Origin of the sequence: Shimia sagamensis, assembly GCF_900182745.1 — a bacterium.
GTDB classification, from domain to species: Bacteria; Pseudomonadota; Alphaproteobacteria; order Rhodobacterales; family Rhodobacteraceae; genus Shimia; species Shimia sagamensis.
In genome coordinates, this window is record NZ_FXTY01000005.1 from 283792 (window position 1) to 395154 (window position 111363).

A 111363-nucleotide genomic window follows, 5' to 3' on the forward strand; every position below is an offset into this window, starting at 1 on the left:
ATTTGAAGTTGGGCTGCCAAAATTCGCGTCCATCAAATCCGGCATGGCCGGGCGAAGCCGCGTGCCCTCGCAAGCCAAAGCCTTGGTGCTTTTTGGCTACGCCTTTGGTAGTTTGCCCGACGATGAAATGACCCTCACCATCACCGGCCCACAGGGGACCGTTTTTGATCAATCGGTCACTCTGGAGAAAACCCAAGCGCAGTACTTTCGCGCAGGTGGCAAACGCACCCCAATGGGTGGCTGGCCCAAAGGCACATATCATGGTGCCGTCACCATCACGCGCGATGGCGCCCAACTGGACCACCAGACCATTTCCCTGACAGTGGAATAACCGCGTCTATTTTTCGGTGAACTTCAGCTCAATCCGACGATTACGGGCCCGCGCCTCTGCCGTATCAGCTGGGTCTATAGGCTGGAATTGACCAAATCCGTTGGCGGACAGCCGCTGTGGCGGCAGTCCCAGCACGTCGATCATATACCGAACCACAGACAGCGCCCGCGCTTGGCTCAACTCCCAGTTATCGGCAAAAGCGCCACCATAGATCGGCACATCATCCGTGTGGCCGTCCACACGCAATATCCAGTTGATATTGCTGGGAATATCATCGATCACGCTCTGTAGAATACCGGCAACCTTCGCAACTTCTGCCTGCCCCTCAAACGACAGATCTGCGCCACCGGGTGGAAACAGCACTTCAGATGAGAACACAAAGCGGTCGCCAACAATACGCACGCCTTCCTGCGCGCCAAGCAGGCTCCGCAGCTGTCCAAAAAACTCAGAACGATACTGTTCCAAGTCTTTGGTCTGGTTTTGCAACGCGATCTTCTCCTGCTCCAGCCTGATGCGCTCTGCTTCTTCCAGAAGCCGCCGCTTGCGCTCCTCCGCAGCCGCCCGTGCCAGCGCCGCATTGAGATCCGATCCCAGCGCCTCAAGCTGCACATTTGCCGCCACATCACGCTCTGCATATTCGTCCAGAATGGTCTGCAACTGCCCCAATTGCGTGCGCAACGCGCCAATCTGCTGATTGAGCGCAGCAATCTGGCGCAGACTTTCCGCCGATTTGGCTTCCTCCAACGAAAGCGCCTTGTTTGCCTCAGACAACAATGCGTCGCGCCGCTCTGCCTCCGTAAGCGCATCGGCTTGCCCCGCCTCTGCCGCCTTCTGTGCGGCGAGGGCTTTGGCCAGCTCGTCTTCCACGTTTAGCGTGTCGCGCAGCTTTTGCTCCGCCGCCAGCTTTGCCGCCAAAGCGGACGCCAACCGCTCCCGCAAGGACGATCCGCCTTCTTGAGCATTGACCTGAGCCGCAACAGCCGCCGCCAATTGCTCCTCTAAGTCAGCCAGTTGCGCGGTCAACCCCTCTGCGGTCGCAGCAGCTTCAGCGCCTTGCGTTTCCGCCGACAGCTTCGCAGCCAGGGCCTCAGCCAACTGCGCCTCAAGCTCCTGTAAATCGGACCGACGTTCGCCAACCTGCGCTTCGGCAGTGGCTCGCGCCGCCACCTCCGCCACCAGCTGGCTCTGCAACGCACTTACGGTGCGCCGGTTTTCTTCCAGCCCCAACAGCGCCGCCGCCAACTCCGCTTTCACCGAGGCCAGCTCGCCTTCACGCGCATCGCGCTCTGCTTCTGCGGTCGCCAGCAAAAGCACGGTTTCTTCCAAATTCGCATCCACGCTCTGCCCGGCCACCAACGCTGCCGCCAGTTTAAGATCCAGATCGTCCCGTGCGGCTTCCGCTGCTGCCAACATCGTCAACGTGTCTTCGGCCTCTTTGCGCTGCGCCTCAAGCGCCAGCGTCATCGCCGTCAGTTCCGCATCCGCATTCTCAAGCCGTTTGCGCAACTCTTCCGCCGCCGCGGCTTCCAGCACGCGCCGCTGCTCTTCTGCGGTCAGCGCCTTATCCAACTGATCTGCTTCCGCTGCCAACTCATCAATCTGCTGTTCACCGGCCGCAACCTCTGTGCGTAAGCTGTCTATCAATGCCTGCATGGCGTCAGCTTCCGCTGCCGCCAACCGCGCCGCTTCCACACCAGCATCAATTTCACTCCGCGCCTGCGCCAATGCCAGGTTCAACGCCGCACGCTCATCGATCAACGTCTCGCGTTCGTCCTCCAACGTGGCAATATCGGCCCGCGCATCATCGCGCTGCGCCAACAAGGTCGCCACCTGCGCTTCAAAACTGGTGATCTGTGTTCGGGCCGCGTCCAATGCCGCCGCCTGCGCATCCCGCGTGGCCGTCAAGGCTGAAATCAACGCATCCTGTTCTCGCAACTGGGTTTCTCGATCGCCCAACGTGGCTGATAAACCGCCAATCTCAGTTTCAAGATCTTGCGCCCGTGTCCGTTCCAACCCCAGGGCGTCCGCCAAGGCGGCCACCTCCGATTGAAGCGCGTTCAATTCTGAATCTTTCTCTGTGATGGTTTCAGACAGCACAAACTGCACAATCATAAATATTGTCAGTACAAACATCAGAACCAGCAAAAGGCCGGTCATTGCATCCACAAAACCGGGCCAGATACTGGCTTGAAAGCGTTGTCCAGTGCGGCGGGACAGGGCCATGGCTTAGCCCTCCTTGCCGCCCTTGGGCGCTGGTGGGCGTTTCAATTGCACCTTAGTGACAGGCCCCCTGGACTCGCCGTCCACAGCATTACCAAGCCGGCGCAGCACCCGCGCAATCCCATTCAGCTCAGTGCGCAACTCCGTCATGCTCTCCTGACGGCCGGCAGAAATTTCTTCGAGGATGCGCAGCATCTGCACATCAATCGAGCGCAACCGCATCCGGCTTTCCGCATCCATGCCGCCGTCCAAACCACCACCGTCCGACAATTGGGAGACCAGTTTTTCCTGCCCCTCCGCAATGCGCAACAAGGCCTGCGTTGCAGCATCCTGTGTTTCAAGCCGGTCAGTCATACGGTGCATCGCTTCTAGCAACGCGGCCATATCGCCACCACTTTCGCCGCGCACATGTGCCGTTTGCACCATGGTTTCGCGCAGCTGATCCAGCTGGCCGGACATATGCTCAAACGCAGCGCCCAACACTGAAATGTCACCACCGTCTCCGTCGCCTGAGGAAAACCCAACGCGTGTGAACGAGCTCAACCACTCTTCCAACTCGCGGTAAAACCGGTTCTGCCCGTGGCTTGCAAACAGCTCCAACAGCCCCACCACCAGCGAGCCCGCCAAACCCAGAAGCGACGACGCAAACGCCACCCCCATACCGCCCAACTGGCTTTCCAAACCGTCCATCAGACGGCTCACCACGTCTATGCTGGATTCGCCTCCGCCCAAATCGAGGCTTTTAATGGTGTCCACCACCGCCGGAACCGTGGTCGCCAAACCATAAAACGTGCCCAACAGCCCGAGGAAAATCAGCAGATTGACAATATAGCGCGTGATTTCGCGCCCTTCATCGATCCGCGTCGCAACCGACTCCAGAATGGAACTTGTCGAGGTCGAGGAAATTTGTCCATGCATCCCGCGCTCACGCAACAGGCTTGCCAATGGCGCCAGCAATGTGGGTGGGTTGGCGACGTCGTGGCCTTCCAGACGTCCTGCAAAACCTTCAATCCAACGCACCGACCGGAACAGAGAAAGCACTTGGGCAAAAGTCGCGGCCACGCCAACCAAAAACACCAAAAAGATGAAGCCGTTAAGCTCAGGGTTGGCGGTGAACACCGGCAACACTTGTGGCAAGGCAACATACCCCACGGCGGCCACAAGCCCCAAGACGACCAGCATCTGAAGAATCTGGAAGGTCGGTTTAGAGAAATGCGGCTCGACTGTACGGTCCGGCTGATCCATTGAGATGGGTCCTGACGCTTTGTTTTTCTGCGCTCACCCTACTGCCATGTCCCTGCCCTGCCAAGGAATTTCGCCGCTTTTGGAACGACTGCTTTCAGGCAGCGGTCAATCTGCGCACTTCTTGGGACAACCACTTCAGATCGCCATCCTCAATGCCCAGTTCAAAAAGATGGCTGGCCGTGTTGTGCAGGTACTCTGTGTTGGGTCCACGCCCGCCCACAGCCGTTGAAATGATCCGCGCCTGCTCGTCCAGCGATAGGTGACAATACTGCACGTGATCAGGATCAATCACATAGGTCACGGCTTCCACGGCACGTCCATCGCGCAAGGTCAAAGGCAGTGTTTCTTCAAGATAGGCCGAACTCACCAACTCCCGTTCGCGCAAATAATCCAAAGTCCGCGCCTCATGTCCGTCTGCCACCTTCAACGCCACCCCCTGACAATGGGCGCCCACTTCTGCATCCAAGGCCAAAACAAGCCCCGGGTCCTCCACCGTGCCTCGGTGATGAATGGACCGCATGCAAAAGCTGCGGTGCCACCCGTCCAAACGGGCAACCGCCTGCTCCGCGACGTCAAATCCCGGGTTCCACAAAAGCGATCCGTATCCAAATACCCACATAGTCTGCCTCTGGTCCTGCTGGCTTTGCGCCGTTAAACACCAAACCGACACTGTGAGAAAGGCCCCACCATGATGAGATTGCTGACCCTGCTTGTGCTTTTGGCCGCTTTGGCGTGGTCCGGCTTCTGGCTTCTAGGCTACGGGGCGCTCACGACCGCTGTGCCAATCTGGTTCGAAGATCGTCGTGCAGACGGCTGGGTTGCCGAATATGACACGCTATCGGTGTCCGGTTTCCCAAGCCGTTTGGACAGCACACTCGAAAACCTCACTTTGGCTGATCCACAAACAGGCGTTGCCTGGGAGGCGCCGTTTTTCAACATGCATGCGCTGACTTACCGCCCCAATCACGTGATTGCGGTCTGGCCCAACACGCAAACTCTCGCCATTCCCGGTGAAAAACTCGCCGTTACCACCGGCGACATGCGCGCCTCCTTGGTGCTTGATCCCGGCACGGACCTCACACTCAATCGCGCCAACCTTGCGATTGAGAGCCTCGGTGTAACCTCCTCCACCAACTGGCAACTGGCCGCCAGCGCAGTGTACCTTGCCATGCATCGCGATGCGGAAGACGCCTCCACGTATCGCGTTGCGTTTAAAGCCGATACCCTCACACCGCCAGTCGGCTTTGCCCTGCCCGACGGAATTGACCTGCCGCGCAACTTCGCAAGTTTCCGCGCCGATCTCACCACCCGTTTTGATCGCCCTTGGGACCGCACCGCCATCGAACAGTCTCGCCCGCAGCCCGTTTCTCTTGATCTCACATTGGCGGAAATCATTTGGGGTGATTTACAACTTCACGCCGCTGGTAAAGTCTCCATCGATGCCTCTGGCTATCCAACCGGCGAAGTCACTATACGTGCCGTCAACTGGCGCGACATCTTGGAGGTGGCGCGGCACTCCGGCCAATTGCCCGTGTCCGTGATTGACACGGTGGAACAAGCGCTTGGCTTTGTGGCGCAGCTGTCCGGCAAGACAAATGAGCTCGACATTCCGCTGACATTTGCAAATGGCGCAACAAAATTAGGGCCGCTGCCCATCGGCCCGGCCCCTCGCATTTTCCTCCGCTAAACAGGCGGATCAGCGACAGTAAGCCCCACCGCGGTGTTTCGCGATGTCAAAGTGGAAGTGGTCTCTGTGGTAGCGATCTGCATTGGGTCCCAGAACCGTGCCAAACGGCCCACAGGCCTGTTTGTGCATCTTCTTGAGAATCCGGCCTTTCTTGCCGTTATTCCAGTCTTTCAATACCGAAATACTCTCACCGTTCTTCAACTTGATCGCGGAGATATCAATCGCTTTGCCCCTGCCGTGCTCACTGATCTTGGCACCGGGGCGGTTGTTGCGTGTCCGGCAAGAATACCCGGCGGCCACTTTGATCTCTTTGGCGCCCCCACCAAAGCTGCGCACCGATTTCTTCAGACCTTTACCAACCCACTTTTCAAGCGCCTTGGCCGTATCACAGGTCATCACCGCAGGCGTGGACAGTTTCACACCATCCACTTCGTAAAGCTTGATGGCACCCTTCTTGATGCCACAGCCGCGCAGTTTAGCAGGCACCGGCGGCACCTCTTTGCCAATCAGGCGCTTGTTGCGGCACACTTTGCCAATACCCGCTGCTTTGCGAGCGCGTTTCTCTGCGCGTGTCACGCGAACCGGCTCCGGCTCGGCCATCTCAATGGTTGCTGCGGCGGCTGCGGCAGGCGCAACTGCAGCCACGCGAGTAACTGTTGCTGTGGTGCCACCGGGCCGCAACACTGGCCGCAAAGAGTGATCGGGCGCAAAACTTGGCAACGCCACCGGATAGACGACACGCAGAACCGGCCGCAAGCTGCGCTCCGGTGCATTGGCCAACGCAGCGCTCAATGCGCCCGCCCCCAAGGTCACCGCAACCGCCAAGTATGCCGCCGTCCGCTTCATGCCTTAGGCGCCTCGCGGCCAAAGTTTGGCGCAGCCGTATCCTGCCCCGCCTCAATGATCCCACGGCGAATTTCCCGCGTGCGGGTGAAATACTCATGCAGATGTTCACCATCCCCGGTGCGGATCGCGCGTTGCAGCGCAAACAGCTCTTCGGTGAAGCGCCCCAAAATCTCCAGCGTCGCGTCTTTGTTGGTCAAAAACACGTCGCGCCACATGGTGGGGTCAGACGCGGCAATTCGGGTGAAATCCCGAAAACCCGCAGCCGAATATTTGATGACTTCGCTGTCTGTGACGCGACGCAGATCATCCGCCACGCCCACCATTGTGTAGGCAATCAGGTGTGGCGTGTGGCTGGTTACGGCCAGCACCAGATCATGGTGATCCGCATCCATCTCATCGACATTTGCGCCCATGCCTTCCCAAAGCGCGCGCAGCTTTGCCACCGCGTCCGGATCGCTGTCTTCTACTGGCACCAACAGGCACCAACGGTTGTCAAACAGCTCCGCAAAGCCACTTTCGGGCCCGGAATGCTCTGTCCCCGCCAACGGGTGTGCCGGGACAAAATGCACACCTTCCGGCAGGTGCGGCCCCACTGTGTCAATCACGTCGCGCTTAACTGAGCCCACATCGGTCACCGTCGCGCCAACTTTCAGATGCGGGGCAATCTCTTTGGCCACGGCCCCCATGGCGCCAACCGGCACACAGAGCACAACCAAATCGGCATCTGCCACAGCCTCAGCTACACTGTCACAGACACGATCACACAGCCCAATCCGGCGCGCGGTCTCACGTGACGCGCCCGACTTGGCAAATCCGGTGACTTCACCGGCCAGTCCACCGCGTTTCATCGCCCAGAACATCGACGAGGCAATCAACCCCAGACCAATCAGAGCCACACGGGTGTAGACCGGTGCGCTCATCGCGCACCGCCCTTAAACTGACCAATGGCATGCGCCACACGGCGACAGCTTGGCTCATCTCCCACAGTAATGCGCAGGCAGTTTGGCAGGTCATACCCCGCGACACGCCGCACAATCAAACCTTGTGATTTTAAGTATTCGTCACAGGCTTCCGCCTCTGCCTGATCTGCAAACCGCGCCAAAATGAAATTGGTACAAGAGGTATCAGACGGCACCCCGTGCTCCATCAACGCTTCTGCCAGCCACGCCCGCAATCGCGTGTTGTCATTGCGGCACTTGGTCACCCACTCCTGATCACGCACCGCGGCAGCCGCCAGCTTCATTTGAATGTCGTTCAGGTTAAACGGCTGGCGCACACGGTTCAGTACATCAATGATCGGCTGCGGTGCGTAGCCCCAGCCCACACGCAACCCGCCAAGACCGTAAATCTTGGAGAAGGTCCGTGTCATCACCACATTGTCACGCGCTTCCACCAGGCCCGCGCCCCCGTCAAACCCCTGAACATATTCTGTGTACGCCCCATCATGCACCAGAATGCAGCCGTCCGGCAAACCGTCGGCCAGTCGCGCCAAATCATTGCCGCCAATCATGGTGCCCGTTGGATTTGCTGGATTGGCCAAGAACACAATTTTGGTTTTGTCCGTGCAGGCCGCCAACATGGCGTCCACATCCACAACCCGCTCACGCTCTTTAGCGACAACCGGGGTGGCCCCCACCATCTTGGCCAGGATCGGGTACATGGAGAACCCGTGTTCCGGATAAACGATCTCGTCGCCGACGCCCGCATAAGCCTGCGTGATGAACTGCAACACCTCGTCACTGCCCACACCACAGATGATACGGTTGGCCTCCAACCCATGCACCTCGGCAATCGCCGCACGCAGATCTGAATGGTCAGTGTTGGGATAACGATGCAAGTTTAAACCGGTCTTGGCATGCATGTCAGTGACCGCCTCACTGCACCCCATCGGATTTTCATTTGACGACAGTTTCACAACGTCTTTGACGCCGTCAACAGTCGCACTGCCGCCCACATACAACTCAATATCCATGACACCGGGCTGCGGCTCAATTCGTGACATCACGTTACTCCCTCGTTGCCTGCTGTTTAGCGGGGCACTGGGAGCTTGGAAAGACGGGAAGCCTGTGACGCGGGGAAATGGCTCAACAATACCTACCGGGCTGTTGCAAACGGGCGTCATATAGACAATTTGTCCCTCGGCGCGTGCCTGCGACCGACAAGGTGGACTGCAACCCGCCGAACGTCACGCCGTCAAAAACGCATCATAACAACAAGAGGCCGCAACTGCGGCCTTACCTCGCGGGCAGGCGGCGCAAAACCTGCGTGCCAATGCACACAGGATCGCTAACGCAACTGTTTATATGGACCGATTGCCACCGGCACGCGTCCGTTAAGCGTAGTAATCGACGACTGATTTGGAACTGTCGATCCCTGCCGCATCCAACTTGCTGCGCAGAACCTGCGCAAAATCGTCACTGCCGGAGGCCCGATGACTGGCCACCGCCGAACGGATCGCACTCATCACCGCGCCATCCATCGCGTTCTGTCTCTGCGGCTCATGACGTTGCAACTGACTGCGCGATGCCTCTTTTACCGGCTCCACTTTCTCAGAACTTGGAGCCTTCACCGGCTCCGGCACGGCCTGCCCGGCGTATTTCGCCAAAGCTGCGTGCAACATCGCGTTCTGCGTTGCGCTCAATCCAGACCACCCGGTGGTCTCTCCTAATATGCCTACCGCTTCTACCATAGCGATGTCTCCTTCTTGCACTTACCCGCTTGAACGGTGCCGCCCCCAATTGCAGCCGTGCGCAAGGTTCAAAAACATTGCCATCTTTTTAACGTCAAAACAACCAAACCGCTAAAATTGCTCATAAAATTCTGTATTTCTTAACCCAATTCTACTGGACATTCTGGACCAAATCGCCTTGCCAAAACCGGTCAAAACCCTACTTTTTTACCAGCCCGCAAATTATCCATATTGCTTTTGTTTGATCAAATATGCTCAAACCGAGTCACGAACCCTGGCAATAAAGGCATTGCGCGCTGCTGCCTGGGTGAGCGGAGCCACTCTGCTCAAAAAGAGACCTAAGCCGGTCTCGCGCGTGCACTTGGCTCCCTTCATGTAACTTTTTAAGGCGGCGCGCCGCCACAAGCACGAGGGTTTTGCCATGCTGCATAACGACAAACTTGAACAATGGGATCGCGAAAACTTTTTCCACCCATCCACTCATCTAGCTGAATTTGCCCGTGGCAATGTTCCCCATCGCGTGATCACCGGCGGCACCGGCTGTCACATCGAAGACCGCGACGGCAACCGCCTGCTGGACGCCTTTGCTGGCCTCTATTGCGTGAACGTCGGCTACGGCCGCAGCGACATTGCCGATGCGATTTCCGATCAAGCCAAAGAGCTGGCCTATTACCACTCCTACGTGGGTCACGGCACCGAAGCCTCCATCACGCTTGCCAAAATGGTGCTCGACCGCGCGCCAGACCATATGTCCAAGGTGTATTTTGGCCTCTCCGGCTCAGACGCCAACGAAACCAACATCAAGCTGATCTGGTACTACAACAACATCCTTGGTCGCCCCAAGAAGAAAAAGATCATCTCCCGCTGGCGCGGCTACCACGGTTCCGGCCTGATGACCGGCTCCCTCACCGGTCTGGAGCTGTTCCACAACAAATTCGACCTGCCACTGGCACAAGTGTTGCACACCGAAGCGCCTTATTACTTCCGCCGCGAAGACCAGAGCCAGTCTGAAGAGCAGTTTGTCGCCCACTGTGTCGCCGCGCTGGAAGAAACCATTGCCCGCGAAGGTGCCGACACCATCGCTGCCTTCATTGGTGAGCCGGTTCTTGGCACCGGTGGCATTGTACCGCCCCCTGCTGGCTACTGGCCCGCAATTCAGGCCGTTCTGGACAAGCACGACATCCTCCTGGTCGCGGATGAAGTTGTCACCGGCTTTGGCCGTTTGGGTTCGATGTTTGGCGCTGACCACTTCGGCCTGAAGCCGGACCTGATCACCATCGCCAAAGGCCTGACCTCCGCTTACGCGCCGCTCTCCGGCTCCATTGTGTCTGACAAAATGTGGTCTGTGCTGGAAAAAGGCACCGACGAGAACGGCCCCATCGGCCACGGCTGGACCTACTCCGCCCACCCAATTGGCGCCGCTGCAGGGGTTGCCAACCTCAAGCTGATCGACGAGCTCAACCTGGTGGAAAACGCTGGCACCGTGGGCGCTTACCTCAACAAAACCATGACTGAGGCGCTCGGCGCACACGCCAACGTGGGCGACATCCGTGGCGAAGGTATGATGTGTGCCGTGGAATTTGTCGCTGACAAAGACAGCCGCACCTTCTTTGATGCTGCGGACAAAATTGGCCCACAGATTGCCGTCAAACTGCTGGAGCAGGACAATGTGATTGCCCGCGCCATGCCACAGGGCGACATTCTGGGCTTTGCCCCGCCGTTCTGCCTGACCCGCGAAGAAGCCGATCAAGTGGTGGCCGCCACCGTTCGCGCTGTCGCAACCGTTCTGCCATAAGCCCAAGGAGCACGAGATGACACTGTCCAAAGCCCCGTTCAGCAGTGCTGAATATCAACGCCGTCTTTCCAAAACCCGCGCCGCCATGGCAAAAGCGGGACTGGAGGCTCTCTTTGTCACCGACCCCTCTAACCAGGCTTGGTTGACCGGATATGACGGCTGGTCGTTTTACGTGCACCAAGGTGTGATTGTGACCATGGAAGGCGAGCCCATTTGGTGGGGGCGCTACATGGACATGATGGGCGGTCGCCGCACCTGCTGGATGGATCACGCCAATATCCTCGGCTACAGCGATCATTTTGTGCAATCCACGGTCGTGCATCCCATGCAAGACCTGGCAGAACAGCTCAAAGCGCGCGGCTTCACGGCCGCGCGGATTGGCGTGGAAATGGAGAACTACTATTACTCCGCCAAAGCCCACGCTGTGCTCACCGAAGAACTGCCAGAGGCCACACTGGTGGACGCCACCGCACTGGTGAACTGGCAACGTCTGGTGAAATCCGATGTCGAGGTGGAGTTCATCCGTAAGGCAGCCCGCATCACCGAAAAGGTCATGTTGACCGCCATCGACCGCGCCGCTCCCGGCGTGCGCAAAAACGATGTGGTGGCTGATATCATGAAAGCTGGCATCGAAGGCATTGGCGACGACTGGGGCGACTACCCTGCCATCGTGCCGCTCACGCCGTCTGGCCTGGACGCCACCGCCGCCCACCTCACCTGGGACGGCACGCCCATGCGCGAAGGCGAAGCCACGTTCTTTGAGCTGTCAGGCTGCTACCGTCGCTACCACGCCCCGATCAGCCGCACCGTCTTCCTCGGCACACCCTCCGATGACATGCTGCGCGCCGAAGAAGCCCAGCTCGAAGGCATTGCCGCCGGTCTCGAAGCTGCCCGAGCCGGCAACCGCACCTGCGACATCGCCAATGCCTTTATGGATGTGCTCGCCAAACACGGCATCGAACGCTCCGGCCGCATGGGCTACCCAATTGGTCTCAGCTACCCGCCAGACTGGGGCGAACGCTCTGCTTCGATCCGTTCTGAGGATGAAACCGTGCTGCAACCCGGCATGGTCTTCCACTTCATGCCCGCGCTCTGGATGGACAGTTGGGGGCTTGAGACCACAGAAACCATCCTGATCCGCGAAGATGGCGCCGCAGAACCACTCTGTGATCTGGAGCGCAAGCTCATCGTCAAAGGCTGACCCATGCTGGAGACCACCAAACAGATCTTATCCGACCTGATCGCCTTTCCGACGGTCTCGGTCGACAGCAACCTCGACATGATCGCCTACCTCGCCGCACGTCTCAAAGACTGCGGCGCCAAGGTGGAGATTTTCCACGACGAGACCGGCAAAAAAGCCAACCTCTTTGCCACCCTCGGCCCGGAGGTCGACGGCGGCATTGTGCTCTCTGGTCACAGCGACGTGGTGCCGGTCACCGATCAGGACTGGACCACCGATCCTTTTGTCATGCACGAACGCGACGGGCGTCTTTACGGGCGTGGCACCTGCGACATGAAAGGCTTTATCGCCGCCGCTGTGGCCATGGCGCCCCACTTTGCCCAGCGAGTCACCGACACGCCGGTGCATTTTGCCTTCACCTATGACGAGGAGACCGGCTGCATTGGCGCGGGTCATCTGGTGGAAGCCCTGAAAGAGCGCAACATCACACCGCGGCTGGCCATCATTGGCGAGCCTACCTCCATGCGCATCATCGAAGGCCACAAAGGCTGCTTTGAGTACAGCACCCGCTTTCAGGGCCTAGAAGGCCACGGCTCCGCGCCGGATCTGGGCGTAAACGCGGTGGAATACGCCGCGCGCTACGTCTCCCGCCTGCTGGAGCTCAAGGCCAAGCTCACCACCATGGTGCCCGCTAGCAGCCGCTTTGAGCCGCCTTGGACCACCGTAAACGTCGGCGCGATCCATGGCGGCAGCGTGCACAACGTCATCGCCCCCAAGGCACAGGTGGATTGGGAGATGCGTCCTGTACAGGCCAGCGACGCCAGTTTTGTGAAAGAGGCCCTGAAAGCCTACTGCGAAGACGAGCTTCTGCCCGCCATGCGCAAGATCTACCCCGACGCACAGATCGACACCGAGGTGGTGGGGGAGGTCGCGGGGCTGATCCCGGAGGACGACAACGAAGCCCGCAAGCTGCTGATGGAGCTCACCGGAGCCAACGGTGCGGACCTTGTTCCGTTCGGGACGGAGGCAGGTCTGTTTCAGTCAATGGGCATGGATGTGGTGGTCTGCGGGCCCGGCTCAATTGAGCAGGCCCACAAAGCGGATGAATTCATCGCGCTGGATCAGCTGGCGGATTGCCTGAAGCTGTTGGAAAAGCTTGGCGACACGCTGTCCAAAAACTGAGTGCGCCCAGCGCCTCAGCCGTTACCCACCCCCCAAAAACAAAAAGGGCCGCGAAACTCTCGCGGCCCTTTTCGTATCTCTTGCTCATGGCGGCGAAGATTAGTTCTTCGCGTAGAATTCCACGACCAGGTTTGGTTCCATCACAACTGGGTATGGCACGTCGGACAGGCCAGGTGCGCGAACAAAAGTTGCGGTCATTTTGTTGTGATCGGCGTCGATGTAGTCCGGCACGTCGCGCTCGTTCAGCTGAGTGGCTTCCAGCAAAACTGCGAGCTGCTTGGACTTCTCACGCACTTCGATCACGTCGCCTTCTTTGACGCGGTAAGACGCGATGTTCACACGCTGACCGTTCACGGTGACGTGGCCGTGGTTCACAAACTGACGTGCGGCAAATACGGTGGCCACAAATTTGGCACGGTATACAACCGCGTCCAAACGGCGCTCCAGCAGGCCGATCAGGTTTTCACCGGTGTCGCCTTTGATACGCTCAGCTTCGCCGTAGATGCGACGGAACTGTTTTTCGGTCAGGTCGCCGTAGTAGCCCTTGAGCTTCTGCTTGGCGCGCAGCTGTGTACCGAAATCAGAAATTTTGCCCTTGCGGCGCTGACCGTGCTGGCCGGGGCCATAATCGCGACGGTTCACTGGGGATTTAGGACGGCCCCAGATGTTTTCGCCCATGCGACGGTCAATTTTATACTTGGCAGACGTACGTTTAGTCACGGCTGATCTCCTTCGTTTAGGTTTCGAAGGGCGTTGTCCTCTTGCCGGATGTTGCCGACATGACAGGCATCCTCTTGCGAGGGCCACCAACACCAATGAAGCCGCGCTTATACGGGGGATTCTGGGGGAGTCAAGCGGGCAGTGGCGAATGACTGCTGTGAGCTCAAAGTGACCGATGCCGCGCGTTGCACCATCGGCAGCTTTCTTGTCTTGACGAAACGGTTTTGCAGGATCAGCGTCTTTTCAGAACGGACGACTTTTTTAACGCTAGGGATGCCAGACAGCGATGAAGACAGAACACACTGACGTCCTTGTTATTGGAGGCGGCACAGCAGGTTTCGGGGCTGCTATTGCTGCGGGGCGCGAAGGGCTTCAGGTCACGTTGCTGGAAGCGACCAACAAGATCGGCGGCGTTATGGCGTTCTGCCCTGGCATGCCTTGGGGCGGTGCATATCCGATGGACCAAATAGTCGGCGGCATCATTGAAGAACTCACAGAGCGTCTCGCATCGATGGACCCGCCAGCCGCCGAGAAGCGTGCCTGTACGCTAGACAATTTCGGGCCTGAAATCATCTACGACCATGATGTGGCAACGCTCACAATGTTTGAGATGCTCGAAGAAGCTGGCGTGCGTGTCAGGCTGGGAAGCATCGCGCTCGAACCCGAAATGGACGGCACCACAATTGCATCTGTCACATGCTGTGACCGAAACGGGTCTTTCATTATTCAGCCAAAGATCGTTATCGACTGCTCGGGCGACGGCGACATCTCTGCCAAAGCCGGGGTTCCCTACGTTCTTGGCGATGCGTCCGGCAACATGATGGCAGTGACGATTTCCTTCTTCATGATAGGGGCGGACTGGGACCGCGCTTTCGCCGACCCGGACCCGTATTTCCAAAAATACGCGGCGATTGGTGTCGCAGATGGCAGGTTGCATAGAGACCTTGGAAAGCTTTACCTCATGCGAGGCTTTCATGAGGGCACGGTCTTTTGCAATTCTGTCCACGTTCGCGGTGTGGACGGCACGGACCCTTTGGCTGTGAGTGCTGCCACCCAAGAGGGGCGCCGTAGGTGCCGCCAATTGGCTGCGTTCCTGCGCAATGAGGTTCCAGGTTTTGAGCGGGCACATATGGCCATGCTTTCACCAACGGTTGGTGTGCGCGAGACGCGCAAATTGCAAGGCATGTATCGCTTGACGGGCAAAGACCTGGCAAGTGCGACCAAGTTCGAGGATGGAATTGTGGCCTGTGACAACCCTATCGATGACGTGATGCGCGCTGAGGGCGACATGACCCATCGCGCTGCAATACAATCCGATCAGTACTATACAATTCCGTTCCGGTCGCTGGTCCCAGAAGAGATCACGAACCTTATGTTTGCGGGTCGCATTTTGTCAGCAGACGCCGTTGCATTCGCATCTGTACGCGGCATGCCGCAATGCATGGCGATGGGTCAAGCCGCCGGTACAGCAGCGGCGATGGCTTTACGATCAAACGTCGCCATTCAGGCAGTCCCGACGCCCAATCTCGTTCGACGCTTGTCTTCACACGGCATCAACCGTTTGAGAGTGCTTGAAGACGACGTGTCGTGACGGTACGGCAGGCGGTATTGGCAACTAATCAAATGCGGACGTTCGATTGTTGGATGTGAAGGGTAGCTTTGTCCCGCACAGCAGCCAACGCGACGACACTACTTTTGGGACGACCCACCACATTTCCTGCAGGAAGTTGACAAATCCGTCGCCGAGATCAGGACACGCGCAGACGCGCGCAGAATACCTTTGGGTCTGTAGTGCCCGCCTCTCCCGACCCCACCAGCCCAATCACCTGACTGATCCGCGCCCCGGCGTTCACCGCCTGATAGGTCGGAAAGGGCGCCCTTTCCGACAGATCAATTTCCCGTGTAACCCAGTCTTGGGCCTCCAACTTCTGCAATGAGGTTGAAAGCGCCCGATCCGTGATTGCGCCCAATCCCGCCTTGAAGCCGGAAAACCGCTGCGGCCGCGTCGCCAGCGCCAACACCGGCACGGTCCAGCTCTTGCGCAGCAGCTTGGTGTCGCTCTCTTCCGCCGCCCGCAGAATCTCGTCAGCCTTAGCCGCCGCAACCACGCCCTGTTCAGTCAAAACAAATTCCGGTCGCAGCGGATGCCCGTGTCCGGGGTTTCGCATCACCACCCCCAGCTCCATCAAATGTGCCAGACTGGCACCAAAAGCCGTGCGCCCTGCCCCAGTGGCGGCAATCAACGTCGCCTGCCGTCCCGGCACGCCGCGATGCATCTGCGCCAGAATGTCGAGCGCCCAGGCCCGAGAGGTAATCTTGACAAGCAACTTAATGTCCATAAAGTATAGTAACTACATTTTGTGAAATCAGCAACCACTAAGGACCGCATCATGGCTCTTGCCGCATTGACCAACGTAATTACGCTCTCGATTTCCGTGAGTGACCGCCACGCCAGCGCCGCATGGTTCAAAGAGAAACTGGGCTTTGAGCTGCGTTACCATATTGATGAAGCCGGTTGGAGCGAGCTGGCCACCAAAACCGACGGTGTGATTCTCGGCATGGGGGAGCAGTCCGAGCCCAAGCCCGGCAACTGTGTGCCTGTGTTTGGTGTTGAAGACATCGACGCCGCCCGCAGCGCACTTGAGGCGGCAGATGTAAAATTTGACGGCCCCACGCAAGTGATTCCGGAAATGGTCAAGCTGGCCACGTTTTATGATCCGGACAACAACGCTTTCATGTTGGCACAAGACCTCTCCAGCTAAGAATAAACCCCGCCAATTTGGCGGGGTTCCTTTTTATCGTCAATTACGCAGCATCATGCATCAATATGGCCGCCTCACTGGCGGTCAAATTGCGCCGCGCATGCGGCCCATAACTGTGCGGACTATGTGCCAGCTCAGGCTGCCGCGCAAACAAACGCGCCCGATCATCGTCTTTCAACGCATCCAGCGCCGCATTGGCCGGATGGAAGCTTTCTGTTTCCACCCCATTGGCCCAAATCACCTCATGACACGGCAACAACAGATGCACATAGGTCACCTCTTTTAGCGCCGTGTCCACGCTGATGTTGCCACCGTTCACCAGATCCCGCGCCGCCACCAGCACCTCATCCTCATTAAACAGTGCCCGCGCCGTGGCGCCCCGCACCAACATCCGATGCTCTGGGCTGACCAACAGCTCCTGATCCGGGCGTTCAATGCCCAGCGCACCGGGTCGGATACGGATCGGTCGCAACTTGGGCATAGCAAACAGCCGCGCCCCAGTCATCCGCCGTGCCCCAATCCACTCAATCTGCTGGGCGCCATTATCCCGCGTCTGAATTTGTTCGCCTTCACGCAACTCTTCAATCAACCGTAGCCCCTGCGGTGTCGCAATCCGCGTGCCGGGGGTAAAGCAAATCACACCAGTACCCTCTTCAACAGCTTTGGGACGCTGCATCGTGCTCATCGACGCATGCACCACCCATAAGTCTTTATTCTTTGGAGGCAGCTCATCCAAAAACATCAACAGAGGTGCGCTGCCATCCACCTCAATCACCGTCGCGGTGTAACTCTCCGCGCCGTCCGTCACCACAAAGCCGCCTTCCATCAATGGAAGGTCAACCTCAATTGTCTCCAAACTCTGGATACCCGTTTTATGGTTCACTGCTGCCCCAACCAGCTTGCGCACCATATGCGCCGCTCGCTTGCGGATGTTTGCCCCTTCTTCTCCACGATCCAGACGCAATAGCCCATTGGGCCCGTCCACACGGACGGCATCCCCTGTCCAAGACCACACCACGCCTGTTTCCAGCGCCTGCAACGGTGCAGTCTTCTGACCATCTATTTCTGTCTGTGACCAGGAGATGACAAACGTGCCACGAAAGCCCGTTTTCATTGCCTGATTACCTGCCTAGTAGTTTTTTTATTATCGACAGGTTAACAAAGCCGACTCCAACTGCCTAGCCAGAAGTTTCAAAAATACTGAGGTGACTCAGTGTGTTGCAAAAAACACCTCACCTCGCCTTAGAAACGAATATCGAGACGGACCGCGCCAACAAATTGTCCTTCATACTGCATCTCGAATTCTTCACTCAAATATGTCAGCCCATAAAACAGGTGAGTGTTCTTACCTTCCCAATGTAACCCCGCCCGCAATCGGTTGCGCGTGTCGGTCAAACGGTAGCCGCGATCTTCTGGCAAATAGACGCTGCTGAACACTTTGGCGACATCCGCTCCAGCCACAAAACTCCAGCCATTTCCTCTAGTCTGACCAGAGCGATATCGATGGCCTGTCACCCAGTCGCGCGACACCAGATCGCCCTGCCCAAACCGACCAATTGTGAAATCCACCCCGGCCCGCACAAGGTTCTCGTCCCCCACGCGTGTTTCCAGAAAAGGCCGCACACTTGTGAGTCCACCCAAATCAAAATCCCGCCCAGCCTCACCAACAAAGCGCACCATCCATTTGTTTGGGATCTGATTATCCAGCACCTCATCAGAGGGGCCAGGAATACCAATCACGTCATGAATTGCGCTTTGCAGGCTGTTCAACCCAGTTTGAGGGCCGATCATCAAAAGGTCGCCCCCGAAGCTGAACTCCGTTGCATGTCGCTGAAACTGCGTGTGCAGGCCCGCGGTCAGCATGCCAGCCCAAGGGCGGTCCAACGGCACATGGGAGGTCAAACACGCCGGAGAGATGATTTCCCCTCCCACGCGAAGCTCCAACAGCTCGCCCGCGGCCTGCGGCAGCTTTCCGTTCCAGCCATAGCCCCAGAACCGGCTGGTGCCGTAAGACCCAGAGCGCCAGCGATCATATCCGTCGCCTAAAAAGTCATTCACAAACAGGCTGCCATATCCAAGGTAACTGCGCCCTCCGATCATCGACGACTGAGCCGACCCTTCAGCCATCTCAACATCATCTTTGGCTGCCACGGCCTGCGCAGACAACATTCCAACCAAAATCAAAGCAGCTATATGACGCAACATAGTCAGTCCCCAAAAACGCCCCCCGGCATTGGACTGATAGCGCAGCCACAGGCCCCACGTCAGCGAAAGACTGACATAATGGTAAATGCCCTAAAAATTGTCGTTAGTTTCTTAAGGCCCTGGCAAGGGCTGAGCAAACCTCGAAGGCCTAGAACAGGCCCGCTTCTTTGGCAATCAAAGCCGCTTGCGTGCGGTTGCCAGCGTCAATTTTGCGATACAGGTTTTTCACATGCAATTTGACTGTGGGTTCCGACAGGTCCAGATCCCGGGCAATTTCTTTATTGGATTTGCCCACGGACAACCCTTCCAGAACCTGCATTTCCCGTCGAGTCAGTTTCTGCGCAATCGGATGTGGCTCCGCCGCTTCCGCCGCCTGCATAAGATCAGCCGGGATAAACTGCTCTCCCGCTGCCATAAACTTGATCGCATTGACCAAAGAAGACGCCGGCAGTGTCTTGGGCACAAACCCAGCCGCCCCAGCCGCCATGGCCTTCTTGACTATCTCTCTACTGGCTTCGCCTGAAATCAACGCCACGCGCGGCGACGACGCATGTGCCAACACCCGTTTCACCCCTTCGACTCCCTGCATGCCTGGCATGTTGTAATCCAGAAGAACCAGGTCAAACGGCCCCTGTTGATCCAAGGCCTGTAACGCTTGTTGAAGATTAGACACCCCAACTGACTCCATAGTGCCGGTGGCGCGCACAAAGGCGGAGACCGTATCCAGTAGTAAATCGTGGTCGTCAGCTATCAGTATTTTCAAAACGGTCCTCCAGAGGGCCGATATCAACGTTACAACCGCAAAGCACCATGGTCAAACTCACGAAACCAATGCGTGATACAGTCATCAAGCATCCAAAATGCAGCCTGTCATCCCACCACTTAAGCAAGATAGAGAGAATTTTAATAAAATTCCCACCTTACCTAACGGCAAACCTACCCTTTTGTATAGGGCGCTTATCCCCTTGACCAGATGCGCGTTAGACGTGTTGGGTTTATCAAAGATGTTAAGCATTATGAGGCGGCAGAACATGCGCAAAACCAGAAGATCCGTTTTCGCTCTGGCCGCTTGCCTTTTGCTACCACTCACGGGCCCTGCTTGGGCAACTGACGCAATGGACACTCCGTCCGGCGATGTCATTCTGACCGTGTCGGGCACGATCGACGCCACAAACGTCGACGGCACGGCTCAGTACGATTTGGAGATGCTGCGCGCATTACCTGCAGTCTCCATTTCAACCACGACCATATGGACCGATGGGGTTCTTATGTTCACGGGTGTACCGCTAGCGTCGCTGCTGGAAACTCTGGGGAGTTCCGGCAGCACGCTGCGGGCTTCCGCCATCAACGACTACACCATTGAAATTCCGATCGACACCTTAGAGGCAAACGCGCCAATTCTAGCCTATGAGCTGAATGGCGCGCCCATGCACCGTCGCGAAAAAGGGCCATTGTGGGTGATTTACCCCTTTGATTCTGATCCAAAATACCGCACCTCTCAGGTGCATTCCCGAGCCGTTTGGCAACTCGACAGGATCGAAATCGTCGACTAGGCTTTGCGCATGGCCTTCATGCGCATTCACCACACCAATTTGCGATCTAGTGTTCAAGCTGGGTCTTTGCCGCTTTGGTGTGCCATCGGGTCATCCTTGTGAGCCGCCTGCCCACATCTGCCTTTGCTGTTGGCACCTCCCCGTCGCTTCGCCGAAGCCGTCGCCTACGGGTCCTCGGTGTCATTCTGGCGACGCTCATTGCCGTCCTGTTGGTGTTTGCATTTGTGACCGCGTCCCAAGTCTTCACCAACTTGCGCAATATCAAATTATTGGCCTCCAATGATATGGAATGGTCTCTGGCGCAGATTGAATTGGAAACACGCGACTTTGCTGGGGCACTGGAAGCCGCAAGACTTGCCCCGGACCCTGATCTGGACCGACTGCGCCTGCGGTTTGACATTTTTTACAGCCGGATCAGCACCATGGCCTCGGCACCAGCCTATCTGCGCCTCACCGTGGTCCCGGAGTTTGATGCGGCATTGGCACGGGTGAACAGTTTTGCAAACGCGGCTGTCCCGATTATTGACAGCCCGGACAGCGCCTTACTGGACTCTCTGCCGCTCCTGTCAGTTCAATCCGCCCACCTGCGCGCAGACGCCCGCGCGATGTCGCTGTCTGGCATCGCGCTTTACGCCGCCGAGAACGATAAAGCCCGCCAACGCATCACCACCACACTATACCGTCTGGCCACAATTGCCCTGCTGCTGATTGCCGCCGTCGTGGGCCTGTTGGTCAATCTGCTGTTTGCCAATCGTTCTGCCCGCCAGACAGGGGCCGCGCTCTCTCAAGCCTACCGCCGCATAAGCACCATTCTAACCACCTCAATGGATGGCGTTCTGGTGGTCGACGGCACAGGCGCCGTGCTTGAATTCAACAAAGCCTCCGAGGCGATCTTTGGATACCGCTACGAAGATATTCGCGGCAAGAATATCCAGGAATTGATTGCCCCACCTGACCTGCGCGATTCCCATTACCGCGCCATGGAACGCATTCTTACTGGCCAAGACCGCCACGCCGCTGGCAAAGGCCGGGTCCGCATGGACGCAAAACGGTCCGACGGCAGCATCTTCCCAATCGAGATTGCCATCGAAATGGCTGAGGACAACGACGAGCGAATCCTGATTGGTTTCCTCCACGACATCTCGGACCGGGTTGCCGCAGAAAAAGAATTGCTTGAAACCCGTGACCGCGCCCTAGCTGGCGAACGTGCCAAAGCAGAATTTCTCGCCGTCATGAGCCACGAAATCCGCACGCCACTTAATGGCATCTTGGGCAATCTCAGCCTGCTCAACGACACCGCCCTCAGCCCGATCCAGACCCGCTACCTGCGCAACATGGAAATCTCAGGGCGTGTGCTTATGCGACACGTCGACACTGTGCTCGACATCACCCGTTTTGAAGCTGGCAAACTCGACGTCAACATCGCCCGCACGGACCTCTCTTCTCTGCTGCAGGAACTGGTCGACAGCCAACTCTCCGCCGCAAACCGCCACGGCACCACACTCAATTGGCGCTGGGAAGGCCCAGCGCGGGCCTGGGTGCGCACCGACCGAGCCGCTTTGGAACAAGTGCTGCTGAACCTCGTTGGCAATGCCATCAAATTTACTGATGACGGCACCATCACCATCGAAGCCGAAGCTCTGTCAGAAACCATCAACGGCCTACCTGTTATGGAACTACGAGTCAGTGACACAGGTATTGGCATTTCCGAAGACCGCCTGCCCAAAGTGTTTGACGATTTTGTCACCAATGATCCAACCCTGGGCCGTGTGCCCGGCGGCACAGGCCTGGGCCTGGGCATCGCCCGCCGCATCGTCACCGCCCTTGGCGGCGAAATTGGCGTGGAAAGCACACCAGCCCAAGGCAGCACCTTCTGGGTACGGCTACCAATGGAAGAAGGCCGCCAACCACCGGCCACAAAACCATCGGGTCCCGCGCCGGAAATCACCCACCTGCACATGTTGGTGGTGGAAGACAACGACATCAATCGCGAACTTGCACAGGAGCTTTTGCAACGTGAGGGCCACTGGGTCACACTTGCGACAGACGGCGAGGAGGGTGTGCGGCTTGCAGGGGAAAAGCCTTACGATATGATCCTGATGGACATCGCCATGCCGGTGATGGACGGCTTGCAAGCCACCAAGGAAATTCGCGGCAGTTCCGGTCCCAACCGAGACACGCCCATTGTCGCCGTCTCCGCCAATATCCTCCCCGAGGATCGGGACCGATTTCTCGCGGCAGGCATGACCGCGTTTTTGGCAAAGCCCATCAGCCGCCCCTCGCTGCAAAAGATGTTGCAGGACACCTTTGCCGGTCCTGCCGCATCAAATACGTCCCCCGCCACCCGCGCCGGATTGCCACGGGACACGTACAAGCGTTTGCAATCCCGTTTTCTTGAGGAAGGGGACGCATTGGTGGCAGCCCTCACCGCGCCTTACCGCGATTTTCAAAACGTGGCCAAACGCTGCCACGATCTTTCCGGCGCTGCTGCGATCTTTGGCGCCCACGCGCTGCATGATGTATTGGCCCAAGCTGACACGGCTGCCAAACAAGGCAACCATCGGCTGTTTGAGGAACAAGTGGCACAGATACCGCCACTTTGGCGCGCCACCCACACCGACCTCACCGCGGCAGATGCTGCCGAATAGAACCTAGGGCATCTCCGCACCCAGGGTTGGCGGAAACTCCTGTACCGCTTTCAAAAACCAGCCCAGCGCCCGGCCTCGTTGCCCACCGCTGCGATAGGCAACGGCCATCGGCAGGGACGTCTGCTGCGGGAAATCCAAAATCTCAAACCGGCTGCGGAAGTGGCGGCTCTGGGCATAGCTGTCCACCACCACGCCCACGGCTTCGCTGCGCTCAATCACCCCAGCTGCCATGGTGAAACTTGGCATAATATGCAGCCGGCGCATCGGGTCGACTTCACCGGCCTGCACCAGATGCTGGATCGGCTCCGCATAGGGTCCGCTTGGCTCGGGCACAATCAGCGGCAATCCCGCCAAGTCCTCACCGGTCACTGGCTTTCCTGCCAACGGATGCCCACGCCGCACAAAGAACAACGCGTTGAGCGGTGGCAGAGGATCACACCGCACACCAGCCTCCGCCATCAAGGGTCGTGATGGACCAATCAGCGCATCCAAATCGCCTTGTCGAAACAGCTGTAAGGCTGTCTCAAATGGAGCCCCCCGCAAGTGAATACGCACCTCCGGATGCGCCCCCACAAGCGCCCAGATCGCCCGGCTCATCAACCCCTCCATGGAACTGGGTGACACGCCAATCCGCAGCACCTGCTCCCGCGTCTGCCGCCCGTGATCCACATCCGCAACCAACTGATCCACATCCGCCAAAATCCGCGCCGCGCGATCAATAAACGCCCGTCCCTCCGCTGTGGCCGTCACCCCACGCGCATGCCGCTCAAACAGCGCCGCACCAACATCCTGTTCCACATCAGCCACGGCTTTGGTCACCGCTGATTGCGTGACATTCAATGCCCGCGCCGCCGCAGAGATCGCGCCTTGTCGGTCTACGGCCACCACGTAGCGCAGCTTGGTCAGATTCATCCATTCCTCCAATGAATAGCTTGAGAGAATATTGAATTTGCCAGATACCCTCGTCAATCCGATACTTCGCGTAAGCGAGGAGACATTCACATGAGCACAGAGACCATCGTTGCCGGCGTCGGCATGATCAAATTTGCCAAACCAGGCGCATCAGACAGCTATGATCAAATGGGCGCTGCGGCTGTCCGCGCCGCTTTGAAAGACGCGGGTCTCAGCTACAAAGACGTGCAACAGGCCTACGCGGGCTACGTCTATGGCGACAGCACCTGTGGCCAGAAAGCCCTCTACCACGTCGGCATGTCTGGCCTCCCGATCATCAATGTGAACAACAACTGCTCCACCGGATCCACCGCGCTCTACATGGCGCGCCAAGCCATCGAAAGTGGCATGGTCGACTGCGTTCTGGCTGTTGGCTTTGAACAAATGCAACGCGGTGCCCTGACCAGCCATTGGACCGACCGCCCCACCCCGTTTGATGACTTTGACTCTGCCTGTGACACCCTTGTCGGCCACGCCGAAGTGCCTCTTGCACTGCGCTATTTTGGTGGCGCGGGCAAATCGCACATGGAGAAACATGGCACCGAACTGGCCGACTTTGCCAAAATCCGCGCCAAAGCTTCCCGCCATGCCACCAACAACCCTCTTGCCCTGTTTGCGAAAGAAGTCTCACCCGAAGAAGTCTTGGCCGCACCAGTGATGTGGGAGGGCGTGATGACCCGCCTTATGGCCTGCCCGCCCACCTGCGGCGGTGCCGCCGCCATTCTCTGCTCCCCGGCTTTTGCCGCCAAACACGGCATCGACACCTCTGTGACAATCAAGGCCCAAGCCATGACCACCGACTACGCCTCCACCTTTGAGGCCCAAGACATGATGCAGGTTGTTGGTTACGACATGACCGCTGCGGCCGCCAAACAGGTGCAGGACGCCTCCGGTATCTCCATCGACGATGTGGACGTAGTCGAATTACACGATTGCTTCGCCCACAACGAGCTGATCACTTATGAAGGCCTCGGCCTGACCCCAGAAGGCACGGCGCAGAAATTCATCGCGGATGGCGACAACACTTACGGCGGCAAATTTGTGACCAACCCATCCGGCGGCCTGCTGTCCAAGGGCCACCCGCTTGGCGCGACCGGCCTCGCCCAGTGTTACGAGCTCACACACCAACTGCGCTGCACAGCGGACGCCCGCCAAGTTGAGGGGGCCAAAACAGCCCTCCAACACAACCTCGGCCTTGGCGGCGCCTGCGTCGTGACCCTCTATCAGGCGGCATAACCAGATGGGCATCTTCAACCGATCCACCAAAGGCCATGTAACCCCGCCCATAGAGGTCACATTGGAACGCGGCGCGCTGGCGTTTTTCTCCGAGACCATTGGCGAAACCGACCCGGTCTATCTCGACCCGGAGACCGCGCAGGCCGCAGGTCATCCAGACATCCTCGCCCCCGCCACCTACGCCGTAGTGGTGGGCACATTTGCAGACCAAATCGCGCGCCGCAAAGGTTTGCCCGACATTCTGGAGCTGATCAACGGCGACCTGCGCGTATTGCTGCATGGCACCGAGGCCTACACATATCACGGCCCGATGTTTGCCGGAGATGTGGTGTCCGTGGAAAACGAGGTGACAGATTTTACAGACGCCAAAGGTGGCAAACTGGAAATCGCCCACATCACCACCCGCATCACCCACCCCACGCGCGGCCTTCTAATTGAGGCCACCCGCGGCATCATCCACCGCCTGGGCTAAGGGAGAGAGATCATGACAATCATACCAACCACTGCCCAAGTCGGCGACACCCTGCCCGAACTGACCTTTGGACCTATTTCGCGCACCACTCTGGCGCTCTACGCCGGGGCCTCCGGCGATCACAACCCAATTCACATCGATCTGGATTTTGCCCAAAACGCCGGCATGGACGACGTCTTCGCCCATGGCATGTTGTCCATGGCGCAACTCGGCCGCCTCGCCACCGACTGGGCCGGCCAAGACCGCATGCGCGCGCTCTCAACCCGCTTCACAGCGATCACCCCGGTTGGCGCCACCATCACCTGCTCCGGCACCGTTGTGGACCGCCACGAAGAGCACGGCCGCGTCCTGCTCACCGTGAAACTCGCCGCCCATATCGACGACGGCACCCAAACCCTGCGCGGCGAAGCCAAAATCTGCGGCACGCCCTAAACCCCTCAATAGGAAGACCCCATGCCCAACCACATGTGGATGAACGACGACCACATCGCCTTTGCCGACACCGTAAAACGTTTCTTTGACGAAGAGGTCACCCCCAACAAAGACACCTGGACCGAGGCCGGTGTCATCCCCAAATCGCTTTGGAAAAAGGCCGGAGAGCTTGGCATCCTCGGCGCCACCTTCCCCGAAGAACACGGTGGCCTCGGCCTGTCGCGCCACTTTGATGCGGTGACCTTCCTTGAGCAAACCAAGGCGGGCGACAGCGGTTGGGGCGTGTCTGTGCACAACATCGCCGCACATTACATCACCGCCTTTGGCACCGACGAGCAAAAGGCCCGCTGGCTACCGGGCCTCGCGTCTGGCGACAAAGTCGCGGCCATCGCCATGACCGAACCCGGCACTGGGTCCGACCTGCAGGCTGTGAAAACCACCGCCATCCGCGACGGCAACGAATACCTTATCAACGGCTCCAAAACCTTCATCACCAACGGCGGTTCCGCCGACCTGATTGTACTGGTCGCCAAAACCGACCCTTCTGCCAAAGGCCGCGGCGTCTCGCTGATCGTGGTCGAAACCGAAAACCTCGAAGGCTTTGCCGTGGGCCGCTGCCTCAAGAAAATGGGCATGAAGCGCAACGACACCGCAGAGATGTCTTTCACTGACGTGCGCGTGCCCCTCACCAACCTGATCGGCACCGAGGAAGGCCAAGGTTTCATCCAGCTCATGAAGCAACTCCCTTGGGAACGCCTGATCCTCGGTTATATGGCGCTTGGTGCCTCCCAATGCGCACTCGAGCACACGCTGGCCTATGTGAAAGAGCGCAAAGCCTTTGGCAAACGGGTGATGGATTTCCAAAACACCCGCTTCAAACTGGCCGAAGCCGCCACCAAAATCGAACTCCTGGCCTCTTTCTGTGACACCTGCCTGACCGAACTCGAAGCCGGGCAACTCACCGCCGAAAAAGCCGCCATGGTGAAATGGTGGGGCACGCAAACCCAATGTGAGATTGTCGATGAGTGCCTGCAATTACACGGCGGCTACGGCTACATGTCCGAATATCCCATTTCGGAACTCTACACCGACGCCCGCGTGCAAAAGATCTACGGCGGCACCAACGAGATCATGAAAGAAGTGATCGCCCGCTCGCTGGACATCGACTGAGGACACCCCCATGAAACTCACCGGAAAAACCGCCTACATCACCGGCGCAGGCAATGGCATTGGCCGCGCCGTCGCCCTGAAACTCGCCGCTGAAGGCGCCAACATCGTCCTGAACGACCTCGAAGAGGCTCCAGCACAAGCTGTGGTCGCTGAAATCACCACTGCGGGCGGCAATGCCATCGCCGTGGTTGGCTCCGTGACTGAGGCCGGCTTTGCTGAACGCTTCATTGGCGCAGGCGTGACAAAATGGAATGCCATCGACATCATCGTCAACAACGCGGGCTATACGTGGGACAGCCTGATCGGCCACATGACCGATGACCAGTTCGACGCCATGATGGACGTGCACGTCAAAGCCCCGTTCCAAATTCTGCGCGCCGCGTCTGGCTTCATCAAAGGCCACGCCAAACAGGAGGCTGAGGAAGGCCGCGAGGTCTTCCGCAAGGTGGTGAACATCTCGTCGATTGCGGGCACCGGGGGCAACGTCGGCCAAGCCAACTACTCCTCCGCCAAATCCGCCGTGCTGGGATTGACCAAATCGCTGGCCAAAGAATGGGGCCGCTACAAGGTCAACGTGAACTGCGTCGCCTTTGGCTATATCGAAACCCGCCTGACCGAAGCCACAGATGACAAGAAATCCATCACTGTGGACGGCAACACTGTCGGCATTGGCATCCCAACCAAAGTGGCTGGAGGTTTTGCCGCCATGGTGCCTTTAGGCCGCCCCGGCACACCTGAAGAAGCGGCTGACGGCGTCTATCTGATGTGTTGCCCCGAAAGCAATTATGTCTCTGCCCAGGTGCTCACCGTCGGCGGCGGCCTAAACGGCCTTTAAACTTACAGCTCGGACCGCAGGTCCGGGCCGCGCCCGCCCCTCGCGAAGGACTTCTCTATGCTACAAGGCATCCGCATCATCGAAATCGAAGGCCTCGGCCCCGGACCTTTTGCCGCCATGCATCTGGCTGACCTTGGTGCAGACGTGATCACCATCCATCGCAAAGGCGGCGGTGGCGGCATCACCGCAGACCAATCCGTGCTCGATCGCGGCAAACGGTCCATCGCGCTTGACCTGAAAGACCCCGATGATCTCGCAACAGCCAAAAAGCTCATCGCAACCGCCGACGCCCTCATCGAAGGCTTCCGCCCGGGCGTTATGGAACGTCTCGGCCTTGGCCCCACAAAGTGCCACGCAACCAACTCGCGCCTTGTCTATGGCCGCATGACCGGCTGGGGCCAAACCGGCCCCCGTGCGGATACAGCAGGCCACGATCTCAACTACATCGCCCAATCCGGCGCGCTCTGGTACGCATCAGAGCCCGGTTCCCCGCCGATCACCCCCGCCACTTTGGTTGGCGATATCGGCGGCGGCGCGCTCTATTTGGTGATCGGCATTCTCTCCGGCATCCTCAACGCCCAACGTACCGGTCAAGGCACCGTGGTTGATGCAGCCATTGTCGACGGCTCCGCCCATATGATGACGCTGTTGATGGCTCTGCGCCAAGCGGGAGGCCTCTCGATGGAGCGCGGCCACAGCCTGCTGGATGGTCCACATTGGTCGCGCAGCTATGTTTGCGCAGATGGCGGATATGTTTCCGTTCAGGCGCTCGAACCTCAGTTCTACGCGGCACTCCTCGACAAACTTGGCCTCGCGGACGATTCCGAGTTTGCCAAACAACACGACCGTGCATTGTGGCCAAAACTCACCGCCCGCCTAACCGACATCTTCCTACGTGAACCGCGCTTGCACTGGGACGACCTGTTTGCGGGCTCCGACGCCTGCGTTGCCGTGGTACTTTCCCCTGAAGAAAGCGCACGCGCACCGCATATGTCGGCCCGCCACGTCTGGCATCACACCGACGGCAATCTGCAAGCGGCCCCCGCCCCACGCTTTGACGGGCGAGTCGAAGCGATCAAACCTGCCCCCAAACGCGGCGAACACACCGACGACATCCTGACGGAACTCAAATAACCCGCAACGCGCGGTCGCTTAACGCAACGGAGGCGCGCCAATGGCGCACCTCCGCAAAACAGTCGTTATACAGACGTGATACCGACGTCAGAATCGATGGTTAATTGCCACGCACCGTATCAATCATCAGCTGCACATTTTCCGGATCGGCATCCGGTGTGATTCCATGGCCCAAATTGAAGATATGTGGTCCTTTGCCAAGTGCTTCGACAATCTTGCGGGTCTCATCGACCAAGTCCTGACCACCAGTAACCATATGGGAAGACTTAAGATTCCCCTGCACACAGCCCGAGGTCTGCACATTCGCCGCCGCCCAGTCCGGTGTCACACCATCATCCAACGCCACACAGTCGGCCCCAGTTTCTTCTGCAAATCCAACATAGCGCTCACCCGCACCGCGCGGAAAGGCGATGATGGGTGTATCCGGGTGGCGCTCTTTCAAGGCGGCGATGATTTTCTTTGCCGGTTCAACAGCATAGCGATCGAAATCCGCGCCTTTCAGCGAGCCTGCCCAGCTGTCAAACAGCTTCACAACTTCAGCCCCGGCCTCGATCTGTTTGGACAGATATTCCACGGTGCCTTCGGTCAGAATATCAATGATCTGGTCAAAGACTTCAGGGTTCTCATCTTTCAGCTTGTGCGCTGGTCCCTGATCCGGTGTCCCGCGTCCGGCCACCATATAGGTCGCGACAGTCCACGGCATGCCGGCAAAACCAATAAGTGTTGTTTCTTCAGGCAGTTCCCGGCTCAAAATCCGTACGGTTTCATACACCGGGTTGAGCGTTTCGTGGATCTCCGAGACAGGCTTCAGCTTGTCAAAATCCGCCTGATTTTCGATGGTCGACAGTCGTGGCCCTTCGCCGGTGACAAACCACAAATCCGCGCCAAGTGCCTGTGGCAAAAGCAAAATATCGGCAAATAGGATCGCGGCGTCAAAGCCATACCGCCGAATGGGTTGCAGGGTCACTTCCGCCGCCAACGCGCTGTTGTAGCACAAGGACAGGAAGTCACCTGCCTCGCCGCGTGTTGCGCGATATTCCGGCAGATAGCGGCCAGCCTGGCGCATCATCCAGATGGGAGGGGTGTCGAGTGTCTCGCCGGCCAAAGCCCGCAGAATTTTCTTGGTCTGTGTCATGCGTCCCTCTTAGTCCTGCCCAATTCGCCGCTCGTTGATTTGAGTCAAGGAAGCCATGCGACTTTCCGTGCCTTTTCAACCCAACTCACCCGCCCTGCCAAATTTGGCGAGGCTTCTCTACGCTAGGTCTCGCGCGCACCATCGGTTGTCAACCCTTAGGACGCTTGCCAGACCCGCCACTCAGGATTAGACCGTCGCCATGACAGTGACTTTGCCAACCCCCGCCTCCCCGCTGAAAATCGGCACCCGTGGCTCCCCGCTGGCGCTTGCGCAAGCGTTTGAAACCCGCCGTCGCTTGATGGCCGCGTTTGACTTGCCGGAAGAAGCTTTCGAAATCGTGGTGATCACCACATCCGGCGATAATGCACAGCTGATTGCCAAAGACAAACCTCTCAAAGAGGTTGGCGGTAAAGGCCTGTTCACAAAGGAAATTGAAGAGGCCATGCTGGTCGGCGGCATCGACATTGCGGTGCATTCAATGAAAGACATGCCTGTGCTGCAGCCCGAAGGTCTGTTGCTCGACACCTACCTCCCACGCGAAGACACGCGGGACGCCTTTGTCTCACCGCAGCATGCTACCTTGGCCGACCTGCCAGAGGGTGCCACCGTGGGTACTTCCAGCCTGCGCCGCCGTGCGCAGCTGTTGAATTATCGCAAAGATCTCAACGTGGTAGAGTTCCGCGGCAACGTGCAAACCCGCCTGAAAAAGCTTGAAGACAAGGTTGCAGATTGCACCTTCCTCGCCCTGGCTGGCCTCAACCGCCTCAACATGTCGCATGTGGCCTCTTCGGCCATCGCGCCCGAAGACATGCTCCCCGCCGTAGCTCAAGGCGCCATCGGCATCGAACGCCGCGCAGATGACATGACCACCGCTGCATTGCTCGAAGCCATTCACGACGGCCCCACCGGCCAACGCTTGAATGCCGAGCGCGCCTTTCTCGCTGCCCTGGACGGCTCTTGCGAAACCCCAATCGCTGGCCTCGCTGAACTCAACGGCAGCACCCTCCGCCTGCGTGGCGAAGTGCTGCGTCCGGACGGTTCTGAAAGCCTGCGTGACGATCAAACGGCCCCAATTGAAGACGGCGCAGCCCTGGGTGAAAGCATGGCAAAATATCTGCTGGAGCGTGGCGGTCCGGGATTCTTCGACTGGCGTAGCTAACAACGACTTACGGTTAATTTCCGCTTAACTGTGCCAATCTCTGCATGTTTTGGCCATGTTTTAAAGCGACTCTGATCCTATCAACAAGGATCAGAGGACCAAGCCATGCACGCATTGGGACAACTGGGCACTATCGACGATTACCATTGGGACACTTTACAGCCTCGGCTTTCAAACGCCGGTTATTGCGTTCGCGAAACCGATGGTGAGTTTCGTCACTCTTCAATAAAAGAGACGCTGTTACGCTTCATTGGCGTGGTGTTTGTACTCAGCTCATTGGTACAATGGAGCTTCCCGGACGCCAATTTTGTTGGCAACCCGATGATGTCCAAATCTTTGCTATCCATCGCCTTTGCGCTGATCGGCATGGCCGCATATCGGTTCGCCATGAAAGGCCACCGCGCCGAAATCCATTTTGATGCCAAATCTCGCACCATTGTGCTCGCCGCGTTGAACCGGCGCGATCAACAAAAAGGCGCCCGCAAACTGCCGCTCCGGGATATCACCAGTATCTATGTGCGACGCACTGATATGGCGTCCGGTAAAGCCGCCCTGCGCATCCGCCTGAAATCCGGCGGTTCAGAAATAACCGCCCTGCGCGGTGACCTGACCGAAGTTGAAGCTGTCCACGCTCTACTGTGCAGCAAAGTCCGCAAAGCGCAGAACAGCTAACCCCCGGGAAGTCACACCCATTTTGCCATTGGAGGCAGGCTCATCAACACCGCATTGGCGTCGTGGCCGGTTTCCAGACCAAACTTGGTGCCTCGATCATACACAAGGTTGTATTCCGCGTAGAGGCCGCGATGCACCAGCTGTGCGTCCTTCTCAGACTCACCAAAGGTATCAACCCGACGTTTCTCAACCAACGGCACAAAGGCTGGCAGAAAGGCTTTGCCAATATCCTGAATAAAGTCAAAATCCTCCGCCCAATCGCCGGTGTTGTGATCATCTAAAAAGATGCCCCCAACACCACGTGCGCGATTACGGTGAGGGATATAGAAATACTCGTCCGCCCAGGCTTTTAAGCGCGGGTAGCGATCTTCCCCATGAGCGTCACAATGCGCTTTTTGCACACCGTGAAAATGGGCGGTGTCCGCATCATATTCGAGACATGGGTTGAGGTCAGAGCCTCCACCAAACCACCACCCATGTGGCGTCCAAAACATGCGGGTGTTCATGTGAACAGCCGGGCAATGTGGGTTCTGCATATGCGCCACAAGACTGATGCCGCTCGCCCAAAACCGCGGGTCGTCTTTCATACCTGGTAGGCCTTTGCGCGCCGCCATCGCATTTTGTGCCCGTTCGCCCAGCTCGCCATAAACCGTAGAGACATTCACGCCGACTTTTTCAAAAACACGTCCGCCACGCATCACCGACATCAAACCGCCCCCGGCGTCTGACCCGTCGACGCTACTGCGCTTGGTTTCCGTGATTTCAAACCGGCCAGCCGCTTGGTCAGAAAAAGGACCTTCCGAATGGCTGTTTTCCAAACCTTCAAAGGCGGCCACAATCTGATCCCGCAATTCCCGGAACCACGCACTAGCCTGCTGCTTTTCGGTGTCCATCTGATCCGACATTTCCGCCCCTCTGCTTTGCTCCGCACTGCCTACCATTGGCAAGGAACAGACGCCAGCAGCAGACCCTCGCGTAAATTAATGCGCGGGCGTGCTCACTGTGTCCAAAAGCGAGCGACCGCCATCAACGGTCACAATCTGCCCTGTCATAAAGCCTGCCGCCTCAGACGCTAAAAACTGAACGGCATCGGCTACCTCACCCGGGGCTGCAATCCGCCCTAACGGCGTATGCTGCTCAATTTCATTGCGGCAATCGCGGTTGTCTTTCAGCGCATTTTGCAGACTTGCCGACATAACAGAGCCAATGGCCACCGCATTCACCCGTATACGCTCCGGCGCCAACGCCACAGCCATGGCGCGTGTCATTTGGTCCAACGCGGCCGTAGCAATCGAATACCCCAGCAAATCTGGTTGAGACCGCTGCGCCGCAATCGAACTGAGATTCACAATTGCCCCTGCGGAGCCTTCATCGCGTCCCTCGGACTGCTTAATCATGCGTTTGGCCACGATTTGGCTCAACCGCAGTGAGGTCATTAGGTTTTGTTGGATCATCAAGTCCACAGAGGTGTCATCTGGATCTAATGGATCGCTGGTGGCCACTTGCCGACAGCCATTGATCAAAATGTCAATATCATCGAAGGCATCAATCGTGGCGGAGATCAGGTTGTTGATCGTGAGCTTTTCACGCAGGTCGCCAGCGAAATACCGCACATTGCCCTCTTCAGGGCGCTCTCCAAATTCAGCGCACAGGCTCTTTTCATCCACATCCGCAAACATGACATTGGCGCCATGATCGGCAAAATGCCGCCCCACAGCCAGGCCGATGCCGTTGGCAGAGCCGGTGATAATGGCGGTTTTACCCGCGATATTAAAAGACATCTACGATCCCCATCACACTGTCCGTGAGCCTACACCAGCTCTGTGTCACCCTCTGGTCCGCGTCGGGCGCTGTGCATGCAATACCTTAAAACGCGTGTCCCCGGCAACGGCCTCGACCGCTTGGAACGCATCCTGAAGCGTGGCCTCATAAGGGAGGTGCCGGTTGGCAACCATCCAAAGATGCCCAGAAGGAGCCAACATCTTTGCTGCCGCTCGAATAAAACTCTCGCCTAAAGCAGGCTCCGCCTTCCGGCCGGTGTGAAACGGCGGATTCATCACAACCGTGTCCACACGGTGGCCCGGCTTGAAGTTGGTGGCATCCGCCCAATGAAATTGTGCACGCGGATCGGTCAGGTTTTCCTTGGCACATTCCAGCGCCGCATGATCGGCCTCGACCAAATGCAGTACATCAAAAGCCTGACGCGCTGCCATCTCACAAGAAAGGTAGCCCCACCCTGCCCCAAGATCTGCAACAACCCGTCCGAGCTTTGGTGGCAACGCCTCAACCAGCATTTTGGACGCCGGATCGATACCATCGGCACTAAACACTCCTGGACGCGTTACAAATCGGCCTTCAACTTTGCTTGGCGCTCCAGCCCGCCAGTCATCAAATGCACCGCCCTCAAACCAAAACAGGCGCCCATGAGATTTGGCAAAACTGCCCAAAACATCGGCTCGTTTTCGGCACTCTTTGTAAAGTCCATCAATGCCGTCGGTTTTCTGCCCATCCACAATGACAAGGTCTGCACACTTAGCAGCCCGCGCAATCAAGTCCCTTGCCAATGCCTTGGCACGCGGCAGCACCACAACGGCGGCCGCGTAGCGACCCTCTTCAGCAACGTCAGCGTCATAGCCGGCGCTAGAGAAGGCATCAAAATCAGGCTTCAGATGCTGCACTACATGCACCCGCGCGCGCGGCAATGCGCTCATGTCAAAGCCAACTCGCGGGCCGAACACAGCAATCCGTCCTTCAGACGGCAACAACAGGCCGTAGTCGTCTACGGCCAATGACAATCGGGAATGGGACATTTTATGCGGTGAACCGGGCAACCCCGGTCACTCCTTCTCCATCGTACACTGCAAGGGATGTTGATGGCGTTGCGCCAAATCCATCACCTGAGTGACCTTGGTTTCTGCAATTTCGTGACTGAACACACCAACAACCGCCACGCCTTTTTTGTGAACCGTCAGCATGATCTCAAACGCTTGCGCATGGGTCATCGAGAAGAACCGCTCCAACACAAGCACCACAAACTCCATCGGTGTGTAGTCGTCATTGAGCAGCATCACCTTGTAAAGCGGCGGCTTTTTGGTGCGGGTGCGAGTCTCTAGCGCGATCCCCAGATCGCCGCCGTCATCATCACCCATGCTCATGTTCATCGTCTGCAATGGCATATTCACAAGAATCCGGTTCATGGTTTGGTGTTTATATAGCCTGAAGTTGGTCATAGAAAAGAGGTCAGGAACAATCGGACCTTTTTCATGACCAAGACCCTCACAACTGTCGCCTTTGATGCAGATGATACGCTGTGGCACACCGAACGGTTTTTCCGCCTGACCCAAGCCAAATTTGCGGAGCTTCTATCGGACTTCACGGAGCCCGCCCACCTCGAAAAGCGCCTATTGGCCGCGGAACGGCGGAACGTTGGCCACTACGGCTTTGGCACCAAGGGGTTTGTGCTATCGATGATCGAAACGGCCATCGAAGTCACCGAAGAACGGGTCCCGGCGTCAGTGATTTCTGAGTTGATGGCCTGCGGCCGAGAGATGTTGCAACACCCAATTGAACTGCTCCCACATGCCAAAGAAGTTGTTGAAACTCTTTCCAAAACCCACCGACTTCTCCTCATCACAAAGGGAGATCTGCTCGACCAAGAACGCAAGGTTGCTCAATCTGGTTTGGGAGAATTGTTTGAGTGGGTCGAGATCGTGAGCCACAAAACATCCGACACTTATATGCGGGCCTTCAACAGTTACGCGGATGGCCCGGACCGCGCCCTTATGGTGGGCGACTCAATGAAGTCCGACATTGTGCCGTCCTTGTCCGTTGGCAGCTGGGCCGCACATGTTCCCAATGGCCCTGCCTGGGCTCTAGAGCAGGCAGAAGCCCCAAATAATAACCCTCGATTTGTGGCGCTTTCGTCACTGTCTGAAGTTTTGCCACTGGTTGAAGACGTTGGTTAAGCCCGCCCAAAGGCAGGTCTAGCGGCGCAGCCCCTGCCAGCCACAACATCTACGCCCCCACCTGAACATACCCTCACAAAACGCCGGAAACACAAGCTTTATTCGTTTCCATCCCTGTGTTACGCTCGCTGTAATAATAATTGGTCAGACCGGAAAATCGGCGGCCTGAGGCAGAAAAAAGAGCAGTTCACATGAAGGTGCGGCGCATTCAGCCGGCCCGTTTCGGGCTATTTTTGGCAACACTGGCATTCTGTGCCCTGTTGACCCCAGTGGTGTCCTTTGCGGCGCCTTATGCAGCAATGGTAATTGATGCGCGGGACGGAAAAGTCCTGCACAGCCGTAACGCCGATACGCGGCTACACCCTGCGTCATTGACCAAGATGATGACCCTCTACATTGCCATGGAAGCGGTGGAGAATGGCGAGATCAGCCTGGACACAAAGGTGAAGATTTCCAAAAATGCGGCGGCCGAACCGCCTTCCAAGCTTGGCTTGCAGGCAGGGCAACGGATTGCGCTGCGCTATCTCATCCGTGCGGCAGCGGTGAAATCCGCAAACGATGCCGCCACCGCCATTGGTGAGGCCATCGAAGGGTCCGAGGCTGCCTTTGCCCGTCGCATGAACCGCACAGCAAAAGCGCTTGGTATGTCCAACACCACGTTCAAAAACATGCATGGTTTGACCCAAAGCGGCCACATGTCCACAGCACGAGACATGACCACTCTGGGGCGCCACGTGCTTTATGATTATCCGGACTACTACAACCTCTTCTCCCGCCGTTCCACCAGCGCGGGCATCAAGACCGTCAACAACACCAACCGCCGCTTGCTGGCCGCCTACAAGGGTGCCGACGGTATCAAAACCGGCTACACCCGCGCGGCAGGTTTCAATCTCGTGGCATCTGCCGAACGTGGCAACAAACGTGTGATTGCCACTGTGTTTGGTGGCCGTTCCACGGCAACTCGAAACGCCAAAGTGGCGGAACTTCTCGATCTTGGATTCAACCGCTCCGCCAACAGAGTTGCAATGCGCAAGCCCGGACTGCCTGCCTATCAGGGGAAAACAGCGCCGGTTGGCAAAACCATCCGTGTGGCCACCGCAGTCAAAAAGTCCCTGCGCCCGGTGTTACGTCCAACCACTGCTGGCGAAGCGCAGCCTTCGGTTGTCGCCGCAGCAGCCATGTCTGAAGACTCTGTTGTGGCTGCGGCCACGGTCATCGAGCACGACATTCAATCCGCACTATTGCAGGCGCAAGACAACACCGGTGTGACGCTTGTGAGCCTGAAAGAAGAACCCACACCACCTCCACAGCCTAAGGTCGTGACCCGGATTTCCACGGCCGGTGGTCGCCATTGGGGCATCAATGTAGGGCGCTACAACAGCCGCTTCGCGGCAGAAAAGATGCTCCTCAAGACGGCTCTTGCCGAAATGGCCACCTTGGACGGCAGCCTGCGCAAAGTTGTGAAGAATTCCCGCGGCTTTGAAGCCAATTTTCTGGGTATGAGCAAAGAAACCGCAGATCTCGCCTGCCGCCGGCTTCAGGCTCGTCAGGTCACCTGCTACACACTTGGGCCCGGATAAGCTGGTACCAAATTCACACAATGAAAAGACCGTCGCAGCACCCTGCGACGATCTTTTCATTTGAAACAGGATGAGCGGTGCTCACATCTTGGGTTTGTCGTCATACTGCCCAGACAGAATACGCTGCGCATCCCCTTCCGGATCATCATATTGGTCTGACCGAACTGTGTAGATGAACGCCACCAAGCCAATCCCCCCTAAGAATAAGGAGATGGGAATCAGATAAGACAGAATTTGCATGTCATCCTCTCAAGCGCAGAGCGTTTAGAGACACTGTAATCGAAGACGTGGACATCGCCAACGCAGCAATCAACGGCGTTGCCAAACCGGCCACAGCCAAAGGCACGGCAATTATGTTGTAAACCGTCGCAATTCGAAAGTTTTCCCGGATACGTTTGATTGCGCTCTTGGCGGTATCAACAGCCTCGGGAATCGGTGAAAGGTCACCGCCCAGCAAAACAATGTCAGACGCCACACGGGCCGCGTCTAAAGCGGACGCTGGAGACATGGAGACATGCGCAGACGCCAAAGCAGCTGTGTCATTCAAACCATCCCCCACCATCAGCACGTGACGGCCTTCCTCAGCCAAAATCTGAACCCGCTTGGCTTTGTCCTCCGGTAGCGCTTCAGCCACCCATTTGGCAATTCCTAGCCGGTCGGCAAGGTTTTCAACAGCGCCAGTGGTGTCCCCGGACATCAAAATCACTTCTTTGCCCGCGACCTGCAGCGCCTTCACACTGCTCTCCGCACCATCTCGAAGGGCGTCCGCAAACAAGAACCCACGTGGCGCGTGATCTCCAATGCTCAGAAATGCAGAGGTCTGATTGCCGGCAGTCGCGCCAACCCAAGTTGGTCGCCCTAGCCGCACCAATTGGTCAGCGATTTTGCCTTGCGTGCCATAACCCGGCACCTCTTCAATATCGCTTACGCGTGCCGGACGAATGTCTGCTGCCTGCGCGGCCTTGGTAATGGCCACACTCAGTGGATGCGCTGACGCCATAGCCAGAGCCAGTGCAACGGACAGGTCGTGTTCTTCAAAATCCTTCAGATTGGTCAGTTCCGGGGCGCCAGCAGTCAGCGTACCGGTCTTGTCAAACACAACCGTATCGACCTCCGCCAATCGCTCCAGCGCTGTGCTGTGCTTGATCAACATGCCTTTGCGGAACAACCGTCCCGACGCCGCTGTGGTCACCGCCGGCACGGCCAGACCTAACGCACATGGACAGGTGATAATCAGCACCGCCGCAGCAATATTGAGAGCGGTTCGCATGTCAAAGGTAAACAGATACCAGCCAAGAAAGCTCAGCGCAGACAGGATATGCACTCCCGGCGCATAGAGCTTTGCAGCCTTATCGGCCAGCGATGTATAGTTTGACCGTCCAGATTCCGCCACAGCCACCAAATCAGCCATCCGATGCAGGCTGGTTTGCTCGCCAACCGCACTTGCGCGAACCACAAGCGGCCCGGTCAAGTTCACTTCGCCCGCACTCACCACTTGGCCCGGCTCAGCAAAAACCGGTAACGTTTCCCCTGTCAGAAGAGAACGATCCAGCTCCGAGCATCCCTCAACAATCTCACCATCCACCGGCATCCGGCCTCCTGGCTTCACCCGGATGAGGTCACCAACGGCCAGTTCTTTCACCGCAACAGCTTCGTCCTGCCCGTCCACAACACGCACTGCACGTGGGACTTCCAGCGCCGCAAGTTCTTCTGCCGCCGACCGTGCCACAGCCCGCGTGCGGTGATCCAGATAGCGCCCCGCCAACAAAAAGAACACCAAGGTCAACGCTGCGTCAAAATAGGCGTGCTCGCCAGACAGAGTTGTCTCCCAAAGCGAGGTTGCCACCGCTAGAACAATCGCCAGCACAATCGGCACGTCCATGTTGAGCCGTTTATGCTTCAACGCGCTCCAGGCATGCACGAAGAATGGTTTGCCCGAAAACGCGATGGTTGGCAGCGCAATGGCGGCAGAAATCCAATGGAACATGTCCCGCGTGGCGGCCTCTGCCCCGGACCATACCGACACCGACAGTAGCATCACATTCATTGAGGCAAAACCCGCGACAGCCAAACGCATCAACAGGTCACGGCCGGCCTTGTCGTTTTGCGTGGCACTCAATGTACCAGCGTCGAGCTCATGCGCCTCATAACCCACCTTATCCAGAACCGCGGCCAAATCCTCGGCCGTGACCTCAGCCCCCGCCTCTACTGATGCGCGCTTCAACGTCAGATTCACCCGCGCAGAATGCACACCGGGATGCGCCGCCAAAGCCGCCTCAACGGTTGAGATACACGCAGCGCAATGAACTGTGGGCACCGATAAGGCGATGCGCGCGTCTTCTTGAATAGCCTGCTCCGCAAGAGCCTCCGCGGCTGGAGCGGCATCACAGGCCGGACAGGCCGAGATATTTGGACGCATCGCCGCAGTCATCGCCTAGCTATTCTCCACACGCAGGACCACACGCTGCTCAAATGGCGTGCCGTCCAACGCAGTTGCGGTCATCCGAATGTTCCAATTGCCCGGTGCCAGTTGTTCGCGCGCCACATAAGCTTTGCCATCAAATTGGAAGTCGGGTGTGCGGTCATCCTGCACATGGGTCGCCCGTCCCAGAACCGCGTCGAGGTTGGACACCTGCACCGGTGCGCCAGCTTCATCCGTAATCGACAGGATCAACAGCCCACCTTTGGCATGCGCGCTGACCTCCCAACCCAATGCTTCCTGCGCGTTGCGGCGCTCATCAAAGCTCTGGCTGGCGACGTAAGAGTTTTTCACTTCCAGACCAGGAAAGGTCGCAACAGCGTTCCATGCCAGCAAGAGGTTCACGGCAATGATAACGCCGAAAGCCCCCACGAACACCATCAGGAAGTGTTTGCCGGTGAATTTTTTCTCAGCCATCACTGGCCCTTTCCATTAAATACAGTGTCTTTGTGCACACGATCACCATTACCTGTGTCTTCAAACCAGAACCGGAAGTCGGTCAGACTGCCATTGGCGGGCTCCGATCCAGCAGGGGCAATCACGTAAACACGTTGATTTTTCATTTGGTCCGCCGGTACATTTACGGCCTCATAAGGAGTGCCTTCAAGCTGCACCCGCAGATCTGGCTCGCCTTTCAGCGATATCCGGAACATACGGTCTTCACCATGTTTGTTGCGCAGCCGTACCTCGTAGGTGTTGCGGATTGAGCCGTCAGACAGCGTCACAAAGGTTGGGTTCCGCACTGGCGCAACCGTTGCTTCAATGTCGGACCGCATAAACAGAGCCACAACAAGCCCAACACCAACCAATGACCACAGAGAGGTGTACATGATCGTGCGCGGACGAAAGACGTGTTTCCAAACACTCTTTGGCGGGTTGCCTTCACGTTCGCGATCTTCATCCGAAAATGCCAGATAATCAATCAAGCCACGTGGTTTTCCAACTTTCTCCATCATCTCATCACAGGCATCAATACACAGTGCACAGGTGATACACTCCATCTGTTGCCCATCGCGAATGTCGATACCAACAGGACAAACGTTCACACAAGCCATACAGTCGATACAGTCACCAAGATCGCTGTCTTCGGTTCGCTTGCCTTTTCCGCGTGGCTCACCGCGCCACTCGCGATAGCCAACGGTCAACGTGTCCTCATCCATCATCGCAGCCTGAATGCGCGGCCAGGGGCAGGCGTAAATGCAAATCTGCTCCCGTGCGAAGCCACCAAAGAAGAAGGTGGTGAAGGTCAACACCGCAATTGTGGTGTAGGCAACGGGATGTGCGTTACCCGTCACAATATCCACGGCCAAAGTTGGTGCATCGGCAAAGTAAAACACCCAAGCTCCGCCGGTTGCCATCGCTATCAGAAGCCACGTCACCCACTTGGTAAGCCGTAGGCGCACCTTGCGGACATCCAGTTTCTTCTGGCGATGCAGACGCAGGCGGGCATTGCGGTCGCCTTCGATCCAGCGCTCCACCAAAATGAACAAGTCTGTCCAAACTGTTTGCGGGCAGGCATAGCCGCACCACACGCGGCCCAAGGCGGAGGTGAACAGAAACAGCCCAAGTCCGGCCATGATCAACAGACCTGCCACAAAGTAAAACTCGTGTGGCCAAATCTCGATCATGAAAAAGAAGAAGCGACGGTTCGCTATGTCGATCAGCACAGCCTGGTCCGGCAGGCTTGAGCCTCGATCCCAGCGCAACAGCGGCGTCAGGTAATAGATACCCAACGTGATCGCCATAATTATCCATTTAAGATTGCGAAACGGCCCGTAAACGCGTTTCGGAAAAATTGGCTCGCGTGCCTCGTACAGGGACGGTGCAGGACTTTTGCTCACGGAATCACTCGCATGTTGGATGAGGAGATTTCTCGATCTTTTCCCAACGATTGGACGCCAGAACATTGACCTGTGTCAAATCTCACATTTGTGACTCACCTTTTATACCCTGTGGTTGAGAACCTCCCTGCGTCAGAGTAGCTCTGTGCGCATTTGCGCAGGGGTGCGTCCGGTCCAGTTTTGGAAGGCCCGATAAAACGAATTGGGATCTCGATAGGCCAGCAAATATGAGATTTCCTCAACGCTCATATCCCCTTGCCGCAAATAATGCAGTGACAGATCAGACCGTGTTTCATCTAAAACTGACTGGAATGTCTGCCCTTCGTTGCGTAGGTGGCGCTGGAGGCTTCGCCGACTTGTCACAAGCCGGTCACTGACGGCATCCACTGTCGCTTGACCGGCGGGCAACAGCTCCAAAAGCGCATTGCGAACCCGCACCGCCATCGACAGATTGCGGCGGCGTTCAGCCAACTGTCGCGTTAACTCCCGCTCAAAACCAGCCCAAAGCTGCGGGTTCTCCGAGATCAAGGGGCGATAGGCGTCTTCGCGTGTCAACGTCAGTCGCGGTCTCGGCGCAATCACTGCCTTGCGCCCATAGTGACGATCAAAAACGGCCTGATCTTCCATAAATTCTGGAACCCCAACTTCCACCGGCAGAAAATCCACCCCGGTAAAGGCGCGGCACATCTCCAGAAAATACACCATTTCAAACGCTGCCATACATTTTGGCACATCCAAATTTGGTTCGGCGACATCAATCTCAAGAACGAGGTTCGCCTCTGTTTCGGAAACCAACAGTTTGATGGGTGCCACCAAAGGTTTGAACACCGCCTTGCGTCTCAATCCAGTGGCGATGTTTGGGCTGCAAGAAAATGCAAATGCCGCCGGGATAAATGGGCCCCGCGCCATGGCTTTGGCCATTTCAACCACCACTTTTGGGTTGTCAATTTCATCCGAAATTGCCTCCCAAAGCGTAAAAAATTGCTGTGCCGTCACACCGCGCGTGTCGACCTCGAACAAATCCGTTGGCATTCCTGCGCGGCGCAATACACGTTCCGGCGACACACCAACGGACCGCATAAGGCCAGCCGTTGATTTGTGAATCGGATACCGGACCTGTTTGTGCATTTTTGTCTCCCTTTTTCGAGACAAACATAAGAGAGCTGGCGCGGTTCGCCAACCATCTGGCACAATCTGCAAGAATTTAGGGAAGTAGTGGGGGCCGATCTCTCCAGGAAACGCGCGAACAGGACGGAAAGATCGACACCCAATGGACAGCTCCGGTTGCGGCGTGCTGCCCTTGAAACCGTTCTACCAAAGCAAATCACACAAAAACTTGATCTTAGTCAAATGCGCCCAACAAACGCGCAAAAAACACAAAAAGGCCGCCCCGATTTCTCGGAGCGGCCCATTTTATTCAGGCAGTGAATTGAGTTATTCGCCGCCGCCCAACTGGTGCACATACGCAGACACGGCGCGCACTTGTGCTTCGGTCAGACGGTTGCCCCATGAGGGCATCACACCATAACGGCTGTAGGTCACAGTCTCTTTAATGGAGTCATAGTCCCCACCATAAAGCCAGATCGCATCCGCCAAGTTTGGCGCACCTTGCGCACGGTCGCCCGTGCCGTCTTCCATGTGACAAGAAGAGCATTCATCCGCAAAGACTTCCGCACCTGCCGCCACAACTGAGGCGTCCTTCGCCTCACCTGAAAGCGACATCACATAGTTCACAACCGCGTCGATCTGGTCGTCTTCAAGGTAGTCATCCCCAAAGGCCGGCATCTCGGAATACCGCGCATCGTCGTCTTCCTCGTTGCGGATGCCATGTTTCACAGTGGCGTAGATGTTCTCGATGTCACCACCCCACAACCAGTCGTTGTCCAACAGGTTTGGATAGCCAATTGCACCAGCCGCGCCCGAGCCGTGACACTGTGCACACCAGGTTTTGAACACCGCACCACCAGCGGAAACCGCATAGGGCCCCAACTCAGGATCAGTGGTGATCTGTGTCAGCTCTGCAGCTTCCAGTTTGGCATTGATTGGTGCCAACTTGTCTTCGGCAGACTGAATTTCAGCTGCCACATTAGCCCGAGAAGACCAGCCCAATAGTCCTTTGGTGGCACCATTGATGCCCGGCCATGCTGGATAAGCAATGACATAGCCGATGCCCCAAATGATCGTCACATAGAACACCCACAGCCACCAACGCGGCATAGGATTGTCGAACTCTTCGATCCCGTCCCACACGTGGCCGGTGGTATTTGGATCGCTGTCAAACTTTTTTGATGGCTTGCTCATGTCCGTGCCTCCTCAGTCGTGGCCGGTTTATCTTCGTGACGGAACGGAATGCTGGCCGTGTCCTTGTATTCTTTGTTGGCGCCGGGGCGGAACACCCACAACACAATCGCAAGAAAAAACAAGAACAGGAACAATAGCATCCAGCTGTCCGCGAACTCTCGCAGGAAAGAATAGGTTTCCATAAGATCCCCTCCTTACCGCGACGCCGCCGGCGTGAAGGTCGAGAAATCAACCAACGTGCCCAGCATCTGAAGATAAGCAATCATCGCATCCATTTCGGACACATCTGCATGACCGTCAAAGTTACGTACGTTCACGCTGTCTTCGCCATACCGCTCCAGAAGACCATCATAATCGCTGTCAGGATCGGCCTGTGCCAAGAAGTCAGACTGGGCATTCTCCAGCATGTCTTCGGTGTAAGGCACACCCACAATCGCGTTCGCTTTCAAGAGGTCGCCAATGTACTTACCGTCGAGCATCTTTTTCTCGAGGAAGCCATACTTTGGCATCACGGATTCAGGCACCACGCTCTGCGGGTCCCGCATGTGGTCTAAGTGCCAGTCATCCGAGTAACGCCCCCCCACACGGGCCAGGTCAGGACCGGTCCGTTTGGAGCCCCACTGGAATGGGTGATCGTACTTGGATTCCGCCGCCAGAGAGTAATGACCGTAGCGTTCCACCTCATCACGCATTGGACGGATCATCTGGCTGTGACAGACATAGCAGCCTTCACGCAGATAGATGTCGCGCCCCGCGAGTTCGAGAGGCGTGTAGGGGCGCATGCCCTCTACATCCTCAATGGTGTTTTCGAGCCAGAACAGCGGCGCGATTTGAACAATGCCACCGATGGTTACGACCAAGAAGCTGCACACAAGCAGGAGGGTCGCGTTGGTCTCGAGGATTTTATGTTTATCGAGAATAGCCATAGCTGCCGGCCCTCCTTATTCAGCCGGGACTGCAACGGACAGGCTGGCCTCTTTGGCCGGTGCCTTACGTACAGTCATCCACAGGTTGTAGCACATGATAACGGCACCCGAGAGGAACATAACCCCACCCAGACCGCGCACGATGTTCATCGGTTTCTTCGCTGCCACAGTGTCGGCAAAGGAGTTCACCAGGAAGCCATTGGCATCCACTTCACGCCACATCAGGCCTTCCATGATACCGGTCACCCACATGGACGCCGCGTAGAGCACAATGCCGATGGTGGCGAGCCAGAAGTGCCAGCTGACAAGTTGCAGCGAGTACAGACGCTCACGTTTCCACAAAACCGGCACGAGATAGTACAGCGCACCAAATGTGATCATACCGTTCCAACCTAACGCACCGGAGTGTACGTGACCAATGGTCCAGTCAGTGTAGTGAGACAGCGAGTTCACAGCGCGGATAGACATCATTGGACCTTCGAAAGTCGACATGCCGTAGAAACCAACCGAAATCACCATCATCCGGATCACCGGGTCGGTGCGCAGTTTGTCCCATGCGCCAGAGAGCGTCATCAGACCATTGATCATACCACCCCAGGACGGCATCCAAAGCACGATGGAGAACACCATGCCGAGGGTCGAGGCCCAATCAGGCAACGCGGTGTAGTGCAGATGGTGCGGACCAGCCCAGATATACAGGAAAATGATCGCCCAGAAGTGAATGATTGACAGCTTGTAGGAGAACACTGGACGTTCGGCTTGCTTCGGAATGAAGTAGTACATCATGCCCAGGAAGCCCGCGGTCAGGAAGAAGCCAACAGCGTTGTGGCCGTACCACCATTGCACCATCGCATCTTGCACACCGGACCATACGATTACCGATTTGGAGCCGAAGATGGACACCGGAACTGTCAAGTTGTTGACCAAGTGCAACATCGCAACGGTGACGATAAACGCGAGGAAGAACCAGTTGGCTACGTAAATGTGTGGCTCTTTACGCTTGATAACGGTTCCGAGGAACACCGCCAGGTAAGCCACCCAAACAACGGTCAGCCAAATATCAACATACCATTCTGGCTCAGCGTATTCCTTGGACTGCGTTCCGCCCAAAAGGTAGCCTGTCGCTGCCAATACGATAAAAAGCTGATAGCCCCAGAAGACAAACCAACCAAGATTGCCGCCCCACAGCCGCGCTGCGCTGGTGCGCTGCACAACGTAGAACGATGTTGCGATCAGCGCGTTGCCGCCAAAAGCAAAAATCACCGCCGAGGTGTGCAGTGGGCGCAATCGACCAAAGTTGGCATAGCCCTGTGCCCACTCAAAGTTGAGGACCGGGAAGGCCAGCTGAAACGCGATAAACACGCCCGCTAGAAACCCAACAACCCCCCAGAAAGCGGTTGCGATCACGCCGTAGCGGATCACGTCATCCATGTATTCATCCTGCGCATGCACTTTCACAGTGCCCATGCCGCGCAGAACCCAAATAAACAGCCCAAAAGACACACCCGATATAAGGAGGGCGTGTACCATGTAAGCTAAATCACGCGCATAGTTGGCCGCAATCAACGCAAAAAACGTGATGAGGCCTAGCGCGATCAGCTTGAAGTAATTTATCATTTCGCGTCCCTTCGTCTTGCCCTGCCCGATTCTTCTTCGGGCTTAAGGCGGATTTGACCAATCGTCTTTTGCAGGTGCAGCGAAAAATCCGCTTTGATCTGGGTCAAGGAAACTGACGGGGATCTCTGTCTGTATCTACTTCAAGAGAAACGGCTTTATCTGCACCTATAAAAGAAAAGTCGTATTGAATTTACACCTTTCCATAACACGGGTGAGTGACAATGAACTACAAATCTTTGCTGTGCGTTCTGACGGACTCCGACTTCACAGCCGCCCCTTTGGCGCAGGCGATTGCCCTCGCGGAAGCACAAGATGCGCATCTAGACGTGCTCGCACTTGGCGTGGACCGATCGCAAACTGGCTACTTCTATGCAGGTGCCGACGCTCTTTTGATGCAGGAAATGCTCAAACGCGCCCATGAGGAAGCCGACACCATCAAGGCAGTAGCCGAAGCGGCCCTGTCTAATACAGACATCCGTTGGGCCTGCGACACCGGCGTCACCCAGATCGCCGACCTGGGGCGACATGTGGCCGCACGGTCCCGTTTTGCCGACCTTGTGATCCTACCAAAGCCTTATGGCAAGAATCAGGGCACCGAGCTGGAGCCCACTTTGGAAGCCGCTTTGTTTGAAGGTCAGGCCCCCGTACTGATGGTACCTGAAACCGCAAAACCTCTCGCCGCGCCAAAAACCATTTCCATCGGTTGGAACGAAAGTGCCGAAGCACTGGTTGCCACTCGCGCCGCTCTACCCTTCTTGAAAGCCGCTGACTTGGTTCACGTGGTGGTGATTGATCCGCCGACCCACGGCCCGAACCGGTCTGATCCCGGTGGTCTGCTGTCGCAATTCCTTTCGCGCCATGGCGTCCGTGTGGAAGTCGACGTGCTGTCCAAAACACAGCCACGCGTCTCCGACGTGCTGCTGCGCCACGCCACCGATACCAAGACCGATATGATTGTGATGGGCGCTTACGGTCATTCTCGCTTTCGCGAGGCCATTCTGGGTGGCGCGACACGCAACATGTTAGAGCAGGCCACAATTCCAGTGTTCCTGGCACACTAAGCCAGACCAATTTTGCCACGTGATGTGTCGTGGGACACGCATTGGCGAGGCAAAAACAAAAGGCGGGGACATCCCCCGCCTTTTTCTTTTCCAAAGACTGTGGAAGGCGCTAGGCCATCATCCCACCGTCCGCATCGTCGCCAGCTTCGTCCATCAGCCGCTCAAAGCTTGGAACCGTTACATGGCGCTTGCCTTCCAGCTCAATCACACCGTCCCGCTTCAACGCAGACATCTGACGGCTCACGGTTTCCAACGTCAGCCCAAGATAGTCCGCCATCGCTTCACGGGTCAGCGGCAAATCAAACACGATTCTGCCGACCATACCCTCCAACTTCAGCGACGCATCTCGCCGCCCAATAATGGACAACAAGCTGGCAATTTTCTCGCGCGCGGTCTTACGCCCCAGCACAAGCATCCATTCCCGTGCGGCATCCAGCTCGTCGAGTGTCATTTCCAGCAAACGCTGCGCCACATGCGGTGTTTCCACCATCATGGTCTCAAATGGCTTGCGACGAAAACAGCACATCACCACGTCTGTGGTCGCCACAACATCATAGGTTGCAAACTCACGCCCCGGCCGGCCCACAAAATCGCTTGGCAACAGAAGGCCAACCATTTGCGTGCGACCGTCTTCCATCGTCTGTGTCAGCGAGGCGATGCCAGACACAACAGAGCCGACAAACTCCATGCGGTCGCCGGACCAGATCAGCGTCTGTCCGGCCTCAAAGCTGCGGTAGTATTTGATTCCATCTAAGGTCTCGAGCTCATCCGCATCACAGCGCGCGCACACGGCGCGATGTTTGATCGGGCAGCTTTCGCAGCCATTTGTTAGGTCTAATGTCTCGTTCATAACCTGTTCATACCTAGACTTGATCTGGGTCAAGGGTTCGCATTTCCCATTTCTCTATGAGTACGCTCATGGAACAGGAAAAACAATTGGCCAAACTCGGACTGTTTGACGCGAAAGTTCCGCGTTACACAAGCTATCCGACGGCCCCGCATTTCAACAACGACGTGACGCCAGACACTTACAAGGCGTGGATTGAAGCGATTCCAACCGGTTCGCAAGTCTCACTTTACGTGCATGTGCCGTTTTGTCGCCGCCTCTGTTGGTTCTGCGCCTGCCGCACCCAAGGCACATCCACACTCTCCCCGGTTGCCACGTATGTGGAGACGTTGAAGGATGAACTCAGAATACTGAAGGCATCCTTGCCTCAAGGGGTCACCCTGTCACGCTTGCACTGGGGCGGCGGCACGCCAACCCTGCTCGACCCCGGTATGATGGAAGACCTCGCCGGCGCCATTTTTGACGTGGCCCCTATGTCGGCTGACGGCGAATTCTCCGTTGAGATCGACCCCAATGAAATTGATGACGCCCGCTTGGCTGTACTTGCCAAGGCTGGCATGAACCGCGCCTCCATTGGCGTGCAGGATTTTGACGACGAAATCCAAAAAACCATCGGTCGCATTCAAGGCTACGACATCACCCGCGATGCGGTAGAGATGATCCGCGCGCATGGTGTAAAAAGCGTCAACGCGGACATTCTCTTTGGTTTGCCACATCAAACCCAAGCCCGCATCACCGAAAGCGTACAGAAACTTCTGTCCCTCTCGCCCGATCGCGTGGCGCTTTATGGCTACGCCCACGTGCCGTGGATGGCAAAACGCCAACAGATGATTCCATCAGACGCTTTGCCAACACCACAGGAGCGCCTCGCGCTCTATGAAACCGCGCGCAAACTCTTCCTCTGGGACGATTACGATGAAATTGGCATCGACCACTTCGCGACCAAAACAGACGGTCTGTCCGTGGCCCAACGCAACGGCACGCTGCGCCGCAACTTCCAGGGCTACACCGATGACACTGCCGATGTGCTTCTAGCTGTTGGCGCATCTTCAATTGCGCGCTTCCCACAAGGTTTCGCACAAAATGCCCCAGCCACATCTGCGCACACTGGCGCCATTCGTGAAGGCCGTTTCTCCACATCTCGTGGCCATACGTTCACCGACGACGATCGCCTGCGTGGCCGCCTGATTGAGGCTTTGATGTGCGACTTCCGCATTGACGCTGATGAGATCGTTGATCGGTTTGACATCTCTCGCGCCGAGCTGAACGACATGTTCTCCAAAGTCATGGCACAGTTCCCAGACGTGCTTGCACTGGAAAGCGGGGCTTTGATTATTCCCGAACTAGCGCGCCCGCTGACCCGCATCGTTGCACGTGCATTTGACGCTTACGACATGAGCAAAGCTCAGCACAGCGCTGCGATCTGACATCAGCGAAACATAAAGGAAATGGACCAGTCCATTGGGCTGGCCTATTTTGCTGGCACCCATTGATACAGTGTGTCGAACTCTTCCTGCGCCACCACTTCAAAGCCATGCAGGCGATAAAACTTGTTTGCAGGACTGTCTTTGAGCGCCATCAAACGCACGGGCAGATCTCTTTCCGCCGCATCGCGCAGAACCCATTGTAGAATCATACTACCAAGCCCGCGCCCTTGCTGCTCTGGCGCAATATAGAAGTGATCAAGGTAGAGATGGTCCCCCCGGTCCCGCAGCTCAAAAAAACCCAGAAGCTGCTTACCTGAGAAAACAAGCGTGGTGTCAGCCGGCACAAACGTGTCCAAAAACCGCCGCCGCGCGCGTTCCTGATTGAAGCGACCTACGGCCTCCAGACTCGGTTGCATGGCTTTCACCCGAAGCGTAGCCAACCGCTTTGCATCGGTTTCCTTGGCAACATCAAAACGAAGACTGGTCACCCTGGTGCCGCCGCCAACAATTCACGCGTGTAGTCTGTCTGCGGATTGTCAAACAGCGCTTCAGACGCGCCATGTTCCACCACATCCCCGGCTTTCATCACCATGATTTTGTGGCTCATCGCCCGTACCACATGCAGGTCATGGCTGATAAACAGATAGGCCAGCCCGTATTTCTTTTGCAAATTGCGCAGAAGCTCCACGATCTGTACCTGCACCGTCATATCCAGTGCCGATGTTGGCTCATCCAGCACCACCAACTTGGGTCGCAAGATCATCGCCCGCGCAATCGCGATCCGCTGACGCTGCCCGCCGGAAAATTCGTGAGGATACCGGTCCATAAACGCCGGGTCTAATCCGACCTCCACCATGACCTCACCAACCAACGTGCGCGTATCGCGCCCGTCCGGGTTGCCGTGCACACCAAGCCCTTCGGAGATGATCTGCTCACAGGTCATCCGTGGGCTCAGGCTGCCAAACGGGTCCTGAAACACAATTTGCATGTCTTTGCGCAGCGCCCGCAGCTGTTTGGTACTCCACTTACGCACATCATGCCCATCGAAGGTGATTTTCCCTTCGCTGCCAATCAACCGCATGATCGCCAGTGCCAGCGTGGTTTTGCCAGACCCACTTTCGCCCACGATCCCCAGCGTTTCTCCGGCCCGCACGGACAGATTGGAATCGTTCACCGCCTTCACATGGCCAACCGTGCGTTTGAGAAAGCCTTGCTGGATCGGGAACCATACACGCAAGTTCTCAGCGGATACCATTTCCTCGGCGCCACTCTCAACAGGGTCTGGAATACCCGTCGCTCGCGCACTCAACAAAAGCTGCGTGTAAGGATGCTGTGGGTTGTCAAATATCTCGCTCACAGGCCCCGCTTCGACAATCTCACCGTCTTTCATGACGCAGACTTTGTCGGCAATCCGCCGCACCACGCCTAGGTCATGGGTGATGAACAGGAGCCCCATACCTTCACTGGCTTTCAGCTCTGCGAGCAGTTCCAATATCTGCGCTTGAATGGTCACATCCAGCGCCGTGGTAGGCTCATCTGCAATCAGGATGTCTGGCTTATTGGCCAGCGCCATGGCAATCATCACCCGCTGGCGTTCCCCGCCGGACAACTGGTGCGGATAAGAGCTCAGCCTTTTCTCAGCATTACGCAAGCCCACTTTCTCGAGCAATTCCAAAACCCGCGCTCGAGCTTTGTCGCCCGTCACCCCTTGGTGCAGCGCCAAACTCTCTGCCAGTTGTTTGTCGATGGTATGAAGAGGGTTTAATGAGGTCATCGGCTCCTGAAAGATAAAGCTGATGTCATTGCCGCGCACTTTACGCAGCAATTCACCGGACGCGCCAACCATCTCCTGACCGTCATAGGTCACCGAACCGGCAACTTCCGCGCTCTCTGGCAACAAAGAAACTGTCGACAACGCGGTCACAGACTTGCCGGACCCGGACTCCCCGACCAGCGCCACGGTCTCCCCACGATCCACCGTGAAGGACACGCCTTTCACAGCATCAATCAATTGCCCGTCCTGCCGGAATCTCACCCGCAGGCCTTTGACCTCCAAAACGCTCATGAAAAAGTCTTCCTTGGGTCAAATGCATCGCGCACGCCTTCAAAGATGAAGACCAGTAGCGAGAGCATGATGGCAAAGGTGAAAAACGCGGTGAACGCCAACCAGGGTGCTTGCAGGTTTTGCTTCGCCTGAAGCGTCAACTCACCCAAGCTGGGCGACGATGACGGCAGGCCAAAGCCGAGGAAATCGAGCCCGGCAAGCGTGCTGATTGTGCCGGTCACGATGAATGGCAACATGGTCACCGTCGCGACCATCGCGTTGGGCAGCATATGACGGAACATGATCACGCGATTGCTTACCCCCAGCGCCTTAGCCGCACGTACATACTCAAGGTTGCGTGCCCGCAGGAACTCGGCCCTGACAACACCCACCAGCGCTGTCCAACTGAACAACACCGTGAGAAACACAAGAAGCCAAAAACTGCGCCCCAAAATCGCGAACATGATGATGATGATGTAGAGGCTTGGTGTCGCGCCCCAAATCTCGATCACCCGCTGAAAGATCAGATCCACCCAACCGCCAAAATAGCCTTGAACGGCGCCCGCGACGATACCGATGACGCTCGCTGCTGTGGTTACCAACAGGGTGAAAATGATCGAAAGTCGGAAGCCGTAAATCACCCGCGCGACCACATCCCGTTTGCGGTCATCCGTGCCCAGCCAGTTCTGACTGTCCGGCGGCAATGGCGCCGCACCGGGTCGATCCACGGGCGTGTCGTAGCTGTATGGAATCGGCGGCCAAAGCGTCCATCCTTTGTCAAAATCGGCATGTTCAAACGTGCCAGCCGCAACCTGTTCCAACATGTCTTCCGGCACATCAAAACAATCTTCAACACCACCGGTTGTGATCAGACATTCAACAACCGGATCGTTATAAACGGCCTCGGTTTTGAAATCCCCGCCAAAGGTGGTCTCGGGATAAAAGTTAAAGATCGGCGTGTAAAATTCCCCACGATAGTTGATCAGGATTGGTCGGTCATTTGCGATAAACTCCGCAAACAGCGACAGCACAAACACCACCGAGAAAATGTTCAGCGACCAAAGGGCGCGGCGGTTGCGCTTAAAATTGCTCCAGCGTCGTTGGTTCAGAGGGGACAATGCCATCAGCCTTCCCTCTTCTCAAAATCAATCCGCGGATCGACAAACACATACATCATGTCCGACAGGATCCCGACCACAAGTCCAATAAGGCCAAAGACAAATAACGTGCCAAAAATCACCGGATAATCCCGCGCCACAGCGGCCTCAAAACCCAATCTTCCCAGCCCATCGAGCGAGAAGATCGTCTCGATCAACACCGAGCCGCCAAAAAACACGCCAATAAACACCGCCGGAAAGCCGGCGATCACAATCAACATCGCGTTGCGGAACACATGGCCATACAGCACGCGCTTTTCAGTCAGGCCTTTGGCGCGCGCCGTCATCACATAGTGCTTCTTGATCTCATCCAGAAAGCTGTTCTTGGTGAGCAGTGTCAGCGTCGCAAAGGCCGCAATGGTTGAGGCCAGAACCGGCAAGGTGATATGCCAGAAATAATCCAGCACTTTGCCAATCATCGTCAGATCTTCGAAGTTATCAGACGTCAGTCCGCGCAGAGGGAAAATCTTCCAATAGGACCCACCGGCAAACAGCACCAACAACATGATCGCAAACAAGAAACCCGGAATGGCATAGCCAATGATGATCGCACCGGATGTCCAGGTATCAAACGGCGTACCGTCTTTCACCGCCTTGCGGATACCTAACGGAATGGATACCGCATAGGCAATTAACGTCGCCCAAAGTCCCAGCGTGATCGACACCGGCATTTTCTCAAGCACCAGATCGATCACGCTGATTTTGCGGAAATAGCTCTCCCCAAAATCCAGCCGCATATAGTTGCCCATCATCGTCAGAAAGCGCTCCAACGGCGGCTTATCAAAGCCAAATTCCTTTTCCAGCTCCTCAATGAACTCCTTGGGCAGTCCCCTCGCGCCCAAGTATTCACTATCAGAGCCAAAGGTCTCCTCCGTGATGACGTCTTCGCCACCACCGGCAAAGCCCGCGAATACGTCGCCCTCGCCCTGCATCTTGGCAAGAACCTGCTCCACAGGCCCACCGGGCACAAATTGCACCAGTGTAAAGTTGATGATCATGACCCCAAGCAATGTCGGGATCACAAGCAACAGTCGTCGGAGGATATAGGCGCCCACAGGATTACTTCCTCAATGCGCCAGAGGCGATCAACGCCTCATGCTTGTCTTTGTTGTACCACCAGAAATCGAGCACACCGACCGCATAGGGTGGCAGCTCTTCTGGACGTTCGTACATGTCAAAGTACGACACCCAGCTTTCACCGACATATCCCGCGTGCGCCATGATGCGCTCATAGCGCAAAGCACGATCCAGAGCTGTCAAAGCCACCACTTCGTCTTCACGTGTTGTGGTTGCCAGCGCCGCGTCAATGATCGCATCCACCGCGGAACTGCGCAGCGCGGCCGGGTTATACGTAGACACTTCTGCGGTTTTGGAGCCAAACATCTGGTGCAAACCCGTGCCAGCCGCTGCGAAAGATCGGTAGCGGTTGTAGATCATATCGTAGTCTTTATCGATCCACCGCTGCTGAGCCTGCGCGCTATCCACTTTGTCCGCTTTGACTTTGATGCCCCAATTGGCCAGCGTTTTGACATAGGTCTCAATCAAGGCCAGACGGGTTTCATCCCACGTCGCAATCACAAGACAATCCAGCGACATCTGCTTGCCATCACCGTCCACCATTTGACCCGCGTCATTCACGGTCCAGCCAGCTTTCTCAAACAGTTTCAGCGCCGCGCGCTTGTTGCGCCGGTCAATTGGATTGGACGGATTAGACGTGTGCGGCACAACCGCCGTTTCCGTCAGCATCTCTGCTGGAACCGCATCGCCCAGCGATTTCAGAAGCTCAAGCTCAGCACCTTCCGGCACCCCTTTGGCTTCCCACTCTTGGCCTTCAGCAAACGAACTCCGCTGGGTGGTCAACTCATACTGGAGCGATTCACGCACCCATTCAAAGTTAAACGCCAACGACAGCGCATGGCGCACGTCGCGATTATCCAGTGGCGCGCGCAGCGTGTTATACAGCATGCCAAAGTTTGTCGGCGCGGACCCGCTGGGCAGCGCCTCTTTCTTCACTGTGCCGTTCTGAATGCCCGGGAAATCATAGCCTGTCGCCCAACGTTTGGTAGAACCTTCTGAGCGGTACGTGAATTCCCCCGCCTTAAAGGCCTCAAACTCGGCGGTTGCGTCGGTGAAATACTCAATTCGAACTTTGTCAAAGTTGAACCGGCCAACATTGGCCGGGTGATCCCAACCCCAATAATTTGGATTGCGCACATATTCGACGTAGCGGTTAAACTCGTAGTCGCCAACTTGATAGGGTCCGGAGGCCATCGGCGCCAAGATCGACGGTTCATCCAACCGCTCACCGGTCTCTTTGTACCAGGCTTCTGAGAAAATCGGTGTTCCACCCACTTGGCTAATCAAAGACCGGCGCGAAATACCCTCTGCAAAGGTGTATTTGATTGTATGATCGTCAATCACCTCAACGCCAGTAATCCGTTCTTTTACAGACCGCGCATAAGACCGGATGGCCTGCTCTAAAAACAGATTGTGGGTAAACGCCGCGTCCTGCGCCCGAAGCGGGGAGCCGTCGCTAAACACCACGTCATCGCGCATGTGGAACACACACCATTCCTGGCTTTTGGGATACTCCACCTCTTTGGCAATCAAACAATAACTGTCGGTGATGGAGTCCGCTGGTGCGCCGCCGCCCCAAGGCATTTCGGCAAACATACTTTCAGCAACGACGCCTGCGCTGCTTTCCGGGTTGCCACCTTTCCAGGAATACCGATTGAACCCATCAAATGTACCACGCGTGCTCATCGTCATGGTGCCGCCCTTAGGCGCATTTGGGTTCACATAATCAAAATGCGGATAATCCGCCGGATACTGCAGATCACCAAAAAACGAATAGCCATGTGAGTGGATGATTTCATCCTCATTGGCCCAAGCCATACCGCTTCCAAGGCCAGCGCCAATTGACAATGCGCTCCCGCCCATCAGTCGGAGCGCCCCGCGGCGATCAAACATTGGCCCGGCAATTTTGAATGTCTTTTCTTTCATTTGGCCCCTCCTGCGCCTGCGCGCGTGTCAGCGGTATGCTTCCTTTCAAGCTAAAGGCGGTGGGCAACAACATTCAAGTTCGGAATGTATCAACAGGCCGTGATTCCGCGTGACATTGGCAAATTATTGCTTTCATTCACACTTTCCACGCCTTCCCCCTCCTCGCTGCACACGCAAGCCAATGCCAGAAGCGCCGAAAAAACGGCGCAGGATCACGTTTTGGACTGAAGAGAGGGTGGGTGAGAGGCTGGACAACGACCCAAGCGGGTCTCGTTACGGCTGCTTCCTTCCGGATCTGACCGGGTTGGCGAGGCGCTCGCCCGCGCCAACCTCTCAAGAGGCGATATAGGACGAACCAATCGAAGATGCAAGCCAGCCCTCTCAAATCCCGCACACCTTTTTACAGCCGCGCCATATCCAACTCGTAACGCACAAACCCGCCATCAACCGTGCCAAGTAACCGTATCGGCAACCCGGCAATATCCAATACCGCAGCCGACCTTGGACCCGTGTCAAACATCGCTGTCACACCGGGCATCCGACGCAAATGCCAGGTGTCCAATTTGGGGTCTCTTTTTCCTGAGCGTTCGGCGATGTGCTGCGCCAACACATCGCGCACCCGCGCCGGCGCAATCTCCACAACCCGCCCGCGACCGGCGCCCGGGAAGTTGCCACCACCGCCCCCGCGATAATCATTGGTGACCAGAAGGAATTCCTGTTCCGGCGCAATTTGGACCCCGCGCCAACAAATATTGCTCACCCGCCGCGCCTGAGGGTTTATCAGGCTACCGTCCACCGCATAACGGGCGGGCTCGGACAGGTCGACTGCATACGACAATCCATAAATGGCCTCGCGATTGTAGGTCGGCGCATCTCTGTCATGGAGGAATTGACCGGTCTCGCCTGCGAACAGTTGATTGTAAACCGCACAGCCCTTTTCCAACCATTCGACAACTTCTCGGCCACGGGTTTGCACCACATTCACATGATTGGAATAGGGCTGCATATCTGCAATGGCGCGCGCAGACACAGCACCGGGCGAGACATCAACATAGTGAAATGCCCCAGCCCGGCCACCACATTTCAACGGCGCAACCGAAGCAATCAGCGGTAAGCTTTCCAGCCCAGTTCCAGCCAGTTCCCGCCGCGCAAACGCCAGTTTCGCCTCGGCCACCAGCCGCGAAGCGCAATCACTTTTGACCATTGAGAAATAGCTGGTCACCGGCTCCATAACCCTACCGATGGTACGGCGCATGCGCGTCAATGTGCGATTATGGGCCACCTCAATGGCTGACACCACCACTGGCGCTTCAACCGGTGCCGTGCCATCGCCTTTGCGCAAGTCGTGCACCTGCACGCGATGACCTTCAACTTGCCAAGCCCCATCAGTGCACCGCAGCGCAAGATCAATCTGCCCCACATGTGTGGCATGAACCCCCGGCATCACAGCTGGCTTACCATGTAACGTGCCCGCATCTGGATCAATGACCTCAGAATGACCAAAACTAGGCGACGGAAACACTCGATGCACATGCCCTGTGACAATGGCATCGACACCATCCAGCCCAGCCACAGCCACGGAAACATTCTCGGTTTCCTCAGAATGGGTCACGTCTCGGATCCCGCTGTGGGCCAGCGCCACCACCACATCCACGCCCTGCCGGCGCAACTCAGAAATCTGCCGCCGCGCTGCTGCTACCATTTCTTCTGCAACCAGGCGTCCAGCAATACGCAGCGCATCCCAAGCCACAACCTGTGGCGGTAACACAGAAAACAAACCTACGCGCAAATCATGGCACGCGCCGTTTTCATCCACTGCGGTCACATCCAAGACCAGATTGGGTTGCCACAGGTCGGCGTATACTGACGCATCGAGATCCTTGCTCAAATGTAAGTTTGCGCACAAGACAGGAGCCTTTAGTGCCCGCAACGCAGCCCGCACATCCTCCGCAGGCATATTAAACTCGTGATTGCCCAGTCCAATTGCATCAAAACGCATTGCATTCATGGCCTGCACAACCGGGTTCTCTAATCCGGAACCAGCGCCTCCCTCATAAGGGTCTGCAATGGCGGCACCTTCTAAAAAATCACCATTGTCCACCAACAAAGTCGCAGACACATCTTTACGCGCCGCCTCGATCACTGTGGCCGCGCGTGCCAGGGACCCCAACGTCGTCGCGCTGTCTTTGCTGTAATCGTAATCCAAAAGCGTCGCATGCACATCGCTGGTCGCCATGATGCGCAGAGCAACACGCGCTCCCTCCGACCCTTTCAGGCGTGTGTGTGACACAACAGTTCCTTAGATTTGGCCCGGCGCCTAAGGGAAGCAGCCTACATAAAAATTCCGCCCGGCTCATGTTCGCCGTCCCAGTGTGCGCACTTTTAGAATGATTGCAAATCACAAACTCACGCAACATCCGCCTAGAGCCTTCTCGACATCGCTCGCACCCTTCTCAATCAGATGTGATTGCAGCCTGTCGCGCAACATGTCACCTCTGTGCCAACAGGAGACCCACATGAGACACGCTGAAACTGTTACCTTTGGAGGTTCTGCCCTCAACCGCGCCGCCGAGCTGCGCGGCGACAAGGCCGATGTTCTTGCACTAAATGAAAACAGCCGCAGCATTGCACTTTGGCGCGGAAAGCCCTTGATCTGCGGGACAAATCTCGATCAACTGGCGCTGTTGCCAGTGTCACAGGACTTGTTTTCCGAGGCCGATGAGCCCCCTGTGCCTCCAATTTTTCTGGGCCAGTCCGAAGACGGCAGCGCGCTGTTTGCCCATGACATCTCGGCTTGGGAGCCCGCGGCGCTGGATACCGCCGCCATGCAACAGTTTGTGGACCCGACACAACAGCACCATCCGGCCCTGCCTGACGATCATCGGTTTGTAGAGCTACGTGGTGTCATGGCACAACTTAGCGCCCGCGACGCCGAACTCGCCGCAACTGCACGCTCCATTTTTGGCTGGCATCGCTCACACCGCTTCTGCTCCAATTGTGGTGCAGAAAGCCGCATGGCCATGTCCGGCTGGCAACGCAATTGTCCCACCTGCAAGACGTCACATTTCCCCCGCACCGATCCCGTTGTGATCATGCTGATCACGAGAGGCAATAAAGTCCTCATGGGCCGATCCCCTGGATGGCCAGACGGCATGTACTCCCTGCTGGCTGGTTTTGTTGAGCCTGGCGAAACACTTGAAGCTGCTGTCCGCCGTGAAGTCTATGAGGAGGCGGGCATTCGCGTTGGGGCTGTGTCCTACTTGTCCAGCCAACCTTGGCCTTTTCCATCATCCTTGATGTTTGGCTGCGCGGGCGAAGCGCTCAACGAGGACATCACCGTAGACCCGCATGAGATCGAAGACGCACTCTGGATCAGCCGCGAAGACATGCTGACTGTGTTTTCCGGCCAACACCCAACCATGAAACCATCCCGCAAAGGCGCAATCGCGCACTTCCTGCTGCGGAACTGGCTTGCGGACAGGCTCGATTGACGCGACTATGGCCGCAAAATAGCAGTCAAACACAGAGGCATCATGGAACTCACCGGCAGAGAAGACGTAGACGTCCCCATCGCGCAGGCTTTTGACATGCTGACCGATGTCGAGGTGTACGAGCGCTCCGCCCTGCGCCGCGGTGCCGAAGTGACCCGCATTGATTCTCTCGCCCGCCCCGGCGTCGGCGCGAAATGGGAGATCGGCTTTCAATTCCGCGGCAAAGCGCGTGAATTGGATCTCGAGGTCACTGGCTTTGACGCGCCCAACGAAGTTGAAATGAAAGCCACATTGCAAGGCTTGGAAACCAACATCAAAATCGAGTTGGTCGCCCTGTCCCGCACCCGCACGCGCATCCAATTCTGGTCCGGCATGCGCGCCAACAGCCTCTCCGCACGCCTGTTGCTGCAATCCCTCAAACTGGCGCGTAGCTCGCTGAACAAACGGATGGCCAAGCGCATGGCAACGCTGCGAGACGATTTGGAAGACCGCTACTCACGGTTGGCGTAACCCGAGCTCCATTCTCGACTAAGCAGTTGCGCCCACGGTGCACCGTTGTCACACTGAAATTATTCTAGTGTGAGCAATGTGGTATGCCTCAGATACGTCATAAGCCAATCAGGCACACAGCCATCGAGTACGCACCGTCGTTGGCATTCCTTTTAGTCTATTTGCTGACTGAAAACATGCGCCTAGCTGGCTGGACGGGCACAGGCTTCGCACTCATGACCTGTATCACCTATGCCCGGGGAAGCTTGTCGCCGCACAGCATTTTCTTGGGCATCAACATATACATGCTCTGCATCACACCTTTGATCGAGGCCGTTTACGCTTTGGATATGAACGCCGCCGGAGCAACCCTAAACGCGCACGCACAGCCCCTGCTGTTCGTTTCGATTTTGGTCACAGGATGCATCCTCGCGACGGTTTCCAAGTCCGGCTTTCTCAACATCCCACAGTCGAGCGGCGGGTCGATCAAACGAGACAACCGCATTCTGATAGGCGTCAGCACAGCAGCAACAGTTTGGGCCTTGTCGTTTGACAGCAGCCGCCTTCTGCAAATGTCACTTCCTTTGATACTGCTGTTTGCCACGCACAGAGCACTTGCAGCGCGCGTGACACATAGGTCTACCGAACGGCATCGCGTTCCGCAGGATAGACCCCCAGAATAGAGACGTTGTTGGTGAAATACCGCAATTCATCCATCGCCAGTTGCACAGAGCGATCCTCTGGGTGGCCTTCGATGTCGGCATAAAACTGCGTCGCCGTGAAACTGCCATTGACCATATAGCTTTCCAGCTTGGTCATGTTCACGCCATTGGTGGCAAAGCCACCCATCGCTTTATACAGTGCGGCAGGAATGTTGCGCACTTCAAACACAAAAGTGGTCATCATCTTGTGATCTGTCCGGCGGGCATAGTCCGGCTCACGCGACATGATCAGAAAGCGGGTGGTGTTGTGGCCGTGGTCTTCTACATCCCGCGCCAGCACATCCAACCCATAAATCTCGGCCGCCAATTCCGAGGCCAAAACCCCTTCGTTGCGTGTCTGGTTCTCCGCCAGTTCCCGCGCGGCACCGGCACTATCAACCGCCGAGTAACCTTTCATATCATGAGACTTCAAAAAATTCGCTGACTGCGGCAACAGCACCAAATGCGCCCGCACCGTGTTGATCTCTTCAATCGACACACCCGGCAGCCCCATCAGGCTGATCCGCACTCGCACAAACGCCTCATCAATGATGTGCAATCCACTTTCAGGCAGCAGGCGGTGAATATCCGCCACACGGCCATAGGTGGAGTTTTCAATCGGCAACATCGCAAGATCCGCCTGACCGGTTTTCATCGCATCGATCACTTCCTCAAAAGTGCGACACGGCATCGCTTCCATTTCTGGACGCGCCTTGCGGCAGGCTTCATGGGAGTACGCGCCTGCTTCCCCCTGAAAGGCGATACGATTGGTCAGTTGATCCATTTTGTCCCTCTTTCCCCGGTTTCTGCGCAATTTTTGTACCGAGGGCGTTTCGTCGCGGTAACTATACCTTGCGTTCGCTTAGGGGAAGCGGATAGATAGCCGACAAACGCCACGAGACGGAAACGTAGCATGTTCGACACGATGACAATGACCAAGGTAGTAGGCGCCCTCTGCGGTGCACTGCTTGTATTCTTGCTGGCCAGCTGGGCCGCTGAAACTCTGTATCACACCGGCCCGTCGGGTCACGGTGACGATCACGCCCAACAGGCCTATGTGATCGAAGTGGAGGGCGGCGACGATGCCGGCGCTGCAGTGGAAGAAGGTCCTTCTCTGGAAGAGTTGCTGGCCGCTGCTGACGTCGACAAAGGCGCGAAAGTATTCAGCAAGTGTAAAGCCTGCCACAAACTTGATGATGGTGCGAACGGCACCGGCCCACACCTCTACGGTGTGGTAGACCGCGCCGTTGGCTCCGTTGACGGCTTCGCCTACTCCGGCAGCCTGGTTGCAGTTGCCGACACATGGTCCAACGAAAACCTGGATCACTTCCTGGCCAACCCAAAAAGTTTTGCGCCCGGCACCAAGATGTCTTTCTCTGGTTTGAAAAAAGCCAAGGACCGCGCCAACTTGATTGCGTATCTGCAAACCATCGGTGGCTAAGCCTTACCGAAATCAGAATTTGAAAGACCGCAGCTTTGTCTGCGGTCTTTTTTATTGGGTTTCCGACTAAGCCTGGGTGAGCGCACCTTTTGTGGCCCAGCCCATCTGTGCGTCCGTCTCCACCGCACAAGGCCGCACAGCACGCAGTTGCACCAAAGCGTCCGTCGCAGCCGTCCCCGCCTCCACCATCACGCGCAGCACCAGCATACCGGAGCGCCCACACCCGCCCCGGCAATGAACCAGCACGCCTCCCTTCGCTTGCAAATGCTGATGAATGCCCTGTGACAGCGCGGCCCACTGCGACGCCACAGTGCTTTCGGGCACGGCAAAGTCTCGGATCGGAAAATGGGCCCACTCAATGCCCGCCTCCTTGAGCAGGTCTGGCAACTGCGCAGCCCCAAGGCTCTGCATTTCCTCAGCCTCTGTCGCGCTGACAACCATTGTTGCCCCCCACTGGGAAATGGCCTCAACATCCGCGCGCAAATCCCCTGCTCCTCCAGGCACCGGCGCCAACGCCAACTCGCCGCGACCAACGCCAACCGCAAAAACTTCAAACGCCATCTCATCCCCCTAACTTTCAAGCGCCAGAGCGCTGTTCGCGGCGCGCATGCCAGTCGATCCGCCCGCATATCAGGTGGACGCGCCGCCTTCGCCCGCATAACCTGCGCCAGACCACGCACAGGGGCCAGCCGAATCTGCGACCCCGCAACTTTCAGGACGGCCATGACTGACACTCCCGACACCGCCTATCAGGTTCTCGCGCGCAAATACCGCCCTGAAACCTTTGCGGATTTGGTGGGGCAGAACGCCATGGTGCGCACCCTGAAAAATGCCTTTGAAGCGGATCGGATTGCGCAGGCCTTTGTCATGACCGGCATCCGCGGCACCGGCAAAACCACCACAGCGCGGATCATCGCCAAAGGCATGAACTGCATCGGACCTGACGGCGGCTCCGGCCCCACCACAGACCCCTGTGGCGTCTGCGAGCATTGCAAAGCCATTATGGAAGGCCGCCACGTCGACGTGATGGAGATGGACGCCGCCTCCCGCACCGGTGTGAATGACATTCGCGAAATCATCGATTCCGTACACTACCGGGCCGCCTCCGCGCGCTACAAGATCTACATCATCGATGAGGTGCACATGCTGTCCACCAGCGCGTTCAACGCGCTGCTGAAGACACTTGAAGAGCCCCCCGCGCATGTGAAGTTCATCTTTGCCACCACCGAGATTCGCAAAGTCCCGGTCACGGTGCTGTCCCGCTGCCAACGCTTTGATTTGCGCCGGATTGAACCCGAAGACATGATTGGCATGCTGACCCGCATCGCCACCTCCGAAGGGGCCGATATCGCCGATGACGCCCTTGCGCTCATCACCCGGGCCGCAGAAGGCTCCGCCCGAGACGCCACCTCTCTGCTGGATCAGGCCATTTCGCATGGCGCGGGAGAAACCACAGCTGATCAGGTCCGCGCCATGCTGGGTCTCGCTGACCGTGGCCGTGTTCTGGACCTGTTTGACATGATCCTGCGAGGTGACGCCGGCGGCGCGTTAAGCGAACTGTCTTCACAATACGCAGATGGCGCGGATCCAATGGCGGTGCTGCGCGATCTGGCCGAGATCACCCATTGGGTGTCCGTGGTGAAAATCACCCCGGAAGCCGCCGAGGATCCAACCGTCAGCCCGGACGAACGCGCCCGAGGCCAAGCCATGGCCACCGACCTGCCAATGCGCGTGCTCACCCGCATGTGGCAGATGCTCTTGAAGGCTCTCGAAGAGGTCGCCGCCGCACCGAACGCCATGATGGCGGCTGAAATGGCGATCATTCGCCTGACCCATGTGGCCGACCTGCCCAGCCCCGAGGAGTTGGTGCGCAAATTAAAAGACGCCCCCCAACCGCCACCACAGCCCAACGGCGGCGGTGGCGGAGGCTATGGAAGTGGCCCGGGCGCTGCTGGCAGCACCAATGCACAAGGCGGCCCCATGGGTGGCGGCAATGGGCCCATGCATGGTGCACCAACCGCCCACGCAGGCGGCGGTACAGTGGCTGCCCTCGCGGTGCAAAGCGACGCGGCCTTGGCCAAGTATCCAACCTTCGAACATGTGGTTGAACTGATCCGCCAACGCCGGGACGGTGTGCTGCGTGTGCATGTCGAAGAATACGTGCGCCTCGCCAATTACCAGCCTGGCCGCATCGAGTTTCAACCCGCGCCCGGCGCGCCCAAAGATTTGTCGCAGAAGCTGGGAAGTCAGCTGCAACGCTGGACCGGCTCCCGCTGGGCGGTGATTTTGGTCAACGAAGGTGGCGCACCCTCCATTGCAGAAATCCGGGACGCTGCCAAAAATGAAATGCGCGAACAAGCGCTGGGTCATCCGTTGGTTCAAGCGGTGATGGACGCCTTTCCAAAGTCCAAGATCAAAGAGATCAAGTCCCGTCGCGAGCTTGCCAACGAAGCCCTCGCCGAAGCGCTGCCTGAGGTCGAGGACGAATGGGATCCGTTTGAGGAGTAATCTACTCCCAACCTTAACTCTATTCAGCGAGACACCCTTGTTTACAAGCTCCTTGATCCGTATCTAGGCGGCAAGCAATCACACTTAGGAGAGACCCAATGCTCAAAGGACTCGGCAATCTCGGCGATATGGCCGGCATGATGAAAAAAGCCCAGGAAATGCAATCCAAGATGAGCGAGATGCAGGACGAGCTGCACAACATCATGGTTGTCGGAGAAAGCGGTGCCGGTCTTGTGAAAGCCACAGCCTCTGCCAAAGGTGAGTTAAAAGCCCTGGACATCGACCCGTCGATTTTCAACGGCGACGACAAAGAAGTGGTCGAAGACCTGATCCTCGCCGCAATCAAAGACGCCCAGACCAAGGCCAGCGACCGCTCCCAAGAAGAGCTGGGCAAAATCACCTCCGATCTGGGCCTGCCAGCGGACATGAAGCTGCCGTTCTAAAGCCGTTTGCGTTTTAGGTAAGGCAATCGGATCGCTTTGCGCGTTCGACCGAATGGGAGATGCAGCGAACAAGCGATTCTGATGAAACGCAAACGAGTCTAAGAAACGTGTGTTCCGGGTTGGTTCTTGCTATAAGCAATCAAAATGGTTGCCAGAAAAGACCCGGACATGAGCAGTTCCGAAATTGATTCCCTAATTGACTTGATGGCCAAGCTCCCTGGGCTTGGTCCACGCTCTGCGCGGCGCGCTGTGCTGCACCTGATCCGCAAACGCGCGCTCCTGCTCACGCCGCTGTCGGACGCCATGTTGCAGGTTGCCGCCACCGCGCGCGAATGCCTGAATTGCGGCAACGTGGGCACCTCCGACATTTGTGACATCTGCGCCTCTGAGAAACGCGCCACCGGCGTACTTTGTGTGGTCGAAGACGTGGCTGACCTCTGGGCCATGGAGCGGGCGCAAGTGTTTGACGGCCGCTACCACGTGCTGGGCGGCACCCTCTCCGCTCTGGAAGGCGTGGGGCCGGAGGAACTCTCGATCCCTCGTCTGATGGACCGTGTTGTCAGCGAGGGCATCTCCGAGGTTATTCTCGCGCTCAACGCCACTGTGGATGGCCAAACCACCGCGCACTACATTGCCGACCAGTTGGAAGAGCAAGTGCGCCTGACATCCTTGGCGCAGGGCGTGCCGGTGGGTGGTGAGTTGGATTATCTGGACGAGGGCACAATCAGCGCAGCCCTAACGGCCCGCAAAACACTCTAACCGCCCCGAAAACGAAAAAGGCCGCGCTGGGTAAGCACGGCCTTCAATCTAGAACTGATGCAGCATTTAGCGCGGCTGCTCTTCCTCGTCGCCTTCAGGCAGGTTGAAAAAGCTGTCAGCATCCGAGAAGTCTGCATCAGACCGTTTCTCGCTGTCGTCATCATCGTCATCCGACAAAGAGAAGGTCTCCAGACCTTCAATCGAAGACGGCATCTTCGGCTCTGCGTCCATCTCCAGCGACTGTTCGGTAGAGACGAGCTTACGACGCTCATCATCCGACATCACAACACCTTCGGCGGCGCGTTTCGCGGCGGCTTTCTGAACGGCGGCGTCAAGCTCAGATTGCTTGCACAGGCCAAGGGCCACCGGGTCAATTGGCTGAATGTTGGCGATGTTCCAGTGGGTGCGCTCACGAATCGCCTGGATGGTTGGCTTGGTTGTGCCCACCAACTTGCTCACCTGACCGTCAGACAGCTCCGGGTGGAACTTCACCAGCCACAGGATAGACGCAGGACGGTCCTGGCGCTTGGACAGCGGGGTGTAGCGAGGGCCGCGGCGCTTCTCTTCGCCGGACGCCGCAGCGTTGAATTTGAGCTTCAGCTTCGCCAGCGGATTGTTTTCCGCCTGATCGATGTCGGCTTGAACCAGCTGGTTGTTGGTGATCGGGTCAAAACCTTTCACGCCAGCGGCCACATCGCCATCGGCGATACCCTGAATCTCCAGCTCGTGCATGCCAACAAAATCAGCGATCTGTTTGAAGCTGATCGTGGTGTTGTCCACCAGCCAGACGGCGGTGGCTTTGGGGTGCAGCAGCTTGGCCATATCTCTACTCCTTACGACGTTTTTCCCCTGAAAAGGATACAGATTTCCCGTCGTCTGACTTTTGTCAGACGGCACCGATGGTCTGGCGCGGGTTTCCGTTGTAGGGGAACTTGAGCCCGATATAGTGCGGCTGAACAAAAAAGGAAAGAGTGAATGCGTTCATTGCTGGGTATGGCCCTTGCCCTGTTGGTTTCTGGGCAGGCAATTGCCGACGGCGATAAAGCCGGTGAGTTCGACTATTATGTGCTGGCCTTGAGCTGGTCCCCCAATTGGTGCGCCATCGAGGGTGACGCCAAGGACAGCCCGCAATGTGACGACAGCGAAGACTTTGGCTGGGTTATGCACGGCCTCTGGCCGCAGTTTCACCGGGGCTGGCCCGCCAACTGCCTCACCACCAAACGCAATCCGCCGCGCCACGTGACCAACTCCATGGCCGATATCATGGGCACATCTGGCCTGGCTTGGTACCAATGGAAAAAACATGGCAAATGTTCAGGCCTGTCCGGCGAAGAGTATTTCGCCGCCGCCCGCAAAGCTTATGAGAGCGTCACCCGCCCCACTGTGTTCCGCAAGTTGGATAAAACCGTCAAGCTGCCTGCCTCCGTGGTGGAAGACGCCTTCTTGAAGGCCAACCCACAGTTGGAACCGGACATGCTGACCATCACCTGCCGAGACAGCTTCATTCAGGAGGCGCGTGTGTGCCTGTCCAAAGAGTTGGAGCCAGTCCCCTGTGGCCGCGATGTGATCAAAGATTGCACGCTCTCCAACGCGCGGTTTGATCCGGTTCGGTAGCATCTGAATCTGATGAAAGGTCGTTCTTTTCCGGTCTAGAGGCAAATCGTGTATGGTTGAGCCAATTTGCGTGTCAACCGTATGAGGAGTACTGGCCGTGACTGGAAAAGACGCTGTTTTTGACACGCTAGAAGAATACGCGCGTGCGTATTGCGCCAAAGACACTGACGCCCTGATGGACCTGTTTCTTGAGGGCGAAGGCATCTCTCTGATTGGAACCGGAGCGGACGAACTCTGCTCCGGTCGGTCCCAAATTAGGGACGTGTTTGATCGAAACTTCGCCGAAGCCACTGCATCTCAATTTGAATGGGGCTGGAAGGACATATCAATTCAAGGTTCCGCAGCCACAGTGGCCTGCAGCTTACGCATTCACCTGAACGCAGATGGGCAAGACCTGGTGGTGCCAATTCGGTGGACTGTTTCTTTGGTCAACACACCACTTGGCTGGAAATGGATGCATCGCCACGCATCCGCAGCCGCATCCAGCCAAAAAGACGGCGGCGCTTACCCTGAGGGCGAAGCGCCGTAACGCACCAACTGCCAATCACTTTGAGAGTTGCGTCAGACCTTATTGATGCGCAAGGCGCCCCCACGGGCATCCGCGCATTTCTTTGCGGAAAACTCCGCACTGTCCGGACTGGTATTGACTGCCTTCACCGTGCCGTTGCTGCGACGCATGTAAAACGGCACAAAGCCCTCAGAAATGCCAGAGCGGGACACGGCGTTCATCTCGCCGCAATAGACCCGGTCACCATTGCTCAGCGCCATGATCTCAAACTTCTGAAATTGCGCAGCACCTGGCATGGCCGTTTGAACAGCCAGTTGGTTTTTGGCCCAAAACACCTCACCGGGTTCCAATGCTGCAGATTTGGTCGAAACCTTGGTGGTGCCGCCGGAACAGCCCGTGGCTGCGGCAATAACCAGAAAAAGTGCCACCTTATACATCTCAAAACTCCCAGGTCGTGTCTCTGTTGATGAGAGACACACCATGAGAATACGGCTGAAAGGCGGCAAAAATGCAGAAAACCCGGCCCATTCAAGACCGGGTTTTCTTAAACTTGTTCAGACAGACGTCAGGCTTAGTGCAGCTTGGCGTCTACTTCAGTGATACCAGCGTCGATCAGTTTGTTGGCTTGCGCCGCTGTCATCTGCTGAGAAATCACGTCACGGGCTGCGCTGATGGCGACAACAATCGCCTGGTCACGCACTTCCTTGACGGCCGCGGCTTCTGCCGAGGCAATCTGGTCTTCCGCAGCGGCCAGACGGCGCGCAATGGAAGCTTCCAAATCGACTTTTGCCTGATCTGCAGCCGCCTGAGCTTCGCTTTTGGCGTGCTCAACAATACGTGCAGCTTGCTCCTGAACTTCTTTCTGTTTGCGTTCATAAGACGCCAGAACCGTCTGGGCTTCTTCACGCAAACCGCGCGCTTCGTCCAATTCGGATTTGATGTCGTCAGCGCGCTTGTCCAACATGCCAGCCAATATGGAAGGCACTTTGAAATAAAACAGCACTGCAACAAACAGGATGAAGCCCAGCGTCACGATGAAGTCTGTGTTGCCCAGCGAGAAGAACGGGCCGCTAGCCGCAAAGGCCGGTGTCGCGCTCAGAGCCGCTAGGGCTGCAACTGTGGTCAGTTTCCGCATGGTCTTAACCTTTCATCTGCGCATCAACAGCTTTCGCCACGTCCGCGTCTTCAGCTTTGCCGCTCAGGGCAGAAACCAGTTCGGCTGTGGTGGCGTTGGCCACGTCTTTGATGCTTGCCAGCGCACCAGCACGGATTGTGGCAATTGCCTTCTCCGATTCGGCGGCTTTCGCTGCGATTTCTGCGTCGGCCTTTTGAGTCGCGACGTTCAAGTCAGCCTGGATCTCTGCTTTGGCTTCGGCAACGATGCGCGCTGCTTCCACTTTGGCGTCGGCGAGGGCTTTGTTGTAAGCCTCTTCCGCTTCCACGGCCTTCGCCTTCAACTCTTCAGCTGCGGCGATGTCATTCGTAATGGTCCCCTGGCGTTCAGCCAGAACCGCGGCAATGCGCGGCAGCGCGATGCGCGACAGGACGAAGTAGATCGCAACCAGTGTGATCAAAAGCCAGAAAATCTGGTTGCCCCAGTTCGAGAAATCGAGCTGTGGCATGCCCGGTGCAGAGGCGGCCTCTGCGGCGTGGCTTGTGGCGTCGGTAGATGTGCTCGCCATGTCGTCCTCCTGGGAACTTCCGTTGGGTTACGGGTGGGGCATGATACACGCCCGCACCCGCACGTAAGGATGGTTCCGTAGGCTTAAACGGCGAACATCAGCAGCAGAGCAACCAGGAACGAGAAGATGCCCAGTGCTTCTGCAAACGCGATGCCGATGAAGAGAGTTGCAGTCTGGCTAGCAGCTGCAGAAGGGTTGCGCAGAGCGCCGGCCAGGAAGTTGCCTGCCACGTTACCAACACCGATAGCGGCTGCGCCGGAACCGATTGCTGCGAGACCTGCGCCGATGTGTGCGAGTTGACCTTCCATGTGGGTATCTCCTTACGATTGGAAGTTAATAGATAGAGTAGAGTTTCTGAGACCTTAGTGCGAAGGATGCAGCGCATCTTTCAGATACACACAGGTCAGAATGGTAAAGACGTAGGCCTGGATGAAGGCCACAAGGACCTCAAGACCGTACATTGCGGTGATCGCCACCACAGACAGCGGGCTCACAACTGCGATGGCAGCAAAGCCTGCAAAAACTTTCAAAACCGCGTGGCCAGCCATCACGTTGCCTGCCAGACGAATGCTGTGGCTAACGGGGCGCACGAAGTAGCTGATGACTTCGATCAGGGCCAGGATAGGACGCAGTGCCAAAGGCGCGCTGGACACCCAGAACAGACCAAGAAAGCCTACGCCGTTTTTCACAAAGCCCACAACCGTCACCGTTAGGAACACCGCCATCGCCAGAACAACCGTCACAGCGAAGTGCGACGTGGTGGCAAAGCTCATTGGCAGCAGACCAAGGAAGTTGGCAGACACAATGAACATGAACAGTGTCATGATATATGGGAAGAATTTCACGGCGTCTTTGCCAGCGACGTCTTCAACCATCTTATAGACAAAACCGTAGGCCAGCTCACCAATGGATTGGCTGCGGCTTGGAACGATTGCGCGGCGTCGGGTGCCAATCACCATCATTGCGACAACGGCGACAACCGCCAGAGCCATCCACAAGGTGGCGTTGGTAATGGTGAACAGGCCGACGTGGTCACCACCAAACAAAGGTTTGATGTTGAACTGGTCCATTGGGTGGAATACCAGACCGCCTTCTTCTGCGCCGTGTGCTTCGCTTGCCACGTTCAATCCCTCTCATCTCTCTCAGCGGCCTCAGCCGCTTGTTTCTCTTCGATCTCTTTGGCGCTACTGAGCATCGTTTTGATACCAGCGGCCAGACCAAGCATTGTAAACAGCACCATGAAGATTGGGAGTGTCCCAAACAGGCTGTCCAGCCCATATCCGATGCCAAAGCCGATCCCAAGACCAGCCACCATTTCTATCACCATCCGCCAGGCCAGATTGGCCCCCGAATAGTGCTCATCAGCGCGGGGCTTTGGGTCCTGGGCCTTTCGGGCCGCCTCGATCCTCTCCTCCAGACGCTGCATTTGGTCTTTGTGGTTCGTCTCGGTCACGCGCAATTTACCCCTTGCTAACGTTGGCGCATTGCTACGGTGCAGCACGTCGTGAGTCAACAGCGGAAACCGTGCGGAAAAGACTCCCCCAACAGTCTGAGTTTAAACGATTTAACCAAATAAATCCCCTCAGGCGAAAAAGCCAATCCTCCCAAGAGTGCTGTCAGTTCAGCGCCCCACCATATTCAACCATTTGGTTGATGTTTGTTTTCAGACTGTCTCAACGCGAAATTTCTGCGTCGCGCTCAACACCCAACTGCGAAACAGCCGGGCGGCTTTCTTTCTCTCTGCTTGCGCGCCCATAATAAGGCGAATGGCACCATCATGCAGGGGAAAATCGAAGCATCGGACCAACCGGCCAGCCGCCACATCCCGATCTGCACAATCTGAGCCTCCAAGATACACGCCCTGCCCACAGAGACAGGCCTCATAAGCCAGCTCTGCCTGCAGGCGCCATCCGGCCAAACTCCATACATCCCCATCCAGCCCCTGTGCCTCAGCCCAAAGGCGCCACACATCTGCGTTGCGATCGCGAAAGCGGCGATACTCCAGCAATTGCGACACGTCGCTCCAACCTTCCGGGCGCAGGTCCGGAGCCGCATATACATACATCGGCAGATTGCTCACCATGTCGGACGGCACATCCAACTGCCCGTGCGCCGCAAACCGCAACGCAATGTCGGCTTCATAGTGCTCTACGTCCACAAGCGTGCGCGAGGACTCCAACCGCACATCCACCTCGGGGTGTCGCGCGTAAAACTCTGACAGCAATGGCACAAGCACCGATCTTGCAAATCTGGGCTCACAGCTCACCACAATGCGCCCACGCACCGGCCCCGCCAACTCCTCCGTTGCCTGTGCAATCAACTCCAGCCCGGCACTTGCTTTGGCCAGATACGCACGACCTTCCGCTGTTAACGTCACCCCCCGCGGCAGATCCCGAAACAGCGCCACTCCCAATTGATGCTCCAACCCGCGCACATGCCGACTGATCGCAGAGTGACTGACACCAAGCTCTTTGGCCGCCTGACTGAAATTCTCATAACGCCCAGCAACCTCAAACGCCTTTAGCGCATTTAACGGTGGCAATCGCGCAGACATACCAACTCTCCCAATTTCTGACGCCCCAACAACCCGGTGCCATTTGAACAAACCTATACAGATATTGTGGCTTTATGCGTGCCTTTTTCGCACAGATTAAGTGCACTCTTGGCAATTTTTTCGCGCCGTTACCTCGTTTAGGTTTGAAAGCAGTCGTTTTGGGAGCCACATTCATGACTTTATTGGACACATCTCCAACTTCAAATCCTCGAATTTGGGACCGCATTGGAACAGCCTTGGCGCAGAAATTGGTGTTCTGGCAGACGCCGCAGGGGACAATCCCCAATGCCCGCCTAGCGCGTGACGCCGGTGTCAACCAATGGCCTGCAGTTCCCACCGCGCCTGACATCCGCCGTCAGCAACACCCCTACCTGTGATCTCTTCCCCCTGCGGCCTCAAACCGCTAGGAGAGTACACATGTCCAACGCGCTCGATACCGTCTTCTCTGCTCTCGCCGACCCAACCCGTCGCGCGATCCTCAACATGTTGCTTGAGGATGATATGGCTGTGACCGACGTGGCAGAGCCGTTTGACATCTCCCTGGCAGCCATCTCCAAACACTTGGTGATCTTGACCAAAGCGGGGCTGATTGCGCAAGAGAAACGCGGCCGGGTGAAATGGTGCAAACTGCAACCCGACGCGATGCGCGCGGCTTCTGTCTGGATGCAGGGGTTTGGCCAATTTGAGCCGGTCAATCTGGATGCGTTTGAACGCTTCTTGGAAACCGAGCTTATGTCGCCGTCTCCCTCAGACACGCCCGAATAAATTTCGCCGCAGACCGATAATGAGACGAAGCTGCCGCCTCCGCCCAACGCCCGGTGGTCCAGTTGTTGTTGCCACCCTTCATAGGCTTGGCATAAAGCGCTTCTTGGTCAAGCCCATCCACGAGCCCGTGCCACCGCTTATGCGCCGCCTCGAAACCAGCCTTGGCCGTGTCCCAATCCACGCCCTGGTGCCGCGCAAGCAGATCCGCGTTATAGGCTTTGAGCTGGTTCCATTTGTATCCCGGTGCTGGGAAAGCCACGACCTTGCCCGCCTGCCCATCGGCATACCATCCCAAAAACAAATCAATCCAATGCGCGCGATGTACCACCACATCACGAATGCTCCAATTGTCATCATGCTGACACAGCGCCACATTCGCAGGCACCGTCTCAATCACCATTTGTAGTTTGGCAAACTCTTTGTCAGCAATCGCCAACAAATCCTCTTTGGTTGTTGCTGCAGGCATGGCATTCCTCCCGCCTAAGGATAGCTCAAAAAGTCCAACTCATCTTTGATACGTATCATGGCGCGGCAAAGAAGAGGCTACCCTTCATTTTCGAGCAGCATCCACAGCGCGACGCAGGTCAAGCCAATCCCAATCAGCACATACCCACTGGGCGCGCCATGCCCCAGACCTATCTCCCACAGGATCACCCAGCTTGGCACCAGATAAGTATAGGCCATGACCTTGGCACTGGGCAGGTGCAGTGTGGCAAATTGCAACAACACAAAGGTCGTCGCGGAGGCAAACACCGCCAGATAGACAATGGTGCCCCACACCAGCGGCTGCAGTGCCAACCAGTCTGTCGCCCTAAGATCATTCCAACCGAACCCTGTCAGGATTATCAGCCCGGCAATCAGCATGCCAAAAGTGAACACCACAGGTGCTTCGCCGCGATTCAGCTTACGCACCATCGGCGTATAGAGTGCGTGCAACATACAGCCCCAGAAGTAATAGATTTCCCCCTGCCCGACCTCAAAGCGCAGAAACGCCTGCCAATCCGCCCGGAAAATCACCCACAGCGCCCCAACGCCACCGATGCCCAGCGCGACAAACATACGTTTGGTGGTGATCTGGCGCAGCAAGGCCCAGCCAAATCCAGCCGACATCAGCGGCGTCAACGTAAACACTGCCGCCGTGCTCACCGGATGTGCCGTCTTCAGTCCTTCAAACATCAGGACAAAGTAGCCGGCAAACAACCCACCAAGGATCAGATAACGCCAGGGTGCCTGCCACGCCGACTTAGGCAAACCTTTTGTGGCCATAGCCGCCACGCCAATCACACACGCAGCAATCAGAAACCGCACCGCGTTTAATGCCGCCGGCTCCACGGCATTGGCACTCATCGATCCAAGCGAAAACGAACCGGCCACCAATGCCGAGAACAGCAACATGGCCAAATGGCCGCGCAAGTGTAGGCTCATCGTGAAGAAGTCCAATCCTGCGCCCGCTCTTTGAGGAACGTCAAAAAGGTCTGTACTTTAATGGTACGGTGCAGATCCACATGGGTGATCAGACGCACATTGATTGCCCACTCATCCCTAGGCGCCAAGACCTGCGTCAAAGGCTCATTCGGATCAACATCCCATACAGGCAGAAACCCCAAACCTGCTCCCTGACGAATCCCTGCAGCAGTGGCGCGGTCAGAGGACGAGCGAAACACCACATTTTCACGCGGCACCTGCGTCTTCAGCCACCGGTAAAATGGCGCACGACTGTCTGGATTGTCGTGCCCAACAAAGCGATGATTCACCAAATCCGCCTCATCTTTTGGCGCTCCATATTTGGCAATATACTTATCTGCGCCATACATCGCTGCGGGCAAATGTGCGAGCTTTTGCACCACGTTGTCCGGCTGCACTTCGCCATCTCCGGCCCGGATCGCCACATGCGCCTCGCCATATTCCAGACGAAACACCCGATCCCCGGTCAAAAACCGCACCATCAGATCTGGATGTGCTGCCTGAAAATCCGCAAGAATTGGCGCCACCAACGGGGCAAACCCGCCCAGCGCAGTCACCACCAATTCACCGGACACATCCGCGCCGCGCCCTTTGATACGTCCTTCCAGCTGACCAAATTGGTCATCCGTGGTTTGCGCCACACGCATCAGGTCTTCGCCAGCCTCCGTGGCCGTGTATCCGCGCGCATGACGCTGAAACAGCTTCACGCCCAACTGCGCTTCCAGCGCATCAATGTGCCGGATCACGGTCGCGTGGTGCACGCCGAGCACTTCGGCGGCCCCACTCACCGTGCCTTGCTGCGCCACCTGAAACGCAGTGCGCACCTCATCCCAGTTCTTCATAATTCGCCCTCGCTTCGCATGTGCAAATTCAAACACTCAATGCGCATTAGTGGCAATTGTGTGTGGATTTGCAATAGCCCATCTTCTTGTCAATCGCAGACACTCACGCAAGGACACATTCAAATGACCCACACAGTTTTGCACATCGACAGCTCCGCCCGCTTCACAGACTCTGCCTCCCGCACGGCCTCCGCCGCTTTGGTAGCACAACAGAACGCAACCCACGTCATCACCCGCGACCTGTCCGCAACCACTTTGCCATTCTTGGATGAAACCTTCGCCCAAGCCACTTTTACTCCTCCAGAGGCGCGCACCGACGCCCAGAAAGCTGCGTTGGAAACTTCAGACACGCTGGTTGCAGAGCTACAGGCCGCCGACACCATTGTTATTGGTGTTGCCGTCTACAATTTCTCAATCCCTGCGTCGCTGAAAGCTTGGATTGATCAGGTCGCCCGTGCCGGCGTGACTTTTGCATACACAGACACCGGCCCCAAAGGTCTGCTCGAGGGCAAAAAAGTTGTGATCACCTTCGCGTCCGGCGGCACCGAAATTGGCTCCGACATCGACTTCGCCTCTAGCTACCTGCGCTTTGTACTGGGTTTTCTGGGCATCACAGATGTGACCATCCTGAACAAAGACGGCGCAGAGGTTGCTGCCAAAGCCGCCTAACCCCAAACGCGGAAGGCGCACGGAGTATCGTGCGCCTTTTTCAATTCAGGCAACCTCCAGCATCTCGGGCACCACGCCCAGTTTCTCAAGGAACAGCCAAAGATCACCCACACTCATCGCCACCGTGCGATCATTCACCAGCGGATGCATGTAGATCTTCTCAGCCTCTTTCACCGCACCATCAATAAAGAACCGCACGCCATGTTCAGCCCCATTGATCATCGCCAAAGGCGTCACCGCACCAGGGCGCACCCCTAGATTCTGCATCAAGCGATCCGCTGAGCCAAACGAAAGCCCACCCACGCCCAACTGCTTGCCAAGCGCCTTCAGATCAATCTCCCGATCCTGCTCCAGCGTGACCAGGTAATTGCGCTTCTTCTTGTCCCGCAGATACAGGTTCTTGACGCGGAATGCCTTTTCCCCAGGCACTTCCATCGCCGCTTCAACAGACTTGGCATCGTCCACCGTGCGCAGCGGCACGTGTTCGTGCAGCACATAACCCAGCCCCCAGTCCTGAAGCTGCGCCAAAAGCGCGTCCGAACTCACCGGCAACGTGTCTTGAAACTCTGATGATGCGTCCATGATTTTGCTGCCTTTGTTGTATTTGCCGAGCTTGATCGATCACGCATTCCATTTCTTTGCAACCCGTCGCGCACTTTACACTTGAACTTTTCGCGACCTGAATGCGACCACTACACCTATGAGAGTGACCCGAAATTCCTCTGAAAGTTTGAGCTTTGAAGCTGGCCCGTCCTGGAGCGCCCTTCCAGTTTCCGGCTTTTGGTTCGCGATGGTCTGGCTTTTTGACAACAGCCTCTTCGACGAACGGTCACTTACCTTCTACTGGTTCGCTTTCGGTTTTTCCGCGGTGGGTATGCACGGTGTCTATAGCGCTCTGCAACACAAGACGCTGTCTCTGGTCCCGAGTTCCGGTAAAATTGCTCTACACAGGAAGACATTGCTTGGCGTACGGAAGGAAGAATACCCCTTACCGGACCTCAAAGTTGCGAAGTTCTCAAGAAAAGAAACTGAGGACGGCAGCCGCTACCTTCTTCATTTGTATTTTCACAACCGCGCACCGGCCTACCTTAACCTTGCGCTGGGTGGCGCAGCAGAAAAGCTGCACGAAGAGATCACCACAACCATCAACACCTGGCTCGCAAACCACGCCCCTGTTGACTCTGCCCCCCCGCAGGCGTAAACGCGCAGCACTTCCGGGAGTCCGTCAAACTTCCGGTCCTAGGCTTAATGCCGGGATCGCCCCCCATCAGCGCGTCGCGCCCATGGGGGACATTGGCGTATGGGCGGTTCGTACCTATGTTCGGGCCATGTTTGAAACGGTGAAAGGAACCGGCAGCGATGTTTGAAAATCTAAGCGAACGCCTCTCTGGAGTCTTTGATCGTCTCACCAAGCAAGGTGCCCTGTCTGAGGACGATGTCAAAACCGCCCTGCGCGAGGTGCGCGTTGCCCTTCTGGAAGCAGACGTCTCGCTTCCCGTTGCCCGCGATTTTGTCAAAGCTGTGCAAGAAAAGGCCACCGGCCAGTCCGTCACCAAATCTGTGACCCCGGGTCAGCAGGTTGTGAAGATTGTGCACGACGCGCTGAAAGACGTGCTCGCTGGGGACGAAAACGCCGAAACCGGCGCGCTCAAAATTGACAGCCCGCCCGCGCCAATCCTGATGGTGGGTCTGCAGGGTTCCGGCAAGACCACCACCACCGGTAAGCTGGCCAAGCGCCTGACCGAAAAAGACGGCAAACGCGTGCTGATGGCCTCGCTCGACATCTACCGCCCGGCCGCGATGCAACAGTTGGCGGTGCTTGGTACTCAGATCGGTGTAGACACCCTGCCCATCGTGGCAGGTGAGTCCGCCGTACAGATTGCCAAACGCGCTAAACAGCAGGCCACCCTGGGTGGCTATGACGTCTACATGCTCGACACCGCCGGACGTTTGCAGATCGACGAAGTCTTGATGAAAGAAGTCGAGGACGTCCGCGACGCAGTCAACCCGCGCGAAACGCTGCTGGTGGTTGACGGCCTCACCGGTCAGGTCGCCGTGGAAGTGGCGGAAGAGTTTGACGGCAAGATCGGCATCTCCGGCGTGGTCCTGACCCGTATGGACGGGGACGGCCGTGGCGGTGCTGCGCTCTCAATGCGCGCTGTCACTGGCAAACCCATCAAATTTGTTGGCCTCGGCGAAAAGATGGACGCCCTCGAAACTTTTGAGGCGGATCGGGTTGCGGGCCGCATCTTGGGCATGGGCGACATCGTTGCTCTGGTTGAGAAAGCCCAAGAAACCATCGAGGCTGAACAAGCCGAAAAAATGATGAAGCGCTTCCAAAAAGGCCGCTTCAACATGAACGACATGAAGATGCAGCTTGAGCAGATGCAGAAGATGGGCGGCATGGAAGGCATGATGGGCATGCTTCCGGGCATGGGCAAAATGGCCAAACAGGTGCAAGACGCCGGTTTTGATGACCGCATGATTGTGCGCCAGGTCGCCATGATTCAATCCATGACCAAAAAAGAACGCGCCAACCCGCAGCTCTTGCAAGCGTCCCGCAAAAAGCGGATCGCCAAAGGCTCCGGTATGGAGGTCTCTGATCTCAACAAGCTTCTGAAGATGCAGCGCCAGATGGGCGACATGATGAAGAAGATGGGAAAAATGGGCAAAGGCGGCATGCTGAAGCAAGCCATGAAAGGCATGGTTGGCGGCAAAGGCGGCGCCGACATGGCCAACATGGACCCCTCCCAGATGGATCCAAAACAGCTTGAAGCTGCGGCCAAAGCGCTTGGCGGCAAAGGTGGCCTTCCTGGTGGCCTCGGCGGTCTGGGTGGTGGCATGGGCCTGCCCCCGGGCCTGTCCGGCTTTGGGAAAAAGAAGTAATGATCACCTGCACCCTCACATATGAGATCGACCCAAATCAGGTCGCGGCCTTTGAGGCCTACGCCAAGGCTTGGATTGGTCTGGTCAACCGGATGGGCGGCACCCATCACGGCTATTGGCTGCCATCTGAAGGGGCCAACGACATCGCTTATGCGATGTTCTCTTATCCGTCTCTGGCGGCTTATGAGGCCTACCGCACCGCCTCGATGGAAGACGCCGAGTGTCAAAAGGCTTTTGCCTTTGCACAGAAAACCGGCTGCATTCGCCGCTATGATCGAACCTTCACCCGCCCGGTGCTCGACGCCGCACCCATCGAGGCTCTGGACACCTACTGATGACCCTGCATACCACATATCCCTGGGAGGCTCCGGCCACCGGAACTGCCGCCGCTATGGCGACGCAGATGGAAATGTGTGTGCCGACGCTTGAGACACCGCGCCTGACTTTGCGCTCCATACGCCTGACCGATTTTGAGACTTTCTACGGCATCCTCTCCAGCGAACGTGCCGCTTACATGGACGGCCCGTTTGATCGCGACGAGGCGTGGTTCGAGTTCACCCAATGTGTGAGCGGCTGGATGCTGCGCGGCGTGGGCTATTTCGCCATCGTGAAGCGCGACACCGGTGCAATCTTGGGCTTTGTTGGTTTGGGCATGGAATTTGGCGATCAGGAACATGAGCTGGGGTACTTTCTCACGGAAGAAGCCGAAGGCAATGGCTACGCCACCGACGCCGCTGAGGCTGTGCGCGACTTTGGCCTCGGTCAACAGGGTCTTCTGTCTCTGGTCAGTTACGTGGACCCGGCCAACACATCCGCCGCAGCCGTCGCCGAACGCCTGGGTGCAAAGCGTGACACGCAAAGCGAAGAACTGTTTGCCGAGCCGGTGCAGATTTGGCGTCATAAGCTGGAGGCCTACGCATGATGCGCTACGAGATCCCCCAACTTGAAACAAACCGTCTGGTCTTGCGCGGCCCGCAACAGTCAGATTTCGACGTCACAGCAGCATTTTTTGCGTCCGATCGCTCGAAATTTGTTGGCGGCCCGCTTTCGGCTGAACAGGCGTGGCGCGTGCTATCGCTAGAAGCAGGCCACTGGGCCTTGCGTGGGTTTGGCCGCTGGATTGTCGTGGAACGTGACAGCAACACCCCCGTCGGCAATATTGGCCTCTGGTATCCGCACGGCTGGCCCGAAGCGGAAATCGGTTGGGATTTGTTTGAAGGGTTCGAAGGCAAGGGCTATGCCACCGAGGCCGCATTGGCGGCCCGCAGCTATGCTTATGACGTTCTGGGATGGAACACTGTCATCAGCCTTGTTGACCCAAAGAACACGTCTTCTCTGAAACTGGCACAACGTCTGGGTGCCCGCCACGACGGCAACTTCACCCACGAGCGTTATGGCGTCATGCAAATTTGGCGCCACCTGTCACCAGATGAGATCGTCAACGGCGGAATGGAGGCCTACGCATGAGTCTCCGCGTAAACATCCCCGTGATCGAAACCGAACGCCTGCGCCTGCGTGCGCCTCAACTGTCCGATTTGGAGCAGATGGTAGCGTTTTACGCCTCTGATCGCAGCGCCTTTGTTGGCGGCGCCCGCGATGAAGCTGCGACCTTTACGAGCCTCACGAGCCGGATTGGCCATTGGGTAGTGCGCGAGCACGGCCTCTGGCATTTCGAAGAAAAAGAGACCGGTACCTTTATGGGCTGGGCCGGCGTCATCAACGCCCCGGGCTGGCACGAGCCAGAACTCGGTTGGACAGTGATGGCTGACGGCGAAGGCAAAGGCTACGCCTCTGAAGCTGCGATTGCAGCGCGCACCTATGCTGCAAACCACTTTGGCATGCCCCACCTGATGAGTTATCTTGCTCCGGCCAACTCCCGATCTGTCGCCATGGCCAAACGCCTTGGCGCCACCTTTGAGTGCGAGCATCAGCTGCATGGCCAGTTTTGCCATGTCTACCGCCATCCAAAAGTGGGGGCCGTGTAATGCCCAGCAAATCCATCCCAACCCTTGAAACCAAACGCCTGATTTTGCGTGGCCCCGAGCCCGAGGATTACCCGAACTTCAAGGCCACCTTTGCATCGTATCGCTCCCGCTTCATGGGCGGACCTTTGAATGCCTACGAAACATGGATGCTCTACGCGGCCGAAATTGGCCACTGGAACATTCGCGGCTACGGCATGTGGATGATCCACGACAAAGCAACCGACGAAACGCTTGGCATGGCCGGCGGCTGGTTCCCGGCCAAATGGCCAGAGCGTGAAATTGCCTGGATCATCTGGCCTGAGAAAGCCGGTCACGGCTACGCGCTCGAAGCCACCCACGCGGTGCGCCGATATTTCTACAATGACCTTGGTTGGGACGGGGCGGTGTCTTACATCGACCCGAAAAATCTCGACTCGATCCGCCTCGCAGAACGCCTTGGCGCGGCAAAAGACAAATCCGCACCTTCAGTGGACGGACATGACGTGGTCTACCGCCATCCCTCGCCCGAAACACTGGCCTCCTCTCAGATCGGCGACGCCATCGAAATGGAAATCAGCCACTACGCCGACCCGATGTTCAAACCGAAAGGCTACGCCCTTGACTGACGCAGCTTCCCGCGCCGCAAACGTGCTCAAAGAGCACCGCGAAAGCATCGACCGCCTCGATGCAATCCTTGTCTATACCTTGGGCGAGCGGTTCAAACACACTCAGGCTGTTGGCAAGTTGAAAGCCACCCACGACCTTCCCCCGTCTGATCCGGCTCGCGAAGCGAACCAGATCGCACGCCTAGAAGATCTTGCGAAGAAGGCCGATCTGGATCCTGAATTCGCCAAGAATTTCCTGAATTTCATCATCGCTGAGGTCATTCAGCACCACAAGAAACATCAGGAATAACAAACCGTTGGACAGGGCTGCCCTGTTCTTCGACACCAACCCGCACCGCACTGGTGCACACTCATGCACCCCGGTGCACACGCCATTATAGGAGATACACCCATGGCTATGAAAATTCGTCTCGCCCGCGGCGGTTCCAAAAAGCGCCCTTTCTACCGTGTTGTAGCTGCGGACAGCCGCATGCCACGTGACGGCCGCTTCATCGAGAAGCTCGGCACATACAACCCACTGCTGCCAAAAGACAGCGAAGAGCGCGTAAAGCTGGACATGGAGCGTGTTCAGTACTGGCTGAACGAAGGCGCACAGCCAACTGACCGTGTGTCCCGCTTCCTGGAAGCTGCCGGTGTTGTTGCCAAGAAAGAGCGCGCCAACCCTAAGAAGGCCGAGCCTGGCAAAAAAGCGCAGGAACGCGCTGAAGAGAAAGCCGCGAAAGCAGCAGAAGCTTCCGAAGCAGCCGCTGAAGAGTAAGACGGACTGTCCCGAAATGACCGATTTCACATCAGAGTTTCGGGACGATCTGCAACGGCTCATGCAGTGGCGGCGCGATGTGCGCCGCTTCCGCACCGATCCAGTGGACGAGGCACTTCTTCGGGAGTGCCTCGACACGTTTCTACTGGCACCTTCCGTGGGTCTGTCAGAACCCTGGCGTGTGATCCGCATTGAAAGCGACATGGCCCGCGCCGCCGCCCTTAAAAATTACCAAGCCGCCAACGCCCAGGCCCTCCAAGGCTACAGTGGTGACCGCGCGACTATGTATGCCAACCTCAAGCTGTCCGGCATGCAGGAATCGCCTGTGCAACTGGCGATCTACTGTGATGACGCCACCGCCAAAGGCGCTGGCCTTGGTGCTGGCACCATGCCCGAAATGCGCCGTTACTCCGTGGTGGGGGCGATCACCCAATTCTGGCTCACCGCCCGCAGCTTTGGGCTGGGCGTTGGCTGGGTCTCCATCTTGGACCCCGACCAGCTCAACCGTGATCTGGATGTGCCTGCCGATTGGTCTTTGGTTGCTTACCTCTGCGTGGGCTATCCAGAAAGCCAATCTGACACGCCAGAACTGGCCAAAATTGGTTGGGCAGACCGCGACAAAACCCTGCCAATTCAATCCCGGTAGTCCAAGGCGGACAATGCCCACCCTTGCGCCTCACCGCGCAATCATGGAAAACAGGCTCAAGCAAAGCAAAGGCTGCCCCATGAGCGATACTTCTTCTGATCTCATCTGCGTTGCCGCCATTGGTGGCGCATATGGTGTGCACGGCGACGTCCGTCTCAAAAGTTTCACCACCGAAGTTGATGCACTGGAAGATTACGCCCCCCTGCTCACCGAGGACGGCGCTTTTGAATTCACCATCGACATTATCCGCGCCATTAAAAACGGCCTTGCTGTGCGCCTCTCCGGCATCGCAACCAAAGAGCAAGCCGACGCACTCAAAGGGGTGAAACTCTTCGTGCCCCGTGACCGGTTGCCAGAAGCTGATGACGATGAATACTACTACACCGATCTGGTTGGCCTAGAAGTGCGCGACACCGGCGGCAACATCCTTGGGTCTGTGAAATCCGTGCAAAACCACGGTGCCACCGACCTTTTGGAAGTGAAGCCTCCCAACCACTCAGAAACCGTGCTTGTACCTTTCACCATGGCCGTGATCCCCACGGTGGATATTGGCGCAGGCCGCATCATCGCGGACCCTCCTGAAGGCTTGTTTGGCTGATCCCATGCGCCTTTTGATCCACAGTGGTTTTCACAAAACCGGCACCACCAGCCTGCAATACGGCCTGCAACACAATCGCAAGCTGCTCGCGCCACATATCCGCATTGTCCTCTTCAATGACATCGCCCCCGTGGTAAACGCCGCACGGGATTTTTCCGCGGACTGCTCTGCCGACAAATTGCGCCGCTTTTGCATGCGCCTGCACAAATACCTAAAGACGCTCGACGCTGACGACCCACGCCCCGTTGTGATCAGCTCCGAAGACCTCTGTGGCCACATGCCGGGCCGCGAGGGTCTCACCAGCTACACCGCCGCCCCCATCCTGATGCGCGCACTGACCATGACCACGCTGGAAACTCTGGGCCCCGACACAGATCTGCGCGTCATGCTGTCCTTGCGGGCACCGGAAAGCTGGCTCAAAAGCTGCTACGCCCAGCATTTGCGGGTGATCCGCATGACCGACCCGTGGGAGGTCTATCAACAGGCCTACACAGACTCCGCCGACCTCAGCGCCATCGCAGATCGCGTGGAAGCGCAGATCGGAGATGTGCCCCTCATTCGCGCGCCTCTTGAAGACAGCAAGTCTCAACCACTTGGCCCGATGTCACCTCTGCTTGAGGCCTTGGACCTGCCATCCGATGTGCTTGCCAACCTCAAACCCTCCGCACAGGCCAACCCCAAAGACCCCAAAGAACTGCAAGATCTGTACCTGGAGGCCAACCAGTCTGACATGTCCAACAAAGATGTGCGTGACGCCAAAGTTGCAGCTCGGCGCATCTGGATGGAAAACTGCTTCCCGGCGTAACTGCCCTGTTTTCACTGGACCCGCCCCGCATTTTACGCCACAGACCAGCCCAACCCGTGATCCTAGGAAGGCCCGCCCATGTCTGACAAATCCAAATCCCATGGCCGCCTGTCCATCTCCACGTCGTTTAAGCCACGCGAGCTTGTCACACATAACCCACGCCTCGCCGGGGTTTGGACCGCCCGCATCATCACGCTGTTCCCGGATGCCTTTCCCGGTGTTTTGGGCGAAAGCCTCACCGGCAAGGCGCTCAAAGATGGCAAATGGCAACTCGAAACCACCAATCTGCGAGACTTCGGCCTGACCAAGCACCGCAATGTGGACGACACACCCGCAGGTGGCGGTGCCGGAATGGTGCTGCGCCCCGACGTGCTTGGCCCCGCCATCGAGCACACCATGCGCGGCGCGCGCGGCAACTGGCCACTGGTCTACCTCTCCCCACGCGGTCGTCGGTTTGACCAAAAGATGGCCCGCGCCTGGTCTCAAGCGGACGGTGTCACCATGCTCTGCGGCCGTTTTGAAGGCGTCGATCAGCGTGTGCTCGACCATTACAACATTCAGGAAGTCAGCCTTGGTGATTTTGTCCTGACCGGCGGCGAAATCGCCGCGCAAGCGATGATCGACGCCTCCGTGCGCCTGCTGCCCTCCGTGCTGGGAAATGCGGACAGCATCGAGGAGGAAAGCCACTCCAACGGCTTGCTGGAACATCCACAATACACCAAGCCAGCCGAGTGGCAGGGCCGCAAAATCCCGGATGTGCTGATGTCGGGTCACCACGGCAACATCGAAAAATGGCGCCGCGAAATGGCCGAAGAGATCACCAAGGCTCGCCGCCCAGACATGTGGGCCACATTTAAAGGTGACAAGGACAGGTAACCAAGTCCTTGCACGACCGCCCCTGTCCATGTTTTTGTTCGCGCATAGTATTTTTGCACAGGGACCACAGACATGGCCGCCAAATTCGAGCTCTACACCGACAAAGCTGGTGAATTCCGTTTCCGACTAAAAGCAGGCAACGGCGAGAACATCCTCGCCTCCGAAGGCTACAAGCAGAAAGCCAGCTGCGAGAACGGTATTGAATCCGTAAAGAAAAACGCCGGTGAAGATGCGCGCTACGAGCGTAAGGAAACCGCATCTGGAAAGTTCATGTTCAACCTGAAAGCCACCAACGGTCAGGTTGTCGGCACATCCCAGAGCTACACCAGTGCCTCTGGCCGCGACAACGGCATCGAAAGCGTCATGCGCAACGCCCCTGACGCTGCTGTGGTCGAACTCGACGACTAAGCCTCATTAGAAAGTCTTGAGAAACGCCAGGGCTCACCCTGGCGTTTTTTATTGTGCTATTGCGCGCTGACAAGTTCAGCCGCGACAACTTTGATCACGTTGGACCGCAGCGGCCCCAACCGGCACGTATCCTGTATCCCCGCATCTTGGCAAAACCGCGCGAGGGCTTGAATGGTGCGCTGGGTCAGGTAGCCGTTGGTCCGACCTCGGTAGTACCCCCGGTCTCGCAGCCTCTCTTGCAGCACGTGGACAAAGGCATTTTTGTCCAGCCGTGACACCAGATAAAACGCCCGGCCACGCTGGTCTTCCGGCACCTGCCCCACAATGTGCACAGCGGACTGCCGAAACTGATCATCACTCTCAATGTCATAGGCCAACCGCAAACTCTGATCCGCCCAAACCTTTGCGCGCAAGCTTGGGTGCGCCAACATCTCTGCCCGCAACGCCTGATTTTCCTCCGCCGGGTACTCCTGCCAAAGTTTCAACAACCCTTCTGCGGCCTTCCCGGCGCGCTTGTCGCTGTTGCCACGTGCCACGGAAATCAACGCCGCTTCCAAGTTCGAGCCGGTCATTTCAAACGCATCCCCACTCAGTGATCCACGCAGCATTGTCAGCATTGCGGGAACGTCATGTTCCGCAGCCAGGGCCGCAAGCTCCGATCGCGCCACATCCCGATCAGACGCCGCTCCAAATCGGCCTTCATAGTGAAGCACAGCGCGCAATGACCGTGCTTTCTCGATCCCAGCAGCAGCGCCCGCATTCAATTGCTCAAGCGCAGCCTGAGTTTGCCCGTCTGCCATCAACAGCTTCGCATAAGACGTCCGCGCACCATCACGACCACCTGCGATGGCCGCCTGATACCACGTCGCCGCATCTGCGCTACTGGGCACGGTGCCAATGCCTTTAAGGTAGTAGTATCCCAGCTTGGCTTGCGCGCGACCGTAACCACTTTCGGCCAAAGCCGTCATCATCTCAAAGGCCGCACCGGTATCGTCGCCAAGTCGAAGTGCCTCAGCCTGCGCATAGAGCTCTTTTTCCGTCAACTCGGTTGCTGGTGAATTGGTTGTGGCCAGCACAGGTGTCGCCAAAGCCGCACAAACGGATAGTGCCAAAAATACGTGTCTGGTCATCTAAGCCTCCTGTTTCAGGTGCCTTTCAACCTGCCACGGATATCGCCCTCAACAGCTTGAACACGCGCATAGCGGCCCCGCGCAAAAGGATAGCGCCTCCGCCTTTTGATCAGCGCCCCTCCCGCCACCGCACCCAGGCTTCTGGACTGCCGCGAAACACATTGATGTCCACCTTGCCTGCAATCCCGGACACAAGACCCGTTCCGGTGTATTGCCAAAACGTCCACCGAGTACCGGGGTAGATCTGCTGAGGATGCCCCGCCACGGTGCGCAACCAAAACTGCGTACCGCCTAGGCTGCCAATCCCGGTGTCGTGAAAGAAATCCACCGTGGTGTAAACAATGGGCCGCCGCCCGTAGTGCGCCTCCAAAATCGACAGGAATTTGCGCGCTTCACTGCGCACCTTGCTGCCACTGGGCCGCAACCGACATGTGCGCGACTGCGGCGTCCACTCCATGTCCAACACATGTGGCAACGGCGCCCCACGCGGCACATTCTTGATAAACCACGCGGCCTGCTCTTCCGCCGGACGACAGAAATAATAGTAGTGATATCCCCCCCACGGCACGCCCGCAGCGGCCGCGCCTCTGCGATGTGTGTCAAACATCGGGTCCGCCAGATCACCGCCCTCAGTGGCCTTCAGATAAGCAAAACTGACCCCGGACCGCCGCGCCTCGTGCCAATTGATGTCTGTCTGCCACCGCGACACATCAATCCCATGCACGGGATATGTGGATGGCGGACGCCGGTCCCACTCATGCGGATCCGCATCGCCATACTTGGGATATGTAACAATTTGCGCCGCCAAAGCCTGTACCCGCGCCGCCTCGTCAGCCGCCGCGTTCGCGGCCGCCTGCGCCGCCGGGTCATCGGGCACCGACCGCCCACAGCTCGCCACCACCATCAATGCCAAAATTCCTGTCTTAAATACTCGCATAACACACCAGACCCAAACCATTGCGCCCCCTCAGTAAACTGAGAGAGCGCGTCTTTTTGCAAGCAAAGCTTTCGTCAAAAGCGGAGCCTCGCCTAAGCCGCCTTCTTCGCCGCCAAAAACGCTTCCTTCGCCTGATGGCCTTTGAGCGCCGGCAATCCAATCGCATGCACGGTCAGAACACCCAGCTTATTGAGCGCTGCAAACACCAACGCATCTAGGAACCAGGCCAAGGGCGTGCCGAAACTGCCCCAAAACACGGGCATGTCCGCAAAGCCATCAAATAGGTAGTTTCCAGTAGCCGCATGCACCCCAAGCCCAATCCAAAACCCTGCACAATAGGGGCAGCGCCATTGTTCATACAGAGATTGCAACGGGTGCGGCAGCATCCTAAGGCCCCGCGTGAACCATGTACCCCAGTGCGGCAGATGCTCCCAAAACAGCTGATGAATCGCTATTCCAAGCAATATGTTCTCAATCACCATAATCGTTTCCTTTTCACTTAGTTAGGCTAACTTACTTAAAAGCCAAAGTTTGCCGTTACGCCGGCCCGCCTCGCTACAGGCTCGGCATGTCTCCGAGTTCCTTTTCCAATTTTGTCGCAATCTGCTCATACACCCGCGCGCCCCGGGCCAGTTTCATCTGACCTTCCGGCGTGAGCACAATATGCTGCGCCCGCGCATCCATCATACATTGAAACCGCGAAACCAAATTCCGCGCCTCCAATTTGGCAATCATGGTGCTGGCACTGGCTTTGGTCACCCCCAAAGCCTCCACAATATCTTGCAAATGCTGGCCATGTTTGTCCTCATAGCGCTGCAAGTCTGCTTGCTCCTGCACGGCGCTCAAGTATTCAAACTCACTGAAACTCAACGCCAAGTCCCGCGCCGCTTTGGCCCAGGCCCGATGGCAGGACTGATGCACTTTCTGCAGTTTCTTGGCGAGGTCAGACATGTGAGTCCCAAATAGTTCGCCAAACTAACTACCTAAATCATGTCACCCTGTCAAACCCCTTGCACGCTTGGGTCATCTGCCCTAAACACCGCTTGTCCGCGTCTCATATGAGTCGTTCGGACGTGCTGTGCATTGCATGTATCCTCGGTTTCTTCGTCGAAGATGGCAAAAAATCAGCGCAAGAAGACAAGAAAAGACGACCTGACCCTCTGGCGGGCGCTGCGGCGGACCCGGAAGAAGACCAAGAGTTCTGAGGTGCATCAAACCTTTGTGGATATAACCACAAGCATCATAGGAGATGATCCAATGGATCTGATCGCACAGCTCGAAGCGGAGCAGATTGCTGCGCTGGGGAAAGACATCCCCGATTTCAAAGCCGGTGACACCATCCGTGTTGGCTTTAAAGTGACCGAAGGTTCGCGCACCCGTGTGCAGAACTACGAAGGTGTTTGCATCAGCCGTAAAAACGGCCACGGCATCGCTGGCTCGTTCACTGTTCGCAAGATTTCCTTTGGCGAAGGTGTGGAACGTGTGTTCCCACTGTTCTCGACCAACATCGACAGCATCACTGTTGTGCGCCGCGGTCGTGTACGTCGCGCCAAACTGTACTATCTGCGCGCCCGTCGTGGTAAGTCCGCACGTATCGCAGAAGACACCACCTACAAAGCCAAAAAAGCGTAAGGAGCGGTATTATGAAAGCAGACACTCATCCCGACTACCACTTCATCGACGTGAAAATGACCGATGGCACCATCGTCAAGATGCGTTCCACCTACGGCAACGAAGGCGACCAGCTGGCGCTGGACGTGGACCCTTCCGTGCACCCCGCATGGAACGGCGGCTCCACCCGCTTGATGGATGCCGGCGGCCGCGTTTCCAAGTTCAAAAAGAAATACGAAGGCCTGGGCTTCTAAGCTTAGCTCCCCTCGTAACAGAAAACGCCGCCTCCCTCGGGGCGGCGTTTTTTGTTGGCGTCCCACATATTGCATCAATCGATCTCATTGCCATGGCGCGGCAGATCGGTCGGAACCCGCGCCGACTAGACCTGCGCTGTTGCCACATAAGATGTGAAGGGCACCACATAGCCACTAGCTGTCTGATACGCAGCAATGACATCTCTCATTTCGCTGAATGCCTGGTCCCGCATCGCGTCTTCAACCTGCCAAAACGTTCCAGTAACCACCGGTGGTATGGCGCGGATGTGATTGTCAACGTAATCCTCAAACGGCGGCAATGCGACATCCACTTTCTGGGTGGCAACTGTCACCTGTGCCATGCCCGCACCTTTAAACCAGCCCTGTACGGCTGCTTCACCGGCCTCCACACAGGTGACCTTGGCGGCCGCCGGATTTGACGCAAACCCGCGTTCCAGCACACCAATCACAGCATCCAGATAAGGCGATTGCACCCGAGGCGCCCAGACCGTCGCCGCAATCTGCGCCCCAGGCTTGGCGACCCGCGCCATTTCCTTCAGGCCCGCAGACGGATCAGGAAAAAACTGCACCCCTTGCTGGCAGATCACCGCATCAAATGTATCGTCCTCAAACGGCAGGTTCAGAGCCGACGCCTCCTGCCAGCGCACAGCAGCGCCCTCGGTTTCACCTGAGGTCTTTGCTAGAGACAGCATCGCAGTGTTGATATCACTCCCGATCACGGCCCCGTCCGGTCCGACACAGGCCGCTGCCCGACGCGTGGCAAACCCGGTCCCACACGCCACATCCAGAACATTTTGATTTGGCTGAACCGCGGCTGCCATCAAGTGTTCAACAAATGGCGCCATAAACACCCGCACATATTTATCGTAATACTGCGGGCCACTTTCGCTGACCTGAAACCCAGACTCTTTGACCATACCGGCCTCCCTACCCACACAAAATCGACACATCACACCCTAGAGGTTTAAGTGACCAAGGCACTGGGGGTTTTGCGCACTTGCGGAACCGCGCAAAAGCCGGCCAGCGGGCGCACCCGGCTCGCGACTGGCCTCATCACGGGCATTCAAGCCGTGTTTCGGGCCGCTTCATTGTTACAGAGCAGCCAATCCTTGCTTTGTGTTCCTGTCCTCTCGTGCCAGACTGTCCTCTTTCAGAGCGTATCTGCCGGAGGCCGCCCATGCTCAAAGATCATTATGGCAATCTGATTTCGACATCGTCACGTGAAGCTCAATCCAATTATGACCGTGCGGTGCACCTCTTCCTTGGCGCCAACTTTGGTGCTGTTGAAGGTTTCACCAACGCCACCACAGCTGACCCCAACTTCGCCATCGCCCACGCAGGCAAAGCCCGCGCTCTGATGATGACCGGCGACATGCCAGCCGCCAAAGCCGCCCTGGCACAGGCGCAAGCTTGCGCAGCCCACTCCTCACCTCGCGAAAAAGCACACATAAACCTGTTTGCTTTGATGCTGTCCGGAAAAGCTGTCGAAGCCCGCGAAGCTGTCCGAGCCCATGTCCGGGAATACCCACGTGACGCCCTTGCGGCACAGCTTTGCTCCAACGTCTTTGGCCTCATTGGGTTTTCCGGAAAAGTTGGACGCGAAGCTGAGTTGCTGGCCTATACCACTGCGCTGATGCCACATTACGGCGACGATTGGTGGATGACATCCATGCACGCGCTGTCGCTCTGCGAAACCGGGCAAATCGACCTCTCGTTGACCATGATGGAGCAATCACTCGCCACCAACCCACGCAACGCCAACGCCTCTCATTTCAAGGCCCACGCCCAATATGAGGCAGGCGCCACAGAAGACGGGCGCGCCTATCTCACCGGCTGGCTAGAGGACTACGACGACCGCGGCGTCCTGCATGGTCACCTCAGCTGGCACGTTGCGCTCTGGGCACTGCAACAGGGCGACGAAACCGCAATGTGGAAAGCCATAGACACCCGCGTTGGCCCCGACGGCGCCAAAGGCCTGCCAATCAATGTGCTGACCGACACCGCTGCCATTCTGTATCGCGCTGAACTGGCTGGAGTTGAAGTCACCGCCTCACGCTGGAAATCCCTCAGCGATTATGCGGCTCAATGTTTCCCTGAAACCGGCCAAAGCTTTGCCGATCTCCATGCCGCCCTCAGCCACGCCATGGCTGGCGAAGGAGATCGCCTCGCCAACATTACAGACACCGCCAAAGGTTATGCTGGGGATCTGATCAAACCCATGGCCGCTGCTTGGGGGCAAATTGCCCGATCCGATTGGACAGGGGCCTTAGACAGTCTGATACCTGTCATGGCACACACCGAGCGTCTCGGCGGCAGTCGCGCCCAACGGGACCTGCTCGAACTGAGCTACGCCAATGTATTGATGAAACTTGGCAAAACCGACGAGGCACAGCGCAGCCTGTCAACCCGCCGCCCGGTGTTGGCAGACGCGCCGCCCCTTGCGATCACGCAGTGACGACCCGCCCGCCCCGCGTGCGTATCAAAATCAGTCCCATAATGGCGATGTTGAGCGCGTTCCAGGCAATGCCGTTAATGAACGCCAGCTCATAGCTGCCGCTCACGTCGTAAATCCAGCCTGACATCCAACCGCCAATCGCCATACCCAAGATGGTTGCCATCATCACAAACCCGACCCGGCTTCCGGCTTCCTTTGCGGGCATGTATTCGCGCACCACCATGGCGTAGGCGGGCACAATCCCGCCCTGCGCCAAACCAAAGGCCAGGCTGACCAGATAGAGCGGCACCAGCCCATCAAACGGCAGAAACAGGAACAGCGCACCCATCTGCAATACAGAGCCAATCAACAGCGTCAGCACGCCGCCCAATTGGTCCGCCACCAGCCCGCTGATCAACCGGCTCACAACGCCGCCCATCAGCATCAGCGCCAGCATCTCCGCCCCGACGGCTGCCCCATAGCCAAGGTCCACACAGAAACTCACGATATGCACCTGAGGCATGCTCATCGCCACGCAACAGCCAATCCCGGCCAGTCCCAAGATCCACATCAACGGTGCAGGCTTGAACGGCGCGCCCGCCTGCCTTGCGGCGGCAGCGTTATCCTGCGCAATCAAAGCCTCCTGGGGCACTTTAGGACGCAACAAAAACGCCAGCGGCACCACCGCCGCAACCGTCATCACCGCCAAAACCACAAACACCGCCCGCCAGCCGTAATCACTCAACACACCGGACAGCAGCACCGGCCAAATCGCGCCGGACAGATAATTCCCACTCGCCGCAATCGCCACGGCAATGCCGCGCCGCTTCTGAAACCACAGCGACACATCCGCGATCAGCGGTCCAAACCCCACCGCCGTGCCAAAGCCCAGAAACAGATGCACAAACGACAGCATCAACACCGAACCACTCATCGCCGCCGCGCCATAACTCACCGCGCTGAGCACCGCCGCACCAATCAACGCCTTGGTTACCCCCCAGCGATCCACTGCTTGCCCGATGACAAAATTGCCCACTGCAAAGCCAACCATGGTCAGCACATAGGGCAGCGAGGCATCCGCCCGATCGATGCCGAATTCCTCCTGCACCGCAGGCATCACCACAATCACCGCCCACATGCCCACATTGGCAAACACACCAATCAAAAGCGTGATGGCGAGGCGGATCCAACTGTAGCGGCTATCAAGAACGGGATGTGTCATGGCGCCACGCTAGGGCGGCTTGGGGCAAGAGTATAGGGCCAGAGTGCCCTTCTGGCGCAGCCACGCCGCACCGTCATTTTGTAAAATCACCGCTCCGTGCCACACTCTGGCTTTTGAGTGAAAGGTTTAACGATGGCTCTGTTTTTCTCGCGCCGGACGTATAATGCGCAAAAGAAGAAATTTACCGACAACCCCGCCGCCCTCACCCGCTATGTCTCCATGACAGATCAAAGTGACGACGGCTCTGTGCACACCGGCGGCATTATTCCGCAATCAGAGTGGCTCAAACAGGTGCAACAAGCCGGCGGCACCAAAGAGATCCTGATCTACGTGCACGGTTTCAACACCTCCCAAAAAGGCATGCTCGACCGTCTCGCCAAAATCGAAACCGGCGTGAAAGCGCATGGATTTCAGGGCGCTGTGATCGCCTATGACTGGCCAAGCGACGGCACGGTGTTGGCCTACAATTCAGACCGTGGCGATGCCAAAAAGACCGCCCCGCATCTGGTGGATGACGGCATCTTGCCGCTACTTGCCCTCACACCACGCCCCAAAATCCACCTCATCGCCCACTCCATGGGCGGGCTGGTTGCGTTGCGCGGTTTTTCCGACTTTGGCGATTCCGTGGGCCACTGGGGCATAGATCAGGTCATGTTCTGCTCCGCCGACATTGACGCCACCTGGCTGGAAAAAGGCGCCTGGGGCGGGCTGGTGCTGGATGAGCGCAGCAAACGCTTCACCAACTACTACAGTGGACGAGACCGCGTCCTCGCCTTGGCCGGCGGTCTGATCAACGGCGGCCGCGAGCGCGCGGGCCACGTTGGCATGCCGTCCCCCGTCACCAAAGGCCACTGGGACATCTACTGCAACGAACAATACAAAAAACACGTCCCCGACGCACAGCAAACCATGGTCTATTCCCACCGCTGGTGGTTTGACAACGACGGCTTCTACAAAGACCTCACCCTCACCATGGCGGGCAAGGACGCCAAAACCATGCCGACCCGCCGCCCCACCAATCAGGCCGACCTGGCGCTCCTGACCTGACCCAAACGGGCGGTGCCTCTTACGCGCCGCCCACCTGCTGGTGCACCTCAACCACATTGCCCTCAGGGTCTTGGAAAAACACCTGATGCCATTCTTTGGCAAAGGCGGTGCCGTAGTCCGAGTACGGCACGCCGTTCTCTTCCAGCACTTTCAGAAACGCCGCCAGATCATCGGTGCGAAACGCAATATGCCCGCGGTCCACCGGATTGATCACCTGCCCGTTCACAAAAGCCACATCCAGCCGCCGCTCCGCCAGATGCATCTGCATATCCCCATCGGTGGCAAACCGAATTTTGCCGTCATAGCCGCTGCCTTCATCAGCCTCAGTGCGCGGAAACTCGTCTTGAGGAACATCGGCCAACCCCAGCACCTTGGTGTAAAAATCATGCAGCCGATCCACATCCTTGGAGACAAAGTTGATGTGGTGAAATTCAAGTTTCATGGGGCGGCTCCTGTGGGGCGGTCTTGATTTTCCCAGCATTGAGACAACACCAATGAGGGAGTGCAAGTCCAAAATCTGTAAGGCCACAGAAAGGATCGACACAACGAGTGATTGCACTCAGCAAACAACCTCTTAAGCTCCGCCCATGACCGACATCTTCGCCCCCTTTGACCACGCCTTCCCTTGCACGGAATTCTCGCACGCCCTGTTTTTTGATTGGGACCACGCCCTGCGGTTTGAGCTTGGCGGTGAAGGCGTCCCGACAACCCGTGCGCTTAAGCGTTTCAACCAAGCCCTGCACCGGGCCAGCACTGTGGCGGCGGCACTGTTCCAAAACACTGAAGAACTCTGGCTCCTAACATCTTACTACGGCGAAAAACCCAGGACCAAGAAACGCCTAAAGCAATTAAGACACTGCGGCCTCGACCCAGCCAACATCACCCATCTTGGCGCAGTTGCCCAAATTGACGAAGACTACATCGCAGAATTTGGCTGCGATCAGTTTCGGTTTTGGGACGCCTTCCAATTGACGGAGAAAAGCCAGCTGCAGGAGGTGCTCTGGTTGACTTTGGGTGCCGAACTTGGCGTCCACCCCAGGCTTACCATGGATGTGTACTTTGTGGATTTTGCGCAAAATCTAGTGCTGCATCCATATGACGACCGCGGCATGGATGTGGTGGCAATCAACAAAGACGCGCTGCTCCCTCTCTACCAACGGTTCGGAGACTGGCTTTTGGAGTGGAACCGCCCGGAAATGCGCTCCAATTTTGACGCCGAATGACCTAGGCCGCTTCCCCCGCCAAGCCAAACAACAACACCCGCGTATTCGCCGCCAGCCATTCCTCGGCATAAGCCTCATCATTGAGCACAGTCTTGCCGTCCGCCTTCATCGTGGCCGCATACATGATCTGATTGCCCAGCCGATCCAGCACCAAGCCGGTGATCAGCTGCACCTCCAGCTCCGCATCAACAAAGCCCGCCACCTGCGCCGCGCTCAAATAGGCCGCGAAGCCTTCGTGATACCGCGTTCCGCTGGCAACTCCCCGGTTCTCCCGCACCAGAATGCGGAACACCGGCGCCTGTGAAATCAACGCCCGAAACGTCTCCGAGATGAACATCTCCAACCGCAGCCGCATTTCCTCTGCCGTTTTTGGCGGCTTGGAAATCAACCGCAGCGGCACGTCAAACGTCGCTGCGGTGAACTCGTCAATGATGGCGTTGAACAACCCTTCTTTGGTGCCAAAGTAGTGGTGGATCATGGTCGAACTGGCATCCGCCATCTTGCAAATTTCACGCACCGAGGCCCCGGCATAGCCCCGGTCCGCAAACAACGTTTTGCCAGCGTCAATCAAGCGCGCTTTGATGGATGTGTCCTGCATGTGACCTCCCATTCCCGCGCACTGTCGCGCAGATCAGGCCGCGTGAGCCGCCGCCTCTGATTTGATTTTTTCTACCTTTCTGGGATGCGGTTGACCAGTCTCTACAAAGTGTTGAATTTCCTCAAGACTGCGGATGAACCCGGCATCCAGACCTTTGGTCAACATCCCGCGCATCGGTTTGGCAAACCATTTTGGCGTGGCATCCCCGATCCAAGTCACCTCGCAAGTTGCGTCATTGATCGCTCGCACAATCACCGTGGAGGTGTAGCCCTTCATTGGCATGGCTTTGGACCCCCTATGCAGGGTCACATCCACGCTGAGGGTCATTGCCTCCGAGTCAAACTGGGTCAGCACCTCTTCTTGGTACATTGGCGCAAACTTGTGGAACAGGTAGGAATAGCGCCCTTTTGCTGGCGCGCCGGGCAAGGCTGGGCCCTCGATGGCTTCCGCACGCGGGATCGCCGCCATCCAGCGGTTCACGGCGACAAAGTCGTCCCCAATCAACTTCCAGGCGGCGGAGGCAGGGGCTTTCACGGTGATTGAATTTTTGGAGGTCATTGCGCGGCCTTTCGATTGCACAGCATAATCTAACAATCGTTAGATATGATCGAAGGGTCGATCTGTCAACAGGGTCGCTAAAACGCACAGCGCAGGGTCACGCCCCACGGCGTCCCTGCAAAGCTTAGATATTGAGAAGTAACGTTGTGCGTCGTGGACGCCCGCCAGCTGTTTTAGCCTTTGGAGGCCTCGGCAGTCTGAACCACCTGTTGCTGAAACGGTGGTTCGCCAAAGCTGCGGAACTCGCCATTGTCCGCGTTAAACGCCCACCGAGCGACCAAAAGTTGATACTCTTTGGTGTAGAGATCCTGCTCGTGTTCATCTTCGGCAACGCGCATGCGCCAAGAGCCTTGCACCCGCGTTGGCAACCGCACGTCTTTGCGCTTGGGCGCCTTGGCCACGCGGTAATTGGCATTTTCCCACTTTCGCTTCAAAAGTGTCACCAACTCCGCCGCCTCCCGTTTCCGGCGACCCGCAAAGATCACGTCAATTTCCACGTCGTTCTGAACCAGCCCTTTGATGATCACATCTTGTCGGGAGTTCTTGGAAAACTTCGGAATCAAATTCACCACCAGCTCGGTTGGCGGCTTTTTAAACAGCCCCCCATCTTCGTAGGCTGGTGTAATCTTCGCTGGGTTTTCGATGCGTTTCTTCAAGGTCCTGGTCCACTGCTGCGTGGGGCTGTGCCCGTTCGTGCTGCGCCAATAGTCTTCCAAACGCCTTAACAATTGATTGGCATTCGGGGCAGATCGACGCAGTTTTTGGTGCGTCGATGCACAACCTCAGGTGCCAACCTCTCCAAATCGCCACCGTCGAAAAACAGCCGCGATACAGACGTGAAACCGACGTGCAAATCGGGGTGTTTACTGCCCCAACGCTTGCCCCAGATCGGCAATCAAATCCCCGGCATTTTCCGCCCCAACTGAAATCCGCAACAGCGTTTCAGGAATGCTGGTGTGCGGCTCAATGGTGTGGCGATGCTCCACCAGGCTCTCCACCCCACCCAGAGACGTGGCTCGATGGAAAAGCTTCATCTTTCCAGCCACTTGCAGAGCCGTTTCTTTGCCCCCCTTCACAAGGAACGACATCAGAAACCCAGCCCCGCCCGGCATCTGCGCCTTGGCCAATTCATGTTGCGGATGACTCTCGAGGCCAGGAAATAGAACACTGTCCACTTTGGGATGATCCTCCAGAAAATGCGCTATTTTCATGGCGTTATCCACCATGCGCTCCACCCGCAACGCCATCGTGCGCATGCCACGCAACAGCAGCCAGGCCTCAAACGGCCCCATCACCGCGCCCGCACTAGCGCGGTCCACTTCGATCTCTTCCCAGACCGGCGTGACTTCTTTTGTGACCAAAACGCCACCCAAGACATCTGAGTGCCCATTGATCACTTTGGTGGTCGAGTGCATCACAATATCTGCGCCCAATTTCAAAGGGTTGGTCAAGATCGGTGAGGCCGCCGTACTGTCTACGGCCAAGAGCGCGCCACAGCTTTCCGCCGCCTTTTTGGCTGCGGCCACGTCCGTCACCTTCAGCCAAGGATTGGACGGTGTCTCCACCCACACCACATCGGCCGGCCCTGTGGCGCAAACCGCTGCGAGCGCCGCTGCGTCACTCGCATCCACTTCATCGATAACAATCTGACGCCGCTCACAAAAATCCCGGATCCACTTGGTGGTGTTCCAGTAAATCCCGCTCTGCACAATCACCCGCCCCCCGGTGGGGACGGTGCGAAACAGCGCGGCAATTGCCGCCATGCCAGACGGGAACAACAACGCCGCCGCACCACCTTCCAGTTGCGCCAAAACCGCCTCAGCCTGACGCGCCACATCATTGTGCGGGCGCGCGTAAATGTTGTTTTGGTTCAGAGGGTTGTAATTCTCATCCCGCGCAAAGGTGGTTGCCGGTTGGATCGGTGGCACCACGCCCCCGCTTTGCTGATCAATCGCCCCGCCAGCCTGTGCCAACAGGGTTTCCGGCAACATGTCTTCAAAATCCATAGTCATCCCCTTGCGTTCTTACGGCGCACAAGAACGCAGCAACAGTAAACTTGCAACCCCAGCGCACGCCCGTGTAGGAGGTCCTCATGACCCGTGTGATACTCTTCAACAAACCCTTCGATGTGCTGTCGCAATTCACCGACAAAGGTCTTGAGGGCAGCACCCGCCGCACTTTGTCCGACTTCATCGACGTGCCCAAAGTCTATCCGGCAGGCCGCCTGGACCGTGACAGCGAGGGGCTAATGGTGTTGACCGACGATGGGAAATTGCAGGCCCGCATCGCGGACCCGCGCCACAAAATGGCGAAGACCTACTGGGTTCAAGTCGAAGGCACGCCAGACGACGCGGCGCTTGCCGCCCTGCGCACGGGGGTTGATCTCAAGGACGGCCGAACCAAACCGGCCAAAGTGCAACGTATTGATGAACCAGCCATTCTTTGGCCGCGTATACCGCCGATCCGGGTGCGAAAATCCATCCCAGACACGTGGATTTCCCTCACCATCCATGAAGGTCGCAACCGTCAAGTCCGCCGCATGACAGCCGCCGTAGGCCACCCAACACTGCGCCTAATTCGGGCACAAATTGGCGATTGGACCCTCGATGCGCTGGAAACCGGTGCGTGGCGCGATGCCTAGCGCATCAATCGCTTTTCCTGTGGATAATCACAACATATAGTAGACACCAACAAACCCGCGCCGTAAGAGCCGCGGCACTGAAACACGAGCAGGGACAACGGGCATGGCACATATCATTGTGGTCGGAAACGAGAAGGGCGGCGCGGGCAAATCCACCCTGTCGATGCATGTCGCCACCGCGCTGGCACGCATGGGTCATCGCGTGGGCGGAATCGACCTCGACCTACGGCAAAAGAGCTTTGGCAGTTACGTCGCCAACCGCCGGAAATTCCTGCAAAAAGCAGGGCTCGACCTGCCCAGCCCGGACTACCATGACTTGCCAGAAGTAGACCAAGCCGCGCTACAACCAGGTGAAAACATCTACGATCATCGCCTGTCTGCGGCAGTCTCGATGCTAGAGCCAAACAACGATTTTATCCTGATCGATTGCCCCGGTTCCCACACCCGTTTGAGCCAAGTGGCGCACTCCTTGGCCGACACGCTGGTGACTCCGTTGAACGACAGCTTTGTCGACTTTGACCTGCTTGCCAAAATTGATGCCGACGGCGAAAAAATCATCGGCCCTTCGGTCTATTCTGAAATGGTCTGGAATGCCCGCCAACTGCGCGCGCAGGCTGGCCTGAAACCGATCGACTGGATTGTCATGCGCAACCGCATGGGCGCGCAACAGATGGTCAACAAAGAGAAAATGGGCAAGGCGCTGGATCGTCTGGCCAAACGCATCGGCTTCCGTGTTGCGCCTGGCTTCAACGAGCGTGTTGTCTTTCGTGAGCTGTTTCCTCGCGGTCTGACCTTGCTTGATCTGCGCGACACCGGCGTGAAGCAACTCAACATCTCCAACGTCGCTGCCCGGCAGGAATTGCGCGAACTGATCAAAGCGCTGAATCTGCCCGGGGTATCAGTCGACTTCTAGGACCATGGGCACGCGCGGCCAAGCGGCACAGCCCACCGCGCGTCCAACGCGCCTGATGACCTTGGCTGCACTGGCCGTGGCCGAATTGCTGTTGGTCATCCTTGCCTATCAGGTCATGGCCTCTATTGAGTGCCGCCAAACCGAAATTGAGGCTGCCTGCCGCGCCCTGCGTTCTATGACCGCACGCGGCTTGGCGGTGATCACAGTAATGGCGCTGTATTTCTGGTTGCGCCCCACGGGCTATCGTGCGCTGGCGGACCGGGCCATCGCGCACCCTGGGCACCGTATCTGGATGCTGTTTCACCTTTTAGGCCTGGTGCTCATCTTTTTGCCGCTGCCCTTGTTTGGCACAGCAGAAATCTCCCACGCCTTCACACCAACTCTTATTTTCTTGACCATCGGTGGCCTTCTGACCGCCGCAGGTGCCATTTTCTGGGTCACACCTTTACGTGTTTGGCGCGATTGGATGCGCAATGACAGCTACCTGCTACCACTTGCCTTGTTCACAGGCTTTCTGACCCCCGACTTTGCCGACCTCATGCGCCCCCTGTGGGAATGGAGCACGCTCAGCAGCCTGACCTTCTTCCTTGTGTTTCTCGTCCTAACCCTCACCGGCTTTGACGTTGGCGTTCACCCGCCCACCTACGAAATTGGCGTCGAAGGGTTTTGGGTGCAAATCGCCAGCCAATGCTCCGGTGTCGAAGGCATTGCACTGATCACCATCTTTATGGGCTTTTACGCGGTCCTGATGCGCCCTGAATTGCGCCAAAAACGCTTCTGGTTGATTCTCTTCCCGCTTGCCGTGTTTGCGAGCTGGCTGTTCAATATCTTGCGCATCGCAATTCTGATTGTGATCGGCGCCCGCGTTTCACCCGAACACGCGCTCAACGGGTTTCACTCTTATGCGGGCTGGTTGATGTTCACCGCCTTGGCCCTGCTGATAGTGTTGATCGCCCATCTTGCGCAATGGCTGCACCGTACACCGCTGACAACTCATCCAACGGCCACCATCCGCCACGATCCCCTCGCGGCCAGGATTGTGCCGTTCATTGTAATGATGCTGTCGGGTGTATTTGTCTCTGCCTTTTGGCCCGATCCCGAAGCAGGCTATCCGGTTCGGGCAGCCCTTATGGCCCTGCCGCTGCTGTTTTTTCTTCCAGCCTTACGCGACCTGTGGCGCCGCCCGTCTATTGAAGCCGCACTTGTTGGTCTGGTCATCGGAGTCGCCTGGATCACCACAGCCGCAACGCAAGAACCGCCACAAGCTGAAACTCCGTCACTGCTCTGGATCTCCACACGCCTCCTTGGCACAATCCTTCTGGTACCAATTATCGAAGAGCTGTTCTTCCGCGGCTACCTTCTGCGCCGCTTGCACAGAGACACGCTGGTTTGGACCGTCCTTGCCGTAGGGGTGTCCAGCCTGCTGTTTGGCTTCATGCACGACCGTCTTCTCGCCGGAACGCTGGCCGGTGTGGCTTTCGGCCTGCTCTATTTGCGCCGATCAGAGACATCGGATGCCATCGTGGCACATATCGTGGCCAACGCGACCATCGCCATTGCCGCCCTGCTGACTGCAAAATGGGCGCTCATCTGAGCGCCCATCTAAATTTCCTCAGCCTGTTGAGACTGGCTTAATTTTGTTTTTGACGACGACGGCGCAGTTCCCAAACCAGCGCCAGCGTCGCAAGCACGGCTGCCACAGCCAAAAGGCCCGCACCCGCATCAATTTCCGGAACCGCATTGGACCCACCACCGGTGTTGCCACCGCCAGTGTCACCACCGCCCCACCAACGCCACCACCAGCCGGACCAGCCGCCCGAGTCCTGCGCAAAAGCAGCAGGAGCGCTCAGTGCCAAAGTAGTTGCCGCGAGAATTGCAGCGTTCATTTTGCTTTTAGGACCCATAAGAAAACTCCCGGACCTATCCATTAGTGTTAGCCTAGGGTGCCACATAGGCCCACGCCTACTCAAGCAAAATGCTGCAATTACACAGTAATATGCGTCATCACCGCGCCACTGTCCTCACAGGGGGGACAATGGCGCGCAACTCGCGAAACTGTCTCGACTATCCGCCAGCGCCACGCAATTCACCGCCCCGAATCGATTTTCTCAATCACGTCTAGCCAATTTGCCCAACATGCCCTTCAACACTCTCACTTCCTCCGCACTCAACTTGGTCTGCAAAGTGCCCTCATACTCCTGCGCCACGGCACGAAGATCTTGGTAAACCTTCTCACCTGCAGGCGTGAGCTCTAGCCACTCCAAACGCCGGTCTTCCTCACTCCGCGCTCTCGCCACCAACCGCCGGTCCGCCAACCGCTGCACTGCTCGGCTGACTTTGGTTTTGTGCACCTTGCCTTTCGCCCCAATCTCGGTAGCCGTCAGACGCCCAAATATCCCAAGGTGGAAAAGCACACGCCACTCGCTGCGCAACAGCCCGTAACGATCCTTGTAGACCTTTTGAAATCCAAGACTGGCCTCCTCTGCCGCCTGATTCAGCAGATATGGCAAAAACGCCTGCAAATCGAAGTCATCTGATTTTGTCATATTCCGCGCGTCCTCCTGCTTGTTGGTTACAAAAACAACTATTACCACCGCAACCAAATTCGAACTCTGGAGCGAACAGATGACCAAACACACAGTTCCGACCCGTATGCAAAAGGCCCCGTCCATGCCCGGCCCACATGAAGGGTACATGCCCGGCTTTGGCAACGACTATGAAACCGAGGCCCTGCTCGAGGCCCTGCCTCAAGGCATGAACAGCCCGCAGAAATGCAACTACGGGCTCTATGGTGAACAGCTCTCCGGTACGGCGTTCACCGCGGAAAATGTCGAACGTACATGGTGTTACCGCATTCGCCCGTCAGTAAAGCACAACAATCGCTACACCAAAATCGACATGCCGTATTGGCAGTCCGCCCCCAATGTTGATCCCGAATTGGGCAGCCTTGGCCAGTACCGCTGGGATCCGGTGCCGCACACCGAAGAGGCGCTGACTTGGATCACCGGTATGCGCACCATGACCACCGCCGGGGATGTGAATACCCAAGTTGGTATGGCGTCTCACACCTATCTCGTGAACACATCGATGGAAGATGAGTATTTCTTCTCTGCCGATTCCGAGTTGTTGGTGGTGCCACAAGAAGGTGTGCTGCGCTTTTCCACGGAACTGGGCATCATTGATCTGGAACCCAAAGAGATTGCCATCTTGCCCCGCGGGCTGGTGTATCGCGTCGAAGTGCTTGACGGCCCGGCCCGTGGCTTTGTGTGCGAAAACTATGGCCAAAAGTTTGAGCTGCCAGGCCGCGGCCCAATTGGTGCCAACTGTATGGCCAACCCACGCGACTTCAAAGCACCGGTAGCCGCTTATGAAGACCGCGAAGTGCCTTCCACAGTAACCGTGAAATGGTGTGGCCAATTCCACCGTGCCAACATTGATCAATCCCCACTGGACGTCGTGGCGTGGCACGGCAACTACGCGCCGGTGAAGTACGACCTGCGCACCTACTGCCCGGTTGGCGCCATCCTGTTTGACCACCCGGACCCGTCCATCTTCACAGTGTTGACCGCACCATCAGGGCAACCCGGCACCGCCAACATTGACTTTGTGCTGTTCCGCGAACGCTGGTTGGTAGCCGAGGACACCTTCCGTCCACCGTGGTACCACAAAAACATCATGTCCGAGCTGATGGGCAACATCTACGGCCAGTATGACGCCAAACCGGAAGGTTTCATTCCTGGCGGCATGAGCCTGCACAATATGATGATGCCGCACGGCCCGGACAGAAACGCGTTCGAAGGTGCGTCCAACGCCAATCTCGGACCAGACAAACTCAACAACACCATGTCGTTTATGTTTGAAACCCGCTTCCCGCAGCATATCACCCAATTTGCAGCCAATGAAGCGCCGGTGCAGGACAACTACATTGATTGTTGGGGAGACATCGAAAAGAAATTCGACGGCACACCGGGTAAAAAATGATGTAACGGTGCCCAATCGATGCACCTCCTACGTAGGGTGTGCCCTCGGGGCGCACCATTACCCGGAACCAACAACCACGGGAAACACTCCAGTTGAACCAAGTCACCCTTCTGGGCACCAAAGGCGGCCCTGCCATCCGGCCCGGCACCCGCATGCCCACCTCTATTCTGGTTGAGATGGACGGCATGACCATCCTTGTGGACGCAGGCCTTGGCGTGAGCCGAGGTCTCTGTGACGCAAGTGTGGCCCTGACCGATCTTGACGCGATCCTGATCACTCACCTGCATTCCGACCACTATCTGGAACTGGGTCCACTGCTGCACACCGCCTGGACAGCGGGCTTGAACAAAACCATCCCGATCTACGGCCCCCGAGGCCTCGATCACTATTGGGCCGGGTTCCTCAATGCCATGTCTTTTGATGTTGAACTGCGTCTGCGCGACGAAGGGCGTCCCGCGCTCGAGCCTTTGGCTGACATCCATGTACTGAAGCCGGGCAAAATGGACCTCGGCCCTCTCAAACTCACCACCATCCGCAACGAACATCCGCCGATCGCGGACAGCTATGCTTTGCGGTTTGACAGCGCGTCTCACAGCGTGGTGCTCTCCGGCGACACAGCCCCAATTGCAGACATGGTCGACCTCGCAAAAGGCGCCGACCTACTGGTGCATGAGGCCATGTTGTCGACCGGCATCGATGCCTTGTGCGCCCGTGTGGGCAACGGCGATGACCGTCTGCGCCTCCATTTGGAACGCAGCCACACCCCTGCCGCCGAAGCCGGCCGCATTGCTACAGAGGCTGGCGTCTCCCGCCTCGCCCTCAACCACCTCGTCCCCTGTGACGACCCCAACTTCACCGAGACGCATTGGCAGGAAGAAACTTCCCGCACCTGGTCCGGCCCACTCTTCATCGGCACCGACGGGATGAAAATCCCGCTGACCTGACCGCAACACAAGGAAACGCGCATGTCTTTGTTAAAATCCTGGATCGCAAGCGCCAACGACGCTGCTTGCCCCTTCCCACTCAACAACCTGCCGTATGGCGTCTTCTCCGTCGGCGATGGTGAACTGCGCTGTGGTACGGCCATTGGCGACCGCATCATCGATCTCACGGGGCTGGAAGAAATCAGCACCCTGCGCGCCGATCCGGACGCCGATGTTCTGGATGCCCCCTATTGGAACGACTTCATGGAGTTGGGCCCAGAGGCTTGGGCCACATACCGCGCCAAGCTTCAGAAAATGCTCTCAGCGGACGCCCCCGAGGACGTCCAGGAGGCTCTGACCTATTTTTCTCTGCCACTGGCAGACGCCACGCTGCACATGCCAATGGCGGTGAGTGAATACACCGATTTTTACGCCGGTCGTCACCACGCCACCAACGTTGGCACCATGTTCCGCGGCGCCGAAAACGCCCTACCGCCCAACTGGTTGCACATCCCCATTGGCTACAATGGTCGCGCCTCCTCCGTGGTGGTGTCTGGCACCGATGTCCGCCGTCCTTGGGGCCAGCTCAAATCCCCGGATCACGACACGCCCGCCTTCCTGCCGTGTCGTCGCTTCGACATCGAGCTGGAAATGGGCGCAATTGTTGGCCAGTTCTCCGACCACCCAGTGACCGTGCAAGAAGCCGACGACATGATCTTTGGCTACGTGCTGCTCAACGACTGGTCCGCGCGTGACATTCAAGCCTGGGAATACCAACCGCTTGGCCCGTTCCAAGCCAAAGCCACCGCCACCTCGATTTCTCCATGGATCGTGACCAAGGCTGCGCTGGAACCCTTCCGCACCGATACGCCCGAGCGCGAATTTGAGCTGCTCGATCACCTCAAAGACGTTGGCCCGATGCTCTACGACATCGACCTGTCGGTGAGCATGGCCCCCGAAGGCACAGAGGCAACCGAGATCGCCCGTACCAACTACAGTCAGATGTACTATTCCGCTGCGCAACAACTGGCGCATCACAGCACCTCTGGCTGCCCAATGAACGCAGGCGATCTGTTGGGCTCCGGCACCATCTCCGGCCCCACAAAACCGGAACGTGGCAGTCTTTTGGAACTCAGCTGGGGCGGAAAAGAACCGCTGACCCTTGATAGTGGTGAGACCCGTACCTTCATTGAAGATGGAGACACGCTCACCCTCCATGGCGCAGCCAAAGGAGACGGGTACACAATCGGATTTGGTGACTGTACCGGCACACTTTTGCCCGCGCTTTCGGACCCTTTCGAAAGGTAAGACCTATGCCTGCTCACCCCCGCTACGTTGGATATATCGCACAAAGTCTGGACGGCTTCATTGCCACGCCGGATGGTGGGGTGGGCTGGCTTGATCCCTTCAACGCAGCTCTTGCGGAATGCAGCTGCGAAGACGCGGGTGGCTACAATGCCTTCATCGAAGAGGTGGACGCGGTTCTGATGGGCCGCGCCACCTATCGACAGGTGATGGGCTGGGGGTGGCCTTATGGCGACCGAGCGGGCTACGTGCTGACCCACCGCCACGACTACAAAGGCGACCACATCACCGCCGCCGGCCCCATCGATGGTCTGCGTGCTGCCATTGAGGCCAACGGCCACCAAAAAGTCTGGATCATGGGCGGCGGCGAAACCCAACGCGCCGCGCTGGATGTGGGCATGTTTGACGAGATTTCGGTTTTTGTCATGCCCACCATCCTCGGCGACGGCTTGCCCTGTTTTGCCAAGGGGGCACAGCAAAACCTGACCCTCAAGGCTTCCAGCCAAAAACCCGGCGGCATTCTGCAACTTGATTATACTTTCAAGGACCTTGCGGCCTAAGCTATGCACTCATTGATTGCCGTTTTTTAGGACCTGTTTTGCCATGACCGAATTCCTGACCGGCTGCACCCACTTCGGACACACCCAAGTGCTGCGCAAAGGCAATCGCCCGTTTGCGTCCGTTGAAGAGATGGACGCCACACTGATCGTCAATTGGAACGCCGTGGTTGGCAAAGACGACACCGTCTATCACCTTGGGGATTTTGCCTGGCCGCGGGATCGCCCCCGTGAACCCTATCTCGCACAGCTCAACGGAACCATCATCTGCCTCAATGGCAACCGCGACGAACCGGATTGGGGCCGTGATCTGATCACACTCAAACGCAATGATCGCGAGATTGTGCTGTTTCACTATCCCATCGAGGAGTGGAACGGCTGGTGGCGCGGCACCCTGCACTTCCACTGCCACACCCACGACACCGCATTCCACAGCGCCCCGCGCCGCGGCAATGTTGGGGTTGAAGCTCATAATTACACGCCCATCCGTCTCGACTGGGCGGTTGACCAACTTCTACAAAAGGACCGCTGACCATGGCAAAAGCCTTCGCCTCCCAAGGGGACATGACCGAGAAAAAGACCTCTTTCACCGAGGTTGGGGAGGGTCTCTACGCCTTCACCGCCGAAGGGGACCCAAACTCCGGAGTGATCATCGGCGACGACAGCGTGATGATTGTCGAGGCACAGGCCACGCCACGTCTGGCCAACAAGGTCATTGAATGTGTGCGCTCTGTCACTGACAAACCGATCTCCCATGTGGTGCTGACCCACTATCACGCCGTACGCGTGCTGGGCGCGTCGGCCTATGGTGCGGATCAGATTATCATGGGCGACGCCGCCCGCGCCATGGTGGTGGAACGTGGTCAAGAAGACTGGGACAGCGAGTTCCAGCGCTTTCCGCGTCTGTTTGAAGGCCACGAAAGCATCCCCGGCCTGACCTACCCCACCACCACTTTTTCTGACGACATGACCGTCTACCTCGGCAACCGCCGCGTTGACCTCATGCATCTGGGCCGCGCCCACACCGCCGGCGACATCGTCATCCATGTGCCGGACCAAAATGTCATGTTCACCGGTGACATCGTCGAATACCACTCCGCCTGCTACTGCGGCGACGGGCATTTTGCCGACTGGGGTGACACGCTCGACAACATTGCATCGTTTGACGTGGACGCCATTGCCCCCGGTCGCGGCGACGCGCTTGTGGGAAAAAAGATGGTCAACGCCGCCATCGAAAACACCCGGGACTTTGTCGAAAGCACCTACCGCCCCGCGGCCAAGGTTGCGGCACGCGGCGGTACGCTAAAAGAAGCTTGGGACGCGGTGCGCGCCGAATGTGACCCGAAGTTCGCGGACTACGCGATTTATGAGCACTGCCTGCCGTTTAACGTCGCCCGTGCCTATGACGAAGCCCGCGGCATTGACACGCCCCGCATCTGGACCGCCCAGCGCGATCTGGAGATGTGGGAGGCATTGCAGGGTTGAGACAAATCCCCGCGTCCTTGATCTAAGTCGTGGCGCGCGGTTTATCTCCGCGCCACGCTAACCCCCAACAAACGTGCCCGTTATTGGGAGGAGGAGCCCCATGAGCAAGATTTTTGACGTCCCGCTCTACGCCTATGAGCATAGCCCGGATCAAGACGAAGGCATGCCCGCCCGTCATCCGGTGGTGATCATTGGCGCAGGTCCCGTAGGCCTCGCCACCGCCATTGATTTGGCGCAGCAAGGCATCAAAACCGTCATTCTGGACGACAACGACCGCGTGTCTTTTGGCTCACGCGCCATTTGTTTTGCCAAACGCCCATTGGAAATTCTCGACCGTCTTGGCTGTGGCGAAGCCATGGTCAAACGTGGCGTACAATGGGACACAGGTAAGGTCTTCTTTGACACCCGGCAGGTCTATGAGTTCAGCCTGACCGAAGAAGAAGGCCATAAAAACCCCGCCTTTATCAACCTGCAGCAATACACCTTTGAGCAGGTTTTGGTCGAGCGCATCCGCGAGATGCAGGCCGAAGGTGCCCCTATCGAAATTCGCGGCCGCAACAAGGTCGAAGCCATTGGCCAACACGACACCCATGTGACGCTTGAGGTGGAGACCCCGGAAGGCAGCTACACCATTGAGGCCGAATGGCTGGTGGCCTGTGACGGTGCAAATTCCCCCACCCGCCGCATGTTGGGTCTCGATTTTGACGGGCAGGTGTTTGAAGACAACTTCCTGATTGCCGATGTGGTGATGAAAGCCGATTTCCCGTCAGAGCGTTGGTTCTGGTTTGATCCGCCGTTTAACCGCGGCCAATCTGCCCTGCTGCACAAACAGCCGGACAACGTCTGGCGGATTGATTTGCAACTGGGCCGTGACATCGACAAAGAGCGTGAAAAACGCCCTGAAAACGTGGTGCCGCGCCTCAAAGCCATGCTGGGGGATGACGCGGAATTCGACCTCGAATGGGTCAGCATCTACACCTTCCAATGTTGCCGCATGGAACGCTTCCGCCACGGCCGCACGCTCTTTGCGGGTGACTCTGCCCACCAAGTCTCGCCCTTTGGCGCCCGTGGTGCCAACTCCGGCTTGCAAGACGCCGACAACATCGCTTGGAAACTGAAACTGGTGCTGGAGGGCAACGCGCCAGACACACTGATGGACAGCTACAACATTGAACGCGTGTATGGCGCGGAGGAAAACATCCTCAACTCCACCCGCTCCACCGAGTTCATCACGCCCAAATCCGAGATGAGCCGCATCCTGCGCGACGCGGTGCTGGACCTCTCTGCCCATCACGCCTTTGCGCAGCCATTGGTCAACTCTGGCCGCCTCTCCGTGCCCTGCACCTATGACGGTAGCATGCTCAACTCTGCAGACGCCCTTGCGGCACCAGACCTCACCCGCCCCGGCAGCCCGTGCCCGGACGCGCCTTTGGGAGACGACCATCTGCTCAACAAGCTGGGCAACAGTTTCGTTTTGTTGACCATCGATGCTGATGCGCCTGATAGCTTTGAAGAAGACGGTGTCACCGCCACACGCCTCGCTCTCTCAGCACGTGACGATCCATCGCTCACGCTAAAGCGGCAATACCTCGGCGATGCCACCAGCGGCATCTATTTGATTCGACCGGACCAACACGTCGCCGCACGCCGCGAATCTTTTGATGAGCCTCATTTCCGCGCTGCATTGCGTCGCGCCACAGGCAAGGAGTGATCTGATGTCTGACAAACTGATCCTGAGCCCAAATCTGGACAACGCGGACGGCTTCTTTGACGCCCTCGCCCGCGCCCATGATGGCCTTGAGAAATCCACCAGCGATGCGCTCAATGCCCGGCTGATTTTTCTGCTCGCCAACCACATTGGTGACGATGAGGTGCTGACTGAAGCCCTGAAGGCGGCACAGACCAGTGGCCACAACCGATAAGAAATCCACATGTACACGGTGCTTTAAGGCTGCAGGCACCCTTTGCCAGAGTTCCTGTGGACTGCTTTGAAAGAGAGCTTCGCGCGTCAGGTTATCTGACGCGTGATCCGTAAGGCGTCGTGCCGCTCTGGACACCGACAATGCACATCCGGACAAAACCCGCCCTGACTAGATTCTAGAGATCAATCTCATTCAAATCATTGAGCAAATCCAAAAGCTGCTCATAGCGATCCGTGCCAAGGTGGTCGCGCAGTTTTCCCGCATAGCTCTTGGCCGCAGGAATGTTGTCCGCAATCAAACGACAGCCGTCTGAGGTGGCCTTGATCACTTGCCGACGGCCATCCTGCTCATCCCGCGCCCGCGTGATGAAGCCCTTTTCCTCAAGCTTCTGCAAAATCCGTGTCAGGCTTGGCAGCAGCAACACCGCCCGATCCGCAATTGTGGTGGGATCCATCGGGCCTTCTTCGACCAGAACCCGCACCACGCGCCACTGCTGTTCAGTCACCCCTGCATCGGCAAGCAATAATCGTGCCGGTTTCATCACCTTCTCTCTGGCGCGCAGTAACGCGATTGGAAGCGATTGAGATGTATCGGGAAT

Annotated in this window: 124 protein-coding genes and 1 other RNA gene (2 of these 125 cut by a window edge); 62 read left to right on the plus strand and 63 right to left on the minus strand. The window is 57.3% G+C overall.

All coding sequences use genetic code 11. From position 1 onward, the window contains the following. Window positions 1-331, plus strand: the end of a protein-coding gene (locus QOL67_RS14530) for a M23 family metallopeptidase (protein WP_283426691.1). It extends 632 nt beyond the left edge of the window; the window shows 331 of its 963 coding nt (coding positions 633-963); its start codon lies off the left edge, out of view; its stop codon occupies window positions 329-331. A 6-nt stretch (window positions 332-337) separates the two neighbouring features. Here QOL67_RS14530 and QOL67_RS14535 read toward each other — a convergent pair whose 3' ends face one another. The 3 genes from QOL67_RS14535 to QOL67_RS14545 all read right to left on the minus strand — a co-directional run bounded on the left by QOL67_RS14535 (window position 338) and on the right by QOL67_RS14545 (window position 4415). Further along, on the minus strand, window positions 338-2554 hold the full coding sequence (locus tag QOL67_RS14535; protein WP_283426692.1) for a peptidoglycan -binding protein: 2217 nt from the start codon (window positions 2552-2554) through the stop codon (window positions 338-340). 3 nt (window positions 2555-2557) lie between these two features. Beyond that, a complete protein-coding gene (locus QOL67_RS14540; protein ID WP_283426693.1) occupies window positions 2558-3796 on the minus strand; it encodes a biopolymer transporter ExbB in 1239 nt (412 codons plus the stop codon). 94 nt (window positions 3797-3890) lie between these two features. Then, window positions 3891-4415: a gamma-glutamylcyclotransferase gene (locus QOL67_RS14545; RefSeq protein WP_283426694.1), complete on the minus strand. Its 525-nt coding sequence runs from the start codon at window positions 4413-4415 to the stop codon at window positions 3891-3893. 69 nt (window positions 4416-4484) lie between these two features. On the opposite strand from QOL67_RS14545, the gene QOL67_RS14550 reads away from it, so the two are divergent. Continuing rightward, on the plus strand, window positions 4485-5483 hold the full coding sequence (locus tag QOL67_RS14550; protein WP_283426695.1) for a DUF2125 domain-containing protein: 999 nt from the start codon (window positions 4485-4487) through the stop codon (window positions 5481-5483). Between the two features lie 9 nt (window positions 5484-5492). Here the strand turns inward: QOL67_RS14550 and QOL67_RS14555 are convergent, their stop codons facing one another. The 4 genes from QOL67_RS14555 to QOL67_RS14570 all read right to left on the minus strand — a co-directional run bounded on the left by QOL67_RS14555 (window position 5493) and on the right by QOL67_RS14570 (window position 9018). Then, a complete protein-coding gene (locus QOL67_RS14555; protein WP_283426696.1) occupies window positions 5493-6329 on the minus strand; it encodes an extensin-like domain-containing protein in 837 nt (278 codons plus the stop codon). Next, the gene (locus QOL67_RS14560) at window positions 6326-7249 is read right to left on the minus strand and encodes a prephenate/arogenate dehydrogenase family protein (protein WP_283426697.1); all 924 of its coding nucleotides are present in this window, start codon (window positions 7247-7249) and stop codon (window positions 6326-6328) included. The genes QOL67_RS14555 and QOL67_RS14560 overlap by 4 nt, the downstream gene beginning before the upstream one ends. After that, entirely contained in the window at window positions 7246-8331 is a 1086-nt protein-coding gene (gene hisC / locus QOL67_RS14565; protein ID WP_283426698.1) for a histidinol-phosphate transaminase, read from the minus strand. Before hisC ends, QOL67_RS14560 begins: the two co-directional genes overlap by 4 nt. 330 nt (window positions 8332-8661) lie before the next feature. Further along, the gene (locus QOL67_RS14570; protein WP_283426699.1) at window positions 8662-9018 is read right to left on the minus strand and encodes a hypothetical protein; all 357 of its coding nucleotides are present in this window, start codon (window positions 9016-9018) and stop codon (window positions 8662-8664) included. A 421-nt stretch (window positions 9019-9439) separates the two neighbouring features. Between QOL67_RS14570 and QOL67_RS14575 the strand changes: the two genes are divergently transcribed. From QOL67_RS14575 to argE, 3 genes are read left to right on the plus strand one after another with little or no spacing between them, the layout of a single operon-like run. Further along, window positions 9440-10813, plus strand: coding sequence for an aspartate aminotransferase family protein (locus tag QOL67_RS14575; protein ID WP_283426700.1), 1374 nt, complete (start codon window positions 9440-9442; stop codon window positions 10811-10813). 16 nt (window positions 10814-10829) lie between these two features. Continuing rightward, window positions 10830-12014, plus strand: a complete 1185-nt coding sequence (locus QOL67_RS14580) for a M24 family metallopeptidase (RefSeq protein WP_283426701.1) — start codon at window positions 10830-10832, stop codon at window positions 12012-12014. A gap of 3 nt (window positions 12015-12017) precedes the next feature. Continuing rightward, on the plus strand, window positions 12018-13175 hold the full coding sequence (gene argE, locus QOL67_RS14585) for an acetylornithine deacetylase (RefSeq protein WP_283426702.1): 1158 nt from the start codon (window positions 12018-12020) through the stop codon (window positions 13173-13175). Window positions 13176-13274: 99 nt separating this feature from the next. Here the strand turns inward: argE and rpsD are convergent, their stop codons facing one another. Further along, on the minus strand, window positions 13275-13895 hold the full coding sequence (gene rpsD / locus QOL67_RS14590; RefSeq protein WP_283426703.1) for a 30S ribosomal protein S4: 621 nt from the start codon (window positions 13893-13895) through the stop codon (window positions 13275-13277). Between the two features lie 286 nt (window positions 13896-14181). On the opposite strand from rpsD, the gene QOL67_RS14595 reads away from it, so the two are divergent. Then, window positions 14182-15486 (plus strand): FAD-dependent oxidoreductase, encoded by a 1305-nt coding sequence (locus QOL67_RS14595; RefSeq protein ID WP_283426704.1) that lies wholly within the window; start codon window positions 14182-14184, stop codon window positions 15484-15486. A 157-nt stretch (window positions 15487-15643) separates the two neighbouring features. Here QOL67_RS14595 and QOL67_RS14600 read toward each other — a convergent pair whose 3' ends face one another. Then, window positions 15644-16222: a winged helix-turn-helix transcriptional regulator gene (locus QOL67_RS14600; RefSeq protein WP_346770612.1), complete on the minus strand. Its 579-nt coding sequence runs from the start codon at window positions 16220-16222 to the stop codon at window positions 15644-15646. Window positions 16223-16285: 63 nt separating this feature from the next. Between QOL67_RS14600 and QOL67_RS14605 the strand changes: the two genes are divergently transcribed. Continuing rightward, a complete protein-coding gene (locus QOL67_RS14605; RefSeq protein WP_283426706.1) occupies window positions 16286-16657 on the plus strand; it encodes a VOC family protein in 372 nt (123 codons plus the stop codon). Window positions 16658-16700: 43 nt separating this feature from the next. Here the strand turns inward: QOL67_RS14605 and QOL67_RS14610 are convergent, their stop codons facing one another. The 3 genes from QOL67_RS14610 to QOL67_RS14620 all read right to left on the minus strand — a co-directional run bounded on the left by QOL67_RS14610 (window position 16701) and on the right by QOL67_RS14620 (window position 19625). Next, window positions 16701-17771, minus strand: a complete 1071-nt coding sequence (locus tag QOL67_RS14610) for a Hint domain-containing protein (RefSeq protein WP_283426707.1) — start codon at window positions 17769-17771, stop codon at window positions 16701-16703. 128 nt (window positions 17772-17899) lie between these two features. Further along, window positions 17900-18862 (minus strand): lipid A-modifier LpxR family protein, encoded by a 963-nt coding sequence (locus tag QOL67_RS14615; RefSeq protein WP_283426708.1) that lies wholly within the window; start codon window positions 18860-18862, stop codon window positions 17900-17902. A 148-nt stretch (window positions 18863-19010) separates the two neighbouring features. Then, window positions 19011-19625 carry a response regulator transcription factor gene (locus QOL67_RS14620; protein WP_283426709.1) on the minus strand — a complete coding sequence of 205 codons (615 nt, stop codon included), beginning with the start codon at window positions 19623-19625 and terminating at the stop codon, window positions 19011-19013. A gap of 352 nt (window positions 19626-19977) precedes the next feature. Between QOL67_RS14620 and QOL67_RS14625 the strand changes: the two genes are divergently transcribed. Together QOL67_RS14625 and QOL67_RS14630 are read left to right on the plus strand one after the other, a co-directional pair. Further along, window positions 19978-20415, plus strand: a complete 438-nt coding sequence (locus QOL67_RS14625) for a putative pterin-binding protein (protein WP_283426710.1) — start codon at window positions 19978-19980, stop codon at window positions 20413-20415. Between the two features lie 98 nt (window positions 20416-20513). Beyond that, complete coding sequence (locus QOL67_RS14630; RefSeq protein WP_283426711.1) at window positions 20514-23063, plus strand: ATP-binding protein; 2550 nt, start codon at window positions 20514-20516, stop codon at window positions 23061-23063. Window positions 23064-23066: 3 nt separating this feature from the next. On the opposite strand, the gene QOL67_RS14635 is transcribed toward QOL67_RS14630, so the two are convergent. Further along, window positions 23067-23975 (minus strand): LysR family transcriptional regulator, encoded by a 909-nt coding sequence (locus QOL67_RS14635; RefSeq protein WP_283426712.1) that lies wholly within the window; start codon window positions 23973-23975, stop codon window positions 23067-23069. A 90-nt stretch (window positions 23976-24065) separates the two neighbouring features. On the opposite strand from QOL67_RS14635, the gene QOL67_RS14640 reads away from it, so the two are divergent. From QOL67_RS14640 to QOL67_RS14665, 6 genes are read left to right on the plus strand one after another with little or no spacing between them, the layout of a single operon-like run. Then, window positions 24066-25250 (plus strand): lipid-transfer protein, encoded by a 1185-nt coding sequence (locus QOL67_RS14640; protein ID WP_283426713.1) that lies wholly within the window; start codon window positions 24066-24068, stop codon window positions 25248-25250. A 4-nt stretch (window positions 25251-25254) separates the two neighbouring features. Then, window positions 25255-25722: an FAS1-like dehydratase domain-containing protein gene (locus QOL67_RS14645; protein WP_283426714.1), complete on the plus strand. Its 468-nt coding sequence runs from the start codon at window positions 25255-25257 to the stop codon at window positions 25720-25722. A gap of 12 nt (window positions 25723-25734) precedes the next feature. Then, window positions 25735-26154, plus strand: a complete 420-nt coding sequence (locus QOL67_RS14650; protein ID WP_283426715.1) for a MaoC family dehydratase — start codon at window positions 25735-25737, stop codon at window positions 26152-26154. 21 nt (window positions 26155-26175) lie between these two features. Beyond that, window positions 26176-27324, plus strand: coding sequence for an acyl-CoA dehydrogenase family protein (locus QOL67_RS14655; protein ID WP_283426716.1), 1149 nt, complete (start codon window positions 26176-26178; stop codon window positions 27322-27324). A 10-nt stretch (window positions 27325-27334) separates the two neighbouring features. After that, window positions 27335-28159, plus strand: a complete 825-nt coding sequence (locus QOL67_RS14660; RefSeq protein ID WP_283426717.1) for an SDR family NAD(P)-dependent oxidoreductase — start codon at window positions 27335-27337, stop codon at window positions 28157-28159. 57 nt (window positions 28160-28216) lie between these two features. Then, a complete protein-coding gene (locus QOL67_RS14665; protein WP_283426718.1) occupies window positions 28217-29293 on the plus strand; it encodes a CaiB/BaiF CoA transferase family protein in 1077 nt (358 codons plus the stop codon). A gap of 100 nt (window positions 29294-29393) precedes the next feature. Here the strand turns inward: QOL67_RS14665 and hemE are convergent, their stop codons facing one another. Further along, the gene (gene hemE, locus QOL67_RS14670; protein ID WP_283426719.1) at window positions 29394-30428 is read right to left on the minus strand and encodes a uroporphyrinogen decarboxylase; all 1035 of its coding nucleotides are present in this window, start codon (window positions 30426-30428) and stop codon (window positions 29394-29396) included. A 199-nt stretch (window positions 30429-30627) separates the two neighbouring features. Between hemE and hemC the strand changes: the two genes are divergently transcribed. Then, window positions 30628-31587 carry a hydroxymethylbilane synthase gene (hemC, locus tag QOL67_RS14675; RefSeq protein ID WP_283426720.1) on the plus strand — a complete coding sequence of 320 codons (960 nt, stop codon included), beginning with the start codon at window positions 30628-30630 and terminating at the stop codon, window positions 31585-31587. Window positions 31588-31692: 105 nt separating this feature from the next. Continuing rightward, entirely contained in the window at window positions 31693-32259 is a 567-nt protein-coding gene (locus tag QOL67_RS14680) for a hypothetical protein (protein WP_283426721.1), read from the plus strand. Between the two features lie 11 nt (window positions 32260-32270). Here QOL67_RS14680 and hemF read toward each other — a convergent pair whose 3' ends face one another. From hemF to clpS, 4 genes are all read right to left on the minus strand, one after another. Further along, entirely contained in the window at window positions 32271-33164 is an 894-nt protein-coding gene (hemF, locus tag QOL67_RS14685) for an oxygen-dependent coproporphyrinogen oxidase (RefSeq protein WP_283426722.1), read from the minus strand. Between the two features lie 75 nt (window positions 33165-33239). Next, window positions 33240-34040, minus strand: a complete 801-nt coding sequence (locus QOL67_RS14690; protein ID WP_283426723.1) for an SDR family NAD(P)-dependent oxidoreductase — start codon at window positions 34038-34040, stop codon at window positions 33240-33242. Window positions 34041-34085: 45 nt separating this feature from the next. Then, on the minus strand, window positions 34086-35069 hold the full coding sequence (locus tag QOL67_RS14695) for a class I SAM-dependent methyltransferase (RefSeq protein WP_283426724.1): 984 nt from the start codon (window positions 35067-35069) through the stop codon (window positions 34086-34088). Window positions 35070-35096: 27 nt separating this feature from the next. After that, entirely contained in the window at window positions 35097-35456 is a 360-nt protein-coding gene (gene clpS / locus QOL67_RS14700; protein WP_430458956.1) for an ATP-dependent Clp protease adapter ClpS, read from the minus strand. A gap of 66 nt (window positions 35457-35522) precedes the next feature. On the opposite strand from clpS, the gene QOL67_RS14705 reads away from it, so the two are divergent. Continuing rightward, the gene (locus QOL67_RS14705; RefSeq protein WP_283426725.1) at window positions 35523-36224 is read left to right on the plus strand and encodes an HAD family hydrolase; all 702 of its coding nucleotides are present in this window, start codon (window positions 35523-35525) and stop codon (window positions 36222-36224) included. A gap of 191 nt (window positions 36225-36415) precedes the next feature. Then, window positions 36416-37804 (plus strand): D-alanyl-D-alanine carboxypeptidase family protein, encoded by a 1389-nt coding sequence (locus QOL67_RS14710; RefSeq protein ID WP_283426726.1) that lies wholly within the window; start codon window positions 36416-36418, stop codon window positions 37802-37804. 81 nt (window positions 37805-37885) lie between these two features. Here QOL67_RS14710 and ccoS read toward each other — a convergent pair whose 3' ends face one another. The 9 genes from ccoS to ccoN form a co-directional block, all read right to left on the minus strand. Next, window positions 37886-38044 (minus strand): cbb3-type cytochrome oxidase assembly protein CcoS, encoded by a 159-nt coding sequence (ccoS, locus tag QOL67_RS14715; RefSeq protein WP_283426727.1) that lies wholly within the window; start codon window positions 38042-38044, stop codon window positions 37886-37888. Between the two features lies 1 nt (window position 38045). Beyond that, entirely contained in the window at window positions 38046-40235 is a 2190-nt protein-coding gene (locus QOL67_RS14720; RefSeq protein WP_283426728.1) for a heavy metal translocating P-type ATPase, read from the minus strand. Between the two features lie 3 nt (window positions 40236-40238). Continuing rightward, on the minus strand, window positions 40239-40700 hold the full coding sequence (locus QOL67_RS14725; RefSeq protein ID WP_283426729.1) for a FixH family protein: 462 nt from the start codon (window positions 40698-40700) through the stop codon (window positions 40239-40241). Continuing rightward, window positions 40700-42190: a cytochrome c oxidase accessory protein CcoG gene (gene ccoG / locus QOL67_RS14730; protein ID WP_283426730.1), complete on the minus strand. Its 1491-nt coding sequence runs from the start codon at window positions 42188-42190 to the stop codon at window positions 40700-40702. The genes QOL67_RS14725 and ccoG overlap by 1 nt, the downstream gene beginning before the upstream one ends. A 66-nt stretch (window positions 42191-42256) precedes the next feature. Beyond that, complete coding sequence (locus QOL67_RS14735; RefSeq protein ID WP_283426731.1) at window positions 42257-43252, minus strand: AraC family transcriptional regulator; 996 nt, start codon at window positions 43250-43252, stop codon at window positions 42257-42259. Window positions 43253-43558: 306 nt separating this feature from the next. After that, entirely contained in the window at window positions 43559-44425 is an 867-nt protein-coding gene (ccoP, locus tag QOL67_RS14740; protein WP_283426732.1) for a cytochrome-c oxidase, cbb3-type subunit III, read from the minus strand. Further along, the gene (locus QOL67_RS14745) at window positions 44422-44607 is read right to left on the minus strand and encodes a cbb3-type cytochrome c oxidase subunit 3 (RefSeq protein ID WP_283426733.1); all 186 of its coding nucleotides are present in this window, start codon (window positions 44605-44607) and stop codon (window positions 44422-44424) included. Before QOL67_RS14745 ends, ccoP begins: the two co-directional genes overlap by 4 nt. A 12-nt stretch (window positions 44608-44619) precedes the next feature. Continuing rightward, window positions 44620-45351 (minus strand): cytochrome-c oxidase, cbb3-type subunit II, encoded by a 732-nt coding sequence (gene ccoO, locus QOL67_RS14750; RefSeq protein WP_283426734.1) that lies wholly within the window; start codon window positions 45349-45351, stop codon window positions 44620-44622. A 15-nt stretch (window positions 45352-45366) separates the two neighbouring features. After that, on the minus strand, window positions 45367-46968 hold the full coding sequence (gene ccoN / locus QOL67_RS14755) for a cytochrome-c oxidase, cbb3-type subunit I (protein WP_283426735.1): 1602 nt from the start codon (window positions 46966-46968) through the stop codon (window positions 45367-45369). Window positions 46969-47189: 221 nt separating this feature from the next. Here ccoN and QOL67_RS14760 point away from each other — a divergent pair, with 221 nt between their 5' ends. Beyond that, entirely contained in the window at window positions 47190-48029 is an 840-nt protein-coding gene (locus QOL67_RS14760) for a universal stress protein (RefSeq protein ID WP_283426736.1), read from the plus strand. Between the two features lie 109 nt (window positions 48030-48138). Here QOL67_RS14760 and fnrL read toward each other — a convergent pair whose 3' ends face one another. Next, a complete protein-coding gene (gene fnrL, locus QOL67_RS14765) occupies window positions 48139-48879 on the minus strand; it encodes a transcriptional regulator FnrL (protein ID WP_283426737.1) in 741 nt (246 codons plus the stop codon). A gap of 68 nt (window positions 48880-48947) precedes the next feature. Here fnrL and hemN point away from each other — a divergent pair, with 68 nt between their 5' ends. Next, window positions 48948-50303: an oxygen-independent coproporphyrinogen III oxidase gene (hemN, locus tag QOL67_RS14770; RefSeq protein ID WP_283426738.1), complete on the plus strand. Its 1356-nt coding sequence runs from the start codon at window positions 48948-48950 to the stop codon at window positions 50301-50303. A 44-nt stretch (window positions 50304-50347) separates the two neighbouring features. Here the strand turns inward: hemN and QOL67_RS14775 are convergent, their stop codons facing one another. The 7 genes from QOL67_RS14775 to QOL67_RS14805 all read right to left on the minus strand — a co-directional run bounded on the left by QOL67_RS14775 (window position 50348) and on the right by QOL67_RS14805 (window position 58797). Then, on the minus strand, window positions 50348-50791 hold the full coding sequence (locus QOL67_RS14775) for a GNAT family N-acetyltransferase (RefSeq protein ID WP_283426739.1): 444 nt from the start codon (window positions 50789-50791) through the stop codon (window positions 50348-50350). After that, window positions 50788-52368: an ABC transporter ATP-binding protein gene (locus QOL67_RS14780; RefSeq protein ID WP_283426740.1), complete on the minus strand. Its 1581-nt coding sequence runs from the start codon at window positions 52366-52368 to the stop codon at window positions 50788-50790. The genes QOL67_RS14775 and QOL67_RS14780 overlap by 4 nt, the downstream gene beginning before the upstream one ends. Further along, window positions 52365-53471 carry an ABC transporter permease gene (locus QOL67_RS14785; protein ID WP_283426741.1) on the minus strand — a complete coding sequence of 369 codons (1107 nt, stop codon included), beginning with the start codon at window positions 53469-53471 and terminating at the stop codon, window positions 52365-52367. The genes QOL67_RS14780 and QOL67_RS14785 overlap by 4 nt, the downstream gene beginning before the upstream one ends. Then, window positions 53471-54559 (minus strand): microcin C ABC transporter permease YejB, encoded by a 1089-nt coding sequence (locus tag QOL67_RS14790; protein ID WP_283426742.1) that lies wholly within the window; start codon window positions 54557-54559, stop codon window positions 53471-53473. The genes QOL67_RS14785 and QOL67_RS14790 overlap by 1 nt, the downstream gene beginning before the upstream one ends. 4 nt (window positions 54560-54563) lie before the next feature. Then, a complete protein-coding gene (locus tag QOL67_RS14795) occupies window positions 54564-56507 on the minus strand; it encodes an extracellular solute-binding protein (protein WP_283426743.1) in 1944 nt (647 codons plus the stop codon). Between the two features lie 238 nt (window positions 56508-56745). Then, window positions 56746-56842, minus strand: an RNA gene (gene ffs / locus QOL67_RS14800) — signal recognition particle sRNA small type. Between the two features lie 65 nt (window positions 56843-56907). Further along, window positions 56908-58797 (minus strand): bifunctional 2',3'-cyclic-nucleotide 2'-phosphodiesterase/3'-nucleotidase, encoded by a 1890-nt coding sequence (locus tag QOL67_RS14805; protein WP_283426744.1) that lies wholly within the window; start codon window positions 58795-58797, stop codon window positions 56908-56910. 226 nt (window positions 58798-59023) lie between these two features. Here QOL67_RS14805 and nudC point away from each other — a divergent pair, with 226 nt between their 5' ends. Both nudC and QOL67_RS14815 read left to right on the plus strand, forming a co-directional pair. Further along, window positions 59024-59998, plus strand: coding sequence for an NAD(+) diphosphatase (gene nudC, locus QOL67_RS14810; protein ID WP_283426745.1), 975 nt, complete (start codon window positions 59024-59026; stop codon window positions 59996-59998). Window positions 59999-60040: 42 nt separating this feature from the next. After that, window positions 60041-60508, plus strand: coding sequence for an SRPBCC family protein (locus tag QOL67_RS14815; protein ID WP_283426746.1), 468 nt, complete (start codon window positions 60041-60043; stop codon window positions 60506-60508). A 618-nt stretch (window positions 60509-61126) separates the two neighbouring features. Here the strand turns inward: QOL67_RS14815 and QOL67_RS14820 are convergent. Further along, a complete protein-coding gene (locus QOL67_RS14820; protein WP_283426858.1) occupies window positions 61127-61963 on the minus strand; it encodes a prephenate dehydratase in 837 nt (278 codons plus the stop codon). Between the two features lie 138 nt (window positions 61964-62101). On the opposite strand from QOL67_RS14820, the gene QOL67_RS14825 reads away from it, so the two are divergent. Next, the gene (locus tag QOL67_RS14825; protein ID WP_283426747.1) at window positions 62102-62629 is read left to right on the plus strand and encodes a c-type cytochrome; all 528 of its coding nucleotides are present in this window, start codon (window positions 62102-62104) and stop codon (window positions 62627-62629) included. A gap of 66 nt (window positions 62630-62695) precedes the next feature. Here the strand turns inward: QOL67_RS14825 and QOL67_RS14830 are convergent, their stop codons facing one another. Further along, window positions 62696-63190: a phosphatase domain-containing putative toxin gene (locus QOL67_RS14830; protein ID WP_283426748.1), complete on the minus strand. Its 495-nt coding sequence runs from the start codon at window positions 63188-63190 to the stop codon at window positions 62696-62698. Between the two features lie 162 nt (window positions 63191-63352). Here QOL67_RS14830 and QOL67_RS14835 point away from each other — a divergent pair, with 162 nt between their 5' ends. The 3 genes from QOL67_RS14835 to recR all read left to right on the plus strand — a co-directional run bounded on the left by QOL67_RS14835 (window position 63353) and on the right by recR (window position 66339). Next, the gene (locus QOL67_RS14835) at window positions 63353-65137 is read left to right on the plus strand and encodes a DNA polymerase III subunit gamma/tau (RefSeq protein ID WP_430458957.1); all 1785 of its coding nucleotides are present in this window, start codon (window positions 63353-63355) and stop codon (window positions 65135-65137) included. Window positions 65138-65235: 98 nt separating this feature from the next. After that, window positions 65236-65580 carry a YbaB/EbfC family nucleoid-associated protein gene (locus QOL67_RS14840; protein WP_283426749.1) on the plus strand — a complete coding sequence of 115 codons (345 nt, stop codon included), beginning with the start codon at window positions 65236-65238 and terminating at the stop codon, window positions 65578-65580. Between the two features lie 168 nt (window positions 65581-65748). Continuing rightward, window positions 65749-66339, plus strand: coding sequence for a recombination mediator RecR (gene recR / locus QOL67_RS14845; RefSeq protein WP_283426750.1), 591 nt, complete (start codon window positions 65749-65751; stop codon window positions 66337-66339). Window positions 66340-66405: 66 nt separating this feature from the next. Here recR and QOL67_RS14850 read toward each other — a convergent pair whose 3' ends face one another. Further along, on the minus strand, window positions 66406-67161 hold the full coding sequence (locus QOL67_RS14850) for a DUF1013 domain-containing protein (protein WP_283426751.1): 756 nt from the start codon (window positions 67159-67161) through the stop codon (window positions 66406-66408). A gap of 153 nt (window positions 67162-67314) precedes the next feature. Between QOL67_RS14850 and QOL67_RS14855 the strand changes: the two genes are divergently transcribed. Both QOL67_RS14855 and QOL67_RS14860 read left to right on the plus strand, forming a co-directional pair. Beyond that, the gene (locus tag QOL67_RS14855) at window positions 67315-67953 is read left to right on the plus strand and encodes a ribonuclease T2 family protein (protein WP_283426752.1); all 639 of its coding nucleotides are present in this window, start codon (window positions 67315-67317) and stop codon (window positions 67951-67953) included. A gap of 97 nt (window positions 67954-68050) precedes the next feature. Next, window positions 68051-68482 (plus strand): nuclear transport factor 2 family protein, encoded by a 432-nt coding sequence (locus QOL67_RS14860; RefSeq protein WP_283426753.1) that lies wholly within the window; start codon window positions 68051-68053, stop codon window positions 68480-68482. Window positions 68483-68514: 32 nt separating this feature from the next. Here the strand turns inward: QOL67_RS14860 and QOL67_RS14865 are convergent, their stop codons facing one another. The 7 genes from QOL67_RS14865 to QOL67_RS14895 all read right to left on the minus strand — a co-directional run bounded on the left by QOL67_RS14865 (window position 68515) and on the right by QOL67_RS14895 (window position 72697). Then, a complete protein-coding gene (locus QOL67_RS14865; RefSeq protein ID WP_283426754.1) occupies window positions 68515-68898 on the minus strand; it encodes a hypothetical protein in 384 nt (127 codons plus the stop codon). A 134-nt stretch (window positions 68899-69032) separates the two neighbouring features. Then, window positions 69033-69596 (minus strand): F0F1 ATP synthase subunit B, encoded by a 564-nt coding sequence (locus QOL67_RS14870; protein WP_283426755.1) that lies wholly within the window; start codon window positions 69594-69596, stop codon window positions 69033-69035. Between the two features lie 4 nt (window positions 69597-69600). Then, window positions 69601-70143, minus strand: coding sequence for a F0F1 ATP synthase subunit B' (locus QOL67_RS14875; protein ID WP_283426756.1), 543 nt, complete (start codon window positions 70141-70143; stop codon window positions 69601-69603). An 83-nt stretch (window positions 70144-70226) separates the two neighbouring features. Next, window positions 70227-70451: a F0F1 ATP synthase subunit C gene (locus tag QOL67_RS14880; RefSeq protein WP_090027589.1), complete on the minus strand. Its 225-nt coding sequence runs from the start codon at window positions 70449-70451 to the stop codon at window positions 70227-70229. A 54-nt stretch (window positions 70452-70505) separates the two neighbouring features. Next, on the minus strand, window positions 70506-71264 hold the full coding sequence (locus tag QOL67_RS14885; protein WP_164645529.1) for a F0F1 ATP synthase subunit A: 759 nt from the start codon (window positions 71262-71264) through the stop codon (window positions 70506-70508). 2 nt (window positions 71265-71266) lie between these two features. Next, complete coding sequence (locus QOL67_RS14890; protein ID WP_430458959.1) at window positions 71267-71569, minus strand: AtpZ/AtpI family protein; 303 nt, start codon at window positions 71567-71569, stop codon at window positions 71267-71269. Window positions 71570-71806: 237 nt separating this feature from the next. Next, window positions 71807-72697 carry a LysR substrate-binding domain-containing protein gene (locus QOL67_RS14895; protein WP_283426758.1) on the minus strand — a complete coding sequence of 297 codons (891 nt, stop codon included), beginning with the start codon at window positions 72695-72697 and terminating at the stop codon, window positions 71807-71809. Window positions 72698-72870: 173 nt separating this feature from the next. On the opposite strand from QOL67_RS14895, the gene QOL67_RS14900 reads away from it, so the two are divergent. Then, the gene (locus QOL67_RS14900) at window positions 72871-73074 is read left to right on the plus strand and encodes a hypothetical protein (RefSeq protein WP_283426759.1); all 204 of its coding nucleotides are present in this window, start codon (window positions 72871-72873) and stop codon (window positions 73072-73074) included. Between the two features lie 40 nt (window positions 73075-73114). Beyond that, complete coding sequence (locus QOL67_RS14905) at window positions 73115-73462, plus strand: ArsR/SmtB family transcription factor (RefSeq protein WP_283426760.1); 348 nt, start codon at window positions 73115-73117, stop codon at window positions 73460-73462. Here the strand turns inward: QOL67_RS14905 and QOL67_RS14910 are convergent. The 3 genes from QOL67_RS14910 to QOL67_RS14920 all read right to left on the minus strand — a co-directional run bounded on the left by QOL67_RS14910 (window position 73428) and on the right by QOL67_RS14920 (window position 75768). Beyond that, on the minus strand, window positions 73428-73928 hold the full coding sequence (locus QOL67_RS14910) for a ClbS/DfsB family four-helix bundle protein (protein WP_283426761.1): 501 nt from the start codon (window positions 73926-73928) through the stop codon (window positions 73428-73430). The two genes, QOL67_RS14905 and QOL67_RS14910, sit on opposite strands and share 35 nt — an antisense overlap. A gap of 77 nt (window positions 73929-74005) precedes the next feature. Further along, entirely contained in the window at window positions 74006-74887 is an 882-nt protein-coding gene (locus QOL67_RS14915) for a DMT family transporter (RefSeq protein WP_283426762.1), read from the minus strand. Further along, a complete protein-coding gene (locus QOL67_RS14920) occupies window positions 74884-75768 on the minus strand; it encodes a LysR family transcriptional regulator (protein ID WP_283426763.1) in 885 nt (294 codons plus the stop codon). The genes QOL67_RS14915 and QOL67_RS14920 overlap by 4 nt, the downstream gene beginning before the upstream one ends. A gap of 123 nt (window positions 75769-75891) precedes the next feature. Here QOL67_RS14920 and QOL67_RS14925 point away from each other — a divergent pair, with 123 nt between their 5' ends. Next, window positions 75892-76437 (plus strand): FMN-dependent NADH-azoreductase, encoded by a 546-nt coding sequence (locus tag QOL67_RS14925; protein ID WP_283426764.1) that lies wholly within the window; start codon window positions 75892-75894, stop codon window positions 76435-76437. Window positions 76438-76482: 45 nt separating this feature from the next. Here QOL67_RS14925 and QOL67_RS14930 read toward each other — a convergent pair whose 3' ends face one another. Then, window positions 76483-77019, minus strand: coding sequence for a prolyl-tRNA synthetase associated domain-containing protein (locus QOL67_RS14930; RefSeq protein WP_283426765.1), 537 nt, complete (start codon window positions 77017-77019; stop codon window positions 76483-76485). Between the two features lie 124 nt (window positions 77020-77143). Between QOL67_RS14930 and QOL67_RS14935 the strand changes: the two genes are divergently transcribed. The 14 genes from QOL67_RS14935 to QOL67_RS15000 all read left to right on the plus strand — a co-directional run bounded on the left by QOL67_RS14935 (window position 77144) and on the right by QOL67_RS15000 (window position 86003). Further along, the gene (locus tag QOL67_RS14935) at window positions 77144-77638 is read left to right on the plus strand and encodes a hypothetical protein (protein WP_283426766.1); all 495 of its coding nucleotides are present in this window, start codon (window positions 77144-77146) and stop codon (window positions 77636-77638) included. Between the two features lie 158 nt (window positions 77639-77796). Beyond that, window positions 77797-79323, plus strand: coding sequence for a signal recognition particle protein (gene ffh / locus QOL67_RS14940; protein WP_283426767.1), 1527 nt, complete (start codon window positions 77797-77799; stop codon window positions 79321-79323). Beyond that, a complete protein-coding gene (locus tag QOL67_RS14945) occupies window positions 79323-79658 on the plus strand; it encodes an NIPSNAP family protein (protein WP_283426768.1) in 336 nt (111 codons plus the stop codon). Before ffh ends, QOL67_RS14945 begins: the two co-directional genes overlap by 1 nt. Next, complete coding sequence (locus QOL67_RS14950) at window positions 79658-80245, plus strand: GNAT family N-acetyltransferase (RefSeq protein WP_283426769.1); 588 nt, start codon at window positions 79658-79660, stop codon at window positions 80243-80245. The genes QOL67_RS14945 and QOL67_RS14950 overlap by 1 nt, the downstream gene beginning before the upstream one ends. Then, entirely contained in the window at window positions 80242-80790 is a 549-nt protein-coding gene (locus QOL67_RS14955) for a GNAT family N-acetyltransferase (protein WP_346770613.1), read from the plus strand. The genes QOL67_RS14950 and QOL67_RS14955 overlap by 4 nt, the downstream gene beginning before the upstream one ends. Continuing rightward, window positions 80787-81308, plus strand: a complete 522-nt coding sequence (locus QOL67_RS14960; RefSeq protein ID WP_283426770.1) for a GNAT family N-acetyltransferase — start codon at window positions 80787-80789, stop codon at window positions 81306-81308. Before QOL67_RS14955 ends, QOL67_RS14960 begins: the two co-directional genes overlap by 4 nt. Beyond that, on the plus strand, window positions 81308-81913 hold the full coding sequence (locus QOL67_RS14965) for a GNAT family N-acetyltransferase (RefSeq protein ID WP_283426771.1): 606 nt from the start codon (window positions 81308-81310) through the stop codon (window positions 81911-81913). Before QOL67_RS14960 ends, QOL67_RS14965 begins: the two co-directional genes overlap by 1 nt. Beyond that, window positions 81906-82202, plus strand: a complete 297-nt coding sequence (locus QOL67_RS14970) for a chorismate mutase (RefSeq protein ID WP_283426772.1) — start codon at window positions 81906-81908, stop codon at window positions 82200-82202. The genes QOL67_RS14965 and QOL67_RS14970 overlap by 8 nt, the downstream gene beginning before the upstream one ends. Before the next feature lie 102 nt (window positions 82203-82304). Next, a complete protein-coding gene (gene rpsP, locus QOL67_RS14975) occupies window positions 82305-82670 on the plus strand; it encodes a 30S ribosomal protein S16 (RefSeq protein WP_283426773.1) in 366 nt (121 codons plus the stop codon). 16 nt (window positions 82671-82686) lie between these two features. Beyond that, complete coding sequence (bluB, locus tag QOL67_RS14980) at window positions 82687-83316, plus strand: 5,6-dimethylbenzimidazole synthase (protein WP_283426774.1); 630 nt, start codon at window positions 82687-82689, stop codon at window positions 83314-83316. 79 nt (window positions 83317-83395) lie between these two features. Next, complete coding sequence (gene rimM / locus QOL67_RS14985; protein ID WP_283426775.1) at window positions 83396-83914, plus strand: ribosome maturation factor RimM; 519 nt, start codon at window positions 83396-83398, stop codon at window positions 83912-83914. 4 nt (window positions 83915-83918) lie between these two features. Continuing rightward, window positions 83919-84719 (plus strand): hypothetical protein, encoded by an 801-nt coding sequence (locus tag QOL67_RS14990; RefSeq protein ID WP_283426776.1) that lies wholly within the window; start codon window positions 83919-83921, stop codon window positions 84717-84719. A 78-nt stretch (window positions 84720-84797) separates the two neighbouring features. Next, window positions 84798-85595, plus strand: a complete 798-nt coding sequence (gene trmD / locus QOL67_RS14995) for a tRNA (guanosine(37)-N1)-methyltransferase TrmD (RefSeq protein WP_283426777.1) — start codon at window positions 84798-84800, stop codon at window positions 85593-85595. 72 nt (window positions 85596-85667) lie between these two features. Beyond that, window positions 85668-86003 carry a YegP family protein gene (locus QOL67_RS15000; protein ID WP_283426778.1) on the plus strand — a complete coding sequence of 112 codons (336 nt, stop codon included), beginning with the start codon at window positions 85668-85670 and terminating at the stop codon, window positions 86001-86003. Window positions 86004-86059: 56 nt separating this feature from the next. Here QOL67_RS15000 and QOL67_RS15005 read toward each other — a convergent pair whose 3' ends face one another. The 4 genes from QOL67_RS15005 to QOL67_RS15020 form a co-directional block, all read right to left on the minus strand. Then, window positions 86060-87133 (minus strand): peptidoglycan-binding domain-containing protein, encoded by a 1074-nt coding sequence (locus QOL67_RS15005; RefSeq protein ID WP_283426779.1) that lies wholly within the window; start codon window positions 87131-87133, stop codon window positions 86060-86062. A 109-nt stretch (window positions 87134-87242) separates the two neighbouring features. Then, window positions 87243-88070 carry a glycoside hydrolase family 25 protein gene (locus tag QOL67_RS15010; protein ID WP_283426780.1) on the minus strand — a complete coding sequence of 276 codons (828 nt, stop codon included), beginning with the start codon at window positions 88068-88070 and terminating at the stop codon, window positions 87243-87245. 92 nt (window positions 88071-88162) lie between these two features. Further along, the gene (locus tag QOL67_RS15015; RefSeq protein WP_283426781.1) at window positions 88163-88552 is read right to left on the minus strand and encodes a hypothetical protein; all 390 of its coding nucleotides are present in this window, start codon (window positions 88550-88552) and stop codon (window positions 88163-88165) included. 73 nt (window positions 88553-88625) lie between these two features. Continuing rightward, a complete protein-coding gene (locus tag QOL67_RS15020; protein WP_283426782.1) occupies window positions 88626-89021 on the minus strand; it encodes a MarR family winged helix-turn-helix transcriptional regulator in 396 nt (131 codons plus the stop codon). A gap of 306 nt (window positions 89022-89327) precedes the next feature. Here QOL67_RS15020 and rplS point away from each other — a divergent pair, with 306 nt between their 5' ends. Continuing rightward, entirely contained in the window at window positions 89328-89702 is a 375-nt protein-coding gene (gene rplS, locus QOL67_RS15025) for a 50S ribosomal protein L19 (RefSeq protein WP_283426783.1), read from the plus strand. An 11-nt stretch (window positions 89703-89713) separates the two neighbouring features. Next, complete coding sequence (rpmE, locus tag QOL67_RS15030; RefSeq protein WP_283426784.1) at window positions 89714-89935, plus strand: 50S ribosomal protein L31; 222 nt, start codon at window positions 89714-89716, stop codon at window positions 89933-89935. A gap of 125 nt (window positions 89936-90060) precedes the next feature. Here rpmE and QOL67_RS15035 read toward each other — a convergent pair whose 3' ends face one another. Then, the gene (locus tag QOL67_RS15035; protein WP_283426785.1) at window positions 90061-90873 is read right to left on the minus strand and encodes a class I SAM-dependent methyltransferase; all 813 of its coding nucleotides are present in this window, start codon (window positions 90871-90873) and stop codon (window positions 90061-90063) included. 260 nt (window positions 90874-91133) lie between these two features. Here QOL67_RS15035 and QOL67_RS15040 point away from each other — a divergent pair, with 260 nt between their 5' ends. Continuing rightward, window positions 91134-92411 (plus strand): tetratricopeptide repeat protein, encoded by a 1278-nt coding sequence (locus QOL67_RS15040; RefSeq protein ID WP_283426786.1) that lies wholly within the window; start codon window positions 91134-91136, stop codon window positions 92409-92411. Here the strand turns inward: QOL67_RS15040 and QOL67_RS15045 are convergent. Next, window positions 92401-93612: an MFS transporter gene (locus tag QOL67_RS15045; RefSeq protein ID WP_283426787.1), complete on the minus strand. Its 1212-nt coding sequence runs from the start codon at window positions 93610-93612 to the stop codon at window positions 92401-92403. The two genes, QOL67_RS15040 and QOL67_RS15045, sit on opposite strands and share 11 nt — an antisense overlap. Before the next feature lie 132 nt (window positions 93613-93744). Between QOL67_RS15045 and QOL67_RS15050 the strand changes: the two genes are divergently transcribed. Beyond that, the gene (locus QOL67_RS15050; protein WP_283426788.1) at window positions 93745-94659 is read left to right on the plus strand and encodes an alpha/beta hydrolase; all 915 of its coding nucleotides are present in this window, start codon (window positions 93745-93747) and stop codon (window positions 94657-94659) included. A gap of 19 nt (window positions 94660-94678) precedes the next feature. On the opposite strand, the gene QOL67_RS15055 is transcribed toward QOL67_RS15050, so the two are convergent. Beyond that, entirely contained in the window at window positions 94679-95101 is a 423-nt protein-coding gene (locus QOL67_RS15055; protein WP_283426789.1) for a VOC family protein, read from the minus strand. Between the two features lie 145 nt (window positions 95102-95246). Between QOL67_RS15055 and QOL67_RS15060 the strand changes: the two genes are divergently transcribed. Beyond that, complete coding sequence (locus QOL67_RS15060) at window positions 95247-95882, plus strand: DUF3885 domain-containing protein (protein ID WP_283426790.1); 636 nt, start codon at window positions 95247-95249, stop codon at window positions 95880-95882. Between the two features lies 1 nt (window position 95883). Here QOL67_RS15060 and QOL67_RS15065 read toward each other — a convergent pair whose 3' ends face one another. The 4 genes from QOL67_RS15065 to QOL67_RS15080 form a co-directional block, all read right to left on the minus strand. Beyond that, the gene (locus tag QOL67_RS15065) at window positions 95884-96480 is read right to left on the minus strand and encodes a TetR/AcrR family transcriptional regulator (protein WP_283426791.1); all 597 of its coding nucleotides are present in this window, start codon (window positions 96478-96480) and stop codon (window positions 95884-95886) included. A 33-nt stretch (window positions 96481-96513) separates the two neighbouring features. Further along, window positions 96514-97038: an SRPBCC family protein gene (locus QOL67_RS15070; RefSeq protein WP_283426792.1), complete on the minus strand. Its 525-nt coding sequence runs from the start codon at window positions 97036-97038 to the stop codon at window positions 96514-96516. A gap of 173 nt (window positions 97039-97211) precedes the next feature. Further along, entirely contained in the window at window positions 97212-97694 is a 483-nt protein-coding gene (locus QOL67_RS15075; RefSeq protein WP_283426793.1) for a hypothetical protein, read from the minus strand. Between the two features lie 207 nt (window positions 97695-97901). Then, complete coding sequence (locus QOL67_RS15080) at window positions 97902-99050, minus strand: trans-sulfuration enzyme family protein (RefSeq protein ID WP_430458958.1); 1149 nt, start codon at window positions 99048-99050, stop codon at window positions 97902-97904. An 80-nt stretch (window positions 99051-99130) separates the two neighbouring features. Between QOL67_RS15080 and QOL67_RS15085 the strand changes: the two genes are divergently transcribed. The 3 genes from QOL67_RS15085 (at window position 99131) to xrtE (ending at window position 102186) form a co-directional block, all read left to right on the plus strand. Then, window positions 99131-99679 (plus strand): pseudouridine synthase, encoded by a 549-nt coding sequence (locus tag QOL67_RS15085; protein ID WP_283426795.1) that lies wholly within the window; start codon window positions 99131-99133, stop codon window positions 99677-99679. A 103-nt stretch (window positions 99680-99782) separates the two neighbouring features. Then, window positions 99783-100592, plus strand: a complete 810-nt coding sequence (locus QOL67_RS15090) for a division plane positioning ATPase MipZ (protein ID WP_283426796.1) — start codon at window positions 99783-99785, stop codon at window positions 100590-100592. A 4-nt stretch (window positions 100593-100596) separates the two neighbouring features. Continuing rightward, window positions 100597-102186 carry an exosortase E/protease, VPEID-CTERM system gene (gene xrtE, locus QOL67_RS15095; RefSeq protein WP_283426797.1) on the plus strand — a complete coding sequence of 530 codons (1590 nt, stop codon included), beginning with the start codon at window positions 100597-100599 and terminating at the stop codon, window positions 102184-102186. A 37-nt stretch (window positions 102187-102223) separates the two neighbouring features. Here the strand turns inward: xrtE and QOL67_RS15100 are convergent, their stop codons facing one another. Together QOL67_RS15100 and QOL67_RS15105 are read right to left on the minus strand one after the other, a co-directional pair. After that, window positions 102224-102496, minus strand: a complete 273-nt coding sequence (locus QOL67_RS15100; protein ID WP_283426798.1) for a VPEID-CTERM sorting domain-containing protein — start codon at window positions 102494-102496, stop codon at window positions 102224-102226. Window positions 102497-102700: 204 nt separating this feature from the next. After that, window positions 102701-103138: a MarR family winged helix-turn-helix transcriptional regulator gene (locus QOL67_RS15105; protein WP_283426799.1), complete on the minus strand. Its 438-nt coding sequence runs from the start codon at window positions 103136-103138 to the stop codon at window positions 102701-102703. A gap of 79 nt (window positions 103139-103217) precedes the next feature. On the opposite strand from QOL67_RS15105, the gene hmgA reads away from it, so the two are divergent. From hmgA to QOL67_RS15145, 8 genes are all read left to right on the plus strand, one after another. Beyond that, complete coding sequence (gene hmgA, locus QOL67_RS15110) at window positions 103218-104573, plus strand: homogentisate 1,2-dioxygenase (protein ID WP_283426800.1); 1356 nt, start codon at window positions 103218-103220, stop codon at window positions 104571-104573. A gap of 92 nt (window positions 104574-104665) precedes the next feature. Then, entirely contained in the window at window positions 104666-105517 is an 852-nt protein-coding gene (locus QOL67_RS15115) for an MBL fold metallo-hydrolase (protein ID WP_283426801.1), read from the plus strand. Window positions 105518-105538: 21 nt separating this feature from the next. After that, window positions 105539-106804, plus strand: a complete 1266-nt coding sequence (gene fahA, locus QOL67_RS15120; protein ID WP_283426802.1) for a fumarylacetoacetase — start codon at window positions 105539-105541, stop codon at window positions 106802-106804. A gap of 5 nt (window positions 106805-106809) precedes the next feature. After that, a complete protein-coding gene (locus tag QOL67_RS15125; protein WP_283426803.1) occupies window positions 106810-107361 on the plus strand; it encodes a dihydrofolate reductase family protein in 552 nt (183 codons plus the stop codon). 43 nt (window positions 107362-107404) lie between these two features. Further along, window positions 107405-107890, plus strand: coding sequence for a hypothetical protein (locus tag QOL67_RS15130; protein WP_283426804.1), 486 nt, complete (start codon window positions 107405-107407; stop codon window positions 107888-107890). Window positions 107891-107892: 2 nt separating this feature from the next. Beyond that, on the plus strand, window positions 107893-108843 hold the full coding sequence (locus QOL67_RS15135) for an MBL fold metallo-hydrolase (protein WP_283426805.1): 951 nt from the start codon (window positions 107893-107895) through the stop codon (window positions 108841-108843). A 100-nt stretch (window positions 108844-108943) separates the two neighbouring features. After that, entirely contained in the window at window positions 108944-110554 is a 1611-nt protein-coding gene (locus tag QOL67_RS15140; protein ID WP_283426806.1) for an FAD-dependent oxidoreductase, read from the plus strand. 4 nt (window positions 110555-110558) lie between these two features. Then, window positions 110559-110765: a DUF2783 domain-containing protein gene (locus tag QOL67_RS15145; protein WP_283426807.1), complete on the plus strand. Its 207-nt coding sequence runs from the start codon at window positions 110559-110561 to the stop codon at window positions 110763-110765. Window positions 110766-110940: 175 nt separating this feature from the next. Here the strand turns inward: QOL67_RS15145 and hpaR are convergent, their stop codons facing one another. Continuing rightward, window positions 110941-111363 carry the 3' portion of a homoprotocatechuate degradation operon regulator HpaR gene (gene hpaR / locus QOL67_RS15150; protein WP_283426808.1) on the minus strand. Its footprint extends 18 nt past the window's final position, so only the last 423 of its 441 coding nucleotides appear in the window; its start codon lies beyond the right edge, outside the window; the stop codon is at window positions 110941-110943.

Coding starts and splice junctions, on each gene's coding strand:
- QOL67_RS14535 (WP_283426692.1), bottom strand. CDS start 2,554: ATGGCCCTGTCCCGCCGCACTGGACAACGCTTTCAAGCCAGTATCTGG.
- QOL67_RS14540 (WP_283426693.1), bottom strand. CDS start 3,796: ATGGATCAGCCGGACCGTACAGTCGAGCCGCATTTCTCTAAACCGACC.
- QOL67_RS14545 (WP_283426694.1), bottom strand. CDS start 4,415: ATGTGGGTATTTGGATACGGATCGCTTTTGTGGAACCCGGGATTTGAC.
- QOL67_RS14550 (WP_283426695.1), top strand. CDS start 4,485: ATGATGAGATTGCTGACCCTGCTTGTGCTTTTGGCCGCTTTGGCGTGG.
- QOL67_RS14555 (WP_283426696.1), bottom strand. CDS start 6,329: ATGAAGCGGACGGCGGCATACTTGGCGGTTGCGGTGACCTTGGGGGCG.
- QOL67_RS14560 (WP_283426697.1), bottom strand. CDS start 7,249: ATGAGCGCACCGGTCTACACCCGTGTGGCTCTGATTGGTCTGGGGTTG.
- hisC (WP_283426698.1), bottom strand. CDS start 8,331: ATGTCACGAATTGAGCCGCAGCCCGGTGTCATGGATATTGAGTTGTAT.
- QOL67_RS14570 (WP_283426699.1), bottom strand. CDS start 9,018: ATGGTAGAAGCGGTAGGCATATTAGGAGAGACCACCGGGTGGTCTGGA.
- QOL67_RS14575 (WP_283426700.1), top strand. CDS start 9,440: ATGCTGCATAACGACAAACTTGAACAATGGGATCGCGAAAACTTTTTC.
- QOL67_RS14580 (WP_283426701.1), top strand. CDS start 10,830: ATGACACTGTCCAAAGCCCCGTTCAGCAGTGCTGAATATCAACGCCGT.
- argE (WP_283426702.1), top strand. CDS start 12,018: ATGCTGGAGACCACCAAACAGATCTTATCCGACCTGATCGCCTTTCCG.
- QOL67_RS14595 (WP_283426704.1), top strand. CDS start 14,182: ATGAAGACAGAACACACTGACGTCCTTGTTATTGGAGGCGGCACAGCA.
- QOL67_RS14605 (WP_283426706.1), top strand. CDS start 16,286: ATGGCTCTTGCCGCATTGACCAACGTAATTACGCTCTCGATTTCCGTG.
- QOL67_RS14610 (WP_283426707.1), bottom strand. CDS start 17,771: ATGAAAACGGGCTTTCGTGGCACGTTTGTCATCTCCTGGTCACAGACA.
- QOL67_RS14615 (WP_283426708.1), bottom strand. CDS start 18,862: ATGTTGCGTCATATAGCTGCTTTGATTTTGGTTGGAATGTTGTCTGCG.
- QOL67_RS14625 (WP_283426710.1), top strand. CDS start 19,978: ATGGACACTCCGTCCGGCGATGTCATTCTGACCGTGTCGGGCACGATC.
- QOL67_RS14635 (WP_283426712.1), bottom strand. CDS start 23,975: ATGAATCTGACCAAGCTGCGCTACGTGGTGGCCGTAGACCGACAAGGC.
- QOL67_RS14640 (WP_283426713.1), top strand. CDS start 24,066: ATGAGCACAGAGACCATCGTTGCCGGCGTCGGCATGATCAAATTTGCC.
- QOL67_RS14645 (WP_283426714.1), top strand. CDS start 25,255: ATGGGCATCTTCAACCGATCCACCAAAGGCCATGTAACCCCGCCCATA.
- QOL67_RS14650 (WP_283426715.1), top strand. CDS start 25,735: ATGACAATCATACCAACCACTGCCCAAGTCGGCGACACCCTGCCCGAA.
- QOL67_RS14655 (WP_283426716.1), top strand. CDS start 26,176: ATGCCCAACCACATGTGGATGAACGACGACCACATCGCCTTTGCCGAC.
- QOL67_RS14660 (WP_283426717.1), top strand. CDS start 27,335: ATGAAACTCACCGGAAAAACCGCCTACATCACCGGCGCAGGCAATGGC.
- QOL67_RS14665 (WP_283426718.1), top strand. CDS start 28,217: ATGCTACAAGGCATCCGCATCATCGAAATCGAAGGCCTCGGCCCCGGA.
- hemE (WP_283426719.1), bottom strand. CDS start 30,428: ATGACACAGACCAAGAAAATTCTGCGGGCTTTGGCCGGCGAGACACTC.
- hemC (WP_283426720.1), top strand. CDS start 30,628: ATGACAGTGACTTTGCCAACCCCCGCCTCCCCGCTGAAAATCGGCACC.
- QOL67_RS14680 (WP_283426721.1), top strand. CDS start 31,693: ATGCACGCATTGGGACAACTGGGCACTATCGACGATTACCATTGGGAC.
- hemF (WP_283426722.1), bottom strand. CDS start 33,164: ATGTCGGATCAGATGGACACCGAAAAGCAGCAGGCTAGTGCGTGGTTC.
- QOL67_RS14690 (WP_283426723.1), bottom strand. CDS start 34,040: ATGTCTTTTAATATCGCGGGTAAAACCGCCATTATCACCGGCTCTGCC.
- QOL67_RS14695 (WP_283426724.1), bottom strand. CDS start 35,069: ATGTCCCATTCCCGATTGTCATTGGCCGTAGACGACTACGGCCTGTTG.
- clpS (WP_430458956.1), bottom strand. CDS start 35,456: ATGAACCGGATTCTTGTGAATATGCCATTGCAGACGATGAACATGAGC.
- QOL67_RS14705 (WP_283426725.1), top strand. CDS start 35,523: ATGACCAAGACCCTCACAACTGTCGCCTTTGATGCAGATGATACGCTG.
- QOL67_RS14710 (WP_283426726.1), top strand. CDS start 36,416: ATGAAGGTGCGGCGCATTCAGCCGGCCCGTTTCGGGCTATTTTTGGCA.
- ccoS (WP_283426727.1), bottom strand. CDS start 38,044: ATGCAAATTCTGTCTTATCTGATTCCCATCTCCTTATTCTTAGGGGGG.
- QOL67_RS14720 (WP_283426728.1), bottom strand. CDS start 40,235: ATGACTGCGGCGATGCGTCCAAATATCTCGGCCTGTCCGGCCTGTGAT.
- QOL67_RS14725 (WP_283426729.1), bottom strand. CDS start 40,700: ATGGCTGAGAAAAAATTCACCGGCAAACACTTCCTGATGGTGTTCGTG.
- ccoG (WP_283426730.1), bottom strand. CDS start 42,190: ATGTTCTGGCGTCCAATCGTTGGGAAAAGATCGAGAAATCTCCTCATC.
- QOL67_RS14735 (WP_283426731.1), bottom strand. CDS start 43,252: ATGCACAAACAGGTCCGGTATCCGATTCACAAATCAACGGCTGGCCTT.
- ccoP (WP_283426732.1), bottom strand. CDS start 44,425: ATGAGCAAGCCATCAAAAAAGTTTGACAGCGATCCAAATACCACCGGC.
- QOL67_RS14745 (WP_283426733.1), bottom strand. CDS start 44,607: ATGGAAACCTATTCTTTCCTGCGAGAGTTCGCGGACAGCTGGATGCTA.
- ccoO (WP_283426734.1), bottom strand. CDS start 45,351: ATGGCTATTCTCGATAAACATAAAATCCTCGAGACCAACGCGACCCTC.
- ccoN (WP_283426735.1), bottom strand. CDS start 46,968: ATGATAAATTACTTCAAGCTGATCGCGCTAGGCCTCATCACGTTTTTT.
- QOL67_RS14760 (WP_283426736.1), top strand. CDS start 47,190: ATGAACTACAAATCTTTGCTGTGCGTTCTGACGGACTCCGACTTCACA.
- fnrL (WP_283426737.1), bottom strand. CDS start 48,879: ATGAACGAGACATTAGACCTAACAAATGGCTGCGAAAGCTGCCCGATC.
- hemN (WP_283426738.1), top strand. CDS start 48,948: ATGGAACAGGAAAAACAATTGGCCAAACTCGGACTGTTTGACGCGAAA.
- QOL67_RS14780 (WP_283426740.1), bottom strand. CDS start 52,368: ATGAGCGTTTTGGAGGTCAAAGGCCTGCGGGTGAGATTCCGGCAGGAC.
- QOL67_RS14785 (WP_283426741.1), bottom strand. CDS start 53,471: ATGGCATTGTCCCCTCTGAACCAACGACGCTGGAGCAATTTTAAGCGC.
- QOL67_RS14795 (WP_283426743.1), bottom strand. CDS start 56,507: ATGAAAGAAAAGACATTCAAAATTGCCGGGCCAATGTTTGATCGCCGC.
- nudC (WP_283426745.1), top strand. CDS start 59,024: ATGAGACACGCTGAAACTGTTACCTTTGGAGGTTCTGCCCTCAACCGC.
- QOL67_RS14815 (WP_283426746.1), top strand. CDS start 60,041: ATGGAACTCACCGGCAGAGAAGACGTAGACGTCCCCATCGCGCAGGCT.
- QOL67_RS14825 (WP_283426747.1), top strand. CDS start 62,102: ATGTTCGACACGATGACAATGACCAAGGTAGTAGGCGCCCTCTGCGGT.
- QOL67_RS14830 (WP_283426748.1), bottom strand. CDS start 63,190: ATGGCGTTTGAAGTTTTTGCGGTTGGCGTTGGTCGCGGCGAGTTGGCG.
- QOL67_RS14835 (WP_430458957.1), top strand. CDS start 63,353: ATGACTGACACTCCCGACACCGCCTATCAGGTTCTCGCGCGCAAATAC.
- QOL67_RS14840 (WP_283426749.1), top strand. CDS start 65,236: ATGCTCAAAGGACTCGGCAATCTCGGCGATATGGCCGGCATGATGAAA.
- recR (WP_283426750.1), top strand. CDS start 65,749: ATGAGCAGTTCCGAAATTGATTCCCTAATTGACTTGATGGCCAAGCTC.
- QOL67_RS14850 (WP_283426751.1), bottom strand. CDS start 67,161: ATGGCCAAGCTGCTGCACCCCAAAGCCACCGCCGTCTGGCTGGTGGAC.
- QOL67_RS14855 (WP_283426752.1), top strand. CDS start 67,315: ATGCGTTCATTGCTGGGTATGGCCCTTGCCCTGTTGGTTTCTGGGCAG.
- QOL67_RS14865 (WP_283426754.1), bottom strand. CDS start 68,898: ATGTATAAGGTGGCACTTTTTCTGGTTATTGCCGCAGCCACGGGCTGT.
- QOL67_RS14870 (WP_283426755.1), bottom strand. CDS start 69,596: ATGCGGAAACTGACCACAGTTGCAGCCCTAGCGGCTCTGAGCGCGACA.
- QOL67_RS14875 (WP_283426756.1), bottom strand. CDS start 70,143: ATGGCGAGCACATCTACCGACGCCACAAGCCACGCCGCAGAGGCCGCC.
- QOL67_RS14880 (WP_090027589.1), bottom strand. CDS start 70,451: ATGGAAGGTCAACTCGCACACATCGGCGCAGGTCTCGCAGCAATCGGT.
- QOL67_RS14890 (WP_430458959.1), bottom strand. CDS start 71,569: ATGCAGCGTCTGGAGGAGAGGATCGAGGCGGCCCGAAAGGCCCAGGAC.
- QOL67_RS14895 (WP_283426758.1), bottom strand. CDS start 72,697: ATGTCTGCGCGATTGCCACCGTTAAATGCGCTAAAGGCGTTTGAGGTT.
- QOL67_RS14900 (WP_283426759.1), top strand. CDS start 72,871: ATGACTTTATTGGACACATCTCCAACTTCAAATCCTCGAATTTGGGAC.
- QOL67_RS14905 (WP_283426760.1), top strand. CDS start 73,115: ATGTCCAACGCGCTCGATACCGTCTTCTCTGCTCTCGCCGACCCAACC.
- QOL67_RS14910 (WP_283426761.1), bottom strand. CDS start 73,928: ATGCCTGCAGCAACAACCAAAGAGGATTTGTTGGCGATTGCTGACAAA.
- QOL67_RS14915 (WP_283426762.1), bottom strand. CDS start 74,887: ATGAGCCTACACTTGCGCGGCCATTTGGCCATGTTGCTGTTCTCGGCA.
- QOL67_RS14920 (WP_283426763.1), bottom strand. CDS start 75,768: ATGAAGAACTGGGATGAGGTGCGCACTGCGTTTCAGGTGGCGCAGCAA.
- QOL67_RS14925 (WP_283426764.1), top strand. CDS start 75,892: ATGACCCACACAGTTTTGCACATCGACAGCTCCGCCCGCTTCACAGAC.
- QOL67_RS14930 (WP_283426765.1), bottom strand. CDS start 77,019: ATGGACGCATCATCAGAGTTTCAAGACACGTTGCCGGTGAGTTCGGAC.
- ffh (WP_283426767.1), top strand. CDS start 77,797: ATGTTTGAAAATCTAAGCGAACGCCTCTCTGGAGTCTTTGATCGTCTC.
- QOL67_RS14945 (WP_283426768.1), top strand. CDS start 79,323: ATGATCACCTGCACCCTCACATATGAGATCGACCCAAATCAGGTCGCG.
- QOL67_RS14950 (WP_283426769.1), top strand. CDS start 79,658: ATGACCCTGCATACCACATATCCCTGGGAGGCTCCGGCCACCGGAACT.
- QOL67_RS14955 (WP_346770613.1), top strand. CDS start 80,242: ATGATGCGCTACGAGATCCCCCAACTTGAAACAAACCGTCTGGTCTTG.
- QOL67_RS14960 (WP_283426770.1), top strand. CDS start 80,787: ATGAGTCTCCGCGTAAACATCCCCGTGATCGAAACCGAACGCCTGCGC.
- QOL67_RS14965 (WP_283426771.1), top strand. CDS start 81,308: ATGCCCAGCAAATCCATCCCAACCCTTGAAACCAAACGCCTGATTTTG.
- rpsP (WP_283426773.1), top strand. CDS start 82,305: ATGGCTATGAAAATTCGTCTCGCCCGCGGCGGTTCCAAAAAGCGCCCT.
- bluB (WP_283426774.1), top strand. CDS start 82,687: ATGACCGATTTCACATCAGAGTTTCGGGACGATCTGCAACGGCTCATG.
- rimM (WP_283426775.1), top strand. CDS start 83,396: ATGAGCGATACTTCTTCTGATCTCATCTGCGTTGCCGCCATTGGTGGC.
- QOL67_RS14990 (WP_283426776.1), top strand. CDS start 83,919: ATGCGCCTTTTGATCCACAGTGGTTTTCACAAAACCGGCACCACCAGC.
- trmD (WP_283426777.1), top strand. CDS start 84,798: ATGTCTGACAAATCCAAATCCCATGGCCGCCTGTCCATCTCCACGTCG.
- QOL67_RS15000 (WP_283426778.1), top strand. CDS start 85,668: ATGGCCGCCAAATTCGAGCTCTACACCGACAAAGCTGGTGAATTCCGT.
- QOL67_RS15005 (WP_283426779.1), bottom strand. CDS start 87,133: ATGACCAGACACGTATTTTTGGCACTATCCGTTTGTGCGGCTTTGGCG.
- QOL67_RS15010 (WP_283426780.1), bottom strand. CDS start 88,070: ATGCGAGTATTTAAGACAGGAATTTTGGCATTGATGGTGGTGGCGAGC.
- QOL67_RS15015 (WP_283426781.1), bottom strand. CDS start 88,552: ATGGTGATTGAGAACATATTGCTTGGAATAGCGATTCATCAGCTGTTT.
- QOL67_RS15020 (WP_283426782.1), bottom strand. CDS start 89,021: ATGTCTGACCTCGCCAAGAAACTGCAGAAAGTGCATCAGTCCTGCCAT.
- rplS (WP_283426783.1), top strand. CDS start 89,328: ATGGATCTGATCGCACAGCTCGAAGCGGAGCAGATTGCTGCGCTGGGG.
- rpmE (WP_283426784.1), top strand. CDS start 89,714: ATGAAAGCAGACACTCATCCCGACTACCACTTCATCGACGTGAAAATG.
- QOL67_RS15035 (WP_283426785.1), bottom strand. CDS start 90,873: ATGGTCAAAGAGTCTGGGTTTCAGGTCAGCGAAAGTGGCCCGCAGTAT.
- QOL67_RS15040 (WP_283426786.1), top strand. CDS start 91,134: ATGCTCAAAGATCATTATGGCAATCTGATTTCGACATCGTCACGTGAA.
- QOL67_RS15045 (WP_283426787.1), bottom strand. CDS start 93,612: ATGACACATCCCGTTCTTGATAGCCGCTACAGTTGGATCCGCCTCGCC.
- QOL67_RS15050 (WP_283426788.1), top strand. CDS start 93,745: ATGGCTCTGTTTTTCTCGCGCCGGACGTATAATGCGCAAAAGAAGAAA.
- QOL67_RS15055 (WP_283426789.1), bottom strand. CDS start 95,101: ATGAAACTTGAATTTCACCACATCAACTTTGTCTCCAAGGATGTGGAT.
- QOL67_RS15060 (WP_283426790.1), top strand. CDS start 95,247: ATGACCGACATCTTCGCCCCCTTTGACCACGCCTTCCCTTGCACGGAA.
- QOL67_RS15065 (WP_283426791.1), bottom strand. CDS start 96,480: ATGCAGGACACATCCATCAAAGCGCGCTTGATTGACGCTGGCAAAACG.
- QOL67_RS15070 (WP_283426792.1), bottom strand. CDS start 97,038: ATGACCTCCAAAAATTCAATCACCGTGAAAGCCCCTGCCTCCGCCGCC.
- QOL67_RS15080 (WP_430458958.1), bottom strand. CDS start 99,050: ATGACTATGGATTTTGAAGACATGTTGCCGGAAACCCTGTTGGCACAG.
- QOL67_RS15085 (WP_283426795.1), top strand. CDS start 99,131: ATGACCCGTGTGATACTCTTCAACAAACCCTTCGATGTGCTGTCGCAA.
- QOL67_RS15090 (WP_283426796.1), top strand. CDS start 99,783: ATGGCACATATCATTGTGGTCGGAAACGAGAAGGGCGGCGCGGGCAAA.
- xrtE (WP_283426797.1), top strand. CDS start 100,597: ATGGGCACGCGCGGCCAAGCGGCACAGCCCACCGCGCGTCCAACGCGC.
- QOL67_RS15100 (WP_283426798.1), bottom strand. CDS start 102,496: ATGGGTCCTAAAAGCAAAATGAACGCTGCAATTCTCGCGGCAACTACT.
- QOL67_RS15105 (WP_283426799.1), bottom strand. CDS start 103,138: ATGACAAAATCAGATGACTTCGATTTGCAGGCGTTTTTGCCATATCTG.
- hmgA (WP_283426800.1), top strand. CDS start 103,218: ATGACCAAACACACAGTTCCGACCCGTATGCAAAAGGCCCCGTCCATG.
- fahA (WP_283426802.1), top strand. CDS start 105,539: ATGTCTTTGTTAAAATCCTGGATCGCAAGCGCCAACGACGCTGCTTGC.
- QOL67_RS15125 (WP_283426803.1), top strand. CDS start 106,810: ATGCCTGCTCACCCCCGCTACGTTGGATATATCGCACAAAGTCTGGAC.
- QOL67_RS15130 (WP_283426804.1), top strand. CDS start 107,405: ATGACCGAATTCCTGACCGGCTGCACCCACTTCGGACACACCCAAGTG.
- QOL67_RS15135 (WP_283426805.1), top strand. CDS start 107,893: ATGGCAAAAGCCTTCGCCTCCCAAGGGGACATGACCGAGAAAAAGACC.
- QOL67_RS15140 (WP_283426806.1), top strand. CDS start 108,944: ATGAGCAAGATTTTTGACGTCCCGCTCTACGCCTATGAGCATAGCCCG.
- QOL67_RS15145 (WP_283426807.1), top strand. CDS start 110,559: ATGTCTGACAAACTGATCCTGAGCCCAAATCTGGACAACGCGGACGGC.